This is a genomic window from Mycoplasma anserisalpingitidis, assembly GCF_007858495.1.
In the GTDB taxonomy this organism is placed as follows: Bacteria; Bacillota_I; Bacilli_A; order Mycoplasmatales; family Metamycoplasmataceae; genus Mycoplasmopsis; species Mycoplasmopsis anserisalpingitidis_A.
The window spans coordinates 230,686-346,028 of sequence record NZ_CP041663.1; the positions used below are offsets into that span (position 1 = coordinate 230,686).

Annotated in this window: 92 protein-coding genes and 1 other RNA gene (2 of these 93 only partly in view); 40 read left to right on the forward strand and 53 right to left on the reverse strand. The window is 26.2% G+C overall.

The annotated features are described in order from the left end of the window. From FOY43_RS00815 to FOY43_RS00830, 4 genes are all read left to right on the forward strand, one after another. A protein-coding gene (locus FOY43_RS00815) for a pyrimidine-nucleoside phosphorylase (protein WP_146308663.1) crosses the window boundary here: on the forward strand, positions 1-918 show its 3' portion. It extends 378 nt beyond the left edge of the window; the window shows 918 of its 1,296 coding nt (coding positions 379-1,296); the start codon falls outside the window, past its left edge; the stop codon is at positions 916-918. Between the two features lie 8 nt (positions 919-926). Then, positions 927-1,589, forward strand: coding sequence for a deoxyribose-phosphate aldolase (gene deoC, locus FOY43_RS00820; protein ID WP_146308665.1), 663 nt, complete (start codon positions 927-929; stop codon positions 1,587-1,589). Between the two features lie 47 nt (positions 1,590-1,636). Beyond that, positions 1,637-2,671 (forward strand): endonuclease, encoded by a 1,035-nt coding sequence (locus tag FOY43_RS00825; protein ID WP_146308667.1) that lies wholly within the window; start codon positions 1,637-1,639, stop codon positions 2,669-2,671. A gap of 92 nt (positions 2,672-2,763) precedes the next feature. Then, entirely contained in the window at positions 2,764-4,254 is a 1,491-nt protein-coding gene (locus FOY43_RS00830) for a phospholipase D-like domain-containing protein (RefSeq protein WP_146308669.1), read from the forward strand. 43 nt (positions 4,255-4,297) lie between these two features. Here the strand turns inward: FOY43_RS00830 and FOY43_RS00835 are convergent, their stop codons facing one another. The 3 genes from FOY43_RS00835 to FOY43_RS00845 are packed head-to-tail and all read right to left on the reverse strand — an operon-like array spanning position 4,298 to position 6,991. Next, positions 4,298-5,764, reverse strand: a complete 1,467-nt coding sequence (locus FOY43_RS00835; protein ID WP_146308671.1) for an MFS transporter — start codon at positions 5,762-5,764, stop codon at positions 4,298-4,300. Beyond that, positions 5,764-6,195, reverse strand: coding sequence for an NINE protein (locus FOY43_RS00840; RefSeq protein WP_146308673.1), 432 nt, complete (start codon positions 6,193-6,195; stop codon positions 5,764-5,766). Before FOY43_RS00840 ends, FOY43_RS00835 begins: the two co-directional genes overlap by 1 nt. Next, entirely contained in the window at positions 6,188-6,991 is an 804-nt protein-coding gene (locus FOY43_RS00845; protein ID WP_162847752.1) for an alpha/beta hydrolase, read from the reverse strand. The genes FOY43_RS00840 and FOY43_RS00845 overlap by 8 nt, the downstream gene beginning before the upstream one ends. Before the next feature lie 116 nt (positions 6,992-7,107). Between FOY43_RS00845 and FOY43_RS00850 the strand changes: the two genes are divergently transcribed. Further along, positions 7,108-8,520: a hypothetical protein gene (locus FOY43_RS00850; RefSeq protein WP_146308676.1), complete on the forward strand. Its 1,413-nt coding sequence runs from the start codon at positions 7,108-7,110 to the stop codon at positions 8,518-8,520. A gap of 129 nt (positions 8,521-8,649) precedes the next feature. Next, positions 8,650-11,289, forward strand: coding sequence for a hypothetical protein (locus FOY43_RS00855; RefSeq protein ID WP_146308677.1), 2,640 nt, complete (start codon positions 8,650-8,652; stop codon positions 11,287-11,289). Between the two features lie 93 nt (positions 11,290-11,382). On the opposite strand, the gene FOY43_RS00860 is transcribed toward FOY43_RS00855, so the two are convergent. The 3 genes from FOY43_RS00860 to FOY43_RS00870 all read right to left on the reverse strand — a co-directional run bounded on the left by FOY43_RS00860 (position 11,383) and on the right by FOY43_RS00870 (position 14,249). Further along, entirely contained in the window at positions 11,383-12,249 is an 867-nt protein-coding gene (locus FOY43_RS00860) for a MurR/RpiR family transcriptional regulator (protein WP_146308679.1), read from the reverse strand. Between the two features lie 120 nt (positions 12,250-12,369). Further along, positions 12,370-13,998 (reverse strand): PTS transporter subunit EIIC, encoded by a 1,629-nt coding sequence (locus FOY43_RS00865; protein WP_146308681.1) that lies wholly within the window; start codon positions 13,996-13,998, stop codon positions 12,370-12,372. Next, entirely contained in the window at positions 13,998-14,249 is a 252-nt protein-coding gene (locus tag FOY43_RS00870; RefSeq protein WP_146308683.1) for a hypothetical protein, read from the reverse strand. Before FOY43_RS00870 ends, FOY43_RS00865 begins: the two co-directional genes overlap by 1 nt. Positions 14,250-14,490: 241 nt before the next feature. Here FOY43_RS00870 and FOY43_RS00875 point away from each other — a divergent pair, with 241 nt between their 5' ends. From FOY43_RS00875 to FOY43_RS00900, 6 genes are all read left to right on the forward strand, one after another. Further along, positions 14,491-15,336, forward strand: coding sequence for an N-acetylmuramic acid 6-phosphate etherase (locus FOY43_RS00875; protein WP_146308685.1), 846 nt, complete (start codon positions 14,491-14,493; stop codon positions 15,334-15,336). Continuing rightward, positions 15,330-16,439 (forward strand): N-acetylglucosamine-6-phosphate deacetylase, encoded by a 1,110-nt coding sequence (gene nagA / locus FOY43_RS00880; protein ID WP_146308687.1) that lies wholly within the window; start codon positions 15,330-15,332, stop codon positions 16,437-16,439. The genes FOY43_RS00875 and nagA overlap by 7 nt, the downstream gene beginning before the upstream one ends. A 2-nt stretch (positions 16,440-16,441) precedes the next feature. Continuing rightward, positions 16,442-17,164, forward strand: a complete 723-nt coding sequence (nagB, locus tag FOY43_RS00885; RefSeq protein WP_146308689.1) for a glucosamine-6-phosphate deaminase — start codon at positions 16,442-16,444, stop codon at positions 17,162-17,164. Positions 17,165-17,205: 41 nt separating this feature from the next. Further along, positions 17,206-17,643, forward strand: coding sequence for an SsrA-binding protein (gene smpB, locus FOY43_RS00890; protein WP_146308691.1), 438 nt, complete (start codon positions 17,206-17,208; stop codon positions 17,641-17,643). A 1-nt stretch (position 17,644) separates the two neighbouring features. Further along, positions 17,645-18,028, forward strand: a transfer-messenger RNA (tmRNA) gene (ssrA, locus tag FOY43_RS00895). A 120-nt stretch (positions 18,029-18,148) separates the two neighbouring features. Further along, entirely contained in the window at positions 18,149-20,011 is a 1,863-nt protein-coding gene (locus FOY43_RS00900) for an MATE family efflux transporter (protein ID WP_146308693.1), read from the forward strand. A 308-nt stretch (positions 20,012-20,319) separates the two neighbouring features. Here the strand turns inward: FOY43_RS00900 and FOY43_RS00905 are convergent, their stop codons facing one another. The 3 genes from FOY43_RS00905 to FOY43_RS00915 are packed head-to-tail and all read right to left on the reverse strand — an operon-like array spanning position 20,320 to position 22,875. Beyond that, positions 20,320-21,330: a ZIP family metal transporter gene (locus FOY43_RS00905; RefSeq protein WP_146308695.1), complete on the reverse strand. Its 1,011-nt coding sequence runs from the start codon at positions 21,328-21,330 to the stop codon at positions 20,320-20,322. Between the two features lie 2 nt (positions 21,331-21,332). Beyond that, complete coding sequence (locus FOY43_RS00910) at positions 21,333-22,067, reverse strand: YebC/PmpR family DNA-binding transcriptional regulator (RefSeq protein ID WP_146308697.1); 735 nt, start codon at positions 22,065-22,067, stop codon at positions 21,333-21,335. 10 nt (positions 22,068-22,077) lie between these two features. Continuing rightward, complete coding sequence (locus FOY43_RS00915) at positions 22,078-22,875, reverse strand: NAD+ synthase (RefSeq protein ID WP_146308698.1); 798 nt, start codon at positions 22,873-22,875, stop codon at positions 22,078-22,080. Between the two features lie 130 nt (positions 22,876-23,005). Between FOY43_RS00915 and mnmG the strand changes: the two genes are divergently transcribed. Both mnmG and FOY43_RS00925 read left to right on the forward strand, forming a co-directional pair. After that, positions 23,006-24,835, forward strand: coding sequence for a tRNA uridine-5-carboxymethylaminomethyl(34) synthesis enzyme MnmG (gene mnmG, locus FOY43_RS00920; RefSeq protein WP_146308699.1), 1,830 nt, complete (start codon positions 23,006-23,008; stop codon positions 24,833-24,835). Then, positions 24,825-25,262: a 23S rRNA (pseudouridine(1915)-N(3))-methyltransferase RlmH gene (locus FOY43_RS00925; protein WP_146308700.1), complete on the forward strand. Its 438-nt coding sequence runs from the start codon at positions 24,825-24,827 to the stop codon at positions 25,260-25,262. Before mnmG ends, FOY43_RS00925 begins: the two co-directional genes overlap by 11 nt. Here the strand turns inward: FOY43_RS00925 and FOY43_RS00930 are convergent, their stop codons facing one another. Next, positions 25,263-25,736, reverse strand: a complete 474-nt coding sequence (locus FOY43_RS00930) for a hypothetical protein (RefSeq protein WP_146308701.1) — start codon at positions 25,734-25,736, stop codon at positions 25,263-25,265. 292 nt (positions 25,737-26,028) lie between these two features. On the opposite strand from FOY43_RS00930, the gene FOY43_RS00935 reads away from it, so the two are divergent. Together FOY43_RS00935 and FOY43_RS00940 are read left to right on the forward strand one after the other, a co-directional pair. Continuing rightward, positions 26,029-28,377, forward strand: coding sequence for a hypothetical protein (locus FOY43_RS00935; protein WP_146308702.1), 2,349 nt, complete (start codon positions 26,029-26,031; stop codon positions 28,375-28,377). A gap of 83 nt (positions 28,378-28,460) precedes the next feature. Then, positions 28,461-30,002, forward strand: a complete 1,542-nt coding sequence (locus FOY43_RS00940; protein ID WP_146308703.1) for a TrkH family potassium uptake protein — start codon at positions 28,461-28,463, stop codon at positions 30,000-30,002. A 45-nt stretch (positions 30,003-30,047) separates the two neighbouring features. Here FOY43_RS00940 and atpC read toward each other — a convergent pair whose 3' ends face one another. From atpC to FOY43_RS01040, 20 genes are all read right to left on the reverse strand, one after another. Beyond that, positions 30,048-30,464, reverse strand: coding sequence for an ATP synthase F1 subunit epsilon (atpC, locus tag FOY43_RS00945; protein ID WP_146308704.1), 417 nt, complete (start codon positions 30,462-30,464; stop codon positions 30,048-30,050). A 1-nt stretch (position 30,465) separates the two neighbouring features. Beyond that, positions 30,466-31,869, reverse strand: coding sequence for a F0F1 ATP synthase subunit beta (gene atpD / locus FOY43_RS00950; protein WP_146308705.1), 1,404 nt, complete (start codon positions 31,867-31,869; stop codon positions 30,466-30,468). An 11-nt stretch (positions 31,870-31,880) separates the two neighbouring features. Beyond that, positions 31,881-32,735 (reverse strand): ATP synthase F1 subunit gamma, encoded by an 855-nt coding sequence (gene atpG, locus FOY43_RS00955; RefSeq protein ID WP_146308706.1) that lies wholly within the window; start codon positions 32,733-32,735, stop codon positions 31,881-31,883. A gap of 2 nt (positions 32,736-32,737) precedes the next feature. Next, entirely contained in the window at positions 32,738-34,306 is a 1,569-nt protein-coding gene (gene atpA / locus FOY43_RS00960; RefSeq protein ID WP_146308707.1) for a F0F1 ATP synthase subunit alpha, read from the reverse strand. Continuing rightward, the gene (atpH, locus tag FOY43_RS00965; RefSeq protein ID WP_146308708.1) at positions 34,307-34,852 is read right to left on the reverse strand and encodes an ATP synthase F1 subunit delta; all 546 of its coding nucleotides are present in this window, start codon (positions 34,850-34,852) and stop codon (positions 34,307-34,309) included. Continuing rightward, positions 34,852-35,451 carry a F0F1 ATP synthase subunit B gene (atpF, locus tag FOY43_RS00970; protein WP_236094574.1) on the reverse strand — a complete coding sequence of 200 codons (600 nt, stop codon included), beginning with the start codon at positions 35,449-35,451 and terminating at the stop codon, positions 34,852-34,854. Before atpF ends, atpH begins: the two co-directional genes overlap by 1 nt. Positions 35,452-35,460: 9 nt before the next feature. Then, the gene (gene atpE / locus FOY43_RS00975) at positions 35,461-35,748 is read right to left on the reverse strand and encodes an ATP synthase F0 subunit C (RefSeq protein ID WP_146308709.1); all 288 of its coding nucleotides are present in this window, start codon (positions 35,746-35,748) and stop codon (positions 35,461-35,463) included. 9 nt (positions 35,749-35,757) lie between these two features. Continuing rightward, positions 35,758-36,504 carry a F0F1 ATP synthase subunit A gene (locus tag FOY43_RS00980; RefSeq protein ID WP_146308710.1) on the reverse strand — a complete coding sequence of 249 codons (747 nt, stop codon included), beginning with the start codon at positions 36,502-36,504 and terminating at the stop codon, positions 35,758-35,760. Then, positions 36,492-36,956, reverse strand: coding sequence for a hypothetical protein (locus FOY43_RS00985; protein ID WP_146308711.1), 465 nt, complete (start codon positions 36,954-36,956; stop codon positions 36,492-36,494). The genes FOY43_RS00980 and FOY43_RS00985 overlap by 13 nt, the downstream gene beginning before the upstream one ends. 115 nt (positions 36,957-37,071) lie before the next feature. Then, a complete protein-coding gene (gene glyA / locus FOY43_RS00990) occupies positions 37,072-38,340 on the reverse strand; it encodes a serine hydroxymethyltransferase (RefSeq protein ID WP_146308712.1) in 1,269 nt (422 codons plus the stop codon). An 8-nt stretch (positions 38,341-38,348) separates the two neighbouring features. After that, positions 38,349-40,520, reverse strand: a complete 2,172-nt coding sequence (locus FOY43_RS00995; protein ID WP_146308713.1) for a phenylalanine--tRNA ligase subunit beta — start codon at positions 40,518-40,520, stop codon at positions 38,349-38,351. 9 nt (positions 40,521-40,529) lie between these two features. Beyond that, positions 40,530-41,189 carry a uracil-DNA glycosylase gene (locus FOY43_RS01000; protein ID WP_146308714.1) on the reverse strand — a complete coding sequence of 220 codons (660 nt, stop codon included), beginning with the start codon at positions 41,187-41,189 and terminating at the stop codon, positions 40,530-40,532. Continuing rightward, positions 41,179-42,135, reverse strand: coding sequence for a phenylalanine--tRNA ligase subunit alpha (gene pheS / locus FOY43_RS01005; protein ID WP_146308715.1), 957 nt, complete (start codon positions 42,133-42,135; stop codon positions 41,179-41,181). The genes FOY43_RS01000 and pheS overlap by 11 nt, the downstream gene beginning before the upstream one ends. 2 nt (positions 42,136-42,137) lie before the next feature. Continuing rightward, a complete protein-coding gene (locus FOY43_RS01010; RefSeq protein WP_146308716.1) occupies positions 42,138-43,358 on the reverse strand; it encodes a replication-associated recombination protein A in 1,221 nt (406 codons plus the stop codon). 98 nt (positions 43,359-43,456) lie between these two features. Next, positions 43,457-44,206 (reverse strand): ABC transporter ATP-binding protein, encoded by a 750-nt coding sequence (locus FOY43_RS01015; RefSeq protein ID WP_146308717.1) that lies wholly within the window; start codon positions 44,204-44,206, stop codon positions 43,457-43,459. Then, positions 44,199-45,278 (reverse strand): hypothetical protein, encoded by a 1,080-nt coding sequence (locus tag FOY43_RS01020; RefSeq protein WP_146308718.1) that lies wholly within the window; start codon positions 45,276-45,278, stop codon positions 44,199-44,201. Before FOY43_RS01020 ends, FOY43_RS01015 begins: the two co-directional genes overlap by 8 nt. Before the next feature lie 26 nt (positions 45,279-45,304). Next, positions 45,305-46,513: an IS30 family transposase gene (locus tag FOY43_RS01025; protein WP_146308596.1), complete on the reverse strand. Its 1,209-nt coding sequence runs from the start codon at positions 46,511-46,513 to the stop codon at positions 45,305-45,307. Between the two features lie 254 nt (positions 46,514-46,767). After that, a complete protein-coding gene (locus tag FOY43_RS01030; RefSeq protein WP_146308719.1) occupies positions 46,768-47,739 on the reverse strand; it encodes a DHH family phosphoesterase in 972 nt (323 codons plus the stop codon). An 18-nt stretch (positions 47,740-47,757) separates the two neighbouring features. Further along, positions 47,758-49,131, reverse strand: a complete 1,374-nt coding sequence (locus tag FOY43_RS01035; RefSeq protein WP_146308720.1) for a M17 family metallopeptidase — start codon at positions 49,129-49,131, stop codon at positions 47,758-47,760. Between the two features lies 1 nt (position 49,132). Further along, entirely contained in the window at positions 49,133-49,504 is a 372-nt protein-coding gene (locus tag FOY43_RS01040; protein ID WP_146308721.1) for an IMPACT family protein, read from the reverse strand. A 283-nt stretch (positions 49,505-49,787) separates the two neighbouring features. On the opposite strand from FOY43_RS01040, the gene FOY43_RS01045 reads away from it, so the two are divergent. Next, complete coding sequence (locus FOY43_RS01045; RefSeq protein ID WP_146308722.1) at positions 49,788-50,753, forward strand: DHH family phosphoesterase; 966 nt, start codon at positions 49,788-49,790, stop codon at positions 50,751-50,753. A 29-nt stretch (positions 50,754-50,782) separates the two neighbouring features. On the opposite strand, the gene metK is transcribed toward FOY43_RS01045, so the two are convergent. The 6 genes from metK to FOY43_RS01075 form a co-directional block, all read right to left on the reverse strand. Continuing rightward, positions 50,783-51,937 carry a methionine adenosyltransferase gene (gene metK / locus FOY43_RS01050; protein WP_146308723.1) on the reverse strand — a complete coding sequence of 385 codons (1,155 nt, stop codon included), beginning with the start codon at positions 51,935-51,937 and terminating at the stop codon, positions 50,783-50,785. Between the two features lie 164 nt (positions 51,938-52,101). Beyond that, on the reverse strand, positions 52,102-52,980 hold the full coding sequence (gene era, locus FOY43_RS01055; RefSeq protein WP_328592696.1) for a GTPase Era: 879 nt from the start codon (positions 52,978-52,980) through the stop codon (positions 52,102-52,104). Positions 52,981-52,991: 11 nt separating this feature from the next. Beyond that, positions 52,992-53,390, reverse strand: a complete 399-nt coding sequence (gene cdd / locus FOY43_RS01060; RefSeq protein WP_146308725.1) for a cytidine deaminase — start codon at positions 53,388-53,390, stop codon at positions 52,992-52,994. Position 53,391: 1 nt separating this feature from the next. Then, positions 53,392-53,859: an rRNA maturation RNase YbeY gene (ybeY, locus tag FOY43_RS01065; protein ID WP_146308726.1), complete on the reverse strand. Its 468-nt coding sequence runs from the start codon at positions 53,857-53,859 to the stop codon at positions 53,392-53,394. A 13-nt stretch (positions 53,860-53,872) separates the two neighbouring features. Continuing rightward, positions 53,873-54,241 carry a hypothetical protein gene (locus FOY43_RS01070; RefSeq protein WP_146308727.1) on the reverse strand — a complete coding sequence of 123 codons (369 nt, stop codon included), beginning with the start codon at positions 54,239-54,241 and terminating at the stop codon, positions 53,873-53,875. Continuing rightward, positions 54,219-56,234 carry an Mbov_0121 family peptidase domain-containing ABC transporter gene (locus FOY43_RS01075; protein ID WP_146308728.1) on the reverse strand — a complete coding sequence of 672 codons (2,016 nt, stop codon included), beginning with the start codon at positions 56,232-56,234 and terminating at the stop codon, positions 54,219-54,221. The genes FOY43_RS01070 and FOY43_RS01075 overlap by 23 nt, the downstream gene beginning before the upstream one ends. Before the next feature lie 71 nt (positions 56,235-56,305). Here FOY43_RS01075 and FOY43_RS01080 point away from each other — a divergent pair, with 71 nt between their 5' ends. From FOY43_RS01080 to FOY43_RS01115, 8 genes are all read left to right on the forward strand, one after another. Further along, a complete protein-coding gene (locus FOY43_RS01080) occupies positions 56,306-56,743 on the forward strand; it encodes an RpiB/LacA/LacB family sugar-phosphate isomerase (protein WP_146308729.1) in 438 nt (145 codons plus the stop codon). A 103-nt stretch (positions 56,744-56,846) separates the two neighbouring features. Then, positions 56,847-59,678 (forward strand): hypothetical protein, encoded by a 2,832-nt coding sequence (locus FOY43_RS01085; RefSeq protein ID WP_146308730.1) that lies wholly within the window; start codon positions 56,847-56,849, stop codon positions 59,676-59,678. A gap of 92 nt (positions 59,679-59,770) precedes the next feature. After that, positions 59,771-61,894, forward strand: a complete 2,124-nt coding sequence (locus FOY43_RS01090; RefSeq protein WP_146308731.1) for a transglutaminase-like domain-containing protein — start codon at positions 59,771-59,773, stop codon at positions 61,892-61,894. 9 nt (positions 61,895-61,903) lie between these two features. Then, positions 61,904-63,061 carry a DNA methyltransferase gene (locus FOY43_RS01095; protein WP_146308732.1) on the forward strand — a complete coding sequence of 386 codons (1,158 nt, stop codon included), beginning with the start codon at positions 61,904-61,906 and terminating at the stop codon, positions 63,059-63,061. Positions 63,062-63,077: 16 nt separating this feature from the next. Continuing rightward, positions 63,078-65,024: a hypothetical protein gene (locus tag FOY43_RS01100; protein ID WP_146308733.1), complete on the forward strand. Its 1,947-nt coding sequence runs from the start codon at positions 63,078-63,080 to the stop codon at positions 65,022-65,024. Between the two features lie 348 nt (positions 65,025-65,372). Continuing rightward, entirely contained in the window at positions 65,373-65,861 is a 489-nt protein-coding gene (locus FOY43_RS01105) for a hypothetical protein (protein WP_146308734.1), read from the forward strand. Positions 65,862-66,059: 198 nt separating this feature from the next. After that, positions 66,060-66,323 carry a hypothetical protein gene (locus FOY43_RS01110; protein ID WP_146308735.1) on the forward strand — a complete coding sequence of 88 codons (264 nt, stop codon included), beginning with the start codon at positions 66,060-66,062 and terminating at the stop codon, positions 66,321-66,323. A 244-nt stretch (positions 66,324-66,567) separates the two neighbouring features. Beyond that, positions 66,568-66,858 carry a hypothetical protein gene (locus FOY43_RS01115; RefSeq protein WP_146308736.1) on the forward strand — a complete coding sequence of 97 codons (291 nt, stop codon included), beginning with the start codon at positions 66,568-66,570 and terminating at the stop codon, positions 66,856-66,858. A gap of 136 nt (positions 66,859-66,994) precedes the next feature. On the opposite strand, the gene FOY43_RS01120 is transcribed toward FOY43_RS01115, so the two are convergent. After that, positions 66,995-68,179, reverse strand: coding sequence for a phosphoglycerate kinase (locus FOY43_RS01120; RefSeq protein ID WP_146309215.1), 1,185 nt, complete (start codon positions 68,177-68,179; stop codon positions 66,995-66,997). A gap of 164 nt (positions 68,180-68,343) precedes the next feature. On the opposite strand from FOY43_RS01120, the gene FOY43_RS01125 reads away from it, so the two are divergent. The 4 genes from FOY43_RS01125 (at position 68,344) to FOY43_RS01140 (ending at position 72,113) form a co-directional block, all read left to right on the forward strand. Then, a complete protein-coding gene (locus FOY43_RS01125; protein ID WP_146308737.1) occupies positions 68,344-68,751 on the forward strand; it encodes an MscL family protein in 408 nt (135 codons plus the stop codon). 145 nt (positions 68,752-68,896) lie between these two features. Continuing rightward, positions 68,897-70,105 (forward strand): IS30 family transposase, encoded by a 1,209-nt coding sequence (locus FOY43_RS01130; protein ID WP_146308596.1) that lies wholly within the window; start codon positions 68,897-68,899, stop codon positions 70,103-70,105. Between the two features lie 231 nt (positions 70,106-70,336). Beyond that, complete coding sequence (locus FOY43_RS01135; protein ID WP_146308738.1) at positions 70,337-71,605, forward strand: MFS transporter; 1,269 nt, start codon at positions 70,337-70,339, stop codon at positions 71,603-71,605. Further along, positions 71,586-72,113, forward strand: coding sequence for a toxin-antitoxin system YwqK family antitoxin (locus FOY43_RS01140; protein WP_146308739.1), 528 nt, complete (start codon positions 71,586-71,588; stop codon positions 72,111-72,113). Before FOY43_RS01135 ends, FOY43_RS01140 begins: the two co-directional genes overlap by 20 nt. Positions 72,114-72,364: 251 nt before the next feature. Here the strand turns inward: FOY43_RS01140 and FOY43_RS01145 are convergent, their stop codons facing one another. Then, on the reverse strand, positions 72,365-72,661 hold the full coding sequence (locus FOY43_RS01145) for a hypothetical protein (protein WP_146308740.1): 297 nt from the start codon (positions 72,659-72,661) through the stop codon (positions 72,365-72,367). 232 nt (positions 72,662-72,893) lie between these two features. Here FOY43_RS01145 and FOY43_RS03855 point away from each other — a divergent pair, with 232 nt between their 5' ends. The 4 genes from FOY43_RS03855 (at position 72,894) to FOY43_RS01160 (ending at position 75,508) form a co-directional block, all read left to right on the forward strand. Then, positions 72,894-73,052: a hypothetical protein gene (locus tag FOY43_RS03855; protein WP_162847753.1), complete on the forward strand. Its 159-nt coding sequence runs from the start codon at positions 72,894-72,896 to the stop codon at positions 73,050-73,052. 74 nt (positions 73,053-73,126) lie between these two features. Continuing rightward, positions 73,127-73,432, forward strand: coding sequence for a hypothetical protein (locus FOY43_RS01150; RefSeq protein WP_146308741.1), 306 nt, complete (start codon positions 73,127-73,129; stop codon positions 73,430-73,432). Between the two features lie 33 nt (positions 73,433-73,465). Beyond that, the gene (locus FOY43_RS01155) at positions 73,466-73,645 is read left to right on the forward strand and encodes a hypothetical protein (protein WP_146308742.1); all 180 of its coding nucleotides are present in this window, start codon (positions 73,466-73,468) and stop codon (positions 73,643-73,645) included. 456 nt (positions 73,646-74,101) lie between these two features. Further along, complete coding sequence (locus FOY43_RS01160) at positions 74,102-75,508, forward strand: RNA-binding domain-containing protein (protein WP_146308743.1); 1,407 nt, start codon at positions 74,102-74,104, stop codon at positions 75,506-75,508. Positions 75,509-75,810: 302 nt separating this feature from the next. On the opposite strand, the gene FOY43_RS01165 is transcribed toward FOY43_RS01160, so the two are convergent. The 12 genes from FOY43_RS01165 to FOY43_RS01220 form a co-directional block, all read right to left on the reverse strand. Beyond that, positions 75,811-79,731, reverse strand: coding sequence for a putative immunoglobulin-blocking virulence protein (locus tag FOY43_RS01165; protein WP_146308744.1), 3,921 nt, complete (start codon positions 79,729-79,731; stop codon positions 75,811-75,813). A gap of 30 nt (positions 79,732-79,761) precedes the next feature. Then, complete coding sequence (locus FOY43_RS01170) at positions 79,762-81,129, reverse strand: MSC_0618 family F1-like ATPase beta subunit (RefSeq protein WP_146308745.1); 1,368 nt, start codon at positions 81,127-81,129, stop codon at positions 79,762-79,764. After that, a complete protein-coding gene (locus FOY43_RS01175; RefSeq protein WP_146308746.1) occupies positions 81,110-82,651 on the reverse strand; it encodes an MSC_0619 family F1-like ATPase alpha subunit in 1,542 nt (513 codons plus the stop codon). The genes FOY43_RS01170 and FOY43_RS01175 overlap by 20 nt, the downstream gene beginning before the upstream one ends. A gap of 1 nt (position 82,652) precedes the next feature. Beyond that, positions 82,653-84,848, reverse strand: coding sequence for an MSC_0620 family F1-like ATPase-associated subunit (locus FOY43_RS01180; protein ID WP_146308747.1), 2,196 nt, complete (start codon positions 84,846-84,848; stop codon positions 82,653-82,655). Further along, positions 84,838-85,314, reverse strand: a complete 477-nt coding sequence (locus FOY43_RS01185; protein ID WP_146308748.1) for an MSC_0621 family F1-like ATPase epsilon subunit — start codon at positions 85,312-85,314, stop codon at positions 84,838-84,840. The genes FOY43_RS01180 and FOY43_RS01185 overlap by 11 nt, the downstream gene beginning before the upstream one ends. A 1-nt stretch (position 85,315) precedes the next feature. Next, a complete protein-coding gene (locus tag FOY43_RS01190) occupies positions 85,316-86,203 on the reverse strand; it encodes an MSC_0622 family F1-like ATPase gamma subunit (protein ID WP_146308749.1) in 888 nt (295 codons plus the stop codon). Then, complete coding sequence (locus FOY43_RS01195) at positions 86,203-86,721, reverse strand: MSC_0623 family F1-like ATPase-associated protein (RefSeq protein WP_146308750.1); 519 nt, start codon at positions 86,719-86,721, stop codon at positions 86,203-86,205. The genes FOY43_RS01190 and FOY43_RS01195 overlap by 1 nt, the downstream gene beginning before the upstream one ends. Then, positions 86,714-88,123, reverse strand: a complete 1,410-nt coding sequence (locus tag FOY43_RS01200; RefSeq protein ID WP_146308751.1) for an MSC_0624 family F1-like ATPase-associated membrane protein — start codon at positions 88,121-88,123, stop codon at positions 86,714-86,716. Before FOY43_RS01200 ends, FOY43_RS01195 begins: the two co-directional genes overlap by 8 nt. Before the next feature lie 468 nt (positions 88,124-88,591). After that, entirely contained in the window at positions 88,592-98,827 is a 10,236-nt protein-coding gene (locus tag FOY43_RS01205) for a hypothetical protein (RefSeq protein WP_146308752.1), read from the reverse strand. A 414-nt stretch (positions 98,828-99,241) separates the two neighbouring features. Further along, positions 99,242-99,628: a hypothetical protein gene (locus FOY43_RS01210; protein WP_146308753.1), complete on the reverse strand. Its 387-nt coding sequence runs from the start codon at positions 99,626-99,628 to the stop codon at positions 99,242-99,244. A gap of 19 nt (positions 99,629-99,647) precedes the next feature. Further along, on the reverse strand, positions 99,648-100,349 hold the full coding sequence (locus tag FOY43_RS01215; RefSeq protein ID WP_162847754.1) for a hypothetical protein: 702 nt from the start codon (positions 100,347-100,349) through the stop codon (positions 99,648-99,650). 247 nt (positions 100,350-100,596) lie between these two features. Then, entirely contained in the window at positions 100,597-104,007 is a 3,411-nt protein-coding gene (locus FOY43_RS01220) for a hypothetical protein (protein WP_146308755.1), read from the reverse strand. A 136-nt stretch (positions 104,008-104,143) separates the two neighbouring features. Here FOY43_RS01220 and FOY43_RS03860 point away from each other — a divergent pair, with 136 nt between their 5' ends. After that, positions 104,144-104,290 carry a hypothetical protein gene (locus FOY43_RS03860; RefSeq protein WP_162847755.1) on the forward strand — a complete coding sequence of 49 codons (147 nt, stop codon included), beginning with the start codon at positions 104,144-104,146 and terminating at the stop codon, positions 104,288-104,290. 34 nt (positions 104,291-104,324) lie between these two features. On the opposite strand, the gene FOY43_RS01225 is transcribed toward FOY43_RS03860, so the two are convergent. Together FOY43_RS01225 and FOY43_RS01230 are read right to left on the reverse strand one after the other, a co-directional pair. Next, positions 104,325-105,413 (reverse strand): hypothetical protein, encoded by a 1,089-nt coding sequence (locus FOY43_RS01225; protein ID WP_146308756.1) that lies wholly within the window; start codon positions 105,411-105,413, stop codon positions 104,325-104,327. Positions 105,414-105,520: 107 nt separating this feature from the next. Further along, positions 105,521-108,121 carry a hypothetical protein gene (locus FOY43_RS01230; protein WP_146308757.1) on the reverse strand — a complete coding sequence of 867 codons (2,601 nt, stop codon included), beginning with the start codon at positions 108,119-108,121 and terminating at the stop codon, positions 105,521-105,523. An 83-nt stretch (positions 108,122-108,204) separates the two neighbouring features. Between FOY43_RS01230 and FOY43_RS01235 the strand changes: the two genes are divergently transcribed. Genes FOY43_RS01235 through FOY43_RS01250 form a run of 4 tightly spaced genes read left to right on the forward strand, consistent with a single transcriptional unit; the run spans position 108,205 to position 111,724 of the window. After that, complete coding sequence (locus FOY43_RS01235; protein ID WP_146308758.1) at positions 108,205-109,662, forward strand: DUF1846 domain-containing protein; 1,458 nt, start codon at positions 108,205-108,207, stop codon at positions 109,660-109,662. An 8-nt stretch (positions 109,663-109,670) separates the two neighbouring features. After that, complete coding sequence (gene bcp, locus FOY43_RS01240) at positions 109,671-110,126, forward strand: thioredoxin-dependent thiol peroxidase (protein WP_146308759.1); 456 nt, start codon at positions 109,671-109,673, stop codon at positions 110,124-110,126. Beyond that, the gene (locus tag FOY43_RS01245) at positions 110,126-110,845 is read left to right on the forward strand and encodes a YaaA family protein (RefSeq protein WP_146308760.1); all 720 of its coding nucleotides are present in this window, start codon (positions 110,126-110,128) and stop codon (positions 110,843-110,845) included. The genes bcp and FOY43_RS01245 overlap by 1 nt, the downstream gene beginning before the upstream one ends. Before the next feature lie 60 nt (positions 110,846-110,905). Continuing rightward, the gene (locus FOY43_RS01250) at positions 110,906-111,724 is read left to right on the forward strand and encodes an MAGa3780 family membrane protein (protein ID WP_146308761.1); all 819 of its coding nucleotides are present in this window, start codon (positions 110,906-110,908) and stop codon (positions 111,722-111,724) included. Positions 111,725-111,790: 66 nt separating this feature from the next. On the opposite strand, the gene FOY43_RS01255 is transcribed toward FOY43_RS01250, so the two are convergent. Continuing rightward, complete coding sequence (locus FOY43_RS01255; RefSeq protein ID WP_146308762.1) at positions 111,791-112,780, reverse strand: ECF transporter S component; 990 nt, start codon at positions 112,778-112,780, stop codon at positions 111,791-111,793. Between the two features lie 91 nt (positions 112,781-112,871). Between FOY43_RS01255 and FOY43_RS01260 the strand changes: the two genes are divergently transcribed. Then, on the forward strand, positions 112,872-113,843 hold the full coding sequence (locus tag FOY43_RS01260; RefSeq protein ID WP_146308763.1) for a potassium channel family protein: 972 nt from the start codon (positions 112,872-112,874) through the stop codon (positions 113,841-113,843). Between the two features lie 503 nt (positions 113,844-114,346). Beyond that, positions 114,347-115,343 carry the 5' end (the start) of a cation-translocating P-type ATPase gene (locus FOY43_RS01265; RefSeq protein ID WP_146308764.1) on the forward strand. 1,733 nt of this gene lie beyond the right edge of the window, so the window shows 997 of its 2,730 coding nt (coding positions 1-997); it begins with the start codon at positions 114,347-114,349; its stop codon lies beyond the right edge, outside the window.

Here is a 115,343-nt window from a genome sequence, read left to right on the forward strand (position 1 = left end):
ATCCCTGGTTTTACTGTTGAACTTAGTGAAAAAGATTTTATAAAACAAGTTAAAGAACATAATATCGCTGTGATTGGTCAATCAAATGAATTAGTTCCGGCTGATAAAAAAATTTATGCATTACGTGATGTAACCGCAACAGTTGAATCTATTCCGCTTATCGCTTCTTCAATTATGTCTAAAAAACTTGCTACAGGTTCGAATGCAATTTTACTTGATGTAAAATGTGGTAATGGCGCTTTTATGAAAGACTTAGAAAGCGCTCGTGAACTTGCAAGAACAATGATTAACATTGGTAAAGAGTTAAACGTAGATGTAAGAGCCGAAATTACAAATATGTCTAGACCAATTGGCCGTGAAATCGGAAATAAAAACGAAGTTCTTGAAGCTATTTGAACTTTACAAGGAAAAGCACCAGAAGATTTCAAAGAACTTGTTTACTCTTCATGTGCAACAATTCTAGAACAAGCTAAAATAGTTAAAACACATGAAGAAGGAATTCAAAAAGTTGAACAAGTTATCAAAAATGGTTCAGCTTTAGAAAAATTCTATGAATTTATAGAACTTCAAAATGGTGATGTTAATGCACTTAAAGATCCAAAATTCTGAAATCCTAAATATTCGTTAGAAATAAAATCTGATGAAGATGGATACATGGAAATTTTTGACTCATTAATAGTTGGAATTACAGCTATGAAACTTGGTGCTGGTAGAGCTAGAAAAGAAGATTTCATCGATAATGAAGCTGGAATTACAATTAATAAAAAAACAAATGAATCAGTTAAAAGAGGAGATGTTTTATTCACACTTTACTCTTCAAATCCAATTAACACTGAATTAATTAGTGAGCTTAAAAAAGGATATAGAATCAACAAGGAAAAAGTTGAGAATAAAATTATTCTTGATAGATTAAAATAGGAGAAAATATGAATTACAATAAAATGATTGACCATACATTTTTAAAAGCTGAAGCTACAACTAAAGAAATTGATAAACTAATTGCTGAAGCTATTAAGTATGATTTTAAAACTGTATGCGTGAACTCTTCATGAGTAAAATACTGTAAAGATAAATTAAAAGGAACTGAAATTGGTATTACTTCAGTTGTTGGTTTCCCTCTTGGAGCAATGATCACTCAAGCTAAAGCGCATGAAACTAAATTAGCAATTGATCATGGTGCTGATGAAATTGATATGGTTATTAACGTAGGTCGTTTTAAACAAGGGGATGATGAATATGTTTTAAATGACATTAAAGCGGTTAAAGCTGCTTGTGGTTCAAAAGTATTGAAAGTTATTATCGAAACTGCTCTTTTAACAACAGAAGAAATTAAAAGAGCTACGGAAATTGTTATGAAATCTGGTGCTGAGTTTATCAAAACATCAACGGGATTTTCATATAGAGGGGCAACTTTAGAGGATGTTCAAACTATGAAATCTGTTTGTGGTGATAAATTATTAATTAAAGCTGCTGGTGGAATTTCAAACATGGATGACTTAATTAATATGTACAATGCTGGAGCTACAAGATTTGGTACAAGCCGTTCTGTTTCCATTATCGAAGGAAAAGAAAGTAAAGGTGGATACTAATAAAACTTCCAGTAATTCTGGAAGTTTTTTATTAATCTAATTTAAAAATGAAAAAAGTAAAAAATAAATTATTATTAATTGGTTCAATTTTATCTTCAACTACACTTCTAGCTGTCTCAGCTTCTTGTGTAAATAATAAAGAAGACATTAAACCTGAACAACCAAAAGTTGAAGCACCAGGAACTACTCCCGAAACTCCATCAAACCCTGAAAAAAATAATGGTGAAAATTCTGATTCAGATAAAAATGTTGAAGTTCCTTCAAATTATATTTATGACAAAAGTACAAAAGCTTTAGAATATTACGCTCCACTAGAAGGATTAACGGGCGAAGAATTATTCAAAGCTTTAGTTAAATTACAATGAAGCAAAGCAAATGATACAAGTAAAAATTACGGAAGTTTACCATCATTTTATAATAACACAATTGCTTTTAAAGATTTATACTACGAAAATGATAAAACCATTTTAGATGTTTATAGCGAAAATCCTAGTGGCATTGATCCTTATACTTTTAGTATTTATGAAACAACTGGTGGCGCTAATGAAGGTGATGGTACAAACCGTGAACATGTTATACCACAATCGTGATTCAATAGATTAGAACCGATTCGTTCTGATGCTCAATTTGTTTGACCAACTGACATTAAAGTAAATAATATTAGAGGTAATTATCCTCATGGTGAGGTTGTTAAAGTATCTAAAACATCCCAAAATGGTTCAAAATTAGGTACTAATTCTAACGGAAAATATGTTTTTGAGCCTATTGATGAATTTAAGGGTGATATTGCTAGATGTTATTTATATTTTGCAATAACTTACGCTGAACAAAATATTTATATCTCTAATGATGTATTCTCAAATAATACTATTTCACATTTAACTGACGAATATCTTAAACTTTATTTAAAATGAAATAACAATGATCCAGTAGATTCATTTGATATTAACAGAAATAATCAAATTTATAATATTTATCGGGCTGTTAGAAATCCATTTATTGATTACCCAGAGCTAGAAAAATGCTTATTTCAAGGTGAAAAATTCACAAATAAAGGACTTTTAATAGCATTGAATAAATAAAAATTTAGCATAAACTTATGTTTATGCTTTTTATATCTAAAAGTTAATTTAAAGAAAAATTCAATATAATTTAAAACAAATTAGGAGAAATTATGAAGATAAAACATATAAAAAAATTTGCTTTATTTATGTTAGTATTACTAATTTTTACCGCTTATTTTTTAGGTGTTACCTATTTTTTCTTTATGATAAATAGATATTTCTTTTTATTAATTGTCTTCAGTTCATATGTATTGAATTTAATAATAATTATTTTACTATTGAATCAAAAACGTCAAACTTATGCAAAGTTTTCATGGACAGCGATAATGCTCATTTTACCGATAATTGGTCATATACTATTTTTAACTTATGGTTTAACTTATTCAAATAAAAAAGAGTCAACAATTAATAAAGATAGCAAATATGATTTAACAAGTTATTGCAAACAAAATAAAAATCCCAAAAGAACTATAGAACAATTAGAAAAAATGAATCATACTGTAGCTTTATCTGCTGATTTTGAATTTTATAATGAAGGTTGAACCTACTTTGAAGAGTTGAAAAAAGAGTTAAAAAATGCAAATTCTTCTATTAACATTATTTCATACATAATTAAAAAATCAGAAATTTTTGATGAAATCCTTTACTTAATTGAAGAAAAATTGAAGGAAGGTGTAAAAATTAAATGATTAATTGATTACTTTGGTTCTGGAACGGTAAAAAATAAGATATTCAAAAAATTATCAAAAAAATATAAAAACTTTGAATATGAATATATTGGAAAAATATTATATCCATTTATAACAAGCAAAAGTTTTTATAGAAATCACCAAAAATTTATAATCATAGATAATAGAGTTGTATATTCAGGTGGTAATAATATATCGGATGAATATAGTTCCTATAGCAAAAAATATGGTCATTGAATCGATTTTAGTTATAAATTTAGTGGAGATTACGTTAATACATACATAGTTCATTTTGCAAAATTCTGAAAAATGGTAACCAACAAAGAAATTGAATTAAATTTAAAATTTAATGAAGAACAAAATAGTTCTAAAAATATAGCTTTACTAATATATGACACACCGCTTATAAAATATTCTAACGCTGAAAATAGTTGGATTAAACTTTTTGCTAATGCGAAAAGAAAAATACAAATTAGTACACCTTATTTTAGTATTACTGAGTCATTGAAAAAACAAATTATTTCAGCATTGTATTCTGGAGTTGAGGTTGAAGTATATTTACCTGGTTTTCCAGATAAAAAAACCGTTTATCAAGTAAGTTTAAATGAAGTTTCAGAATTAATTAATTTTGGTCTTAAAGTTTATATTTATAAAGATCATTTTCTACACAGTAAAGTTGGTTTAGTTGATGACAAAATAGCTTGATTCGGTACGAGTAACATGGATGCAAGAAGTATGTTTGCTCAATATGAAACAACAGATTTAATTGAAGGTGAATCGGTAAAAGAAATTAAAAAAGTATTTGATAATTACAAAGAAAAATGTATTGAATTTACTAATTTTAATAAGTACAATTCAAACAAAAATATTATAAAAAAATTATTTTACAAATTATTAAAACCGCTTATTTAGTCTTTTTAATATAAAATGCAGTTTTATAAGAACTGCATATTTTTTAATTTTGAACATCTCTTCAACGATAGAATTTAATATTATATTTTTTATTAAATTTAGTTTCGGAGATGTAAACAGTTAATCCAGCTAGAATTCCGATTAATGCCACCACACAACCAACAATTATAATGATTTGATAAGCAATTGGATCAGTAGCATAGTCACCAACATTAAAATCAGTAAATCTACCTGCATTATGTAAAGCTTCAGTAACTTGAACTTTATAAACGCTAGTTATACTTGAACCAATTTGGCTCATTCAAGCATCAGAACTAAATCCAATTAATGATAAAATAGCTGTCATAGATCCATATGAATTTTTTGGAGTAGTAATTTCAGCTTGTTGGGCAAATCTTAAAGTTACCATAATTCATGAACAAGTAATAATAATCATGAACAATACATTCATAGTTATAAACATAAATCACAATAATCCTCTACTATAATTTACATAACTATTATTAAAGAAACCTGGCATGAACATGAATATTAAAGTTAAAATTAAACCTAAACTAGCAACTATAACTAATAATAGAATAAATGACTTGAATTTATCTCCAACTTTCATCAATAAACCACCAACAAAAAGTCTTAAGAAGTAAACTCTAACGGCAAATAAAATTGTCAATATTGCTACCGGAATTCCAAGAGCTTCTCTGATGGTGTTTGATAACAGTTGATTTAAGTAGTATGTAAAAGTACTTTGGAATGAATACATTCCCAATAAGAAGATTGAAAGCATTCAAACTTTTCAATTACTTAACAATCTTAAAATCTTCTTGAACGATTCTTTATCTTCTTGTTCTTTTCTATATTCTTTTACATAGAAGACTAGTCCAAAGAATAAAATAAGTAAACAAACACTAAATAAAAGCATGTAAAGTCCAACATAAAGACTTGATTGTTCTACTGATTTACCTTCAATTAAAGTAATAACAATAAACGCTACAATTCCAGTGAAAACAAAACCAACTATACCTACAAATGAACCCTGAACTGCAAAAGCAAGACCTTGTTCTTCTTTAGTGGTTTGTTGCGAAACCAGTCTTCACAGTGGGCTTCAGAAAAATGGAGTGGTGCTTATTCCTCATATAAAGAAAATTATGTAATATTGATATTGCAATCAAATATTATTTTGCATTTGATGTCCAAAAATAATTAAGAAAGCAAATCATACACTCATAAAGAATGTTAGTGCAACACCAATCATCAATAATTTTTTATTCGAGAATTTATCAGCTAACCAACCACCCGGTAGTTGAGTAATGATTGTTACTCAACCTATAATAGCTGAACAGCTAAGTAAAACTGATTCATCAACATGCATATACTTATAAAAATTAGGTATAGCAGATTTAATGTAATATGGAAGAGAAATGACAAATAGATCAAGACAAGCCAAAATAACTAATGCAATGATTTTTTTAGCACCAAGATTTTTTATTTTTTGAATTAATGATGTTTCCATTATTTTACACTCCTAAATTCAGAGTCTCTTGGATTTTTTATGGAAATAACAATATCAATAATATAAAATGATAAAACAACTACCAATGCTAATGAAATGAAAATTCACACATTTACTAAAGTTGAAACATCACTAATATTTCATGGTTTAAAATTAATTATCAAAGCCACTATCACAACACCTATAATACTAAAGAATAATTTGGTAATACCTGAAATTTTCTTTCCTAGGTAAAATCTATCAACACCAAATAACCCGGTAAAGATTGATAAATAAATTAATTTTTTTCTTGAAAGTTTTTTATTAATTCCATTTGTTCAATAATCAGGAATAGTTTTTTCAATAATTATTCCATTTTTAAGTTTTTCTTGTGCATTATAAATTTCATTTTTTATTTCTTCTTCACTAAGAAATAATTTATTTTTACTCATTGAAAAATCCTTCTATTGCTTGTAAAACATCTTCTTTATTTTCTCTTCAAGGATTGTGTCCGCAAGCATTGATTTTATACATTTTTGTTTCAGGTTTAATTCTCTTAAAATAATCTCAAATCTTCTTTTGATTAACAATATTATCCGATTTACCGCAAAGTAATCCAAGTGGTTTATCAATATCTCTAATCATTTCTTCTTCATCTTTAAGAATATCTTCTTCCATGAATTGATGCCCTACTTTATAATAATCATTCATGTATTGCTTATGTTCTTCATATCATTTAGCTGAATTAGCTCTAAAATTCTTATCTCTTAGTGCCTTAAATCAGTTATGATACGAATATCTAACAAAAGTAATTTTTGAAAGAAGGGTTCCTTTAAAAAAGGCGTACTTCAACTTTTCACCTATTTCTAGGGTGGTTAAATTTGCTGGAGCAATTAATAAAACTTTATCAATTTCATCTTTGATTCTTTGATAAATTAATGCAGCTATTAGTCCTCCCATTGAGTGTCCAACTAAATAAATATTTTTTAATTTTTTATTTTTAATAAAATCTACAACAACGTCACAATAAGCATAAATATCATTCAAATTCTCATTAGTTTTACTTTTACCATGTGCTGGCAGATTAATTGAATAAACGTTAAAATCTTTTTTGAAATGCTCAGTAATTATAGAGAGATTGTCAAAATCGGCTGTAAAACCATGAATTATGAATATTGTTTTATTTTTATTATTATCTAATTCAAGAGTTTCAAGCTCTACATTATCATATAAATACGTATTTTTCATAAATTTATCTCCTAATATAATTTTACTAAATCACATTAATAAATTTTATGTGGAAATATTTCTGAAAAGCTCTAGTCCGTCTAAAAAAATAAATATAATTGGATTAAGGAGGCTAAATGATTCAAAAAATTAGTTCATTTAAATCAGCTAAACCTGTGTTGTGAAATATGATAATTTTTGCAATTGCTATGGTTATTTCTCAATCTGCAATTGAATGTTTTAATGTAGTAAGTACGTTATTCACACTTAAAGCTTCTGGTAGTGTTTGAGCAAGTGCATTAGTGCAAATTTTTAGATATATTCCTACGCTTTTATCATTTGCAATAGCACCAATAATTATTAAAAAATTCAACAATAGACTTCTAATCGTAATTGCTGAATATGTTAGTGCTTTTGTTATACTATTTGTCTGTGTAATTGGATTTATTTATGGTACCCAAAATATTACGGATTCAGAAGCTAAGAATGTTAAAGCTATAACTTATACAGTTTATGTAGCGGTTATAATTTGAAATATCTTTAATTCAGTAAGATTTTTAGCTCTTAAAAATATTGTTTATCGTTTATCTGTACATGAAAAAAATATTAATATTTTTAACAGAATTAATAATTTTGCTACTTCATTTTCATATTTAGCAGCTGCATTAGCAAGTTTAGGGCTTATTCATATTCTTTCATATGAGTACATTTGTTTAATTTTAGGATTAACTTATATTATTAGTGCACTTTTATACAATACTTTTGTGGTATTCAATAAAGATGTTGAAATTTCATCAAAACCAAAAATTAAAAAACATTCAAAAACATTTATTTATACTGCAATAATCTTAATTTCATTAGCGGTATTCTCATCAATTTCATTCGTACCAAGAATTGGAACTAATACTAACTTTGTAATTAATTTATTTATGGAAGCGAAAACTTCTAATTCAGTACAGCACTGAGTTACTATATATTTAATTGTTGTTGGAGCCGCTTTATGCTTAGGTAGTTTAGTAATCTTTTTACTTGGAAAGAAAATATTAATTTCAACTTCAATAGCTTTTGTTGTTATTACAATTATTTCTTCGATCTTTTACATCTACGCTTTTGGCGGATTAAACACAAATATTGGAGTTATTGCTAAAGCTTCAGGTAATTCTGGTGTTATTGAACACACAAGCACCTGAGCACATGAACATAAAAATATTATGTTAGGAATATTCTTAACTTCAACATTTATACAATACTTCTTATTTAGTATGTTTTTACCAGTATATTATGATTATTCATATCGTGCTGTTCCAAGTGAAAAATATGCTTTCTTTGCAGCTATAACAATGATTTTATTCCAACTTGTAGCATTTGCCTTTAGTTTAGGAATGATAAGTATTTTCGAAAAAATAAATTATCAAACAAGTTATCTTGTATTTGCAATAACTTTAACCGTTTTAGTAATTATCGCTACAGTAGTTAGTGTTATGCTCAAAAAACGCCAAAGAAGTTTTACAAAAGACCATAATCTTAAACCGGAAAATGAAATGTTATAAAATCAATCACTTTTAAGTGCAAACTTTATATTTAGTTTGTGCTTTTTTAATAATAGATTTATAAAATTAACTCACTATCTATGCATTTGCTTATAATCTTGATATATCATATTAAATAGTATAATTTAAATGAAAGAGGTTAAGATGAGCGGAAACAATAAAAAGAAGAAAAAGAAGAAATATTTAGCTATTTTGGCGATTCTTTTGCTATCTGGGACTTTAGTTGGTGCAACTACTGCAATTATTGTGCATAGTCAGAAAAATAATAAAAATTCATGGTTGAATAAACCATCCGACGATATAGAATTATTGGATAAACTTAAAAATTTAAAAAATGATTTAGAGGAATATAAAAATTCTTTAGTTAATTCAGGCAATCAAAGTGTAAATGATATTTCAAGCCTTATAGAGGAAGTTAAAAATATAATTGAAATTTATTCAAATAAAAATGCATTAAACACTGAAGATAAAGACCTCTTAAATAAAAAATATAATGAATTTATTATAAGTTTTAACAATATAAAGTATAAGAATAACAAATCAGAATTAGATAAGAAAATAGATTATCTAGAAAAAGAAATTTTTAATTCAAATAATAGGGAAACAAATAATAATTCATCATTGGACAAAATTATTGAGGAATTAAATAAAACAAAAGAAGAGTTTAACAAGTTACCTAATGAGAATATAAATAATAATTCAGAAACCAATAGAAAAGTTGAGGAATTAAACAATAAAATAGATAATTTAATCAAAGAATTTGATTTCAACAAAAACAACAATAATAGCAAAACAAGTCAAGAAGATTTGGAACTTGAGAAAAGCAAAAGTTCTATTGTTGTTAAAGATTCATCTAGTTTAGATCATCTTTCATCGTTAACAACAAATGATTTTGAAGTTTTTACAACAAGCGATAAAAAAGATAATTTTATTTATGAAGTTACAAGAGTTACTATAAATAATAATATGGATAGAGTTATTGTTGAAGCAAAAATCACAGCTAAAGATAATGACAATTTGACTCCTGCAACTATTACTAATGAATTTAATTCAGAAAAAAATAATTTAGATGATTCTCTAAACAAAAGAGATGAATTAATTGAAATATTAAAAAATGCTACTGTTGAGATTGAATATGTAGGAGAAATAGGTAAGTCTGAAATATATCTTCCATCATTATCTTCCGAAGAAATTAAAAAATTATTCGAAATTGTTGATAAACCACTTGACAAAAGAACAAATAAAGTAATTGATGATGTAATTTCATCTATTATAAAAGTTGAAAGTAGTGATAATAGTGCTAAAATAACTGTATTAATAAAAAGTTTAATTTATCCAGATATTTTTGATACAGTTAAGGTTATACAAACAGGATTTAAAGATCATTTAGAAAATATACAAGAGTCAACAGAAGAAGAAAATTTACCTGAAAATACAGAATCATCAAATTCACCTGATTCGAATACAACAAGCGATAATGGTATTAATTCAAAAGATGAAAATGTAGGATCTGTTGACGAAAATATAGAAGTCAAAGAAGAGAATGAAAATTCTGATGGAAATAAAAAAGATGAATCTGAAATATTAGAAGACAATAATTCTGTTACAACTGATCAAAATAATGATGATAATTCAATCGATAATACCGATATTTCAAAAGATGAAAATCTAGGAGTTGTTGGTGAAACCACAGTAGAAGAAGATGATAATACAAATTCTGATGGAAATAAAAAAGATGAATCTGAAATATCAGGAGATAATAATTCCGCTACAACCGATCAAAATAATAATACTCCGTTAGATAAAACTAAAGAAAATGATAACGATAATATAAAAAATAATTCAAAAGATATTTTAGAAGAAGCTGTAAGAAAAGTTAATAATTTAACAGTAATAAGAGTTGAATTCCAAGATGAAACAAAACAGAATTTAGATGATGCAAAAAATATTTTATCTCAAGAGTCTCCGACTTTAGAATCAATAACTTCACAGACTAATTCGATTAATGATCTTCTTAATAGAATGAAATTAAAAGAAGATGAAATTAATAATGCAGCAGCTGAGTACAATGAAGCTTTAAGCGACTATGATAATTATATGGAAGAATACAAAAGTAATCAAAAGGCAATATGAGAGATTAACGAAATTTTAGTCGAAGCTAAAAGACAATATAAATTGTTTATAAATAACCCATATCTAACTGTGGAAAAGATTAATGAGTTAAAAAATAGTCTTATTAATGCAAAAGAAAAAGTAGTAAAAAAACAAATGTTTGTAGAAAGATATGCAAAAGAAATAATTGATTCTTATGAAACTTGAATAAATTCTATTAAGCCAAGAATTAGTGGTTTAAATTTAAATGAATTGCAAACATTTAAATTAATAAATAATCATTATGAGAGTTTTAAACAAGAATATGATCAATTATTCTTAAAAGAAAATTTAACAAGAATCCAAGATATTATAGATTTAGAAGGTAAAATATTTCTTTTAACTTTAAACTATGAAGTTGAAGAAGTAATTAAAATTGAAGATTTAATGTATGTGATAAAGAGTGACTCTGACTACAAAAATGTTAATTATCAACAATATAGAAACAGATTAGATAAAACAATGACAAAACTTGAATCACTAATTCACAATGAGATTAATAAATTATCGAATGGACGTTTTAATAAAGAAGAAAGCATCTCAGGTTTTTCATATTATTTAGAAAACTTAACAAACGAATTTAAATCATTTAAGAATGATGTTTCGAAATCCAATTAATAATAAATTGTAAAGTGAAGTTTTTACACTTCAAGGTTTAAAAAAGTAGTTGACAACTAAATGTCAACTTTTTTTGATATTTTATATATTTAATTATTTATTTTTAGTATTAATATTATTTCATTTATTTCTTTCATATGCTATATTTTCAAAAATATTTTGATCTTCAAAATCAATTCTATTAGCAATATAAAAGTAAATTAAATCAGCGAAAAAAAGCATAGAAATTTTTGAACCTATTGAACCTATTCGTTTAGTTTGGTCTAGTGAATGCAATAAAATTATATTTCTTGCATTTAATTTTTCAAGCTTGCTGTTTTTAGTTCAAATTGAGTAAAACATCTTATATTTTTCACAAATTTCTCTGACTTTTAATACTTCAACAGTTTCAAAACCTCTTGAAATTATAGTTACAAAATCACTATTTGAAATTGTTTTATAAATTCCAAAGAAATCATGAATACTATTAACTGAAATTGTATTCATTCCTGTTTTTCTTAAATTGTAAGCTAAGTATTCTGCGACTAACCCGGATTCACCAATACCAAAAAATATAAGTCGTTTTGAACGTATCAAAAACTTAAGGTATTGCGCTATTTCTTCAGTGTTAGAAACAGTTCAATCATAAGATTTTTCAGAAGCAAATTTAAAATGGGTTCAAACATTATTTAATATTTGTTCATAAGTTAAATCTTTTCCTTCGATAATTTTTACGTTACCATACTTATAAGTACTTTTGCGTTCCGAAATATAAATACGAAAATGAGCATAAGAATTAAAACCTAAAGCTTTTACGTATCTGGTGATAGTTGGTTGTGAAACATATAGATGTTTAGCTAAATCAGCTATTGAAGTATTTAAAAAATAATCAGGATCTTCTTCAATAAAATTGGTTATGTATTTATATGTTTCGTTATTCGAGATTTTATCCAGGTATTTAACTTCAATAAGTTGTTTCATAAATCAATTATAAAATCATTTCTTTTTTTTTTTTTTTTTGGTAAAATACTTGAGTTTTTATTCTGATTGTGAAAAAAAGTTTCAGAAAAAATAGGATTTCTCCTATTTTTAAATCTTTTATTAATCTAGTGATTCACCTTTGTGTGAAACAATTTCATTGTTTAATGATTCAGCTTCAACACCGATAATTGTTTGAATTGATGTATCGCTAATTTTAGCTACACCCATAACACCAGATTTTTTAAGAGCTTCTAAATCAACTTTAGTGCTATCTTTAACAACATATCTTAATCTTGTTGAACAGTTATTGTATTCAGAGATGTTTTCTCAACCGCCATAAGCTTTAACAATTTTTTTAGCTCTTGGTGATAATTCGCCAAAAGTTTCTTCTTTTTGTGTTTCAGTTTCTTCGAGAATAACACCATTACCTCTACCAGGTGTAGAAAGGTTTAATTTTTTGATCAATAACATTCCACCAAAGAAGTATGTTGCACCACAAACAGCACCAATTGGGAAGATTCATAATGGATGTGCAAGAACAGCTTTAGCTCCTTCAAATCCACTTTCTCTAATAATTGCTAATGATTTATTAAAGCTTAATAAGTAATCCATGAATCCAGCTGAGAATCCAAATCCAAGTTGAATACCAAATGCACCTGTAACAAATGCAAATACACCAGTTAGAATAGCATGTAATAAGTAAATAAGAGGAGAAACATACATAAATGCATATTCAATTGGTTCAGTAATTCCACTAAGGAATGAAACTAAGGCAGCTGATCCATAAAGAGCAAACACTTTAGATCTTTGAGCTTTATTTTCGGCAGTCATTGCAAAAGCTAACACTAATGCAGGTAATCCAAACATCATCGTTGGGAAGAATCCTGCTTGGAAAATTCCACCAGGGTTATTTTTAGCAACACCATTTAAGAAAATGAAGATGTCACCTTTAACTGGTTCACCAGCAGCGTTTGTTCATTCTCCTAATTGGAATCAGAACAAGTTGTTAGGAATGTGGTGTAATCCAAATGGAATTAATAAACGGTTAATAAATCCATACACACCCATAATTCCAGCTTTAGCAAGGTTGCTATCTTGACTTGCAGCTTTTTGTAAAGCAACTGAAATAATGTAGATTAAATATCCTATTCAAGGGAAGATTATTCCTCATACAAAAACAAATAATGAAACTACAATAATTGCTAATGCAGGAACAAGTCTTTTTCCACTGAAAAATCCAAGAACTTTTGGTAAAGCAACACCATTAGCTCTGTTGTAAATTCACGCAACAAGCGAACCTACAATAATACCATTAAGAACATTTTGTACCATAGCAGCATCGAATTTTCCTTCGAAAATTGATTTGAACCCAGTACCACCATTAGCAGCACCGAAATTTATTGATCCGTAGAATAAATCGATTGTTGCTCCTAATACATTATAAAGAACGAACATACCTATAAATCCTGCAAAGGCAGCTTCACCACGATTTTCTTTCGTGAATCCAAAAGCTACACCAATTGCAAAAACCATAGGCATATTATCAAAAACAGCATTTCCAGCACCAATTATTCATTTTCCAACAAAAGCTGAGAAAGCTGTTGTTCCAGGAATATCTGCACCGATTCTAAGTAAAATAGCCGCTATAGGTAGAACAGCGATAGGGAATAATAATACACCACCAATTCTACTTAGTTTTTTCATTAAATTTGCACCAAAAGATGCATGAGAGGTTAGAGTTTTAGACATTATTTTTTACCTCTCTTTCTAAGAACAAAACCATTGATATAAACCGTTAAAATGACAGACACGAATAAGTCAATGATTGTAATTAAGGCCACTGTGGCTATAACATTTGCACGTAATTCAGGACTAGCTGGGTTGAAAACCCCAGTAACAACTACACTGACAAATAATAGCACCACAAATAAAAACCACAATATTGTATAAATTTTTTGACCAATATGCAATTTATTAAAACTATTTAATATTTTTGCCATATTTTCCTTTCATCAATGAGAACACCCACTGTTCTCGCTAAAATTATTTACTTTAAGTTATGATTTATTGTGATTATGAATATTAAATTCATCAAATAAATATAAAAATATTTTTTATCTTTTAAATTGTGAGTAAATTTTTCATAAATATTAGTTTTATACAAAATATAAAAATATAATATTCACATAATTTCTAAACACTTCTGTAGGTATTATTATTAGTAAAATAAGGAAAATAATTATGCATAATTTAGACAAAAAAAATATAAGTGAGCTAATAGACTTATACTGAGTTAATCAAAAAGATATAATAGAAAAATTAATGAATAAAAATAATATTCTTGAAAAAATTATTGCTTATTCTGTTGATTCAATAAAAGAAAATGGAAGAGTAATCTACATTGGAGCTGGTACTAGTGGTCGTATTGGTATGTTGGATGCTCTGGATGTTTTACCAACTTTTGGTGAAAAGAATTGATTTACTTATCAAATGGCAGGCTCAGATGAAGCTATTTTAAAATCTCTTGAAGGTTATGAAGACGATTTTGAATTAGGTAAAAAGGATGCGTTAAAATTAAATATAAATAAAAATGATTTACTAATTGGTTTAAGTGTTTCAGGTAATACTAAGTATGTTGATGGATTTTTTAGCGTTGGAACTCAAGCATTATCCAAAAAAGTTTTAATTACAGCAAATAAAAATGGATTAATATCAAAAAGTAGTGATTTAATTTATGAATTTGAATCAAATCCAGAATTTATTCAAGGTTCAACTCGTTTAAAAGCTGGGACAATCCAAAAAATATTATTAAATGCTATAAGCACAATAACTGCAATAAAACTAAATAAAGTTTATGATGATTTAATGATTGATTTAACACCAATTAATGAGAAGTTAGTTAATAGAAGCATTGAAATTGTAAAACAAATAACGAATTGTGATTTTAATATAGCTAAAGAAATTTATTTGGAAGTAAAGAATGTAAAATTAGCATGTATAATGATTGCTAAAAAAGTTGATAAAATAAAAGCAAATCAATTATTAGAAAAATGTAATAATAATTTAAGAGAGGCTTTGGAATGTTAATTAAAAATGTAAAAATCATAAATCACGATAAAACTATAAATAATGCGGATATTTTAATTGAAAAAGGAAGAATTAAAGAAATCATTGAAAAGAAAGGTACTGCAAAATATTTAGCCGTACCCGGATTCATTGATACTCATATCCATGGGTTTTTTAATGAAGATGTTATGGACGGTAGTCAATCTTGTGAAATTATTTCAAGAGAATTAGCTAAAAATGGTGTTACTTCATTTATGCCAACCGCCATGACCAATGACTGAGAAGTAATTTTAAAATCTCTTAGTGAGATTGCTAAAACTGAAAAATGAGTTTCAAAATCTCTTGGAATTCATATTGAAGGTCCGTTTATTGGCGAATCTAAAAAGGGCGCTCATAGAAAAGAGTGATTAAAAGTAGCAACAAATGAATTAATTGATCAAATGTATTACGCTAGTGAGACACAACTTAAGAAAATTTCATTTGACCCATTAAATGTTTCACTTGAGGTTATGAAACATATGATTGAATTAGGTATTATTCCTTCAATTGGACACTCATCAGCTGATTTTCAAAAATCACAATTATATTTTAGTAATGGATGTAATTCTGTTTGTCATTTATGAAATGCAATGAGTGGTGTAGACTCAAGGAATCCTGGAATGGTTCAAGCTTCATTGTATAACGAAAAACCTTATGTAGAACTAATTTGTGATTTAAAACACATTGCGCCTGAAACACTTTTATTTACAATTAAAAATAAGGGTGTAGATAAAATAATTTGTATTAGTGATGCCATTAAACCCGCTTATTATAAAGATGGCGATAACATTTCTGGTGGTATTCCTGTAACCAAAAATGGACTTTTAATCACATTAAAAGGTACAAATACAATAGCAGGAAGTGGAATTTCTATTCATGATGCATTTAAAAATTTAGTGTCTTTAGGTGTTCCACTACAAGATGTAGTTAAAATGACTTCATATAACTCAGCGATTTATTTAAGAAGAAATGATATAGGTAGAATTGAAGAGAAAAAAATGGCTGATATTGTAATTATGGACAAAAATACTTATGACATTCAAGAAGTATATATTTCAGGTAAAAAAGTTGGAGAGGAAATTTAATTATGAAAACAATCATTTGTAAAGATTATGAAGAAGTATCAAAAGTAGCTGCAGATTTCTTCGAAAAACAAATTAAAGAAAAATCAGATTCAAAAATTTGTTTTGCTACAGGTAGTTCACCAATCAAAACATACCAAAATTTAATTAATAAAGTTAAAGAAAATAGAATCAGTTTTAAAGATGTAACCACCTTTAATTTAGATGAATATGTTGGAATCCCCTATGAAAATAAATGTTCATACCATTATTTTATGGATGATAATTTATTTAATCACATAGATTTAAAAAGAGAAAACATTAATTTTCCTGATGGATTAGGAAACTTAGAAGAAAATGCTAAAAAATATGAACAAAAAATCAGTGAACTAGGTGGAATAGATTTTATGATTTTAGGTATTGGAACTAATGCACATATTGCTTTTAATGAACCGGGAAGTAAAAAAGATGAAAGAACTAGAGAAGTTAAATTAACTCAAAGTACGATTAACTCGAATAAAATTTATTTTGATAATCCTAATGACATCCCTAAAACAGCTGTTTCTATGGGAATTGGAACAATCCTTGAAGCTAAAAAAATTATTTTGATTGCTTCAGGTAAATCTAAAGCCGATGCAATTTACAAAACACTTAATTCACCAATTTCTGAAGAAGTTCCATCAAGTTTTTTAAGAGAACATAAAGATGTTACATTAATCATTGATGAGGATGCTGCAAGTTTATTATAATGTTAGATTTAATCTAACATTTTTTTATATAATTATTTAGTATGAAAATTCTAAGTAATAATAAAAGAGATCTTCGTAATTATGAAATAATCGATAAATATGAGTGTGGAATTTCGCTTCAAGGTTGAGAAGTAAAAAGCGCAAGAGCAACTCATATTTCTCTGACAAATTCTTATTGTTCAATTTACAAGGATGAAATTTATCTTAAAGATGCGTATTTTGGTAAATATATGGATGTAAAATGTGATGAATATCAAGATCGTAAACTTTTAATGCACAAACGTGAAATTATTAAGTTAAAATTCGAAAATGAAGCTAAACAATTAACAATAATTCCAACAAAGATTTATTTTAACAACAAATCTAAAATTAAAGTTGAAATAGCTTTAGTAAAAGGTTTAAAAAAATATGATAAAAGAGATAAAATAGCTAAGGAAGAAACTGAAAAAAGACTTAGAAAAATCTTACAAAATTACTAATGGGGGTGTAATGGTTTCGACATGCATGGACTATTAGTTATTGCAGTAGTTTGGCAGACTATAATGCTTCTAGGTATTTCTTAAACGGAAATAAAGAAGAAAAAGCTGAATACTCAGCATGAAATCCAGCTTTTGCTGGAAATACAAGCCTAGCTTTTGCCTAATTTGCAATTCTAGCCGTGATCAGTTTTTCCTGGAAATTGATTAACGAGTCTACAGGATAGTTCGAATTGATTCTAATAGATTCGAATGAACTTAATTAGAAATTACATTAATATGTTTGATTATTTAATGTTAATGTAATTTAATAAAAAATAATCTAAACTGTAGATGTAGCTAAAAAATTCATGTGTGGACCCGGGTTCGACTCCCGGCATCTCCACCATTTTTTATTTTAAAATTGAATAAAAATAAGCAATTTAATTAATTAAAATTACATTAAATATTTAATAAAAAAATAAAAATAAAGTAGTAATATATAAGCAAATAAAGGAGGGTTGTTTTAATGAATTTTTTTAAATCTAAAAAAATAGAAAAAAATTCTGCAAAAATCGATAAACAAGCTCGAGCAAAATTACTTTTTGAAAACACTCCGGTCAAAAAAGCTATCTTTATAGTTGCTATTCCTGGTTTAGCTACTTCGTTGATGTTAGGTTTGGCTGCGTTTATAAATCAAATTTTCATTCTTAATTTTGTACCTAGCACAATTTTTCTTTTAGATACAACTGCTAATGGTACTGCTCAAAGTGGTATTTTATACAATTTTTTGCCCGATGATTTTATTAGATTAAATAGAGAACAATTTGATCTGATTTTTCATACTTATAATAAGTCTATTGAACTAAGTGACAGAATTAATGAAATGACATCTAATCAAGTAGGAGCTATAGCTGTTAACACTATTTCGCCTTTTACTATTTTTAGTAACTCTATTGTTTATCTAATTCCGGTAGGAACTAGTGTTTATTACACTAAATGCGTTTCTAAAGGATTAGAAAAAACAGGTAAAGATTTATGAAGTACCGCTTTTTACGCAACTGTGATTTGTTCACTACTTGCAACTTTAGTAATGTATATTACTATTTGAGCAGGTTTGGTTGACAAAATTGCTTCACACACTAAATTTGATACTTATTGACTTGGATTATTAGATAAAAACCAAGAATTATTAATTAAATTTAAACAATGGGGTATCTCTAACTACAAACCAAGTCAAATTATTCAACAGTACTATGAATCTTCTAGAGAAGTAAGTATATATTGATCAAAAATTTATATTTACATCTACTGTGGCGGAACAATAATTCAAGGTTTATATTTATTACTTAGTTACTTAATTCGTGCCGAAGGAAAAAATGTTTATGTAATGTTTTGAGCTATTGTTGCTAATATTTGCGATGTTATATTAAACATTCTATTGATTAAAATTTTTAAAATGGGTATGCTTGGTGCTGCCATTTCAACAATTTTGGCTTGAATTATCAATTTAACCGCTTATGTGTTCTACATTTATAAAAACAATTTAAAACAAAAAACTTGATTGAGTATTAAACATTTAGTACACTTTAAGTTTAGATACAAATTTTTAGCGCCAATTGGTTTATTAGGTTTTAGTGGATTTATCCGTTCTGTTGGTGTAGCGGTTGGTTCGCTAGTAATAACTTTATTACTGACTAATTTACCTTATAGTAATGGTGCTTCTAACGTTTATTTATGAGCTAAAGCTTCACCAATTATTACATTATTCTTCTTAGCATTATTTGGAATAGCTGATGGTTCTAGAAGTTTATTAAGTTATGCTTACACTAAGAGAGATATAAAGAGAGTTAAACAAATTTATTGATATACTTTAATTCTTTCGTTTAGTTATGCAGCGTTAGTATATATACTTGTAGCATGTTTAGCTGATCAATTCTTGTATTTACTACGGGTAGAAAAAAATGTTATTAATGAAGCTGTCTTATATTTAAGAATAAATATGCTTAGATTAGCTCTTTATTCATTTGCTACTGGAGCAATGCTATTATTTCAAGGAACGAATAATATTAAGAATTCAATTATTGCTACAGCGATGGAAGGATTCTTAACATTCTTTATTGTTATGGGAATTGGAGTAGGTTTTGGATTCCTATTAAGTAGTTATGGAGTTGATGATTTCCACGCTGCTTTAGTAATTTCAATAAGTTATGCAGTTAATAGTCTAGTAGCTGGTCTGATAAATTTTGCAATTAGTACATATCACCTTAACAAAAAAATACCTAAAATTGATCAAATCAAGCTCAGTTGAAGCAGAAGAATTGAACATAAATTCTTTGCGGAAGCTGAAGTATATGAAAAAAATTTATCCAAAAATATTAGCATTAGTTAATCTAATGCTTTTTTATTTAACCTTCCCACTTAGTAGTGTAATAAAAGCATCAAATCGTTAGTTAATCTTTTTAAAAAACTAATAGTTTAATTCCATAATATTCTTATTTTTGATTTTAATTCAATTTTCTTATGGCAGACTAATTAAAAATTGTTATTTTTATCGTTAAATTTATCTAATATATTAAGTAATTATAGGAATGTGTAAAATAATTTATTCTTTTATCTTTTTATCGGACGCAAATTTTAATTGATACATTCGTTATACTAACAATCAAATTTTAAATAAAAAAATAGCAACTAGTGCTATTAAACTGGTGAATTTCCATGCATATGGAACGAAAGAATAAATATGCTTATTATTATTCCAGCAAATAAGAATATAAGAACTTTTACTCAACTTTTCTTGTCAAAATGTGAGTGATAGAATTCTGGGAAGAATTCTACAAGTGAAGTAAATAGGAAAATTCCACCAATAAGTGATTGCATTAAAGCATAAATTACTCAATTTTGTAAAATATATTTACCAATAATCGAACCTACCAACATAAATGGTAAAAATAGTAATAAACCAGAAACGGAAATTAAAACAGCCTTTCACTTATTATATCCTGCTTCTCTAAGTCTGTAGAAAAAAATAATTTCTTCAGGAATTAAATGAAGTACTAAGGAAATTATAAAGGCGATAGTAATATCATTTGAACTGCCTTCAACAATCAAACTTATACTATTTCCTAAAATAATCCCTTCAGGTATTCTATGAGTTAAAAGTAATAAAAGAGCTACAAATTTTAATTTGGATTCAGATTTTTTATTTATATCTTTAGTTAACTCAACTGAGTCATGTTTATTAAAAATAATATCTGGGTGTGTATGAGAGTGAATATTTGTTTTATCATGATCATGAATATGTATAAAAGCACTCATTTGTCTAGAAGCAAGTAATTTCTTATTTACTTTATAAGAAATAATATATTTTATGAAAAAACTTACTATGATTCCTATTAACGAACCACCAGCAATAATTAAAATATTGCTTAAATAAACATAATTTTTACCTCAATCTCTTTGAGAATTTACTGAAGAAATTTCTAAAGCTTCTCTCATAAAGCCAAAAAGAGACATTACAATAAAAAAACCAGTAACAAAGGAATATAAATACGTTTTTGTTTTACTATTTAATTGTTTAAAGAAAAAAGGAAGTGATAAAGATATAAAAATTGGTATTAATAAAAGAATAAATAGAAATAAAAATACTAAAAGTATTTTTGTTTCTAAAGAACCAATCAAATTACTAAGATATTCAATTTTTTCTGACATTATTAAATTTCTATATTGTGGTAAACATCTTGAACATCATCATCTTCTTGAAGATCATTAGCAAAATTTAATAATTTTTCTTTTTTCTCGTCATCTAATTCAACAAATAATGATGGAATATAAGTTATTTCGCACATCTTAAATTCAGTAATACCTAAATTATTTTCAATAGCTTTTCTTAAGTCATTAAAATTTTCAGGTGTTGATGTTATTTCAAAGATATTTTCTTCAATAATATGTTTAACATCCTCAGCTCCAGATTCTAGAGCATTTAATAATAAAATATCTTCTGAAACTAAAGAATCATCAATTTGAATAACTCCTTTTTTCTCAAATGGATAAGGTACTTGACCAGTTTTACCTAATGAAGCATTTTGTTTCTTAAAGTAAGCTTGAATATTTGAAGTTACACGGTTAATATTATCACTTAAAGTATTAACAATAAAAGTAACTCCACCACCTACAGTAGCATTAAATAAAGTTTCGATGTATGAACTTGAATTTTTGTCACCTTTTGCTTTTTGAATAGCTCTCTCAATGTTGTCTTTAGGCATATTTTTAGCCTTGGCCTTTGAAATAGCTAATTTTAATGCTGGGTTTGTTTCAGGGTCAGGTCCACCAGCTCCTGAAGCTGCTACATAAATTTCTTTTGAAAGTTTTTGAAAAATTTTTCCTCTAGCTGCATCTTGTGCACCTTTTCTGTGGGCAATATTTGCTGAGTGTGAATGTCCTGCCATATTTTTCTCCTTATTTTTTATTAATATCTAATGGTTTATAAGCACTTTGACGTTTATGTTCGCTGTTTTTGTGCATTCTTTCTATTTTTTCAATAACATTTTTATCTAAATATTTGTTTATTATAACATTATTATTGATATGATCTAAGTAAAAATCTAAATCATCATAACTAAAACCTAATTCATCTTCATCAGATTGACCTTCTCATAGACCTGCTGAAGGTTTTTTATTAATAATTGATTCTGGAACATTTAATAACTTTGAAAGATATTTTACTTCCGATTTAGTTAAATGAACTATTGGAAGCAAGTCAACTCCTCCATCACCATACTTTGTAAAATATCCGATGAAATATTCATCTTTATTATCAGTCCCACATACTAAGTGTTTTTTAGATTGAGCAATCGCATATAAAGTTGTCATTCTCAATCTTGGTTTAATATTTGAAATTGACATCTTGTCTTCGACTTTTAGCGTATCTAAAATAGCATCAAAAGTTTCTTTTAGATTTATTGTAATGAATTTAGTATTCATTGATTTTTCTAATTCATTAATATGAGCTAAATCATGTTCCATTTTATCAATTGGCATGATAACCCCAAGCGCATCTTTTGGAAAAGCTTTCTTTGCTAGGGCATATACTAAAGCAGAGTCAATACCACCACTTATACCAACAATTAAACCTTTAGAATTAGACTCTTTTACTTTTTCTTTTAAAAAATTTACTATAGTATCAATGTATTCTAATGCTACTTCTTTATTGAATTTTCTTTGTCTTTGATTATATTCAGTTAATGTTCTATTCATAGCGAATAAATTATAATAAAAAGTTTGTTTATTTATATAAAATAACTTAAAAATAGTATTTTTATCATTTGTTATAACTGACAAAAGTGATAAAATAAATAAACAATATTTAACTTAAAAGTGAGGTGGTATGAATAACAAATTTGAAGCAATAGTTATAGGTGGAGGACATGCAGGGGTGGAAGCGACTTTTGCTTTAGCAAATAAAGGGCACAAAGTTGCTTTAATTAGTTTTAATCTTGAAAAATTAGCAATGATGCCATGTAATCCATCAATTGGTGGGCCAGCTAAGGGCATTATCACAAGAGAAATTGATGCGCTTGGTGGAATGCAAGGTTATTTTGCTGATTTGGCTATGATTCAAATTAAAATGTTAAATGAATCAAAAGGACCTGCTGTCAGAGCTATAAGAGCTCAAATTGATAAAGAAAAGTATTCTAAAATAATTAGAGAAAATCTCGAAAAACATCCTAACGTAACATTAATTGAAGCTGAAGTTTCTCAGCTTAATGTTGAAAATAGTATAGTAGTTGGTATAACAACTAGAGAAGGACAAAAATATAATGCTAATGTAGTTGTTTTAACCACCGGAACATACATGGCTTCAAAAATAATTAGAGGAAAGACAGTATTTGAATCTGGTCCTGATAACGAAAAAACAACTACTTTAATTTCTGAATCATTGAAATCATTAGGATTTGAACTTCAAAGACTAAAAACTGGTACACCTCCAAGAATTTATACAGATTCAATTGATTTTAGTGAAGTTCAAAAGGAGGAATTAAGTAATATGCAACTTAATTTTTCTGAACGTTCGAACATTAAACTCCCTGAACAAATTTCATGTTATTTAACATATACAACACCTGAAACTCATAAATTAATTGAAGAAAATGTTCATCTTTCTGGTATGTATTCTGGTGTTATTAAAGGTATAGGTCCAAGATATTGTCCAAGTATTGAAGATAAAATAATGCGTTTTATTGATAAAGATAGACATCAAATTTTCTTTGAACCCGAAACAGTTGAAGGTGATGTAATGTATATTAATGGTTTATCGACTTCATTACCAATCGAAGTTCAAGCTGAGTTAATTAAAACTGTTCCTGGATTAAGAAATGCTAGAGTTCAGAAATGAGCTTATGCAATTGAATATGATGCATTAAACCCTCTTGATTTATATCCTACTTTAGAAACTAAAAAAATCAAAAATTTCTTTTGTGCTGGACAAATTAACGGGACAAGCGGATATGAAGAAGCAGCAGCTCAAGGTTTAGTAGCTGGTATTAACGCTGCATTAAAACTCGAGAACAAAGAATCTTTAATTCTAAAGAGAAGCGAAGCATACATTGGAGTTTTAATTGATGATTTGGTTACTAAAGGCACAAAAGAACCTTATAGAATGCTTACAAGTAGAGCTGAATATAGATTGCTTTTAAGAAATGACAATAATGATTCAAGATTATACAAAATAGCTCATCAAATAGGTTTAATTTCTGATAAAGAATTCAATAGAATAGATCAAAAATATAAATTGATTGATGAAAAAATTAAAGAACTTGAAAATACATTCTTATCAACAAAAGACCCTATTGCTCAAAAATACAATGTAGAAAACAGTACTAACCTTGTTAAATTAATTTCTAGACCAGAAGTTGATCCTAAAGATGTACTTAATGATTTTCCTTATATTCAAGAGTTAACTACAATTGTTAGACTTGACGGTTATATCAAAAAACAAATGGCAGATGCTAATAAAATGCTGAAGTTAGAAAAATATTCAATACCAGAAAATATCGATTATACAAAGATACCAAACATCGCAACAGAGGCAAGACAAAAATTAATTAGAATTAAACCACTTACCATTGGACAAGCTTCAAGAATTAGTGGAATTAATCCGTCAGATATTCAAATGCTTTTATTCTATATTGAAACAAATAAAAAGAATGAAAATTAATATCATTGCTATAGGTTCCTTGGAAAAAGATTTCAAAATATTGTATGATGAATATATAAGAAAAGTTGGTTCGTATGCAAAAATCAATTTAATTGAAATTAAGGAATCTAAAGAAAGTAATATATATATTAAGAAAGCAAAAGAAACTGAACAAATTCTAAGTAAAATACCAAAAAATTCACCAATAATATTATGCAGTCTACAGGGAAAAATGTATGACAGCATTGAATTTAGTGAAATCTTCGATAAAGATAACTTAACTTTTATCATCGGTGGGAGTGATGGTGTTGATGAGAGTAAATTTGAAAATTCTACTAAAATAAAATTTAGTAATATGACATTTCCTCATCAACTTTTTAGAGTTATGTTATCTGAGCAAATTTATAGAGCTTTTTCTATAATAAATAACAAAAAGTATCACAAATAATTACACTTGTGAAATAATCGCACTGCTATTAAGGTGGTGCATTTTTGTTAATTTTTCATTACTTACTAAAGTAATTAATGAGATGTTTGAATTCATAATTTCTTTTTCAGAAGTTATTTTATTTATTATCTCAAGAATATAAACTTGAGTTTCTAGTGGTATTTCATTTGCACCTATTTTTCAATCTATAACTGAATAAAATTCATCAATTAACATACGATAAATGTCATTTAATATAACTGTTAATTTTTGATTGTTATTCAATTCAATATTAAATAAATCTTTGTTAGAAACATAATCTTTTACATTTCTATTATGAACGCCAACAAAGAATACTGATTCAGAATCATTAGCTATCGCTAAAATACTTTCTGGAAAATTGTTGATCTCCTTTTCAATTCTAATTTTAAATTCATGTTTAAGTTCTAAAACTTTTACTAAGTTATCATTAATAAATTCATGTTTTTGTTTCATATTCTAATTGTAAATTTTTATTAGTTCATAAAAATTCTTATTTTTTTCATTTTTGTAAACTTAAATTTTAATTATTTCCATTCGTAATTTAAAAATATCTTATTTATAGGTAAAATAGTATGTTTTCCTTTACTTAAACTTTGTATTAATTAAAATTACACAAAATTTATTTTTAGCTAAATTTACAATTTTAAGAAAAACAATCTATTTTTTACTATATTTTCTTATTATGATTATGAAAATATTTTTAAAAATTCTTAATTAATAATAAAAATCATATAATTATTATGTTATGAAGAAGAAATTGAGATTATTAAAATTAGTGTTGCCTGTTGCAACAATTACACCAGCACTTTTAAGTGCATCATGTTTCGGTGGACAAAAAGAAGATGAGAAACCAGTTGATAAAAATCCAGGTGAAACATCAAAACCTGAAAATCCAAGTACACCCGGAGACACTGAAGGTAATAAACCTTCAACTCAGCCGGTAAAATATTCTGAAATAATTGAATTATTTAATGCAGGTTCAATATTCAAAAAGAAAATTTCTTACCAAGAATTCTTAAAATTCTCTAATCAAGAAGGAAAAGAGACAGGAAGAATTGACCATTATATTAATAATGATGGATCAACCACAATCAGTATTAACAAAAATACTGCAACATTGAATGAAAGTATATTTTCGGATGAATTATTAAAATTAGGTGATTTTACAATTAACTTCAAGAAGGAAACTAACAAAGTTGGATTTGCTTACAGAGATGAATTGCAAAAAGGATTTGAAATCGCAGATGAAAGTGCTACAGCCGAAAATGCCAAAAGTTCATCATCTAGATTAGTGTTCAAAGTTGACAAAGAAAATGAAACAATTACAATTTTAAGTGTTGCCCTTTATAAATACATTCCTGATCAAGGTCTTATTTTACTAGTACCTACTGAAAAAGATTTTGTTATTAGTGTAGATCAATCTACAAAAAAACCTGTAGATAATACGGAAAACACTACACCAGAAAATCCAAGTACACCAGTTAATCCTGAAACACCAGATCAACCAGAAACTGGTGAGTCAAATAATGAAGAAAAAACAGATTCTGAACAAGACAAACCTAAAAATGAAACAGTTGTTCAACCATCAGTTAATTTACCAGAAAAATATGAAAGTTTATCTGATGCTGAAAAATTATTATATTTATTCGAAAACGACTTAGTTTTCAAAAAATATATTTCTGAACAAGATTTTAATTTGTTAAGTTCTCAGTCTAGAAAAAGAATTGACTTTGATCAAAAAAATCTTTTCTTCTATCTAAATAATGACAGAAAAATTGTATTCAATACCGATATTTTTTCAGATGAAATTAATCTAATCTTTAGCTTTACCAAAAATGTTAAACGTGATACCGGAAAAATTGGTGTTGTATTAATGGATAAAAACAACCAACAATACATTAATAGTGAAAATAGCAAAAAGAATGCTAGTGCTTCAGGTAGATTTGTGTATGAAGTTAATGCTGAAAAGAAAACAATTACCATCAAGCAATTAGCAGTTGCAGAATTTAGTCTTGAAAAAGGATTTAAGTTATATTCTAAATTAGATGGAATTAAGGATTTTGTTATAAAGGTTGGTACTCAAGCAGATTTAGAAGCTCAAGATAAACCTACAATTGATGAACCTTCAGAAGAAACAAATAATTCAGAAAAAGTACTTATTCATAATTTTGAAGAAATCAAAAAATCAAATGACTTTAATTCAATTCAAGTTGATATTAATGCATTGCCATTTGTACTTCAAAACATTTTAAACAAGGTAAATAAAGTTAAAACTTCTGCTTCAGAAGAAGGATTACAAAAATTAAATAAATTAGAAGCAAAATTAAATGAAAGCATTCACTTAATTAAATCATTAAAAGATGATAAATTAGCAAAGATATTTAAAAATTATATTGATAGTATTTTAACTAGTGATAATGTTCTAAAAATTAATCAAATTTTAGAAAAATCAGATTCTAGCGAAAGATTAATATATAGTTCACTTAATATTGAGGAAGGTAATTATTTATCTGTAGTTCAACTTATTGCAAGCATTTGAGAAAAAACAATTAATATTGTTGCAGATGCTAATAATGAAACTGGTACTGGAGCAGTCAAATTAAATCAAAAATTCATTAGAGCAGCTGGAACCAAATTAAAATCAATTTATCAAAATGCATTAACAAATATTTATGCCGATATAGTTGCACTTAATTATTTAGAAATCAAATCTTCTATTGATCAATTAGTAAAAGATTCACAATATTTAGATTACGCTGATGAATTATATTCACTTAAACAATACGAAGTTTTATTAAACAATACATTAACTTCATCAAATACGGTATTAAACAAATATAAATCAGAAATAAATTCACTTAAATCTGATGCTGAAAATAATAAAGAAAAAATAACATCATTAAATAGTAAAATTTCATCACTCCAAAGTGCACAATTCCAAGTTAAAACATTCTTAAATTCAAATAAAGAAGAATTAGATATGTTAAAATCATTAACATTCGATAAATTAAGTGAAGAACAACAAAAATTACTAACTTCATTAAAATACAAGTTAATGACTTTAAAATCACAACTTGAAAGAAGTATGAAATAAATCAAAATAAAATAGCTTCGGCTATTTTTTATTTACCTTAAAATCATTAATAGTAATATAATAGAATAATAATTAAGGTAAATATGAAAAATTTTATTAAAAAATCTCTAGATAAAATTTCTTGACTTAAATCAAATATTTCACAACAAAAATGAATTTTTGTAGTTTATATTCTGATAGTTTTTTTATCAGCGATATTACTTTATAGTCCTATAACTCAAAATTTAACAAATGGGAACAAAAGAGTGAGTTTTATTGATGCTATTTTCACTACAGCAAGTTCTTTTAGTGATACTGGAATTTTAACTGTTCAGACCTATAGCCAATGAAATGAATTCGGTCAGGCAATAATCGCACTTTTGTTCCTGTTAGGTGGAATTGGTGTATTTTCACTCAAACTATTCTTAATCAACTGACTTTTTAGAAAAAAGAGTATTAGCCTAAATGAAATAAATCTAGTTAATAGTGAAAGAGGTTCTCATAACGTCTCACAAACAACTAGACTAGTTATAGTTAGCTTAAAATTTCTTTTATCAACAATTGTAGTATTTTCTTTTATATTGACATTATATTTCTATTTAGTTGAACCGAGTCAAACTGAAGGAATGAAACAGTATTTTAATGATAATGGGATAATATTTAATAACCCACACAATAATTTTTTACTTAGTTTAAAATTCGGTATATTTCACTCAATATCCGCAATTAATAATGCAGGTTTTGATATTATTGGTCCTAATTCATTAATGCCTTATTACTTAAATTTTCCTGTTCAAATAATGTTTATTATTCTATTTTTACTTGGAGGTTTGGGTTATCCTACTATATATGACATTCGTAAATTCATATCTCATAAAATAAAAAGAAAAAAAGGAAAATATAATTTTACGATCTTTACCAAAATATCTGTATTTACTTATTTAATAACTGCTATTATTGGTATTTTAATAACATTTTTATTCGAGTATTTTGCTAAGGACCCTAATACTTTTTGAAACTACACTTATAATGGTGAATCATTTTATGGTGATGATTGAGATAAAACTTTTGCAATATTCTTTAATATTTTATCCACTAGATCTGCAGGTTTTGCGACTGTTAACTTCAATCATTTTACTAGCGCAAATACAATCATATACTCTATTTTTATGTTCATAGGTGCTGCTCCTGCATCAACCGGTGGTGGAATCAGAACAACTACTTTTGCAATAATAATCCTTAGTGTTGTTACTAAAATGATCGGTTTACCAAATATTAGAATATTCAAGCGTTCAATACCTCAAGAAACAATTTATCGCTCATCCCAAGTTCTTGTAATTAGTATTCTTTTAGTATTTATAATTACCTTGATATGTATGACTAGCTCACCAGCTTATAATACAACAGAAATGTCTAATTACAATGATTTCTCAGATTATTTATTTGTTGCATCTAGTGCTTTTGGAACTTGTGGTCTTTCAAGTGGTATTGATGTAAATCAATTTAATATTGCAAGTAAAATTTCATTAATCATTCTAATGTTTATTGGTCAATTCGGAATTAGTTCAACATTACTTCTTTGAGGTAGAAAACGCAATTATAAGAATCATTATAATTATATTGAAAGTGATGTTGCAATTGGTTAAAATAAAAAACGCTCGTAAGAAAAAAATCTTACAGCGTTATTTTTATTATTTATGAGTTTCGTTATAAGCATCAATTTTAGAAATTGCTTTTTTAAGCTTTAATTCCACCTTAGCCATATCTGAAGGAGTATGATTACCTTGTTTTAGTAACTCTAAGGCGTATTCACGATCTCTTCTAGCTCTTTCAATATCAATTTCATCGTAAAGCAGAATATCATCAGTTAAAACATTAATTTCTGAACCATTGCAGTAAACTAGACCACTACCTACAAGGTATTTTTCGTAGTTTTTGCTTTTGTCACTATTAATTTCTAATTTACCAGGTTCAATATTTGAGAAAAATGGAGCATGATTAGCTTGAAGACCAATAAAACCATTGGGAGTTTTTAATGTAACAATTTCAACTTGTCCATTATAAACTTCTTTAATAGGAGTAGTAATTACTAAATTAATGGTTTTCATTTTATTTTTCTTCTTTTAACTTGTTATAACGTTCTTTGACTTGTTCAATACTTCCAGCATAACGGAAAATATCTTCTGGATATTCATCATATTTACCTTCAAGTATTTCCTTAAAACTTCTAATTGTATCTTCAACTTTAACAAATTCACCAGGGATACCAGAGAATTTTTCAGCAACGTTAAATGGCTGAGAAAGAAAATTACGGATTCTACGAGCTCTAGCAACAATTTTCTTGTCTTCTTCAGAAAGTTCACCCATTCCAAGAATTGCAATAATATCTTGAAGTTCTTTGAATCTTTGAAGAATACCAATAACTCCTTGAGCTACCATGTAGTGTTCTTGTCCGATAACCAATGGATCAAGAAGGCGCGATGAACTTTCAAGTGGATCGATCGCTGGATAAATACCTAATGCTGCTATATTACGGTCTAAAACAGTTTTAGCATCAAGGTGAGTAAAAGTTGTAGCAGGCGCTGGGTCAGTTAAGTCATCGGCAGGCACGTAAACTGCTTGTACAGAAGTAATTGAACCACGTCTAGTAGAAGTAATTCTTTCTTGAAGTTGACCCATTTCTGTGGCTAAAGTAGGTTGATATCCAACAGCACTAGGCATACGTCCAAGTAAAGCTGAAACCTCTGAACCAGCTTGAGTAAATCTAAAGATGTTATCAATGAATAAAAGAACATCTTGATTTTGTTCATCTCTGAAATATTCAGCCATTGTTAAACCTGTAAGAGCAACTCTCATACGTGCCCCGGGAGGTTCGTTCATTTGACCGAAAACTAAAGCAGTTTTATCTAAAACACCTGCGGCCTTCATCTCGTGATATAAATCATTTCCTTCGCGAGTACGTTCGCCAACTCCAGCAAAAACCGAAAGTCCGCTGTGTTGAGTTGCAATATTATTAATTAACTCTTGAACAAGAACTGTTTTACCAACCCCAGCTCCACCGAAAAGTCCAATTTTTCCACCTTTAGCATAAGGAATTAATAAGTCAATAACTTTAATTCCTGTCTCTAGTATTTCTGAAGTAGTTTTTTGTTCTTCGTACGAAGGAGCAGGAGCATGGATTGGATTACGTTCAACGTCACTAATTTCTCCCATATTGTCAATAGGATTTCCTAGAACGTCAAACATTCTTCCAAGAACTTTATTTCCAACTGGAACACTAATAGCTGCGCCAGTATCAATTACTTCCATACCTCTACTTAAACCATTAGTTGAAACCATAGCGATAGTTCTAACAGTATCATCACCCATGTGTTGTGAAACTTCAAGTGTGTAAGTTTCTCCGTTGTGTTTTATTTCTAAAGCATTGAGTAATTTTGGTAAATTACCTGGAGTAAAACGAACATCAACAACTGGACCTAATATTTGAACAACTGTTCCAATATTCTTTTTCATTTATCCTCCTATTATGTAGCATCAGCACCAGAAACTATCTCAGTAATTTCTTGTGTGATTAAACCTTGTCTTGTACTATTGTATTCTAAAATTAGAGTCTGTTCAATTTCTTGAGCATTATCAGTAGCGTTTTCCATCGCATTTCTACGCGAAGCCATTTCTGAAAGTTTTGAAGCTGCGCCTAATGCATAAATTAAGCTACTTAAATAAAGTGGAATTGCATTTTTAAGCACTTCTTCAGCACTAGGTTCAAATTCAATTTCAGTGTGAACGCTCACATGATCTGTTTTAATTTCTAAAGGGAATAATGTTTTAATTTCAGCTTCTTGAACAACATTATTAATGAATTTAGTATAAATAATATTAATTTTGCTGATGATGCTTTGTTTGTATAAATCAAATGATTCACTAGCTATCAATGAAGCTAATTCATAAGAAAATTTATTTCCAACTTCAGCAAAGCTCTTGAGAATATTATCTTTATTCTTAATTAATTTATTTGCTTGAGAAATTCCTTTATTTCCAATTAAAATTAATTTATCGTTCTCTTTAACTCTAGTTCTAGCTAAGTTTATAATATTTGAATTATATGATCCACATAAACCTAAATCACTAGTTATAATAATATAAAGTTCACTTTCATTTGATTTATCCACGGGAAAAAGAGTGTCTAATTCTCCTTTACTCATATGGTCCATAATATCACTAAAAGTGTTTTCAAGTGAGTTTTTATAATTTTGAATATTATCGTATTCTTTCTTTATAACTCTTAATTTAGATGCACTAACCAATTCCATAGCATTTGTAATCTTTTTAGTATTAGCAACTACGGAAATACGATTTTTTAAACCATTTAAATTCGGCATTATTATATTTCCTTATTATATTTTTCTGGAATACTTTTGTATAGTACTGGATCATAATTAGGGATTGTTAGAATGATTTGTTTTACAATTCTAGCTAAATCAAAAGCAATTTTCTCATATAACTCGTCTGTTAAAACGGTTTCATTTGAAATTTCGCTAAAGATATCTGGATGATGTTCAATATATTTGATAACTTCTTCTTTGTAAGTAGAAATACTTTCTTTAGGAAGTGGATTAATAATTCTTTCCTTAACTCCTAGAAGCAATACTGTTTGAGCTGCTTGAGTAAGCGGTGAATATTGTTCTTGTTTAAGTAATTCATACACTTTAGCACCATGATCAAGAATGGTTTTGGTTGACTCATCTAAGTCTGAACCAAATTGAGCGAATGCTTGCATTTCATTATATTGAGCTAAATCAAGTTTAAGTGATCCAACTACACGTTTCATGGCTTTAGTTTGAGCTGATGAACCTACCCGGCTAACCGAGAAACCGACATCAACAGCTGGACGTTGTCCAGAGTTGAATAAACTTTCTTTAGTAAAAATTTGCCCATCAGTTATGGAAATAACATTAGTTGGGATATAAGCCGAGATATCACCTTGTTGAGTTTCAATAATTGGCAGTGCAGTAATTGAACCACCACCAAATTCTTTAGTTACCCTAGCAGCACGCTCAAGTAATTGTGAGTGTAGATAGAATACATCTCCTGGGTAAGCTTCACGACCTGGTGGTCTTCTAAGAAGTAATGAAAGTGTTCTATAAGCTATCGCATGTTTTGAAAGATCATCATAAACAATCAAAACATCTTTGCCTTTTGACATTCACTCTTCAGCAATGGTAACTCCAGTATAAGGAGCGATATATTGTTGAGGAGCTAACTCACTAGCACTAGAAGCGACGATTGTTGTGTATTCAAGTGCGCCTGAATCTGAAAGTTTTTTAACTATTTGAGCTACAGTTGAATTTTTTTGACCAATCGCTACATAAACACAATAAACATCTTTACCTTTTTGATTAATAATTGTGTCGATAGCAATAGCAGTTTTACCTGTTTGACGGTCACCAATAATTAATTCACGTTGACCTTTACCAATAGGGATCATCGAATCAATTGACAAAATACCAGTTTCAAGCGGCTGGTTAACTTCTTTACGAGTCATAACTCCAGGAGCAACCTTGAATATTTCGCGTTTTTTCTTTGATTCTATTGGTCCTTTACCATCGATAGGAAAACCAAGTGAGTTAATTACACGTCCAAGTAATTCATCACCAACGTTAACTGAAATAACTTCACCAGTACGTTTAACTATATCACCTTCACTAATAGAGTTAGCATTTCCAAAAACGGTAATTCCAACAACTTCTTCTTCAAGGTTTAATGCTAAACCGTAAACATCATTATTAATTACAACTATTTCAGAGTTCTTAACTTTTTCTAGTCCATTAGCTAGAGCAATTCCATCACCAATAGAAATGATTCTTCCGACTTCAGCATAATTTGTTTTAGATTCATAATTTTTAATACGGTCTTTAATTATTGCTGATATATCGTCTATTCTGTTAGCCATCTAAACCTCCTTATCTTCATTTATAAAATTTTTAAAATTAATTAAATCTGAACTAACATTTCTACTAATAATTTGTGAACCAATATGAATTTCAAAACCACTGATTAAATCTGGGTTAATTTCAATTTTTACTTCAACTACACCATTGTAGAATTTTTCTAGTTTTTCTTTAATTAATTTAAGAGTTTTATCACTAATTTCCATAGCGCTAATAATTTTTGCAAAACGAATGTTAAGCTCATTATTAGACATTTTTAAGTAGTGAGATAAAACTTTTTCTAATAAATTCACATTTCTTTTTTCAATCATAACTTTAATTAAGTTAATGAAATCTCTGTCATAATCAGCAAAAACTTCATCTAAAAACTTAAATTTTTCTTCATTTAAAATTTCAGGATTGTTAAGAAAAGTTAACATCTCTTTATTTAAATTAAGAATGTCTTTAAATGTACTTATTTGATTATGAACTTCTTTAATTTTATTGCTTTCTTTTGCTATTTCATAGTACGCAATAGCATATCCGACAGGATTAGATTTTTGCAGCATTATTTAAGATCCTCGATTGTAATATCGCTTTTAAGGAAATCTTCAATAATTTCTTCATGATTTTTTCTTGATATTTCTTTTTTAACAATCTTTTCAGCTAATTCAATTGCTAAAGTAGCAATTTTATCTTTAGCATGTTCATTAAATTCTCTTTTTTGAGCTTTAATATCAAGTTTAGCTTCTTCAAGTAAAGTTTTAGAATCTAATTTAGCTTTAGCAGTATAAGCAATAATAACTTTTTCAGATCTAACTTTAGCATCATTAACAATCTTATTAGCCTGAATATGTGCGTCTTGTAAATGTTTATTAGCTTCATTAGTTTTATTAATTGCTTCTTCTTTAACTTTGATTGATTCGTCAATATTACTTTGAATAAAATCATGTCTTTCTTTTAACATTTTCTTAACTGGTTTATAAAGAAAAAATGTTAAAAAGATAAATGCAAGTGTAAAAGAAATTATAGTTGCGATCATCATAGGAATATTAGGGAATAATCCTACAAAACGCTCTGAAATTGATTCTTCAAGATTATTTGGAGCGTCAATACTATCGTGTAATACCTTTAGTGGTATATTGATTAAATCGATATTTTGCATCATTTATAATAATTATTTGAATAAGAATAATAAAAGAAAGGCAATAATTAAAGCATAAATAGCAGATGATTCAGAAATAGCCATACCAACAATCATCATGTTACGGATTTTTCCTTCTGCTTCAGGGTTACGTCCAACAGCTTCAGCTGCTTTTCCAGCAGCATAACCTTGACCAACTCCTGTACCAATAACCCCAATCATTGTAATACCAATACCAATAGCTACAAGTCCTCTACCTGAAGAACTTTGTGAGTTATTTACAGTTTCTTCTGCTAATTTAATAATTGGCTCGTATATCATTTTTTCCTCCTAATATAATTGCGGATTTGTATTTATTATTTTTTTGTTTTTTCTAGTTTTCTTTTCGGGTGTTACCGCTTCGCTAACTCAGTAAATTGTGGTTAGTAAAGAGAATACATAAGCTTGAATCAATCCCCCGAACAAGTCGAAATATAAGTGTAATAAAGGTGTGATAAATGGAGCAAAGAAATATCATTCGTGATTTGACATTCCAGGTATTAATGTCCATACATAACCACAAACACTATAAATCAAGAACATTAAGGTTGCTCCACCAATGATATTTCCATAAATACGGAAACTAATTGAAATTAGAGGTGAAAAATCACCGATAATATTCATAGGATTCATATAATTTTTAAGCATATGTCATTTTTGATAAACAATTTTAACGACATAAATACCTAAAAAAGTAGATAGTCCCAATGTTAGGGTAACTGAATAAGAAGTTACAACTGGTTCTAAACCAATTATTACAACTCAGTTACCTATAAAAAGGAATGTACCTAGGGTAAAAATATAAACTTTTGCTTTTGGAAGTTTTTCACCAGCAGTATTTTCATATTGACTGTCAATTCCCTTTACATATGCTTCAGCAATTAATGCAACACCTTTTGGTGCTTGATCCGGTTTTACTTTTTTAACCTTGAAATAAACCACAAGTGAGATTATAATACAAACTAAAACGGTCACAAAAAGTGATAACAGTTGTGGTTGATTTCAAGTGTTTCAGATACCATTAATTATTTGATCCACTGACCCTCCTTCCTCTTTCTTTTTATTATTTTTTTAACTACAAAATCAATAATAATACTTATAAAAATACTTGTTAAACCTGCTAAATAAGTAAAAAGATTAATTCTACTACTAATAACATCATTTAACTCAGCATCATAAAAGTAAATTGATTTAGCATTAATTGAAAACAAAACTCATGTTAAGATAATTATAAAAATAATACTAAGCACAAATTTAATAACAATTAATGAAATTGCACTTCTGCGTCCTTTGTATAGACTTATTTGTAAAAAAATATCATCCATTAAAAATATAAAAAAAACACCAAGGACACCAATTATAAAACCAAAAATTAAGGATGTGCTATTAGTTAAGACTGAAGCTATAACTAAAGCTAAAATAATTGTAAATATAAGTGTAAAATGTACTATAAAAAATGTTTTTTTATCTGTTAATTTTTTTGATTTCATATGTATTAGTGCAAAATGATTATAAAACTTTTTTGATAAATTTTTCAAAAATTTTGAATATTGTGAATTAATTTTTTTAAAAAAATAAAAACCGAAATTAATCGGTAATTATAGCTTAAAAATATTGTTTTTTAATAGGATAGTTTTTTGTAAATTCTTGTACTTTTTGCATAATTTCTTCTACTTTAGTTTGTATTGAAATATCATTGTTTACAATTAAATTGTAGTTAGATAAAACATAATCAATTATTTCAGCCAATTCATCTCATTTATCAAAATCTCTTGAAGTCATAGCTGCAGTACCTAGTCTAATTCCACTTGCCAAAGTAGGTGAAAGCGTATCGAAAGGGATAGAGTTTTTATTTATAGTAATATTAAATTTTTCAAGAATAACTTCAGCATCTCTACCGGTGATATTGTAACTTGAATTTACATCAATCATAAATAAGTGATTATCAGTTCCATTAGAGATTACTTTTACCCCTTTGTCTATAAAGTATTGAGCAAATTTTTTTGAATTTTTTACAACATTTTCTCCATAAATTTTAAATCCTGGTTGTAACGCCTCATAAAAACCAACGGCTTTACCTGCAATAGCATGGAAAAGAGGTCCGCCTTGATATCCAGGAAAAACTCAACGGTCAACTTTTTTAGCTATTTCTGGATTATTAGTCATAATAACCCCTCCACGAGCTCCACGAAGAGTTTTGTGAGTTGTTGAAGTAATGATGTCAGCATAACCTACTGGTGAAGGATGTACTCCAGCAACAATAAGTCCAGCAATATGAGCAATATCAACCATTAATTTAGCACCAACTTTATCACAAATTTCTCTAAATTTAGCAAAATCTATAATTCTTGGATACGCTGAGTAACCAGCAATAATTAAATCTGGTTTTTCAATTTGGGCTTGCTTAAGAATTTCATCATAATCAAGTAAACCGTTTTTATCTAACTTATAAGAAACTGCTTCATAGAAAATTCCACTAAAGCTTATTTTGTACCCATGAGTTAAATGACCACCACAATCAAGCGAAAGACCCATAATTTTTCCACCACTTGGTACAACTGAGGCTATTGCTGCAGCATTAGCGACACTTCCAGAGTACGGTTGAACATTTGCATATTCTACATTAAAAAGTTTTTTTAATCTTTCGATTGCTAAAGATTCAACAATATCTACATTCTCACAAGAACCATAATATCTTTTTCCTGGATAACCTTCACCATATTTATTAGTTAAAACTGAACCTTGTGCTTTAAGAACATCCTCTGAAGCGTAGTTTTCTGAAGCAATTAATTCAATATGATTTTCTTGTCTAACTAATTCATTATTAATAGCATTTTGCACATCTATATCATTTAATTTAATTTTTTGATACATATAGTCTCCTATTTATTATATTTATTATTAATTAATTCAATTTCTTGTTCAGTTCCATAAATTCTTAAAGTAACATTTTTTGTATTTTCTTTGTGATATTCATCAATTTGAACAATATCAAAAACATTAGTAACATTTTTAATTTCATTAATTTTTTGTGAAATATATTCATCTTTATTTAATATGAAAGTCAAGTCAATTGTTTTTAGTGGTTCGTAATTTATATCACTAAATTTAACTTTTTGTGTATTTTTTTCAAGTAAAATTTCTGCATAAAATGCATCAGTATTATCAGATTTAGGGTGAATTTTTCCAATTCAACCAACTAATTTGTTTTCAACATAAATTTTAGCTGAAACATTTGGATGAATCATAGAATTGTCTTTAAATGGTTTGAATTCGACATTATTGAACTTGAATATATTTAAGATATCTTGTTTAATTTCAAAATAATTTTTAATTGTTGAAGCAATACCACAAACAAATTGATTGTAGTTTATCATACCGATTTCAAAGATGTTTAGTAATTCAATTTTTCTTTTTTGATTATGTTCAACTACTTCTTGAAGTGAAGGAATAATGCTATTTCTAATTTGTTCTCTTTCTTTTGAAACAAAAGTAAGTAATGAAACAGTATTATCAAAATTAAATGGATTTAATTGGTTTTTAATTTTTGAAATTAATGAAAAAGTTCTAACTTCTTGATATCCATTTGATTGAATTAATTCTTTAAGACTATCTCTAGTTTTAGTTAATAATGGTTTTATATTAGGTTGAACCGGTTCAAAGTTATTGTATGAATAAAATCTAAAGATCTCTTCAATAATATCTTCAAAAAATTCAATATCATAACGATAATTAGGAACTTTAACGGTTTCATCTGTGAATTCAAAACCTAATTTAGAAAGTTTAATTAAAGTTTCGCTAAATTTTGATTTTACTTCATTTAATGTAACACCAGCATAAAGCGCTAGTTTTTCATAGTTCATTTTAATTTCTTTTTTAGTTAAATTTTCTGGACAATTTACAACATTTGACATATTAAATTGTGCTAAGTTTGTTCTTAAAAAGTTTAATGCTCTTACTGAAATTTCCGGGCTAATTACTCTAGAAGCTTGATTTGAAGAATTTGATTGCATTTTAATTTCTTTAGCGCTATGTCTTACTTGAGAAGGATTGAACACTCCAATTTCAAAAGCAAAATTAACTGTTTGATCAGTAACTTTTGATTTTTCTAGTCCCATAACAGATGCTAATGAAATTTCACCGTTTTCATCATAAATAGCTAAAGCATTTTTAACTTCAACTTCTTTGTTTCCTAATATATTAGTTTTACCTGTAAATAAATCACAAGAAATTTTATTTCCGATTTTATCACTATCATAAACATGACAAGTAGCACCAGTATATAAAAGAGTTAGATTAGTTAAATTAACAAAGAAACCTAAATTAGCATCAATATCATGTTTAGCTAAAAATAATCTTGTTTGTAAATCTGTATCAATTTTATTTGTATTTTTTACTTCAAAGAACATTAGTTCATTAGCAAGTTTTTTTTCTACCTTTAAGTTTGATTCAAATGAATTTTTTACTTCTGTAAAATTAAAATTAAATTCCTTATTATAGTAAGCACTTATTTCATTTGCTAAGGTGAAATAAGAATTAGCATCATTTCTATTTGCAGTTGTACTAATGTCAATAATATAGTCATCTAAACCAAGTTTTTTAATTGGATCATCATTTAATGATGCAAAATCTTTAGGTAAAACTAAAACATGATCACCATTTTTGTCAACTAATTCATGTTTATAATTTAACTCACTTAACGCAGCAAACATACCTTCTGATTTAATACCTTTAATCTCTCTTTCAGAAAAAATAAAGTCATTTTTGCGTGAACCCACAGGGAAAAACACAACCAAATCACCAACTTTTAAAATTGTATCTGTTGTTTGAATAATACTTGTTCCTTGATTATGTTCAACAGTTGTAACAGTTAAACGTTTATCATTTGGATTGATGTATAAATCCTTGATAATACCGAATTTTAATCCTTCAACATCTGCAAATTTTTCAATACTTTCAACTTCAAACCCTAAACTGTTAATCACTTTAGTAATTGATGTATCTAAATTAATCTCTGGTAGTAATTCTTTAAGCTTATTTAACGATATTAACATATTACTCCTTTATTTAGTGCTAAAATCAATTTCTGATTGATTTAATTCTTTTAATTTTTGGTTTATTTTAAGAAAAAGATGTCCATCTTTAAAACTTTTGTTGTATGAAAGAGGACTTGGATGAGATAAACGAATTATTTTCTCAATTTTAATATTTGCCTTTAAGTATGTTTCATATGCTTGATTACCTAAAGCAACATAAATTACATTTTTATTTTCTTTTTCAACTTCTTTTAAAACTTCAACTATAAACAATTCTCAGCCAAAACTTTTGTGAGAATTAGCTTGAGATTGACTAACAGTAAGTTGAGTATTTAACAATAAAACGCCCTGCTTAGCTCAATTTTCTAACGAATTTGATTTAAGTGAAACTGATGGATAATCTTTTTGAAGTTCAATAAAAATGTTTTGTAAAGTTTTTGGTCTTTGCCTTTCATTCATTGAACTAAAAGCTAAACCATCTGCAAAACCTTTGGTAGGATAAGGGTCTTGACCCAAAATCACTACTTTAGTTTCATTAACCTGAAAAAATTCAAAAGCACGAAACATTTTAGTTTGCTCAGGAAAAATTTCAGAGATTTTTTCTGCTTCAGAAAGTTTTGTAATAATTTTTTGGAAATATTCTTTTTTACCTTCAGACTGTAAAATTTTTAATCAACTATCTTTCATTATTGAATTGCTCCAAAATTCTTAAATCATTTTTATATAAATCTCTTATGTCTGAAATACCATATTTAATCATTGTGATTCTTTCAATACCAACACCAGCAGCAAAACCATTTAAGTTTTTATCAGTATAACCAGCAGCACTTAAAACATTGGGGTGCAACATACCAGCTCCAAGAACTTCGATTCATCTATTTTTGTAGAAGATGTCGACTTCAACTGAAGGTTCAGTGAATGGAAAATAACTTGGTCTTAATCTAATTTCAAGTTCCTCTTCAAAAACATAACTTAAAAGTGATTTTAAGGTTCAAATTAAATTAGGAAAACTTACTTTTCCAACACTAACAAAATCTACTTGAGTAAATTGGTGTGAGTGAGTTGCATCATCTTCATCATTTCTATACACTTTTCCTATAGCGTAAGTTGAAAACTCTTTATTAGCAAATCTTTCTAATTCTACTGCTGTAATACCTGTATTGTGAGTTCTAAGTAAAGTAGTTGAATTAATGTAAAGTGAATCATGCATTGCTCTAGCTGGGTGATCTTGAGGAATATTTAATCTTTCAAAGTTATATAGATCACTTACTATTTCGCCAGCTTCGCTTTGGAAATAACCATGTTGATTAAATCACTCTTTCAATCTATTTTCAACAATAGTAATTGGATGAAGTGAACCTACCTTATGAGTTGGTTTAGTTACATCAATAAATTCACTTTGAATTTTTTTACTAATTGAAATTTCTTTAACTCTTTCTTCAGCTAATTTAAAAAACTCTTCATATTCATTTCTTAGTTTGCTTAATTTCATTCCAATTTCTTTTTTCATTGAAGGTTCACAAGTTTTTATTTGGTTTTGAAGTTCAAAAATTTCTCCACCTTCAGAATAAACTTTATTTTTGTAAACTTTTAAATCTTCTAAAGTATTAATATCTTCTAACTTTAATTGCATTATTACTCCTGACTATTAAATTTTTTAATTTGTTCTCAGTATTGTTTAATCTTTTGTTCGTTTGAATTAGTTCCGAATTCAAAAATTTTAGTATTAAGTAGCTGTTTTGGTAAATAATTTTGTTTTACGTGATTATTTGGAAAATCATGTGGATATTTATATCCAATTCCATCACCTAATTTTGACGCTGATTTATAATGTGAATCACGTAAATAATTTGGAATAGGATAAATTTTTCCTTGGTCAACTAAATTTCTTGCGTTACTAAAAGCTTTGTAAGTTGAATTACTTTTAGGACTTAATGCTAGATCAACTATGGCAAAACCTATTGGTAAATTAGCTTCAGGAAAACCTAGTTTTTCAACAGCCTCAAAAGCTAAATTTACTCTAACAGTTATATTTGGATTAGCTAAACCTATATCTTCATAAGCCACACAAAGCATTCTTCTAAAAAGTCCTTGGAAATCACCGCTTTTAAGAATCAATGCTCCATAATATAAAGCTGCATCTGGGTCACTGCCTCTTAAAGATTTATGAAAAGCACTTAAATTATTGTAATGTGCACTAGATTCCATGTCACTATAAAAACTTATATTTGGGATAACTTTTTTAATCAGTTCTTTATCAACTTTAGTTTTTTTATCATTTATCATAGCTAACATTTGTAAATTATTTAATGCACTACGATAATCTCCGGCTCCACTGCGGCTTAAATCCAGCAATTCTTCATAACCTATTTCTAAGTCAGGAAAATGGGTTTTAACAACTTTTTCGAGCGCTTTAGCAATTGTATCTTCACTTATTTTTTCAAATTGAACTATTTGCATTCTACTTCTTAAAGCTGGATTCACTCTAAAATAAGGATTTTCGGTTGTGGTTGCATAGACAATGATTTTGTCAAACTCTAGATAAGAAAGCAGAATATCTTGTTTATCCTTATTTAATCTATGAATTTCGTCAATAATCAAAATATCACTAGTTTCAATTTTATTTAATAAATCATTTTTAGATTCGATTGTTGAATTAAAGTAACTGTATTTAAGACCCATGTCATTAGCCAAAGCAACTGCAGAACTAGTTTTTCCTGTCCCGCTTTCTCCAAAGAAAATAAAACTAGTAGCTAACTTATTTTTAGCTACTTCTTTAAGTAAATGAACTGCATTTTCTTGTCCTATAATTTCTCTGAGAGTCTTAGGACGTAATTCATTGGCTAGGTTATACATATTACATTTAATATTTTATTATTTTATTTAAAATAGATAAATTTAAATAAGAGATATGACTGTTAAATACAAAGAAAAAACATCCGAAGATGTTAATTCTACAATTCAATATTTTTAATACTTTCAGTTATATCTCTAATAAATAGTTCAAGATCATCGTCATTAACAAATTTTTCTTGAATATTAGTAATATGATCACTTATAACACCATCTTTTAAAACATAAATCTCATTAGTTAATTTTCTAATTTCGTTTGAATCATGGCTTATCAAAAGCATTGTTCCGTTGTATTTATTGATATAACTTTCAATAATATCTCTAACTTTAATTTTGGTATCAGCGTCAAGACCTGCAGTAAATTCATCAAGGATAAGTAACTTTGGTTTTGAATATAAAACAAAGAATAAATCAACTTTTTTTCTTTGCCCACCACTGAGTCGGTCGTATCTCATTTTTAGATAGTTATCTATTTGAAGAATTTCATAAAGTTTTTTGATGAATTCCATATCCAAAATTTCTTTAAAATTAGTGATTAAAAGTTTATATAAATCTTTAACAGTTGGTTTTTTTAATTCTATTTCATTTTGAAATTGAAGTGCAATACTTTCTTTTGGTGAAATAAGATAATCATAGTTATAAATTATTTCACCACTAGTTAGTTCAGAATAACCAGCAATGATTTTAGCTAAAGTTGTTTTACCTGAACCGTTTTTACCAACTAATGCTATTCTTTGTTGTTCTTTGATATTTAAGTTAATTCCTTTTAAAACTTCGGTTTTATCTTTTTTAACTAATGAATTTTTAAATTCCTTATGTAAATCTTTAATTTCAATAATTGTTTTACTCATATTTTCCACTCTTTCAGAAATAACGATATCCTAAATAACTTAACATTCCAACTGTATAAATACTTCTAAAAACTCATAAGATAATATCAGCTTGTTCTGGTGTAATAAAGTTAAATCCATTCTTATCAGCTGCATCACTAATTAGTCCCGCAAACACCACAAGATCAAGTTTAAATGGATTAATTAAAACATAGAATATAGATTCAAAGACTGCTAATACAGTAGCAAATTCATAATTTATTATAGTTTTTCTGACATATCCAATAAGTGGTGCTTCTACATAAGTATGTGATAATAAAGCAGAAAGGAAAAATAAACTAATAATAGGTAATAAAATTTCAAATAGTAAAACAGGTATCAAAATTGTGTTAGTTGCTTTTTGTACAAATTTTTTATCCATTTTATATCTAAATAAATCTACAACTATATATGTAATTCCTGTTATAAAAGTATAATACATCAAGAATTTAGTTAGTCCTAATAGCTCATTTTTGAAAAAATCACTGGTTAAACTATATTTTGTATTTGCGCTTATTGCTGCTATACCTATTAAATCTATGATGATAAAAGTCAATATAGCATAAGATAAAAATATTAAAGATGAGATTAGTGGTATAAATTTAATATTTTTTTCATATGTAGTAATTAACAAAGTCTTTTTGATATAGGTATTTCTTATTTTGTATTCTAAATTAACGAAAAATAACGCTAAAGGTAATATAAAGAACAATCCATTACTTGTTATAGCAGTACTTAGGCTTTCGATCGGTCCATTTTGTAACCATTTAGATATAGCATCTCCAACATAGTATAAAAATGGTATTTCTAAACTTTCTTTTTCATTAAAATCTTTATATGAAAAAGATATCATTGAACCGATAATACTTGTGAGTATCAATATACCAAAAATAACTGATAAAGTTATTAATCAACCTAGATTTAATTGAAGTATGAAATAGAAAAGTCATTTAACAATGCATTTTAATCAAAGTCCTTGAAGTACGTTAGTGCTACGATTTATATAATTATAATGCTTTTTTATATAAAAAAGCACACCAAAAGAATCGGTCATGACCGATTTTAAAATTTTTAGTAAAATTATTGATTGATAAGTGTTAAATATTCATTAATTCTTTTGCTCATCACATAAATTTGTTTATTTGTGAATTTATCCATAGACACACCCTTAGGAATAAATCTTCTAATGTGTCTGTGGATATTTTCTATTGAACCTTTTTGGTATGAACAATATGCATCACATTTAAACAAATTGTTATTAGAAATAACTTCGTGCAAGCGCACGTTCTCGGAGCCGTTATCAACCGTTAATGTTGTTATTTTTATGGAATTAACTTTAATCATTTCAAGTAAAGCATCTTTCACTGCCTCAGAAGTTTTGCGTGATAATATTACATAAAGTTTTCTAGTTTTTCTATCTAATAAAGTTACCAAACAATTCTTATCCTTGCTTTGTCCAATCACAGTATCAAGTTCAAAATGACCTTCCTTTAATCTATGGTTGGCCTCATCAGGCCTTTGATGAATACTAACAGCATTTTTAAGAGAACTTTTTTGAACTTTTCTAGTTTTCTTGTGATATTTTCCTACAGAAAGAAAGAGCAAAATATCTATAGATAAATTAAACTCATTTGACTTTAAGCACTTGTATACAGTGCTAGGAGTAGGGCAGAAACTGTTAGGAAACATCTTCTTAAATTTATTAACAAGAGCTTTAGCTGAAACTTTGATTGCTCTTTTTGTAAAATCTTTATTGAATCTATTTTTCCTATAATAACTAACTTCAGATTTTCAAAATCTAATAAAATCTCTTCATTTATTTTTAATAGTCTTTGAATGAAGTCTTGTTCTTTTGGACTTATAAAGCATAAGATGTTCGGCAATTAATTGGAAATCAATATAGTTTACATAATTAATATATTGATCACAGTTGCGACAAACTTTTTTATATTTTTTGACAAAATCACCTTGATTTGTTGTTGAAATTTTCAATAACTTTTTAATGGTGTGTGTTTGAAATCCAATCACTTCTGAAACTTTAGAAAAATTCTTTCCTTCTTTGAATAATCTTAGGCATTCATTTAAATGAAGAATGTTCATTTGATTCGCTTTGAGTAATCTGTTATTTATAACTTTTGAATGAAGAATTCTGATTTCTTCTTCAGAATTTTTGATTAAATAGTGATTGTTTGGTAAATGTTTTTCTTTAGTTTTAATACACACAACTTTTTCAAGAGAATTTTTAATATTTGCTATAATCATATTGGTTCCTTTCTTATTTTTTTGCACTATAATTTTACTAAAAGGACCAAGAATATAAAACAGTCATGCAACAATTGTTGTATGACTGTTCTTTTTTACGGATTTAATTGAAGTCAAATCTTACGTTGAATTTTCTTTCTAATTTTAATTTCATTTTTCATATCTAAATTTTATATTATTAAAAATTTCTATTTCATAAATTATAGTTTTAAGCATTTAATTTAATTAAGATTGTGGAAATAATATGAAAAATAAAAACGTAAGATGAACTTACGTAATTTCTATTTATTTTCATTTTGATATCTAAGCACTTCAGCATTACAATCAGCAATAAGCGCATCAATTTGGTCAAAACTTTCTAAAATACATCCTGAAGCTCGATCATGTCCACCGCCATTTCACTTACGAGCAACGACATTAACGAGTGGTCCATTTGATCTAAGTTCAACTCTAATTTTGCGATCTTCTTCTTCGGTGAATTGCACTCAAATAGGATAACCTTCAATATTTCCGATTGCATTAACTCTAATTGAAGATTGAGGAGTTTTATTAAATGATAAAGTTTCTTCAAGAGAGTTTTTAATATAAGCTACTTGACCATTTACTTTAAGTGTTGAAACTAATCAAGAGTTAAATTGTATTTCATTTAATGAAGTTTTTGAGAGATTCGAGTGAATAAAATCACTTTCAAGTCCATTATCATATAACATTGCAACAAGTCTAAAAGTTCTTGCGCTAGTTTTATCATACAAGAATCTTCCTGAGTCAGTATTAATTCCTAAATATAATAAGTTTGCTGCTCTTTTTGTGATTTTTCAATTATTTACAAAAGCTAATTGAGCAATCATTTCATCAGCGGCAATATAACTAGAATCAACTCATTTAGAATTTTTATCAAGATCATCTTCATTAGGGTGGTGATCAATTCTAAGTGTTTCAGCAAAAATATTTTTGTCTAAAACCTCTCTACATTCAATTCTTTCTTTAAAATTCGCATCAACTATAACACCTAGTGATTTAGCAAGTATTTCATCCGAAGGAATTTTATCGTGCACTAAATTAAGAAATGCAAAATTTCCCCTAGTATCACCAATTGCATAAATTTTCTTATTTGGGTAATTGGTTTTCAAAAGCTCTTTAAGACCAAATTGACTTCCTAAACAGTCGCCATCAGGTCTAATATGATGAAAAATAACGATTGAGTCATATTTTTCTAATAATTCTGTAGCAACTTTTTCATTTCCTATTAACATATCTCTCCTAAATCTCTCCTAATTATTTAATTTTGCAAATTCTACTAATGTAGGAATTAAAACACCTTGAGGTTCACCCTTAATATCAGCTGTGAAAGCAACATCACAGTGAATATATGGAACATCATTAGTAAATTCTTTTAAGAACATTGCTGCACTATTTGAGTCAGATTTGGAACTTGAAGAGTAGTTGTTTAAATCGGCAACTTTTGATTCTTTATTTGATTTGTGGAAATCTTCATGAAGTGGCATTCTTCAAACTTTTTCATAGCTAACATTTGCCGCTTGATTGAATAATTCTCATTTTTTGTCATCTGTTGATCAAATTCCTGTGTAAACTGAGCCAAGCGCATAACTAAGTGAACCTGTTAATGTTGCAACATCAACTAATTGTGTTGCTTTAAGTTCACTTGCACCATAATAAAGACCATCAGCAAGAACTAAACGTCCTTCGGCATCTGTGTCTGTAACTTCAACTCATTTTCCACTCATTGATTCATAAATGTTTTCAGGAAGTGAAGCATCATTAGCTAATCTATTGTCTGTTATCATCATAACTGCTGAAGCATTAACTTTTAGTTTTAATTGAGCCATAGCTTTAACTGCATATGCAACAATTACTGAACCAGACATATCAAATTTCATACCACCCATGTGATATCCTTTAGTGTTTACTCCTCCGGTATCAAAAGTAATTCCTTTTCCTACATAAACATTGTGTTCTTTAGATTCAGGGTTGTTTTTGTATTCAACAACAACAACTCTAGGTTCATGAGTACTTCCTTTATTTACCGAAAGTAATAAGCCCATATTTAATTCTCTAATTTGAGCTTTGGTTAGTACTCTAACTTTAAGATTTTCAATATTTTGAAAATCATCAGCAATTTTTTCTGCTAAAACTTCAGAATTCAAGAAGTTTTCAGGCATAATTTGAAGATTTCTACAGTCATTAACCGCTTGTGAGATAACAGTAACTTCATTTATCAATTCTTTGTATTGACTAAAATTTTCTACAACAACATTAATGGTAAATTCCTTTTCTTCTTCAACTTTTTCAGATTTTTTATTTCTTTTGAATAATTTTGCTTCATTAAAATTAAAATCTGAAATCAATAATCTAATTAAGTTTTGTTCACTTAAGTGATTTTTAACAAAACTTTTTAGATCAATATCAATATTTGAATCTACAGCAAAAATTTTAGAAATTTGCTTTTTGAGTTCAAAGTAGTTATATTTTTTCTCTTCAAAATATAAATATGCTTTATTAGTTGATTTATCAATAAGAAAACTTCCATTTTCTTTTTTAACAAATTTAGGTGCATTTTGTTCAAAAACCGCACTAACTAATAAATTTTCTGAGTTAAATTTATCTGTAAAATTTAATTTTTTCATTTTATTTTTCCTTCTCGTTTAAGTATTCATCTATAGCATATTGCGAAGCTTGTCGATAAGCTCTAATTAAACCACCAGCGCCGAGTTTAATTCCACCAAAATAACGAATAACAACCACCAATACATTTTCAACATTTTTTAGTCTGATTAAATCTAAAATCGGACGTCCCGCTGTGTGTTTTGGTTCACCATCGTCATCATACCCTGCTTCTTCAACGTTATTTTCATTAATAAAAAGATATGCACTGCAGACATGTCTAGCTTTTTTATATTCTAATTTTATTTGTTTAACAATTTCAGAAGCCTCTTTTTTGGATTTAATTTTATATGCTTTAGAATAAAATGTGGACTTTTTAATAATAATTTCATTCATTTATATTATGATTATATTACAATTATTTTTAAATTAAAAGTATAATTAATTAAGTTAATGGAGGAAGTTTGATATTATCAATTTTAGGTTTTATATTTATATTGTTATTGGTGGTATTAGTACTAAAATTTATTCTTAAATTGACTTTTGCGATTATTGCAATAACAGTGTGTGTTTTAGTTGTATTAGGAATACTAGGTATTATTGGTATGGCTTTAAAAGGTATTGGAGCATTCCTGTTCTAAACTTAAATCAACAAATTAAAATAATATAGGAGATAAAAATGATTATAGGAAATTCTAAAGTTGCGATTGACGCAATTAAAAAATATGATTCAATTATAATTTTTCACCACATCAGACCTGATGGTGACTGTTTAGGAAGCCAAGCTGGATTAGCTGAATTAATTAGAACTAATTTTCCAGAAAAAAAAGTTTATACAGTTGGAAATAGTATGCACACTTTTGACTTTATGGAATATGAGTTTACAGATTTTGACAAAATTGACTTCAACAACTCTTTAGCAGTAGTCGTAGATGCTTCAAGCGGTGACAGAATTGAATGTGCTGAACTTTTATACGAAAACAGAACAACTGCTAAATTAAGAATCGATCACCATCCAAATGATGCTGATATCAAATACGATTATAACTGAATAGATGAGCATTATGTAGCTGCAGCTGAAATGATCGCTCAAATTGCTAAAGATGGTAATTTTAAGGTTACTAATAAAGCTGCTGGACATATTTATTTAGGAATTAATACTGACTCAGGAAGATTTTTATATCCTGATACATCAGCCAGAACACATGAATTAGTAGCATTTTTAATGAGAGAAGGAAATTTCCATCCACAAAAAATTCATGCTGAATTGGGTAAACGTTCATTAAAAGATATTCAATTTATTGGTGCTATTTTAAGTGGTTTTGAGAAAAAAGAAAGAGTATTATATTACAAAATAACAACTGAAATTATGAATAAATTCAACATGAATTCTTTAGAAGCAGCTATTTATGTAAATGAATTAGCTAACATTGAAGATAACAGATGTTGAGCATTCTTTATTCAGTTAGAAGATGGAAAAGTTCGTGGTAGATTGCGTTCAAACGGACCACTTGTTAATGTTGTGGCTCGTGAATTTAATGGTGGTGGACATGATAACGCTGCTGGCATAACTTTAGATTCATGAGATCAAGTTGATTTAGTTTTAGAAAAGTTAAATCAAGCTATTATTGAATTTGAAAAATAATAAAAATATAAGCTTTAAGGCTTATATTTTTATTTTCTGTAATTTTTGTTGTAATTCAACTCAATGTATTTTTTGATCTCTTCAACCATATTTAGTTTTTCTCATGTAAATGATTCTTCATTTCTTCCGAAATGCCCAAAACAAGCTGTTTTAGCATAAATAGGTTTTTTAAGATCAAGTTTTTCAATTATTCCTCTTGGAGTTAAATCAAATAAATCATCAACCATCTTTTGAATAAATTTAATTGGATATTTATGTGTTTTGAAGGTATTAATTGCTATTGAAATTGGTCTAGCTTTACCTATTGCATAAGCTATTTGAATTTCAATTTTTGAACATACACCAGCCGCAACAAGATTTTTGCAAATTCATCTTGCAGCATAAGCAGCTGAACGATCTACTTTAGTAGCATCTTTACCACTGAAAGCACCACCACCGTGATGTGCATATCCACCATAAGTATCAACGATAATCTTTCTTCCAGTTAAACCAGTATCACCAATCGGACCACCGATTACAAATTTTCCTGTTGTATTAATTAAGATTCTATTAGCCTTATCAAAACCATATTCACTTAATACAACATTAATAATATTTTCAATTATAAATGTATTGAATTCCTCTTTATTATAGTCTTCAGCATGTTGAATTGACATTAAAACAGTATCAATTTTTACATTTTCAAAATCTGTATAATCAACAGTTACTTGACTTTTCATATCAGATTTAGCTCATTTAAATTTACCATTAACTCTAAGTTCGTCGGCTTTTTGAACTAATTTATGAGCTAAAGTAATTGCTAGAGGCATATAATCTTTAGTTTCGTTTGTAGCAAAACCAAACATTATACCTTGGTCTCCAGCTCCTAGATTATCATTTTTCTTAACTACTCCCTGTGCAATGTCAGGACTTTGTTTTTTAATATCTGTAAAGAAATTAGTATCATATGAATAATATCCTAAATTCTTTAATACATTCTTTGCTATTTCAACAACATCAATTTTTGCTTGTGATTCAACTTCACCAGCAATCATAACATTTTTTCCGCTAGCCATTGTTTCAATAGCCACCCTTGAATTTGGGTCTAATTTTAAGTATTCATCAAGAATTGAGTCAGAAATTTGGTCACAAACTTTATCTGGATGACCTTTTCCAACAGATTCAGATGTAAAAAGTTTTTTCATTTATCCTCCCTTTTAATTAGCACAGGAGTTAACTCAAGCATGTTGGTTTTTACCCTAACTATCCACCTTGCTTCACGTAGGTTGGCAATGGTCACAGCCGTCAAGCTACCATACTCTATATGCTAATTGGATTTATATTATATATTAATATAGTTTTAAATTCGCTAATACCCAAATCTTTTTAATTCATTTTCATTATCGACTCATTTTTTAGATACTTTAACTTTTAGTCTTAAAACAACTGGTTCACCTAAAAGATTTTTTATTTTTTCTCTTGCTATTGTTCCAATTTGTTTAATTTTAGAAGCTCCAGCACCTATAACCATACCTTTTTGAGAATCTTTTTTAACATAAATATTTGCATCAATTTCAATAGGAGAAGTGTATTCGTTAAATTCAGTTATTTCAACTGCTATTGAATGTGGTAATTCTTCATAGAGATTATTGATCGCTGCTTCACGAATAATTTCTTGAGCTATAAAACGAATGCTTTTATCTGTTATAAAATCCTCATCATAATATATAACATCTTCATAAGCGAATTTTTTAATTGTATTAATCACTCCATCAATAGATCTTTGATCATTAACTGAGCAGCTAATAATTTCAGAGAAATTGTACTTTTGTAACTCTTCAATTTTTTCAGTCAATTTTTCAGGTTGACCTTTAATTTTGTCAATTTTAGAAATTACAGCAACTTTATTTTTAACATTTTTAAGATTTTCTAAAATTATTGAATCACCTTTACCGATTTTTTCATCAGCTGGGCTTAAAAATAAAATAACATCTGCTTCAGGAATTGAGTCAAATGCATTTTTATTTAAATGTTCACCCAATTTATTTTCAGGTTTGTGAATACCAGGAGTATCAACAAAAACAATTTGAGTTTCATCGTCAGTTAAAACACCAGTAATTTGATCCCTAGTGGTTTGAGGAGTGTCAGTAACAATTGATAATTCATATGAAAGTATTTTGTTCATTAGTGAACTTTTTCCAACATTAGGGCGACCAACGATGGAAACAAAACAAACTTCTTTTTTCATTGGTTCCATAATTATTTAAATAAATCTCCTGAACGAACTGCGAATGGTACAATTTCAGACACTTTATTTATTCTTACTTTTTTACCATCATAAGAATATTGATACACTAACGAATCATCACTCATAAATTCACTTATTACTTGTCTGCATCCAGCGCATGGACTAATAACATCATCATTTAAATAAGAAATAATGTGAATTTCCTTAAAATTACCAACTTTAGCTCCTCTAGCTACTGAACCAAATAACGCTGATCTTTCAGCGCATAAACCAGAAGGATATGCAGCATTCTCAACATTAACACCAGGATATTCATTTCCTAATTCATCAATAGCAATAGCTGCTACAGCAAATTTAGAATATGGGCAATAAGATTTTTTTAACAACTCTTGTAAATCAGTTAATTTCATTCTAATCCTCTCTTGTGATATTTAATGGGTTAAAGATTTCATCTACGATTCTATTCATTTCAATTCTTTCATTTTCTTCTTCATGATCATACCCCATTAAATGCACTAATCCATGTGTAAATAAATAACAAAACTCCCTTTTAACACTATGATTAAATTCATTTGCTTGAGAAATTACTTTTTCATAACTTACAACTAATTCACCTAAATGAACAAACGGTAAAGTATCATATAATCCATCATTTCCAAAATCAAATGAAAGAATATCAGTAGCATAATCCTTACCTCTATATTCTTTGTTTAATTTTTGAATTTCTTCATTATTAACTATAGTTAAATCAACATTAATATGTTTTTCAATATTGAAATATTTAGCTAAATTTAAAATTATTTGAATTAATTCTTTTTTAAATTCAATTTTAAATTCAGTTTGATTATCAATACTGAGTTCAATATCACTTTTTTTCATATTTTATATTATATTAGAATTTAAGTATTCACTGATAAAACTTCATAGTTTCGACCGGAATTTTTATTAAATTATTATTTCTAATTAAGTTTAATTTTTCAAAATTAGAATTAAAGAATATTTCGAATGAATTTTCATCAATTTTAACAAGTGTTATGTCAACAGCAATTTTGGTATTTTTTAGAACTAGAAAAGCAGAATAATTGATATTTTCTTCTAAATCTTTAGTGTAATTTATATAGTATTTTGAATCAAACTCACTTATGTAAAAACTTTGAAAATGTTTAATATCAACATTAAAAAATAAATAAAATCCAAAAAATAATAAAACTAAAAGAATAGTGATTAGAAAATAAATTTTAAATAAGGTTCAATTTTTCAATATTTATCCTTTGTGAATCATTAAATAAATAATTTTGATTATGACTTATTTCAATAAAAATACAACTTTTAAATTCCTCTTTGATAATTTCTTTAATATAGTTAGTTATTTTAATATCCATATTCTCAAAAAATTCATCAAAAATTATAACATATGGGTTAAATGTAAATAGTTTGATTACTGATAAAATTCTTTTTTGACCTGTCGAAAGATTCGTTGCATTATTTAAAATTAATTTAGAGTAGTCTAAATCATAAAATTTTAATATTGAATTAAAGTCATATTTTTTGAATCTTTTTAGCACTTTTGGTTCATAATGTTTCAAGTTAAATAGATATTCTTTTACAGTTAGATTAGCAAAATATTCCTCATTTGTAAGTAAATACACTTTTGAAGCTATATTATCTATTCGTTCGATATTTGTATTATTAATTAAAACTTGACCACTTTCTGAACTAACAATATTACAAATTAGTTTACAAAGTAAACTTTTACCTGAACCATTTTTACCAGTTATTATTACATTTTTATCAATTAGTAAATTATGTATTTTAAGTTTGTTTTTACCCATAAATTTAACAGTAACATCTCTTAATAAAATTCTATTTATTTTCTGATTTAAATAATTTTTACTTACCTTGTTATTGTCTAAAACTTCGCTAAAGACACCAAATTTGAATAAACTATTTTTATAATCAATATAATCATTTAAAATCGCACAAGTGTTTTTTATAGGGTTAAAAATGAAATTTGAACATGTTATGAAAAAGATTAATTCATTTAAGTTCACTTTATTATTTCATAATTGAATAACACCAATTAAAATTAATAAAAGTGGAAAAACAATATTTAAATATTCCGATAAATCCAAGATATGATTATTTGAATCATTTATTTTATTTTGACTTTTAATAAGTTTATCAATACTTTGACTTTCCTTGGTTAACATAAAATTTTTAAATTCATCTGTAGAACTATTTCTCAATAAGTTAGCAAGATCATCTTGTAAAGTTGCTTCAGAAATTAAAATTTCATTAAAACTAGCTTTATTTTTATATTGATAAACATAAATAGTTATTGAAATAAATAGGTAGACAAAAGCAAAAATTAAAATGCTAATTAGAAGTATATTATTTATAAAAAATAAAAATATGCTTAAAAATAAAATAGAAATAACATTAATAAATATTTCTGCAAAGAATTGTTGTTCAAATTTTAATATTATTATATAGGAGTTAATTTTGTCGTTTATTTCTTGGCTAGAATATTTAAATTTAATATTTTTGTCATTAAAAAACAAATACTTTCAAACTTGACTACGTTTTAACTTAAATTTTTCAAGAATTGCTCTATTGAGTAAATTGAAACTAATTCTTTTAATTAAAAATGAGATGAACACTAATCAGCTGTATAGTAAAAAAATTAAACTTAAATTCACTAAATCATAGTTTTGTGTAAATTCTGAGATAAAAACTTTACTTAAAAATGGAATTATAAAAATCACTAATGTTGAAATAACTCTAAAAAATAAATAAGTTAAATTTATGTTGTAAACAAATTCTTTTTTATTTAAAGTATTGCTTTTTACATTATTTTTTATAGGATAAAAATTAAGCACTAATCCTAAAAATTTATTTTTAAATTCACTTTCTTTTACCTTCACATTACCTTTAATTGGGTCGAAATAGTAAACTAAATTACTCTTAATTTTTTTAAGAATTACCATATGCTGAATTTCTCCATCACTAATAATTATAGAAAGAGGTAATTCATCTTTATTTATGGATTTAAGTTGATCAAAATTGCAATTAAACACTTCAAAAGCAATATTAGCAGAACTTGCAACTCTTTCAAGTTCGCTTAAAGTAATTCCACTTTGTGAATAATGAACCATGTTTTTTAGTTTAATTAAATCAAGCTTCTTCCTAAAAAATTTTTTGTAAAAATATTCTAAGTTGACTAATGCACAGTCTTTAGGGTCTATTTGTTTCATCTCACCAATATATGTTATAATAATAAAACTGTTAGAAAAAGTGTACTAAAAAGGTAAAATAAGGGGAAAATATGAAAAAAATTGTTGCACTTGTTAGTGATCATGCCGGTTTTGAACTTAAAGAAGGTCTTAAAAAATATGTTCAAAGTCTAGGTTATGACACAATTGATTTAGGACCTGATAATGATAAAAACCCAGTATCATATGCTGAAAAAGGAAAAGAATTAGCTGAATATGTTGACAGTAGAAAACCAGATTTTGGGATCGCCGTTTGTGGAACTGGATTAGGAATTTCATATGCATTAAACCGTCATTTACACATTAGAGCAGCTAGAGTTGTAAGTAAAGAAGATGCAAAATTAGCAAAATTACATAATAATGCTAATGTGTTATGTTTTGGTGGTCGTCAAGTAAAACTAAAAGATGCAGAAGCTATGGTAGATGAATTTATTAACACTAAATTTGAGGGTGGAAGACATCAATCAAGAATTGATGAATTAGATAAGTAATTGACTTTGGTCAATTTTTTTGTACTTTTTTTGTTCATTTTTAGTTCATCTTTATTATTTATGACATCTACTATTGAACACAAATTTAATTTAACGAGGAAATATGAAACAAAAAAGAATTACAAATAAAATTAAAATAAGTATAAGCGCTTTATGTACTGCTGCAGTTTTAGCTGCTACACTAATTCCGCTTAGTGTGAAATATTGCACTGCGGTTAAAACAATTGAACAAAAGGATGAAGAAATTAGATTACTGAAATTAAAAATTTCTAATTTAACTAGTGAAAAAGAGAAGTTAATTGAAGAAAAAGAACAATTAACTACTGAGTTAAATAACTTAAACACTTTATACAATAAACTTAAAGAAAATTATGAGAAAACTTTAGGTAATTTTAAAAGTATTACAAATTCAATTTTAGAAAGAAATAATAATTATGAAACAATGCTGGAAAATTACTATAAGAGTTTAAATAACCCTGATACTAATATTGGAAATGAAATTGAAGAAACTGTCGATTTTGAACTTGAATTAGAAAAAATGCGTCAAGGAATTAAGGATAAAGTCAGTGAATATGTAAGATGTATTGAAAGTAAAATTAGTGAATTAGAAACTAATAATAGTACAATCTTTACTCAAAATGAGTTAAGTAAGTACATTAATAGACTTAAAGAAATTAAAGATTTTGGATTTAATCTCTCACTAGAAAATGCTGAAGAAATTGCTAGTGGAGTAAAATGAATATCTCAATCTGAAAAAGAATTAAATAACGTTTTAAGTCAGATTAATACCCTTTATGCGTCTAAAATTGCTGAATTAGAAGAGATTATTACTCAAAAAGATGAAATTATTGAAAATAGCTTTAATACTGCAAAAAATATGGTGCAACAAGCTATTAATTTAACTAAAAATCAAATCGATTATTTAGAAACTTTAAAAGAAATAGCATATAAATTTGTTAATCGAGATTATAGTAGTTATAGTTCAGAAGCATTTGCTAATAGTATGCGTAATGAAGCATATTCACTAATTAATGAAATTAATGACTATTCTAATAAAGTACAAAGAACTTTAGATAAAGCACAAAGTGATTATGAAAAAGCACTAAAAACTAAAAATATTGATGATTTTAGTACCATTAATATTGAAAGTTTTCCAATTAAAAACAAAACTTTTACTAAGCTAATTGAAGCATTAAATAATAGAGATTATGAAGCACTTTTCAATAAAAACCTTGAAAATTGAACAAATTACAACAATGAAGTAGCTAGATATAAACAAGCTATGAACGAAAATGCTGAATTACAAGTAAAAATACAAGTTGCTAATAATCAAATCGATACCTTAAGTAGTGAATTAAATACTGCTAAAGAAAATATAACTAATTTAGAAAGTTTAATTCAAAATAATTTTAATGATACTTTAATTCACACTAAAGAACTTTTAACTAATTTATTTTCTAGTTTAGAACAAGAAAATTTAGATGAATTAAATGAAGTTGCACAAAACTTACATACTCAATTAGATATTTTAAATCAGTTAGTAAGCGAAAGTATTGATAGTGAAAATGTAAGTGAAAATCAGACTAAACTTTATACTGCAATTGATGCAATACAAAATATTATTGAAACTTATAAAAATATTCGTGTTTTACCACTAGAAGCTATCGTATTTAATTTAGCACAAAAAATTAGTGAATTAAATACTGAAATTGATGAGTTAAAAACTGAGTTAAATACTGTAAATTCTGAATTAAATAGTTTAAGTTTAGAAAATAGTGAAAATAAAGAGAAAATTAATGAATTAACATTAATTAAGCAAACTTTAGAACAAAATTTAAGTTTAAAAGCTGCTGAATTAGAAACTAAAACTAATGAATTTAAAACTGAAGAAGCTAATTATCAAAAACAAATTGCAGAAAAAGACTTAAGAATTAAGGATTTAGAAAGACAACTTAGAGAACAAGGTGGTTCGAACAGTCAATTAGAAGCTGAAATTGAAAGTTTAAAAAGAGATAAAACTAATTTAAGTTCACAAGTAAGCAGTTTAAACAGTCAATTAAGCAGTGTAAAAAATGAAAGAGATAGATTAAAGAGTGAATTAGCTAGTGCTAATAGTACAATTGCTCAAAATAAAGTTGAGATTGAAGACTTAAACAAAGAAATTATTCGTTTGCAAAATGAATTAGATAACAGACCAAATCCTGTTGAACCTACTCCACCTGCTCCGCTTCCAAGTCCAGTTAATAGTAATAAAAGTGTAATAATTGGATATGATTTACTTACTGAAGAGTATCCAAAATATACTCTTACTAGCGAAGCATCCACACTTATTAATAGCTGAAAATATAATGAAACACATTCTTTAGAAACTAACCTAGTTTCACAATGATTTAAAAATAATGGAACAGGACCAACACTAGGAAATAACTATACAAGTGATTATGGTAAAGTATCTAATAAATTCATTTTAAGAAACGGTATTAAAGAAAAAGTTAAAATACCAGAAAGTGCTAAAAGCGCAAAAATCAAATTACTAATTAATGGAGTGCAAAAGGAAATTAATTTAACTAAAGCAAGTAGTGGTTGAATAGGAACTATTGAACTAAGTCCAAAATCAAGTGCAAATTTTGATTTAAATTGAACTTCTATTACTAGAACACCAAATGGAAGTATTTATGGTGGAATGGTACCAACTTTTACTGATACTTACACTAAAGAAAATGAAAAATGAAACTGAAAAATTTTAACTCAAAGTTTAAGTTTTGATATACCTTTTTCAACTTCATCAAAAACATTAGAAGCAACTAATAGATGAACTATGGAAAGTAAAAGTGTTTCAAAACCGTCTGGTTATGATACTACAATAACAGGAGATTTAGATATTTATAAAGGAATGAATACAATAACAATTTTAGAAATTAGTTGAGAAGAATAACACCTTAGGGTGTTTTTTCTTGCTTATTTTATATTTATATAAATTTTATTTATAAAATTTATATAAAAGTAATATTATGATATAATTAAAATATGAAAAAGTGATTGAAAATTTTACCTTTAATTTCTCTAACTAGTAGTTTAAGTGCTACTGGTTGTTTTGGTACAACACAAGCAGTTAAACAAAAAGATAAAGATTTTTATGAAAAAGCTGAAGTTATTGATTTAAGAAACAAATACATAAACTTTAATGACGATTTATATCTTAATACTAAATTAAATGAGTTAAGTGCTGTTAAACAGTTTAATAGTGAAGTTAGTGAATTTATTAATAATCAAATTTTTAGTATTGAAAAAATTAATCAAATTAATTCTTTATATAACAATGCATTAGAAGAGTGCTTTAATTACTTAAAGGAAAACTTTATTGAAAAATTAAACTGAATAGATAGCGAAATAATTAAGAATAATCTAATAAAAAATATTAGTTTAGAATACCGAAATTTAAGAGTTATTATTCATCATTTCATTACATTAAATACTTTAAATGAGAATGCTAAAAACAAATTAACAACATTAATTGATACTGTTAATAAAATTAAAGAATTAAAATTATCCGCTAATGTAGAAATTAATTGAGAAAAATTAATCGACGCTAATTTTGCAGTTAATGAAAGAGAAATAAAAAATATCGAATATGATTTAATCACTAAAACACTAAAAAATTACATTGAATATTTTAGTAAAGGTAATTTCTTTCCATTAATCATTGAAAGACTAACCTACTTTAAAAATCATTTTGATTTTGGTGTGAAAGAACATACTATGCAATGATTTATTACTAAAGACAAAAAATTTACTTTAAGTCCGGGTAATGCTGAAAACATTGAATGAAGACTACCATATATGCGTGATAGTAGATACGGACTTATTAAATTTGATAGCGAATATATTATCAGTTGATTAAAAAATTATGATGAATGACTTTGACTAATTAATGATGAAGAGAAAATTGGAAAAATTAACTTAGAAAATGTTAAAGCATTTAATCACTACAAAGACTTCAAAAATGAATTTATTGCTAATGAGTTTAAAGATTATGAAAACTTTAATATTAACGTAAATGATTGAAAATATCCTAGTCAAACTTTTGGTTATAAATATAGCGAAAACATTTCAAAAGAAATATTTAATTATGTTTCGAAAATTTATGGTAATAATTGAGAAGAACACAATTCAAAAACTCATAAGTATTGAATTACTCAAAACTATAGATTACCTATTGATTTTGATTTTGATTTATTTTGGAATTATGCTCATGTAAATACAAAAGGTCATATATCACGTCCTATGACTTACGAATTATTAACTGAACAACCTAATTACTTCTCTAATTTTGAACAAAATTTACTTTCGGATTTGAAAATAAAAAATAAATTTATTTATAAAGAAAGTGTTAATAACCTTTTTGATTATCCAACTACTAGTAAATTAATAAAAAATGATTATGATTATATTAACTCAGAAAATTATGAAAATATCGAAATAACAAGAAATCAATTCATTCAATGACGCAAAAATTGAGAAAATATTTTAAGTAAATTTATCTCTAAAAATTGAAATCAAAAACAGATTATTTTAGCACTTAGTTTCTATATAACAAGTAATGTTATGTATATGTATAATAATTACAAATTTTCATTTAATACTGACGGTAATGATTTTTATAATCCTGCTTCACTTTTTGAAACTGATAGAACACTTCAATGCTATGGATACAGTCAAAATCTCTCGCTAGCACTCACATTACTCAACATTCCTGTTAGAACTGTTGGTGGTAAAATGTTTAGCGACACACGAAATCCGTTAGTAAGTAGTGGAGGACACGCTTGAAATGAAGTCTTTATTGATAATAAATGAGTAAGTGTAGATTTAACTTTTGCTGATTACAACGAAAGGTGAAGTAATTTTAATAGTGAATTGAATTTAGAAGAGATATTTTTAGATAGAGATAGTGGAAGTCGTACAAAATTTAGATTAGATTTTTTAAGCTATATCACAACAATTATTAAATATTTAAATAAGGATGAAAATGGTAATTATGTGCACAATTATATTGAATTACCAACTCATTATAGTACTGACCCTGAAAATGAACTTAAATGAGAAAATATGCTTCCACTTTTAAGACAACAATACAAGCAAGCAATAGAATAAGGAGAAAATATGATACTAAGTAATGAAGAAAAAGAAAAGATAAATTTTAATTCATATAAAAGAGTTAATAGCTTGAATAGTTATTTAGCAATGTTTCCTTTAGATTTACCAGTTTATTTCATTTCTAAATATAGCGAAGAAAATGATTTAGTTGTAGACAATTTTTCAGGTCGTGGTTCTACCTTAGTTGCTGCTAGAATGCTTAAAAGAAATTTCATTGGTAATGATTTAAATCCATATGCTTATGTATGTTCAAAATTCAAAACAATAAAGAATATAACAAAAGAAGACATTTTAATTCAAATAGATAATTTAGAAAATGAATATCTTGCTTGAAAGAACAATTATAAAATTGATTTTGATAATTTCATTTTTAAGGACATTAAAATATTTTTTCATTCAGAAACTTTAACTGAACTATTTTTTATCAGAGAAAAATTAGGTAAGAGTTGATTAAATAATAATGACTTAGATAATTCTATTTTATGTTTTTTACTTTCTATACTACACGGTAGCGAAAGAAAGGACGGAAATAGTATATATTTAAGTGTTTCGATGCCGAATACAATATCAATGTCTCCAAATTATGTTAAAAACTATATCAAAAACAATAAACTTATTCTTACATATAGAAATGTTTTTGAATTATTAAAATTAAGGGTTAATTCTAGTTGAGATGAAGTACTTGAGACAAGTGAAAATTACTTAAAGATATTTTATGCAAATTCAACAGAAGAGTTAAATTTTATTGATGATGAGAGTGTTAAAATGATTTTTACTTCACCACCATATTTAAAAGTTGTTAATTATACCGATTCGAATTGACTAAGATTATGAGTTTTAGGATATGAAAAAGAAAACTTAAAAAATGAGATTAAATTAGATGATAAGCACAATTTTAGTGAATATTGTAATTTTATTCTTAGTTATTTAAAAAATATTTATCCTAAAGTTAAGAAGAATGGGTATGTTTTTCTTGTTATTGGAGATGTTAAAGATTTCGAACTAGCAAAAGAAACTTGAAGCATTATAAAAAATCAAGTTAAATTTGAATTAATTGATATATTTGAACAAGAAATTGAAGATAATAAAAAAGTATTAAAAATGGTAAAAAATAAACCTAAAGCTACTAAAAAAGATAAAATTATTATGTTAAGAAAATACTAACTATGGGAGCGTGTATATGGAAAATAGAATAAATCTAGATAACATACATTTAGCAATTTGAAACCCTAGATTTGAAACAATTGATAAACTTGAATTTAATTTCATGGATGTTTTTAAATTACATGATAAAAATTACTCTACAAAAACTGAAATTGAAAAGATTTCTGAACTTTATAATGAAAATAGGCAAAATTTTTATGAGCTTTTTTACTCAATAAAAGATAGATTTCATTCAGTGAATGAAAAAATTCAATTCATTAAAAATGATGACCATTATATTGTAATCGAAGGTAATCGCAGGTTAAGTTGTTTGTTAATTATGAAAAATATTGATAAATATATTGAATTAATACCAAAATTGACAGATAATAACATAAACGAAGAAAGTATTAACCCTTATATAGAAAAATTAAGCAAATTATATTTATTTTTATTGTCTATTAAAGATAAAATAGACACACAGAACATAAAGGAATATTTGGATTTTGATGAATATTATGTGTTTACAAAAAATGAAGATATTTCTAATTCATTGTTTATAAAGCATACACCAGCTAAGCCTGTGGGTCAATTGCCTTGAAATAAAGGTAAATACTATTATGATATTTGAACTATGTTCAATAATGAGAAGTGATTTGAACAGGAAGATATTGATGAAGAAAAAACACGTTTTCTGTTTAGTAAATCAAAGAACGCCATGTTTAGCGATTATAAGAAAGCGGCTTTTTTGGTCAAGTTTTTTACATATATAAAAGATGATGATGCTATTTTAAGAGACGAAATGATAAATACTCAACCAACAGCTTTTGAACCAGATTTTATAAGAAACACAATAAAATCCACACTTAACTTAATAGATGATAATTTAAATTACAAAGATTTTTATGATTTAGAGTTCGATGCTAAGTCTAGAGATTACATTAATAATGGTCAATTTAAATTAGAACATGTTTTTAGTTTTATTAAAGAGTTAAAAGAAAACAATATGCAAACAACAAGATTTAACACAGATAACAAAAATGAAATAATAGATATTTTCTTTAACCATTTAAATTTAAATATAGTAAATGAAGACATATCCAAGAAGGAATTTCTAAATAAATTTATGCTTATGAGCCAAAACGAATTAAAATCTTATAAGAAAATAATTCGTACAAAAAAGGTAATTGATTTAATTGATTGTAGATTAACTCAATTTCATTACTCAAATGGTATTATCAAAGACCTTAAAAAAAGAAAAGCAGATGTTTTGATTGAATTAATTAATCAAATACATCACAATACAAATTTTGAAAAAAGTAAATTCTTTATAAACGCTATCCAATCATCAATTAGAACTATTATAGAATATGTTATAAAATTAATTGTATTTAATGCTATTAAAAATTGCGTTACATTCGATAATGAATATCTTGAATTTTGTAAAATATTAAACCATAAGATTAATAGTCCAATAAGATATATATCTAAAACAGAAAAAGCAAGTCTTACTTATGCTTTATTATTTGATAGTCAAGTAGATATTCCAGAAAACCAAGAAATTTTGGAAGAAGATGAATTAGATGATGAAGAAAATAAAGAAGTTAAAAATTCACAATTACGAAAAATTTTCAAAAACTTATTAAAATCTGATAATGGTGTGTTAAAAACTTTAGAAAAGTTATGTACAAACAATGTTTTTATAAAGAGTTTTTACGATTTCTTTGAAGATAAATTAAGTATAAGTGATTTCTATTTATTTGTTAACAGTAATTGAACCACAATAAATACATTTATTCATAAAATTTTTCTAAAAGATTTTACGAAAACAGTAGATATCTATAAAAAAATAACTTTAAATAATAATAAGATATTAAAGAATTTTTTGGAAATTATTCAAAAATTAAAATTCAACATTGTAAATGAAGTAATAGATGAAATAAACAAAGAAACAGATATTTCTTGAGAAGGTAAAATAGCATAATTTTATAGATACGACATGAACTAGGTTAATTGTGTTTTAATAATACAAGTAAGTAGCATACCAATGAATAAAAAATGATAAAACAAGTGTGAAGTTTAACAAGAGAAGCTAAGAAGAATTTGTGTAAAATTGAAAGTGCCTCGTATGATTATAATGGTAATATAATTACTCATATCCGTATTAATTAAATAACAATTGACCGCTTGTTATGGTTTATGCAGGAGAAAATGTTTATTATCCAACTTGTCGTAGTTTAAAAGTTAATAGAAGCACAAAAGAAAATGAAGTTTTACTAAAGAATATCGATACTAATAACTACTCACTCGTTGAAACTAATAATGCTCATGTATGAATAAAGAAGAATTTTTCAGCATCTATGATAAAAATGAAATTTCTTCGCTTAATGATTTTACTGTTGATGAATTAAAAACTTTACTTACTGAAATTAGAGAAAATTTGGATAAAGGAACATTAGCAATTCAAAAATTAACTATCGATGAAAATTGAAATATTAAACATTGTAAATTAACTAATGAAGTTGAAGCTTTTAGATTTTTAACTCTTATGGATATTTTACTTAACAATATATTACTAGGTTTCACTGATGAATATTTTGAAAAATATATTGCTAATTGAGATGATGAACAATGACTTATTGATTATCACGACGGACATTTAAGTTATAGGACTATTGAAAATTGAAGTTTGAATGAGTGTAAGGAATATTTAGAAATTAGAGATTTTGAAAAAGAACTGTTAATACTAATGAACATAAACTATATTGATTTAGTCCTTGAGACTATGAAAATGAACAAGCAAAATACAAAAAGAAGTTAGAAAAGCAATTACAAAAAGAAAAAGAACAAAACAAAAGAGAAGAACAAAATAAGAATAAAGAAGATGACTTAGCACTATCTATATAGTGCTTTTTTATATTTATTTAGTAAATATAAAAAAGTGTTATAATTTAATTAATACTTGCACGTCGGGACTTAGAAAGCCTGCATTGTCTATAGTGGAGTGTGAAAGGGAAATATGAAGTATTTTAAAATGCTTCTTATTTCAGTCACTACTACGACTTTAAGCGTAAGTTGTATCAATAATAAAAATACAACTAAATACAATTATGATAATAAAAAATATTATGTTGAATTAGATAAAACAAATCTGACTAAAGAAGATTTTTTGACTAATGAAACACTTTACATTAAAGATTTTGATTTGACTATTTTTAATTTTAATATTAGAAAGCTATTCAATTTTGATGATATTAATTTTAATTTATGAGAAAAAAATTAAATATCATTAAAAATAAATTAAAAGAATTAACTAATGAAAATAGTTTTAAGCAAATTTTACATTATTATTTACAAATTTATTAAGAAAATACAAAAAAGAAATATTGATTAAAGATAAATTTAATCACATATAAAATTAAATTTATAAGTAAATTTCAATGTTACAAAATATATAGTTTCTTTCTATATGGACTTTTTTTCTATAACTCAAAAATTTTAATTTAATATAATAAAAAGGAGAAAAAATGAATTTATTTAATTTGGAAATCTTAGAAAAACCAAAAGATATTGACATTATAACTAAATTGGGAGGTAAAATTACAAATTTTGTTTTACTATTAGCAATAATAGTAACTTTTATTATCATTATTTTAACCGTTTTTTGAATTTTATTTAATTGATTTAAAATGGTAAAAGCAAGTGATAATTATAAATTTGAACAAGCTAAAAAATCTATTAAAATTGGATTATTAATTATTATGATATTTATATTTTTTATTATTACTGTATTTATTTTTCGTTTTAACTACCATTAAATATATTTGGTTATTAATTTAATGATTACATAAAAAGTTGACAATACAATTGTCAACTTTTTATGTAATAACCTGATCAAAATAACAACATTATATATTAAAAGTAGATGATAAACATCTACTCTAGAGAAATATATTATTTATCTTGGATAGCTTCAAATCCAGGAAGTTTAACACCTTGAAGTAATTCAAGTGAAGCTCCACCACCTGTTGAAACGTGTGAGAATTTATCTTCCATACCTAATTTTTGTACAGCAGCAACTGAATCACCACCACCAACTACTGAGTAGCAATTTTCAAGTTTACTAATAGCACGACAAACTTCTAAAGTACCTTCTTTGAAGTTATCAAATTCTGTAACTCCCATAGGTCCGTTTCAAACAACTGTTTTAGCTCCGATTAATTCTTTAGCAAATAATTCTTTTGATTTAGGTCCAAGGTCTAATCCCATGTATCCATCTTTAATATCGATATCTGAAACAATACCAGGAACATCTTTGAATTCAGTAGCAACTAAATGATCAACTGGAAGAACAACTTTAGAAGCATATTTGTCTAAGAATTCTTTAGCTAATTCTAATCTATCATCTTCAACCAAACTTGTTCCAATTGTGTGTCCTTGAGCTTTTAAGAATGTGTAAGCCATTCCTCCACCAATAATCATTTTATCAGCAATTTTTACTAAGTTTTCTAACACTTGAATTTTGTCAGAAACTTTAGCTCCACCAATAATAGCAACATATGGGTGTTCAGGATTTTCGATAGCTTTACTTAATGCACTAACTTCTTTTTCCATTAAGTATCCTAAAGCATTTTCAGCAATATTTGAACTAATTCCTACGTTAGAAGCGTGTGCACGGTGTGCTGTACCAAAAGCATCATTAACAAATACATCACCAAGCGAAGCTCAGTATTTTCCTAATTCTGGACTATTTTTACTTTCAGCTTTACCATTTAAGTCTTCGTAACGAGTATTTTGCATTAATAATACTTCACCATTTTTCATATTATTAATTGCTTGTTCTAATTCAGCACCTCTTGTTGCATTAACAAATGTAACAGCTTGTCCAAGTTGTTTAGCTAATTCATTTGCAACTGGTTCAAGATTTCTTTTAGCTAAGTCAGCTTCTTCTTTAACTTTTCCTAAGTGTGAAAGAAGAATAGCTTTTCCACCATCGTTAACAATTTTTTTAATTGTTGGAAGAGCTGCTGTAATACGTTTTGTAGAAGTAATAACACCATCTTTAATAGGAACGTTAAAGTCAACACGAACTAAAACTTTTTTACCTTTTAATTTTAAATCATCAATAGTTTTTTTCATTTTTTTCACTCCAATCATTTTATTCTAATAAATTATATATTTAATTAAATAAAAACAGTTGATATTAATACTAAGAAAATAAATATATAAAAAACAATACCATAATCTTATTTACATAAAATTTATTTACTGTCTTAAAAATTAAATTGATATATAATAAGCATATGTTTAAGAAAGCTATAAAAAGCGCCAAAAACCACATTCAACGTGGAAACATGTTTATGTTGGCTATTGGTCTATTATTAGGAACAGTATTTGGTGCTGTTGTTAGTTCTTTAGCTAACGACATCATTATGTCATATATTTCAACAAACATTCTTAAATACAATAATTTAGATGACTATGTTGTTTCAGGAATGAAAGTTGGAAAATTCTTAGGAGTATTACTTAACTTCATCATTGTTACTGTATTCATTTTTGTAGTTTTAGTAATTTACTACTTAATTTACAACTTTAAAAAAGCTAAACTTGAAAAAGCTAAAGCTGCTGAAGCACCTGCACCTAAAGTTCCTACAACAGAAGAGTTAATTCTTGCTGAATTAAAAGAATTAAACCAAAACTTAAAAAAATAGAGGGAGAATGTAACAAGGAGTAATCCTTGTTTTTTCATATTTTCATATTTTTGTAATTAATATATAGAGAATCGTAAAAAAGAACAGTCATACAACAATTGTTGCATGACTGTTTTATATTCTTGGTCCTTTTAGTAAAATTATAGTGCAAAAAAATAAGAAAGGAACCAATATGATTATAGCAAATATTAAAAATTCTCTTGAAAAAGTTGTGTGTATTAAAACTAAAGAAAAACATTTACCAAACAATCACTATTTAATCAAAAATTCTGAAGAAGAAATCAGAATTCTTCATTCAAAAGTTATAAATAACAGATTACTCAAAGCGAATCAAATGAACATTCTTCATTTAAATGAATGCCTAAGATTATTCAAAGAAGGAAAGAATTTTTCTAAAGTTTCAGAAGTGATTGGATTTCAAACACACACCATTAAAAAGTTATTGAAAATTTCAACAACAAATCAAGGTGATTTTGTCAAAAAATATAAAAAAGTTTGTCGCAACTGTGATCAATATATTAATTATGTAAACTATATTGATTTCCAATTAATTGCCGAACATCTTATGCTTTATAAGTCCAAAAGAACAAGACTTCATTCAAAGACTATTAAAAATAAATGAAGAGATTTTATTAGATTTTGAAAATCTGAAGTTAGTTATTATAGGAAAAATAGATTCAATAAAGATTTTACAAAAAGAGCAATCAAAGTTTCAGCTAAAGCTCTTGTTAATAAATTTAAGAAGATGTTTCCTAACAGTTTCTGCCCTACTCCTAGCACTGTATACAAGTGCTTAAAGTCAAATGAGTTTAATTTATCTATAGATATTTTGCTCTTTCTTTCTGTAGGAAAATATCACAAGAAAACTAGAAAAGTTCAAAAAAGTTCTCTTAAAAATGCTGTTAGTATTCATCAAAGGCCTGATGAGGCCAACCATAGATTAAAGGAAGGTCATTTTGAACTTGATACTGTGATTGGACAAAGCAAGGATAAGAATTGTTTGGTAACTTTATTAGATAGAAAAACTAGAAAACTTTATGTAATATTATCACGCAAAACTTCTGAGGCAGTGAAAGATGCTTTACTTGAAATGATTAAAGTTAATTCCATAAAAATAACAACATTAACGGTTGATAACGGCTCCGAGAACGTGCGCTTGCACGAAGTTATTTCTAATAACAATTTGTTTAAATGTGATGCATATTGTTCATACCAAAAAGGTTCAATAGAAAATATCCACAGACACATTAGAAGATTTATTCCTAAGGGTGTGTCTATGGATAAATTCACAAATAAACAAATTTATGTGATGAGCAAAAGAATTAATGAATATTTAACACTTATCAATCAATAATTTTACTAAAAATTTTAAAATCGGTCATGACCGATTCTTTTGGTGTGCTTTTTTATATAAAAAAGCATTATAATTATATAAATCGTAGCACTAACGTACTTCAAGGACTTTGATTAAAATGCATTGTTAAATGACTTTTCTATTTCATAATATATAGAGAATTATACATAGAAATATATAATAAATATGGTAATAATTTTTGATTTACCATAATAAATGTAGGAGATAAAAATGAAAAATAATGCAAATTCTTTCAAATTTAAAAAAGAAGATGGATTAGAAACTCCAGTAACAGGAAATTCATATCTTAGGTACTATGAAATAAAAGAAAATACAACAGAATGAAGAACGGACAAAAATCAACAATTCTTTAATAATGAATATAAAGAGATTGAACAATACGACATATTCGAAGAAGATATAAATGAATTAAATAATATTTGAACCCCAAAGAGAAAAAATGGTTCATTTATTGATGTTTTTAAATTCACAAGTACTCAATTTTCATTAAAAGATAAAAATATCATGTCTACAGCAGAAATTTTCGAGATGAATTGTACCTATATGGAACTAACCTCAGCGACAGATGAACAAAAGGAATATTGATCAAGTATTAAAAAACTTAAGGATGATTTTTTCTCCGAAGAAAATTTCAAAATATATGCAACAATCTACTTTTATTTAATGAATTCAAGAGGTTTAATACCAATTTCATCTCAACAAAAAAGTAGTGATGATACATTCCATAATATCCAAAATAATTTTTATTGATACTTACAATCTAGTAAAACATTGGATTATTCGAATGAAGTTTCGCCAATTCTTGATGATAATGAGTTGCTTTTAAACTTAAAAACAAAATATGTTGAAGTATATGAACGAAAAAATAATAAAAATATCATCTCTGACCTATATGAATATTCAAAATACAAATTAGCCCTTCAACTTATTGAATTAATAAGTAACAAAAACAAATCTTATCCAGAAAAACCAAAAAATAGTATAAGTTTATCAACCTATAATAATATTTTATTTGATAAAGTTTATAAAGAAAGAGAAAGTATAGTAAAGCAACTAAAAAGTATGAGATTTTTTAAGTTTTTTATATGATGTATTAATATATTATTAGTCACTTCTTTTGGTTGTTTATTGTATCAAATAATCTATTTATGCGTTATGAACAGTTTATATGGATATCATAAAGTTTATTTAGTAACATCTTTAATTTTACTATTTTGTTTTATAGGTACTATTATTATGTCTTTATTTCTTTACTCTCATTTCCTAGCGAAAAGATACTATATTAAAAATGAATTTAATAAAGATAAAAATAATAAATTCTATAGATTAAAATATAGAAACACAATAATTGATAAATATATTAATTTCATATTTAAAAACATTCCATTCGTTTTAAGATTCTTTATTAACCGTCAATTAAAGTATTGATATCGTATTCAAAAACCAAAGGAGATAAAAAATGATAGTTTCATTTGATAAATCTAAAAAACAGTTCATGGTTAAATATAATGTTTCAGATGATAAATTTATAATAGATAAATTAAACGTTAAATGAAATAAAGAAACTAACACTTTTACATTAAAGGGCCAAAGGGTCATAAAAGATCAAAACAATAGCACTCTAATGACTTCGATGTACAACGAAAATGGGGATCTTGAGGGCGAAATGATTGAATATTACGATGATCCAAAAAGTAGACAAAATATAGTAAAAACTACAGTAAATTGAGTTAACAATAAAAAAGAAGGCATTGAAATTTCTAAATACCCTAGCGGCAATTTCAAATCTCAAGGAAGATGAAAAGAAGGAATGCGCGATGGTGTTTGATATACTTTTTTTGACAGTAAACACAACGACGGGAAACCTTTCGAAGCTACAATCCAATCATATAAAATGGGTGTTAAACATGGTAAATTTATTGAATGATATGAAGATACTGGCAAAATCATCTCTGAAGAAGTATATAAAAACGGAATACCAGAATAGTTAAAATTTAATTAAACAATGTGTTTAGAAGTTGTTCTCTACACATTTTTTCTTTGTATTTACCTCTTAGTAACATAAATGAAAACTATCAAACAATTTTAATGTTTGGGTCAGGTAAAAAATGTGTGGAAAAATAAATACATTTAATAAAACGATTTATTGCTAATCAAATTATATAACATTAACCTAAAAATCGAAAATCAAAAATGTAAGGACTCGAAATCCTTATTTTTTATTGAAAACAAAGATAGTTATTGAACAAAACTTATATTTACTTTAGCTTGGTTATTTCAATTAAAAATTCTCATTTTAATTTCATCAATACTAATTCTATTAGTTTGAGTAATAAGTTTTCTTTTAATAACAGCAATGTTAGTTTCAGACTGACCAGTACGATTTTGATAATAAAAATATTTAACATTTCTATTAATTTTTATGAACTTAATTATTTCATTTCGTTTATTGAGATCTATATTTTCATCACTTGCTATTTCAGTAAGTAAATTAATAATTGAAGTATTATCATTTAATTTAACATACTCTTTCAACTTATAAAAAATGTTTGAATATTTAGTATTGTGAAAAATTTTATAATTATTAAATGGAAATGTGAAAAATAGAAAATACTTAAAATAATTCTATGCTCAAAATTTTGTTGAGAAGTTGTTTATTAATTCAAATAAAAATTATTTTTTATAATTCTCATTTTCATAAATAACAGCATAATAATTATGTAAATGTTTCGATTTACAATTAAAGTTGATGTCTTAAAAGGAGAAAATGAAACAAAAAGATTTTTTAAGCAAAATAGATTATGCTATTTATTATTACGAAAGCAAAATACAGGATAATGCATTTACTGGTATTGAAGATATAGGGCATTTAACATTTAATAATGTTTTTTATTATTCAAGAAATGAAATGAAAAAATATCTGTAGAAGAACTAGTTGATGAAATAGTTTCAAAAAATATACTAAGACGAAGACATGAAATTTTTAAACTAGTTCCAGAATTGGAATCTAGAATCAATGAAATTTTATTTGACAGAACTTATGATAACTTTGACCAATTATTAAAACGTGCACTATTTGAATATCAAAAAGATTTTGTACTAGAAAATATTGAACATTCATTTAGATCACATTTCCTAAATTTAGCTAAAGAAATTGTTAAAAATAGTGGAAGAGAAGAAATTAAAGTTAATTGAGAGTGATTTAATGATTTAGTTATTAAGAAAGCTAAAGAGTTTTGTTCAAAAGATGCGTTGTATAAATATGTTCCGACAGAATTTAATGAATTTGAAGAAATTTTAGTCTAGTAAATATAAATTAAGCATATAAATAAAACAAAAATGAATAATATCAACACAAATTTAAATATATTCAATAATTCTTTAGATAAATCATTTAAAGAAATTATTGAATTTTTAATTCACAAATATTCAAAAGAATCAAATACTCGAAAGATAGAACAAAATATTCTTAAATCAATTTTAGAAACCCAAAGCAAAAAAGATAAAAATTGATGTTAATTTTATAAGGAACTAACCACCAACATCATAAAAGAATACTTCCTAACAGGTAAAGGACAAGAATAGATTCATTAAGAAAAATAACTAAGTAATACTTTATACGTCATTTATACCGGCAAATAAACCAATAAATGTCTATTTAAAATGACGGTTTAAAATGAATTATTGTGATTTTTGTGTTAAAAATTGATTAAATCAGTATTATTTACACAAATTAACTGATTTTAATCCGACAAGAATAAAAATATACCGTCATTTATACCGACAAATATACCGACATTATGTCTATTTAAAATGACGGTTTAAAATTAAATTATTGTGATTTTTTATCAGAAATTGATTAATTTAATGTTATTTTGCAAATTAATGATATTTAACCCGACAAAAATAAAAATATACCGTCATTCAAACAGAAATTTATACCGACAAAAATATAAATGTTGTTATAATATTAATATGACTAATAATACCTATATAGAATCAGAAATTTTGGAGTTAAAAGAAAAAATGAATGATAATTTAACTAAAGAAATTGTCTCATTTTTAAATACACTTGGTGGAGAAATAATAATAGGTGTAAAAGATAATGGTGAAGAGGTAGGTATAGAAAATCATGATGAGACCTTAAGAAAAATATCAGATATTATAGTATCAAAAATAGAACCCAAACCCACAAATTTAGTATTTCCAAGATTACATAAGCTCAAAAATGGTAAAGTTGGTGTACTTATTATAATTAAAAAAGGAACTGAAGAAATATACTATGATAAACAATATGGATTATCTTCAAAAGGTTGTTATAAGAGACTTGGTTCAACTTGCATACCATTAACATTCCAAGAAATAAATCAAAGAATACATAAAAGTTTTGCTGATAATGATCTTATTATTAGAATGGGAAATGAAAATTCTAATTTAACATTCTCTAGTATTAAAATATATTATGAAGAGAAAAATAAGCATTTGAATAATAATACTTTTGAAAAGAATATTTCATTAAGAAATTCACTTAATCAATACAATCTTCTTGCTGAATTACTAGCAGATAAAAACAATTTATCATTAGTTTTTGTTAAATTTAATGGAATTGATAAAACCTCCATTTCGCAAAGAGTTGACGTAGGTAATGTTTGTATAATTACAGCGTACAAAAATCTTATAAATAGACTTAAATCACTAAATACAAATTTTTTAGATACAACTGTTAGACCTAGAATAGAGACTCCACTTTTTGATATGGATTCAGTAAATGAAGCAATTTTAAACGCAATTATCCATAATGATTGAACAATTGGAACTCCACAAATTTCATTTTACAGTAATAGAATTGAAATTGTTTCTCACGGTGGATTGATATCTGGATTAAGTGAAGATGAATTTTTTGATGGGATTAGTAGACCAAGGAATCCAAGTTTAATGAGAATTTTCATTGATTTAGGATTAGCTGAACATACAGGACATGGTGTTCCTAAAATAATTAGTGTTTATGGAAAAGAATCAATTAAAATTGGTAATAGTTCAATAAAGTGTATTATTCCTTTTAATATAAATGGTAATGTTCAAATTAATGAAAATTTTGATGAAAACTCAATTAACAATAATGAAAAAAATAATAAAACAAATTATTTTGATGATTCATTATTAAACCTAAGGGATAATGAAAGATTAATTTTAAATTACATTACTAACAACTCACAAATTACAATACTAAAGCTTTCAGAATTAACAGGTCTTTCAAGTAGAACGGTTGAAAGAATAATATCTTCACTACAAACTAAATCAATTTTAATTAGAGAAGGTTCAAAGAAAAAAGGTAAGTGAGTAATAAAAATATCAAATTATGAAAAAAATAACACAAAATAAACTAGGACACAAAAAGTTGACATTTATTTATCAACTTTTTGTGTCCTAGTTTACATTTGTTTTTTATTTAAAATTCTTTATTTTTGAATTTTGTGGGTCATTTTTAGATGACTTTTCTCTTTTTCTGAACAAAATCAATAAAAAATGCAGAGAATAATTTCTCCACACATTTTTTCACCACTCAAATTTTTTAATAACTAGGTATATGTAAAATTCTTATGTGAATTTAATAAAATCCAGCATTTCGCACACTTAGTGCAAACACAAGAATAAAAGTGCGAATTAATCGCACTAAAATTTATTTATTCAATTTTTCAACCATATGTATTAAAACTCGCAACTAATGAAACCATATTAGGATCATCAACTTTGATTTTCTTAAATATGTTTCTTCCAGCACTTATAACAGCAGCTAATTGAGTTCCTCAACCTTGTTCTAAATCAGAAGCTTTACCTGAAATATATAGAGTATCTACAGTTGAATTATTTTCAGTTTTAAAATGGAATTTTCCATAGTCACTAGGGTGTTTTACAATTAAAGCACTGAATTGAGTTCTAGCTAAATCACTTGTTTTTATCTCGAATTTCTCGTCTGGATTTCATAATGTTAAATCATAAAATACTCTTCCATATAATTGCATATCTTTAAGACTTCTAATTTCTTTAACATTTGAAAAATCTAAATGAGTGATTCAACTCCCTTCACCTCAATACCCTTGGAAGACTCTTAAATCATATTTATCTTGGAAAGCAATTTTTAAACCTTGATTGATTGTAGTGATATTATCTTCAGCATCAAATTTAAGAACTTGGAAAGTAATAGATGTAGTTTTTAACGCTCCATCAGCCACTTTATTTGGATTAATATCATTATTATAATCATAAGGTACAAAATCAACACCTTTAAGGGCATTTGGATTAATTGCTCAATCTTTATCCAAACCAAGAATACCATTTTGAGAAGTGTATAATTCAATTTCTTTAATATGTTTATCTTTTAAGGCAATAAGTGAACTAGTATCTTTTCCTTCAAAGAATAATGTGAGTTTTTGAACAGTGCTTGGTAAACTTTTAAATACATCTTTAAGATCTGAAGGAGCACCAAAACCACCTATATTTCTTATTACAATACCATTAATTCCACCTGAAAGTTGACCTTGAAGTTTTTGTATATCATTTTTGAAGTTTTTATATGACTCAACATTTTTAACATCAACTTCAAGAACGTTAAGTTTTTTACCATCTTTAGTGTAACTATAAACTTTACTACTTCCTGATAAACTAGAAGAGTATGAACTAGAGATATCCTTTTTATCTCAACCAGGGAAATTTCCTTCTTGAATTGATTTAGGATCTCTAGAGTATCAAGTGTCATAATTCATAACACGTTTTGTGCTATTTTGATCGACAATTTTCTTGATTACTGGACTATCAAGTGGATTTGGATATGTTCAACTGCCACCTTCTTCAACATATCAAGTTGTTTTTCCTCCTGATTCATTTCTATATAATCTATTCAAGAAATCTAAATTTGGAACCATTCCTTTTTCAGCATATTTATCAATATCTTTTTTAACATTTTCCATTCAAAGTCTTAAATGAAGTAAGAAATCTCTTCCTTGCTCTTGATATTTCGTTCTGTAATTTTTAGTATATTCAACTCAATTTTCAATAATATTCGATGGAACACCTTGTTTACCTAATGCATCTCTTAGAGCTTTTTCATCATTTAATCCGTCTTTACCTATTGCAGTATATAAAGTATTAACTAATTCTTTAGTACCTTTTATCGTTTCTGAAGTAATTTTATTTTTATCTAAATTCTCATATTTTTTTCAATCAGGATTTTCGACATCCGGCACATTTACTGAATTAGGATCAATAGGTTTACCAGCTATATTTGTTTTGTCTTTAATGATTTTTTCGCTATTAGAATTGCTATCTTCGGGTTTTGGAGTAGGTTCTGGTTTAGGCGTTGGGGCAGGAGTATTTTCAACTTCCTCGGTTTTCTCCGGTTCTTCAGGAGTTACTGGTTGAACTTCAGGTGTAGGTAAAATTACAACTTCTTGTTTTTTCTTAATTTTAACAAATGCAACATTTTTATTTGTATTTGCAATAACTACTTTTCTAGCTTCATTACTGTCAAATGCTTCATATCCATTAGGAATATATTGTATTACAGGTATCTCGTCACCACTTCTTTCAAATCTTTGAAAAGGATCTAATATAGTTCCATCTTCAGTTATTCAATTAATCATTATCATTCCCATAGGAGAATTTTGATTAATTATTGCACTTTGAATAATTTCAACTTTATTGGTTTCTCCTACTTTGATCACTTGCTCAGTATTTTTAGCCTTATACCCAATCGGAACATAATTATTAACATTAATAATAGCATTATCTAATGAACTAATTGATTTATAACCAATTTCACTTCCGTCTAAAATAAAAATTAATTTAGTTGAAACTGTTTGATGAATTTCTTCTACTTTTTTAATGCCAATTTCGTTTCTATTTCCAGTAATGACAGCAACATTTGAATCAACTAAAGTGTAATTATTTGGTAAATAGTTTGAAGCTATAATCACTTCATCATCGTTGCCTTTAATAGATTTTTCACTTATAACTTTATCACCTTCTTTAAAAACTAAGGTAGTTGTAACCAATTTTTTCTTAAGTTGGATTGCAATTTTATTTTCTTTACCATAAATAATTGAATAACTTTGATTTACAAATTCATATCCTTCAGGAAGATATTCTTTATAATCAATTACTTCACCTTCAGGTTTTTCGATAACTTTTTTCAATACTTCAACATTATTATCATGATAAATTAATGTAGTAGTTACTAATCTAATTTCTTCTTTATCTGGTTCAACATTGATGATATTTTCTTGTCCTACTTTAATTTTGATAGTTTCATCAACTAAATGGTAATTAAGAGGTACATAATTGATATCTTTAATTGTATGCTCAGAATTTTCTAAAAGCTTAAACGTTTTACTTTCAATAGTTTTATTATTGTAATTAAATTTAATTATTGTATCGAGTACTTTGATAGTTTCCTTTTGGATTTTAACTACTAGAATTTCATTGTCAATTCCAGGGATAGCTAACTGATTAGGTTCAATTAATTCATATCCTTCTGGTAAATAAGAACTAACTAAAATCAATTCACCTTTTTTAGTTTCGATAGTTTTTTCTAAAACTACTTCTTTAGATTGATTATCTTTGTAAATTAATTTAGTTGTTACCATTTCCTCTTTAATAAGAGTATCATCAAAAATTTCATTTTCACTCTCAGGATTTTCAGGAATAGTTGGTTCAGTTGGTTCAACAGATATAGGTTGCACTTGAATTGAATTAGTTTGACCAATTATAACATCAATTGAACTTTCTACCAATTCATAACCATAAGGTAAATACTGTCCAGCATTAATTTTTGCATTAATATTTGAACTAACTTCAATTTCTTTAATTAAATTAACTTCATAAAAGTACTTTAGAATTGTTTTGATTTCTTTGGGTTTTTCTTCTTCAGTTTTTTCTGGTTGATTTTCAACTACCTTAACTAAATTTATTTCATTTACTTGATTAACAATAACTTCAAAATCATCATTTTCGAGTTTATAACCACTAGGAATATATCTTGAAAGAATTATTTTTTCATCATTTTTTGTTGTTATAACTTCACTTGAGATGATTTTTTCATCAAATGTGAATGTTAAAGTAGTTTTGTAAATTAAATCTTTTACGATTTCTTTAATAAAAATTAAATTTTCGCTATTTTTTTCTATTTCTATATTTTTATTCAATAATTCATAACCATCAGGAACGTTTAATTTTAAGTTAAATGACTCAAATTCTTCCTCTGTAAGTTCTATAGTTTCACCAATTTGTGTTTTACTTTCATCGTTTAACAAAAACTTAATAATAGTTTTATTATTTTCATTTTCATGTTCTTCATTATTTGTACCTGGTTTTTCTAATTTAGGTAAATTATTATCTCTATTTGAAAGATTTTTATCGCTAGTTAAAACATCATCTTTTAATGATGAATCACTACCATCCAACCTTTCACCTAAAGTATCAAACTTTTTATTAACATTATTTTTAGGATTATGAGAGTGAATTCCCATAGTTAAAACACTAGAAACACCAACAAATGCAATTGCAGACATTCCTAGATAAAATAGTTTTTTCTTAGTTATTTTTCTCATATAACTCCTTTATTAAATAATTTTATTTAATTATTTAGTTTCTAATAAATCATTTACTGTCGAAATATACAAGAATTTCTCAGGCTCAACACCACTAAATTCACCATTAATAATTCTTGTAACTGAATCGATAGTATCTTCTAATTTTACATATACTCCTTTTTCATGAGTAAAGTGTTCGGTCATGAAAAAGTATTGTGAGAAAAAGTTTTGTAATTGAAGTGCTTTTTTAACCGTGACTTTACTTTCATCATCAAGTTCATCTATTCCCAAAATTAAAATAACATCTTCGAGTTCTTTATATCTTTGAAGTATTTTTTTAGTTTCTATAATTGCATCATAATGTTTTTGACCAATTATCATTGGATCAATACTACTTGAACTAGATGCAAGCGGATCAATTGCAGGGAAGATATTTTTGGCAGTTACTTCACGTGAAAGTACTAAGTTTCCGCCAAGGTGCTTAAATATTGCGACTGCAGAAGGTTCAGAAAGATCATCCATAGGTAAAAATACTGTTTGGAATGAAGTGATGTTTCCATTTTGATTTGCGAAAATTCTGTTTTCAACTGAAGAAATTTCAGTATTTAATGTCGATTGATATCCACCAAGAGAAGGTTTTTTATCAAGTGAAGCTGAAATTTCATTACCAGCTTGAAGAAAACGGAAGATGTTGTCGATGAATAACAATACATTTTCTTTTTCATTATCTCTAAGATATTCAGCAGCAGTTATACCAATAGGAACAATACTCATTCTTGAACCTGCTGACTCGTTCATTCTTGATACATAAAGAGTTGAATTCTTCATTAAATTAGATTCTTCTAGGTCATTCTTAAGTTCAATCGCTTCACGTGAACGTTCACCAGAACCAATAAAAATAGAACTGGTTTTTTCTTGATTTTTAGATAAATTAAAGATGATTTCTTTCATTAAAACTGTTTTTCCTACCCCAGCTCCACCAAAGATACCAATTTTTGCACCCTTGATAATTGGAATAAAGAAATCTACAGCTTTAATTCCTGTTTCTAAAATCTCTGGCTCATATTTATAGTTAAGATTTTTAATAATAGTTGAATCCATTTCAACAAAATCAAATTCTTTGATCTCAGGGTGATTTAATGATTTACCACTAAAATCAAATACATGGCCTTTAGCTTTTTGCCCAACTGGAACCATAAATGATTTATTTAGACATTTTACTTTTTGATTTATATAAAATGGAGTTTCATTATAAATAATCATTGCTAAAAGATTGTTTTGATCAAGTATTTTTTTTACCATTAAATAGTTTAGATTATCTTCAGTTAGAATTAAAGTATTAATTTTTGGAAGTTCTTCATTAGAAAAACTAATTTGTACTACATCAGTTCAAATCTTAGTTATTTTCGCTGCCATTGTTAACTCCTAACTTTTGAATAATATTATTTAAAATGTCTTTTTTAATTGGTATGAATTCATTTTGAACTTTAATGTTTCAATTTAGTTCTAACTTATTGCTTAATTGTTTAAGTGCACTTTTGAAAAATTCAGAAACACGCGGATCAATATTTTTGGTATTTTTAGTACTTTCAAATATTTTTCTAGCATTTTCATCTACTTTGATTAATTCTTGACAGAATCTTAAGGCTAATTGTACATCTTTAACGTCTGTTAAACAATTTCAAGAAATTAAATCAGAGTTTAATAATAAATCTTCTTCAGAATAAAGTGAAATACCTTTTTGATTAAACATCTCTTCAATTAAAAGTCCATTTTTAATTAAATTATTTGTTTGCTCATTTAAGTCATATTTAAGTGATGAAAGTTTTGTTTGTCTTCTATATGCTTTATAAATTTTTCCTATTTTTGAAGCTACTTTAGCGATTTCTTTACTTTGAACCATACCACCAATACGTGAAACTGACAAGTCTATATCTACTGCTGGATATTTTCCTGAAGCAAATATTTCACTATTAGTTACTATTTGTCCATCAGTTATACTAATTATATTTGAAGAAATCAATGAAGTGATGTCGTTATCAACAGTTTGTAGAATTGGAAGTGCTGTAATACTTTTTCTATTTGTAAAATTACCACTTCTTTCAAGTAAACGTGAATGAGCATAAAACATATCTCCAGGGAATGCTTCTTTACCAACAGGTTTGTTTGTCAATAAAGCTATTTCACGATAAATATTTGCATGAGTAGTTAGATCATCAAAAATAATTAATACATCATCTTCATAACTTAAGTTCTCAGCATGCGCCATAGCAACATAAGGAAGTAAATATTGATCATAAGGACGATCAGAATCAGCCTTAATTATTATAGTTTGTTCTAAAGCATCGTTTTGTTCAAGTAATTTATATACTGTCGAAAGTTGTGAGTGTTGGGTGCCTATTGCTGCATAAATACATTTAACATTTTTATTTTTTTGGTTAATAATAGTGTTTAATGCAATAAAAGTTTTTCCTGTTTTACGATCACCTATGATTAACTCACGTTGTCCTTTACCAATTGGAACAAGTAAATCAACTGAAATATAACCAGTATTAAGCTGTTGATTTAATGATTTGTAACTCATCAAGTCATTTGGTTTATTAAAGATATTTGATTGATGCTCCATGAATTCAACAGTTTCTTTAGTTGTTGCTGGATAAACAATATTATTTTCAATGTCAATTATTTTTCCAAAGAATTTTTTTGAAGTTTTTACTAAATTACTTTCATCACTCAAAATAAACTCATCTTCAATTTTAAGTTCTGACGGTTCAACATTAACAATACAAAATGCTTTATTTTCAGAAGCTGAAATAACTAACGCTTTAACACTTTTATCTTTTTCTAGTGTTAGACGTTCATTTTGAGTGAAATTGTGATCACCATTTAACTCTATAATATAGTCAAAAATTGCTTTAATTTGAATTTTATTAGCCATATTATAATCCTCCATTTCCTATTAAAATCAATATGATTGATGTTACTATCATTAGCGCGCTAACTAGTCAAGATAGCATTAAACTAGCTTTAATCTTTGAACTTGATTTTTTGTTTGTTCTATTTTTAAATATTTGAAGTGCTGAAGTAATTGTTGTAAGTAAAACTCCAACTCCAAGAATTACATAACCTAAAACTCTGATTAAAATTAAGTCAGATTTAGGTTGCTTTACAGGATTAATATCTAAATTTCTGAATGCTTCAGTAAATCTTTCAAGTATATTTTCACTTGTACTTAAATCTTCTGTTGTTAATTTTTTAGTTATAGAAGTTACTGTGGCAAGATTTCTGAATTGATTTTGAACTCTTTTGACTTGTGAAAGATATTCTTCATATTCATCGATAATTTCTGCTGGATTAGAAATATTAATAACTCCAAAAAGATAGTTAATATCTTTATTTAAGGCACGAATAACTTTTTCTATTTTTTCTTTATCTAAAGTTTTTTGTGAATTATTCTTATCATTTTTAATGATAATTAAGTCAATATTATGAAGAATAACTTCTTTGTTAGTATTTATAAATGACACATATTCATTGAATAATTCTTGATATGCTCTTGAGAGATAATTTCAGAAATTTATTTTATTGATGTAAGAGTTAAAATGTGAACTGAGTAATAAATATTTAATATCGTGTCTGAAATCACTATTTTTATCTTTACCAAATTTTTCATAAAGCGCATCCGAACTTAAATCTTTATATTTAATTAAATAATCACTAATAATAGAATTAACTTCTTTAGTAAATTTAGTGTCACTATAAATTCTAATTGATTCAAAAATCATATTAAATACTGTGTTAGATAAAATTTTTGTGTTACCTAATTTTTTAAGATCTATCTTTTTATTTAAACCAAGACTTTCGTAAAATTTTAGATAAATTTCATTAACTGTATCAATTTTTATTTGTTCCAAAATAGTTTTTTTCTTAGTTAGTTCTTTTTTTACTTCAGAATTTTCGTAAATTATTTCTTTGTTATTTACTAAATCTTTAATTCTAACATCAGCATAAAGTCTTTCATTAACATTTTTTAGTTTAATAACTTTATATTCATATCTAGTATTAATTGGGTTATTAAAGTAAAAGAACTTATTTAAATCATCAACGTTTTCTGAAAATTTAGTTGCTGAATCAGTTAAATTAATCGAGTCATAATATTCATAATTTACATAAGGGTTGAATCTACCAACATTTTCTTGACCAATTTTAGCATCATAAGGATCAACATTAGTTTCAACATCAGTTACACTAGGTGGAACAATATCAGGAATAACTGGTAAAATAGGTTCTTCTTCTGGTTGTTCTTCATCACTAATGTCTTCTTTTTCAATTTCTTTATTTTTCCTTAAGTCATATGCAGTAAATCTAGGTTTTATTTTTCTAATAATATAGTCATCTCAATCTTGGTAATTTTTAGGTACAGTTAATTCCAAAATATTTGTTTCGGGGTTTTTATCTATACTTACTGTTCCATCTTTATCAATAACACTTTGAAGATCTAGCTTAGGAAAATCTTCTTTATTAGCAAAATATCTATCAAAGTCAGCTTCAAGTTCGCTAAAATATTTATCGTTTTTACTATTAATATCTTCAAGTTTATTAGAGTTAACAATATTTCTTATACTAATTTCTCTATTTATTTCTGGATCATCAATTAAATATTCATAATTAAATTCATTACTATCAGCAATTTTAACCTCAGGGTATGATTCACCATTAAAGTCAATATTTGCTTCACTAAGGACTTTATTTTCAGAAATAATTCTAGGATAAACAATAACAATACCTTTAGAAAGATAATTACTCAAAATATCATCTTTATTTTTGCTTAAGAAATTACTTAAGTATTGCATATATAAACTCTCGATGATTTTTTGAGCAAAGTTTTCTCCATTATTGTCTATTTCTGATAATAAATTACGAGATCTAACTTTGTATTCCTCAATTTTTTTATCAATTACTGAATTAAGAAAATCATTAATTCTCTTTTTTGTTATATCCTTAAATTTATCAAAATCTGGGCTGACTGTTCCACCATTATTAGAACTATTATTTTCTGAAGTTGCTGATAAAGTGATTAATGGAAGGGCAGAAGTTGAAATAGTAAGCAATAGTCACGATAATCTATTTTTCATTATTCTCCCTTTCATAAACTAGTTTAAGTTGAAAATCAAATAAAGCTTTATATAAGTACAATTCATCCTTAAATGTTTTTATTTTCTCAAATGTGTTTGTAGATATATTAAGCGATTTTAATGATTCAAAATATTTTATTTTATTATTTAATTCACTTATTTTTTCTTTGTATGAGAGCATTAATTTTTTCTCAATGTATTTATCAAAAATATATTGAGAAAACTTACCATAATAGTGAACCAAAATGTTTTCATTAATATTTTCAATAAAAACATTATTTAATATGAAATAATAAGTTTCTTTATTATTTGTTTTTATTTTAAGAAATGTTTTTTTATAGCTTGCTACAGAGGGAGAAGAAATTTTAATTCAATTATCGTCTAATTGAGTACAAGAGTAAATTTCATCAGAATCAAAAGAAATTTGATTATTGTTTTGTGAAATAAATATTATCTTTTTATCCATATTACTCCTTGTTAGCGTGCAACATATCTTTTTTATTACTCAATAAAGAAAGTTGCTCAACTTCAATTTCTCTTTTTTCGTTCAATAACTTAATTTTTGTTTTTCTTCTTTTCTCTTCTAGATCATTTAATGTTTTATTTTGAATAACTAAATTATATTTCTCATAAATTAAAGATGATTCGGTTAAAAGTGAAAGAGTTACATAAGTTAAATAGTTATGGATCTCATTATCAATAAAACTAGTTGTATTTGGGTAAATTTTCACTTTTGATAAATGCTCAAGATTATGTTTTACGCCTTTATTTTGTTCAAAATTAAAATTATTTTCTTCAATTGGTAATACTGTTATATAGCTATCTAAAATTTTTGAAGAGTTAATAATAAATTTTAAGTTATGAAATCCATTGATTTCAAGATAATTTTCAATATACTGAGGCAAAATGTTCGAGAGAATTTCAACCTCATTAATTTCTCTTTGAAAAATTATTTTGTAATTATTTGTTTTAGCAAAATCAACTGCTCTTTTACCTATAACTATAATAACATCAGAACCAATATTAAAATTCTTCTTAAGCGAATTTTCATGTTTTTTGTATGAATCAGTGTCAAATTTTTCAATTTCACTTATGTACACTCAAATTGTTGAAAAATGGTTTTTTGTTTTACTAAAATTTGCTAATGATGAAGATTTTAATAATTCATGTGTTACATTATATTTCTTTTGAATTTTATTAATTAATTCTTTACTATAACGAGAACGTTCAAAATAATTATTAATTAATTTTGACAGCTTAAGAATATTAATTAATGTTACGTTTTTATTTGACTCAACTATTTTATAAATTTGATTAAGGTTATTTAATTTAGTTTCAATTTTTTTAAGATTCATTATAGAACTTCTCTACCAAATAAACATTTAAGATTTTTAGTTGATTGATCAAGAAAAACAATTATATTCGGAAAAACTTCAACAATTTTATTTTCATCAAAAATAACATTATTAATGTGTAAATTAATGTTAGTGAAGATATCAGTGAATTTATCATTTGTTGAATTTAAGTTTAAGCTTAATGAATTAGAATCCTCAGATTCTATTAAACTAGGAACTAGTTTTTTACTATCATATCTAGGGTTTCTTATTCAGTTAATTACAAATTTATCAAAAACTAATTGATGATGTTTTTCGATATTTTCATCAATTTTGGTTTTTATAAAGTTGAGGAATTGACTTACGGTTTCTCTTTCATAAAAAAGCAACGAAGAGTTAAGTAACATCTCAAAAGATATAAAGTCTTCACTATTTTTCAATCTATAGTAATCTCTAAATTCTTCTGGATATTCAGCAATATCATTGATTTCTTTTTTTGATAAATCAGTTTTATTAAATAACTTAAAAAATTTACTCATAACTAATTCCTTTCTTCTTAAATTTTAATAATCTTATAATTAATACTAATCAGTTAATAATTTGATATGTTGAAAAAATTAACGAAACTCCAGCTACACACATTAATAAATAATCAGGAATAGTATAAGGAGAAGGTATAAATGAAATTGATGTATTTTGGTGGTTAACTAATAAAATATCAACTGAAGATACCAATAGTGAACCTGAAAGTAAAATACTTGAAACAATAACGAAAATTGAATGTCTATAATTTAATTTCTTTCTCATAAATATTCAGTTAGTAATGTTTATAAAACACAATATCGAACCAATAACTAGTGAAGTGATTGCTGAGAAACGTTCTTTTTCATAAATTCTAAAAATTATTGTTGAACCAACAAAAATTAGAATGGTCAAATACATGATAAATGTAAAAAGACTCTTATTTTGACGATAAGAATTAACTTTTCAAAATAATATTGAGTTTGTTAATAGTCAAATTAGTAAAATAACAGCAAAAACTATATATGTTCAGTGTCTAGTACTATCTATATTAATAAATCCAGTACTTACTTTCTGACTAATTAACATGTAAATAAGATAGATAATGTTTGAAACAAATAAACCTAAGAAACAAATAACTACATTGAAGAAAGTTTGAGAAACTATTTTTCTTTCTTTATTTAAGTAATAATAATATAATCAATTTCCGCTAACTAAGATTAAACAAGTAAAAATTAATATAAAGAAAAGTAATGCAGATTTAATTGATTGGACAAAAAATAAATTATTTATTTTTTCTACAAAAGTATTATTTATGAATAATTGATTCATATTAGCATTCGAATTGACACCGTTAACAAATGAAATTACTAGTGCTAATCCAATAATGTAACCAATAATTTTAGTAATTGTTGAATAAATGAAATACATAAAAATTTTTGCACTAAAATATGAAATTACACTTTTAGTTATAAATTGAACTACATCATAAATGATATTGATCAAAATTAAACCAAGAAAATAATAAGTAGAATAGGTAATATCACTTATTTTATCATTAGGAAAATAATTAATAAAAACAAATAAGCCAACACTTGCATAAGCTATATAAATTAAATACCAAGGTATGTAATATTCAAGTTTTAACTCATGGCGATACATTTTTACTATCGAGTAAACTAAAGAAGCAAATATTGTAATTAAAAATGCTGCAAAAGTATAACCAAGAACAAAACTCGAACCAAAAATGGTTATATCCGATTTATCAAAAAGAAAATTAAGATACTTATTAACTGTTCCATTTAATGTAAAAAAATTCTTGAAATTTCTTAGCACTTCTTCGCATAATATTACAATTAATACAAGAGAAATAACTAAAAAGACGCTTCTTAAGTTAATTTTAAGTTTTCTAATATTCATAGACCTCCATAAACTGCTTATTTATAGATAAAAAAGTTAATTCAATATCGTAAAAATAAAACAAAATTTAATATATTTTAAATATATATGTTTTTTCAAAAAAAAAAAAAAAAAAAAAAAAATTTTATTAGGTGAGGAAATTTTTTATTTTAAAATTAATTTTAAAATTATTTTTTTTTTTTAAATATAAAAAAAAAAAATTTTTTAATTTTAAAAATTTTTTAATTTTTTTAATTAAAAATTAAATATAAATCAAAAAACTGCTTATTTAAATAAAAAAAATTTAATTAAAATAGCTAAAAATAAAAAAAAATTTAATATATTTTAAATATATATTTTTTTTAAAAAAAAAAAAAAAAAAAAACAAGATTTTCTTCGGTGCGGAAATGTTTTATTTTAACCTTACTTTTATAAGTATTTTTTGTTTTTCAATATAAAAAAGCAAACTTTTTTAAGTTTGCCTCTTTGTTAATGTTTTTTAATGAAATCATATATTAAACCAAGGTTAGTTGGGTGCATCATACTATAAGTTATTGATAAATTATTTACTCTTCTTGAGATAGGGTCGCTTATTGTTGTATAGTTATTCTTGTAAATTTTTTCAAATAAGTTATAGTAATCATTTTTAAAGTTTACAAATTCTATATCGCTAATTTGATTATTTTGATATTTAGTTAATCTGTCAGAATAAATATATCATAAGTACTCTATGTCAGATCACGCTTTAGAGAAAATACCAAACATACCATCGATATTAAAAATTGCATTTATGTTGTGCATTCTTTCTCTTTCAACATTTCATCAAGCGGTTCCACCTCATCAGTCACGACGTGAGAAGTTTAATATACCATCAGTAGTGTTGTAATTTGAAACACTTTCGACAGATTGTACGTCATAGTTAAATCTTTCTTTAGTAATTCCATAACGAGTCATAGCATCATTTGTTCAAATATTAATAACGGAGTCATTAGGATTTGATGGAGAAATTCTATAGTATGTGAAAATATATCTTCTTAGCATTTGATACTCAGATGAATACAAATTCTGTGGTTGTTTGTATGTTGTTGATCCAAAACTATCTCAATTTTCAAGAAAAGTTTTAATACTTTTTAGCATCTCATTCAACATAAATGATTCAACAAAACCATATTCGTTGCTATTACGTTTATTAAATAAGTTTGTTATAAAATTTTGTGCATTAGTCATACCACCTGTTGCAAAATTTCTTGTTGCTTGTAAATATTTATCATATGTTGGTGAAACACCAAAGTAACCATCATTTCAGTTACGATATTTTTCAACTCATTCAATAGCTTTATTTTTGTATCATTCACTATCACGATATGATTGCGAAGATGCATCCAGAGCTACTTTACGTTTATTCATTTCACTAGTATTTAATTTATACAATTCAATGATTTTTTGCATTTCGTTAGCATAATTGGTCAATATTGTTTTATCGTTTCCTGTGTAAGTATAAGTTATTGTCTTTTTGAGTTCAATAGCTTGTTTATCAATTAAACCACTTGAAGAATTTAGATAAATATTATTTTTTATCTTTTCATCTAATTCTTTTTTAGTTAAAGTGAATGTGTGTTTTGCTCCATTTCTATTTCAGTTATCCGCATAAATTTTTTCAATTTTCGCGTTAAGTTCTGAATAATATGTATTTATTTTATTTAATAAGTCAACATATTCTTGATAAGAAGGTTTATTATCTTGAGTAATTCTATTAGTTAAGTTATTCAAAAGATTTTGAGGATTAAGAGTATTGTATTCTTTAACTAAAGCATCTCTTTGAGCTATTGCTGTTGCATCTAAGACTATACCTCTGTCAGAAGCACGTGGTGAAGTTGTAACTTTAGAAAATTCAGTAATTTTTGCTAACGTTTGTTGTCAATCACCACTTATTTTACTTTGAATTTGTGTACCAATTGGTTCTATAATATTTCTAAATGTTCCTTCAGCAACACTTAAAGCTGTGGTAGCTTTATCGAGTTGGTTTCTTTCCTTACCTTCAGCCATAAACGCATCTTCAAAAACTTTAGCTGGATTTGTAACTGCTTCATCATATTTCGCTTGCAATTCTGGGTAGCCATTCAATGCATTTCTAAATGCATCTGATTTTTGTTTTGCAGGTAAATATTTAGCATATGCTTGGTCAATTCCAGCAGATTTATTCTTAAGTGCAGGAATATAACCTGTTAAATAGGTTATATTATTTTGAACTTCTGCTTCTGAATTGTAATTCTTTCTTGTTTCAAGTCTATCAGTAGCTTCAGCAATTCAATATTTATAAATTACATTACCATTAGGAACAGCTTTCATTCTTTCAATTTCTGTTTCAAGTTCTTTGAGAAGTTGGTTAAGTTGTTGTGATTTCGACAATAAAGCATTATATTTAGGAATTAAAGCGTCATAAAGTACTTTTGTATCGGTGTAGTATTGAGCAATTTGTTTGTAATCAATAACATTGATTTTTAAAGTACTTTCATTTACTTTAGTTTGTAAATTAGTATATGTAGGGTTTAATGAAGCACTTAAATCTTTAGATTCTTCAAGTAATCTAGATGCATTAGAATTTAATGTTCTAAGATTATTTCTAAATCCTTCAACACTTTCATTAAAGACAGTTTCTAAACTCTTTTTAGCTTCAATTAATTCTTGTGTATTTCAAGAGTTTGTATTAGCTTCAACTCTACTTATTTCATTTTCTAACTTAGTTTTTAAGGTATTGAATTGGTTACCTTCAGGAATTAAGCTTAGTAAATCTTTAGCTTTAGTTAATTGTTCATTTAATGTAACTACAGCAGCATCTCTGGTTGCTTTATTAACTTTTAATTTATCTAATTCTTCTTTAATGCTTTGTGCTTTTGAATAAATATCATTTGCATCATTACTTGAAACATTTTTATAACCACTTATCGCAGCTTCAAAATCTGATTTAAGTGAGTTACCATTACCATACTCAGCAGGTTTATTTGTATCTAAATTTTTAGTAATTCAAGTTTCAGATTCACTTATAGCAGCGCTGTGAATTTCAAGTGCTTTAGTGATTTTATCTTGTTTAGCTTTATTTAATGCACTTTCAAGTTCAGTATATCTTGAATCTAATTGAGCCTTTGTTTGTGAGTCAATATTTAATTTAGCTTTGTCAATAGCTTGAACTAAAGCAACTTTTACAGTTGAATATTGACTAGCACCTACACCATCAGTTGTATTGTTTGAATATTCTGTGGCAGTATTAATCAATTCTTGCAATTTAGCTTTTGATAACTCTTTATCACGATTTTCTTTATCTGCTTTAGCATTTTGAAGTGCACTTACTAATTTAGCTGATTCTTCAATGAGTTGAGATTCAGTTAGTGCATCTTTGTTTTTATTGCTTTCATCTAAAATTGTTTGATATTTATTTTTAATATCGGTGTAACTTGCATTATTAGTTAAATCACTATTAATATAGTTTTTAAGTTCTTTGATTTTGTTTTCTAAATCAGTATATGCACTATTATATGAAGCAAATTTAGTTTGTGCAGTTTTAAGTGCATTTTCTAAAGTGGTTTGAGTTTTACGCAATTGTTCAGCAGTGTAATTATTTTTAGATGCAGCAAACTCAGCTATTTTTATGTATTGTGATAAATTATTATCTATTTCACTTAATCCTTGTCTTCTTAAGACGGTACTATTTGTTGAATCTCTTAAATTAGAATTTTGTCAATTCTTAACATTTTCTATTAATGTATTAAGTTTTGAGAGTTCTTCTTGTCTTTCATGTTCAGCTTGATCAATAGCTTCTTTACGTGCTAGGATATCTTTAATTTTTGCTTTTACTTCTTCAGTTTTTTGATCAAGTTGATCCTTATTAGCGGTTGTTAAATATTGTTCTTGATCTTTTAAGAAAGTAGCTAATTCATTTTTTAGTTCAAGATATTGGTCTTTATTTAATGTTGTATCCGCAACAAAGTTACCTTTAGCAATATTATCTGATAATAAAGTTTTTGAAGCATCACGAGCTGCTTTATCAGCTTTAAATTGTTCAATCGCACCAATTAATGCATTAGTAGTTTGTTCAACTGTTACTGAATCTGAAGATATTGGATTAGTTACTCAGCTATCATACTTAGCCTTTGCAGCATCTTTAGCAGATTGTAGTGCACTTATTACACTAGATAAACCAGAATCTGCATTAGCTTTATCTTTAAGTAATTTGTCAGCTACAGCCAATTGTTTTTCTAAATTAGCTAAACTGTCATATTTTGGTTTATTTGTTTTAGCTCTAGCTAAAAGATTATCAAGTTCAGTAGTTTTAGCATTTAATGTAGGGTTATCAGTGGATTTAGTTAATAATACATTAGCTTGATTTACAGCAGTATTTAATTCATTTTTTAATTGATTATACACTACAGAAGAATCTAATGAATTTACAAACTGATTAACTTCTTGAATTTTAGTTGTAAGAGCATTTTTGGCATTGTCGCGTTCATCTTTTTCAGCTTTAGCTCTTTCGATTTCACTTGTGATTTCGCTTATTGCATTATTTAATGCTCGTTCATTAAGTTTAGCTTTTTCGCCATTATATTTATCAACAACTGCTTGATACTTAGTCTTAATGGCTGAGTAAATTGCATCATTTAAGTCAACGTTAAGATAATTTTGCAATTCGGAAATTTTTGTTTCAAGTCCACTAAGTGCAGTTGAATATGACTCAAATCTGTTTTTAGCAGTTGTAAAATTATCATTCAATGTTTGTAGAGCCTCTTTAAGATTTTCTAGTGTTGAATCTGGGTTATCTTTTACTTTTCTAGCTTCACCAGTAACTTGGGTTACATATTGTTTAATGTCGTTAGCACCTGAATTTTTGATATTCTTAGTTGATCATCCTAACATTTCAGACATTAGTTTCAATATTTGATCTTTAATTACTTTTTTCTCAGCATTTTCTTGGTCACGTTTAACTTTATTAACTTTTGCTTCAGCTAATTTGTCACTAATTTCTGCAGTTAAGTCTTTTAACCCTTGAGTATCTCCATTGGCAATAGTATCAGTTTTTTTATTTATTACCGCTTGTAAATCATTTTTAATATCAGAATATGTAGGATCAACAAGTTCAACATTAATATAATTTTGAGCGTCACTAGCAACTTTTTCTAACGCTTCTTTAGCGACATTAAATTCTTTAACATCAGCAATGAATTGATTAATTTTTTCATTAAGTTCAGTAGTTTTTTGTTGAATATTAGGAATTAATGAACTGCTTAAATTATTTTTGGTTTGTTCTATAAATTCTTTTGCAGTTTGAATAGCTTCTTGTAATTTTCCTGAAATAGCTGAACTAACTGAAGAATATTCCGGTTTAGCTAGAGTATTTTCAGCTTCTTTGATTTTGTTTGAAAGAGAAATTAATGAATCTAAAGCATCTTTTTTATTCTTAGCTTCAGTAAGAGCATCATCTAATTTTTTAGTTTGTTTTTCAAAATCCTGTTTTGAGCCTTCTGAATTTTGCACACCAACCGATTCAGTGATTAAAGAATTTAATGAAGAAGAAATTACTGCGCTTAATTCATTTGATGGCAATGAATCAACATATAATTTAACTTCACTGATTTTGTTTTTAAGATCATTAATTGCACTGTCACGTTCACGTTTTTCATTTCTTAATTGTTCAAGTGCTTGATTTAATTTTATAGTGTCTTCTTTTAATTTGGTTTCATTTTTTGAATCTTTAGAATTAGTGTATTCATCAACAATTGTTTGATATTTTGTTTTTAATTCATTACCAATAGCTTCGTTATCAATATATTTTTTTAATTCAGCAATTGCACTTTCATGCAATTGGTAAGCATTTTGATGAGAGGTTAAGCTATTTTTAGCATCATTGAAAGCAAGATTAAGTTTTAAATACTCATCTTGAAGTTTTTTAAGGTCTAATGATTGATCATTTTTAGCGCTTTGAGCTGCTGTTAATGCAGTTTCTAAGGCATTGTTAATGTCTTGATATCCTTGTTTTTTAAGTTCTCCATTAGCACCATTTTTTAAATTAGTTGACTGTCATTGTTTGATTTCTCTTGTCAATAATTCAATTTGTTCTCTAGTTTGTTCTTCATTTTGATTTTGTTGATCAATCATGGTTTTTTGATTTTGAAGTTTAGTAAATTCTCCATTTAGTTCTGAAACTGATTGATCAAGTTCTTCTTTAGTTTGACTTTGTAAATAAGGAGTATATTTAGATATTAATTCTTCTGCTTTAGTTGCTAATTCACTATATTCAGGATTTGTTGATAGGGTATTATCTTTGTATTCTTTAACTTTGTTAATTAAATTAGATAATTGAGTTTTTGAATTTTCGCGATCTGATTTATTAGAATTAAATTTGTTTAATGCATTATCTAAAATATTTTCTTCAACAGCAACATCACTAACAATATTAGAGTCAATATTATTTAGTCAATTATCAAATTTCGCTTTTGAAGCATCATATTGACTTTGTAAAGCACTAACTACAGAGTTTAAACCTGGATCAGAATTTTTGTTTTCATCTAAAATAGTTTTAACTTTATCAAGCTTGTCAGTTAATCTATTTAACTCATTTGCAACCTTAAGATTTTGAACTACTTTAGCAATTTCATCATTAATTTCTTTAGCTGTTGCTTTTAATTCTTCATCAGTAGTTGATGATGATAATTGAGTTTGTGCCTTATTTTTAAGTTCATTTATTTTTTCAACTAATTTGTTATTTACTACATTAGAAGTTAGATCTTTAGTTACATTATTAGCACTATCGATGCTTTTTTGCAGTTCGCTTCTAGCACTATCGCGTGAAGTTTTATCACTTTTGGCATCACTAAGAGCTTTATTTAAATCATCAAACAATGTTTTAAGTTCGCTTGTTTTTTTAGAATCTAAAGAAGTTGTGGCATTAGTTACAATAGTATCATATTTAGTTTTCAAGTTTGAATAGATATTTTCACTTAAATTATTGTTAATATAGTTTTGCAATTCTGTGATTTTGTCACTAACTTTTTGATAGTTAGTTGAGTATTCTTTTTCAGAACTAATAATTTCATTAAATTTTGTATTCAAGTCTCTATTTGCTTGTTTCAACTGATCTAAGGTAGAATTTGTATCATCTTTAATTTGATTTGCAACACTCTGAGCAGTATTGAACTGGCTTAAAATGTCACTTGCTCCAGGTTTATCTAATTTATTAACTTTTCAATCATTCATTTTTTGAATGGTCTTAGTAATTTCGTCGATTGCAGCTTGTTTATCAGTAGCGTTTTGATCAATATTATTTTTGGCTAATATAGTTTCTTGAATTTTCTTTTCAAGCTCAGCTAAGGCATTATCCAAAACGCCTTTATTACCACTAGTTAAAACATCTGTAGAAGTAGTTATTGATTCATTAAGAGAATTCTTGATTTCAGTATATTCAGGTTTAGTTAATGTTTCCAATAGCGTGTTAGCTTCATTAATTTTATTTTGAAGCTCAGCTTTTGCTTCTTCTCTTGCTGCTTTATCGGAATTAAATTTATTTAGTGCATTATTTAATTTGTTAATTTCTGTATTAACTTGAATTTGAGTTGTTGAATCAATATTTTCTTTTCAGCCATTTAAATTAGTTACAGCATTTTCCTTTGCTGTTTTTAGTTCATCTATAACGCTCTTAAGTCCAGCATCAGCAGATTGGTTTTCATCAATTACTTGTTGAATTTCTTTAATTTTGTTCTCCAAATTAATTAATGAATCAACAATATATTTATTAGTTTTAAGTTTGGTTAATTCATTATTAATTTGTTCTCTTAAACTATCTAATTCTTGATCACTTGTAGCTCTAGAAATTGCTTCATTAGCCTTAGTAATCAATTCTTCTAGATGGCTGACAAAATCAGAATTTAATGGATTAGTTTTGTCAATTGTAGCAATAAACTCATTAGCATCATTCACCGCTTTTTCTAAATTATTTTTAGCTAAATCACGAGAAGCTTTTTCTTCTTTAAGATTTTCGATATCATTTATTACATCGGTAATAGTTTGCTTAATTTGTTCAAGATTTTTATTATCTTTTTCTCCGTTGTAAGAGTCTAATTTTGCTTGATATTTATCTTTAATATCTTTGTATAAAGGGTCATTTAATTCTTTTGTTATTAAATCATTTAATTCCTCAAGTTTAGTTTGTAAATTAGAAAATGCAGTTTTATGATCATTTAATTTATTTTGTACTTCTTGAAATTTTGTATTCAATTCTGAATATGATTCTTTAAGTGTTTGTGAAGTACTGTTTGGATTACTTAAGTCTTCTTTTCCTTTAGAAATTAATCCAGTAGTTTCACTATCAATATCACTATATCCATTTTTAATTAATAAATTATTAGAATCCTTAAGATTATCTTTTTGTCATTTTTCAATATCTGCAACTAAATTCTCCAATTCATTTTTAGCTTGATTTTTACTTTGAATTTCTTGATCAACTTTTATTTTATTTGAGTAAGCATCAGCTAAAACTTCATTTAAGTCATTAATTGCTTGCTCTATTTTGCTTTTATTACCATTAACTGACACATCTGCAGCATTTTTGATTGCTTCATTAAGAGTGTTTTTAATATCATTATAAATTTCTTCACGTAAATCATTATTTACAAAATTCTCAGCAGTATTGATTAAATCTGTGAGTTGTTTCTTAAATTGATCTCTTTGTGATTTTTCATTTTCAAAAGTATTTATTGCTTCTGATAATTTTTCACACTCTTGTTTAGCTTTTTCTGCTTGTGATATATCTTGTGCAGACTTAAGCTCGTTATATTTATTTAATGCTTCATCTCTTGCACTGATTAATTTGTCAAGAATTTCTTTTTCACCTTTATCGTTATTTTTATTTTGATCAATTAAATTTGTGGCTTGATTTATTTTTTGATCAAGTTCATCAAGAGTTTCAGCAATTAATTTATCATTTTTAGCTTTTTCAACTGCATTGATAATTTCTTTTCTTTTATCTTTTAATTCTTGATTTGAAAAATCATCAATAGAATCTTTTGTTTTATTAATTAAATCTTGAAGTTCATTTTTTATATCTTGGTATTTATTTTCATCAAAATTATTATCAACAAATTCTTGAGCTTTATCAAGTTCTTGCTCTAAATCTTTGACTAATTGTTCACGCTCTTTTTCTTGATTTTTCGAATCATTAAATGATTTATTCAATTCATCTAATTTATCTTTCAATGAATTTAAATCATCTGAATCGTTAGGGGTGTTGTTCTTAATCGCTTCTTCCAATTTATTCTTAATTTCTTCTTCACCCTTAGTGTTAAGATTTGAATTTATAAAATCATTAACATCTTTTATTAAATTATCAATTTCATCCTTGGCTTGATCAATTTTAATGGCATCCATTTTTTCTTTATCAGCTTTAGCTTTATCAAGTGCTTCTTGAAGGCTTTGAATTTCACCTTTGATTTGTTCTATAGTTAAAGAATCCTTGTCTGTACCAGCAACGATTTCTGCTTGATTAATTACTTTGTTTAATTGATCTTTAATTTCATGGTAATCTCAATCACTTAATTCATTTTTAGAATAATCTTTTGAAGTATTGATTAAATTTTTTAATTCTTGAATAACTTTGTATTTTTCTAAATCTTCACTGTCCTTAAGATTTGTTAAATCATCAATCATTTGATTTGACTTATCAATATAATTTTTGGTTGCTTCTTCAATTTTTTGAGTGTTTTGAGATTCAGGATTATTGAAACTAGATTCATTTTTAGCATCTTCATATAGTTTATCTCATGCTTGTTTTAATACTTCATCAAGTGGTTCGATAGTATTATTATCGATTAAATCATTAAGTTTTTTATTTAAATCTATATTTGTTTTTTCTAAGGTTTCTAAAGCAACATTTTTGTAAATGTCATCAATTATATTTTCAACTTTTTTAATATCTTCTAAAGTGACTTCATCTCTGCTAGGTAATGATTCAATGTTTTTGTCAATTTCATCTCATTTATCTTTGTATTTATTTAATAAGTCTTCATATTCTGGTTTAACTGGATTGCCAAAACTAGCTAAAAATTCATCTTTAGCTTTTTTTGCTTCTTCAAGGTCAATTAATGATTTATCATATTTAATCTTGTCTAATTCTTTAAGTGCATCTTCTAATTCTTTTTTAATTTCCTGAATTTGTTCCTTACTTAAAAGTTCACTTTTAGAGTGCTTATTTTTTGAATTTTCAAGTTTTTCATTAAGCTTGTCTAACTTCTCTTTTAGAGAATCATATTTAGGATCATCACCTAATGAATTTTTATATTCATCAAGAACATTTTTTGTCTCATCATATTTTCCTAAAAGATTTTTGTCAAACTCTTTTTTCTTGTTAATTAAATCTTGAATAGTTTGATTGGCTTCATCTTTTAATGAATTTAAGTCGCCTTCAGTGATATTAGGATCTTGAAGTGCTTGATCTATTTTATCTTTTAAGTTTTCAAGAATTTTAATTTCTTCTTTATTGTCTTCAGGATCTAAAGAGTTAATTAAATCATCAATATCATTTTTAGCATTTGTTAGATCATCCTTAAGCTGATCTTTAGGATCTTTTTCAGAATCACTAGAACCTGTATGAAGTGTAGTGACGGTAGCTGCCCCCCCCACTGCTAATAACCCAGCAGTAGTTAAACCAGCAATAATCAAATTCTTTTTCTTTTTTTCTGACATAAATTCTCCTTAAAATTTAAGTGATTTAATATAGAATATTAAATAAATAATTTTTATTATTAATAAATTTTAAATAATTACATGAATAAGTTGAAAAAATAATTGTTTTTTATTCTGCTTATTTATAGTAAAAAACGACAATTTTTAGCTTATAAAAAACTTTTTAATTTTTTTATTTATTCTTTTTTTTTTTTTTTTAGCAAGGGTTTTATATAAAAAAATTAGTTATTTTTAATGATTTTTTACAATAAAAATTGACAAAATTTCTATAAACTATGATACAAAATTTAATATTTTTTGATTTTATATGTTTCTCTTTTAGTATTAATTTTTTTGTTTAAAAAAGCACAAACATTAATACATTTGCACTTGAAGTTATCTAAAAATTTTAAGTAAATATTATTTATAAATTCATTAATTAATTAAACTATTTAATTCCTTTAGTTCATTCTCATTTATGAGTATTTTACAATATCCATCTTTATTTAATTCTAAATGTACAGAATTGAATAATTCATCACATACATCTGGACGACTTGATGTCTTTAATCCATCATTATAATGTACTGTAGTTGTTTTAAAAACCTTATCACAATCTATTCTTGTTACTTGTGTAAATGGGTTTCTGTGTATATCTGGGTACTCATCATGATAGTGAAGCATTGGATTATTAATAAGCATATAAGGTTTTAACGTTTGACATTTAATATATTCATAAACTGTTCCAGAGTGGTTATAGCATATATACATATGAGAATAAACAGCCATTTTATCTGATATGGATGGGAAAGGCACTTTCATTCGCACAACATCTTTTTGTTTAATCAATTAATAGTCTCCCTTCTTCATCAATATTAACAAATACAGGGTTGTGAAGTTCTTCGTTTTGAGCTAGAGAAAGTAATATATCGAAATGTTTTTCTGTAAGTAATTTTGAATCAGATTTTGAAAATACAAAATTCTTTTTATCTAAAGTTATTATTTTTGAGTTTTCTATCATATCAGTTGAGTATATTGAATCTAATGTAATAAAAAGTTTTACATCGGCATTATTAAAATCAGCTTCATACAAGTCTACTTGAAACTCACCAGACATAATTCGTTGCTGTTTTGATTTTCAAATATTCATCTCATGAGTAAGATCTGATAATTCTTCCTCAGTTAAGCTACTAACTATAAAAGAACATTTTTTTGCTCTTTTTTCATTAATATTTTCTACATTTTTATCATACGCTGCTTGAGCAGCTTCATTAAAACTAACCCTCTCCTTTGTATAATCTCCTCAAACGTTACTAAATACAGGACCTTTTTTATAACCTCTTAGATGAGTAAAATCAGGGGTTTCTCCAGATATTTTTGCAAACGCTTCATAAAACAACAAAAATTTCTGTAACTTTAATGGCGTTTCATATGAAATGTTGTTATTTTTCTTTAATCACCCACTTAATGATAACTTTCTTTCATTTGAATAAATCATATTATTTCCTCTTTTACAGTCCTTATAACTAAAAATATTATACATTAAACCAATATGAATTTAAATGGATTAAATATTAAAAAAGCGAACTGTCATTGTGCTACTACATATTAGTAAAATTGTTTTGAATTATTAATTATCATTAGTTTTTAATTGTGTGCAATTCATATGGTCAGATTTGAAATTTAAAACATAAGATGAAACTTATATTTTCTTTTGGGATGTTTGATTTTTGTTTTAAATAAAAAAGCACAAACACAAATGCGTTTGCACCTTAAAGTGTAATTAATGATTATCCAATACTTGCTTTGCTGCTTGTTGTGTAAATTATCACTTCAGTGTCAGTTTTTCTAAGCACAAAAACCGGTATGCTTTGAAGTTGATTTGCATCTGTATTTGATACATTCATTTTTAAATTATCATTAATATAAATCTTAAAGTTGAATATACCTTCAATATTCATAAGAAATGGATATTTACCAACAATATTATAATTTGAACCAACACCACTTAAATCACCTTGATTACTATTTATAATAGTAGGTGTTTGACCATTAGAAGTATAACTAAAAATAAATTTAATTTTGTCATTTACTCCTATATTAAATTTATTATTATATGAAGCTGAAGTGAGAATCATATCAAAGAATGAACCACCTAAAGAAGTAAATTTATAATCGGTTAAATTTTGTTTAGATACTGCATTTATTTCATAAATAAATGACCCATTTTGGTCAAACACTTGATTAAATTGTTCTGATTCAATATTAAATTTGTCAGATTTATTTTCAAAGTTTGCACTATTAAATAAATTTAGGAACATTATTCACATTGCATCTCTGTAAGTGATGTTTTTAGAATCAAGAACAGTAGAAGAGTAAGAATTATTATAATAAGAACTTAAAATATTTTGTACTTCAGTTCTGTTGCTTGTATGTGTATTACTTAAATGTTTATTTTGAATAATATCATAGTTTTTTATACTTTTTGGATCAGTGACTGCATTGTTTTGAACACGATCATCTTTAGTAAATTTAATTACTTGTTTAGTACCAACACTATTATTTTCGTCTTGATTGTATCTAACAACACCACCAAAAGTGGAATTATATTTATCAGGTGTTAAAGTAATAGTGCTATTTTCTCAATTAATTTGATTACTTTCAACAGATGATCAACTATCCTTAAAAGCATCAACATAAAATCTATATCTAATAAGAATATTGTGTGATTTAAAATATCTTAAACTGTATGTTCGATTATTATATAGCATTTCAACTTTTAAAGTAACTGTTTGTCCTTCTTTAAGATAATATTCACCGCTATATTTCTTCTCTAAACCAAGTGGTGTAAAAGTTAAGATAATTTGATTTTTATAATTAGTTGGTAATGATTTTACATCATTAATAAAAGTTTCGATTTCACCTTCTAATTTTGTTAAATCTTCCATAGTTACTTGATTTGAAGCATTTAATTCAGTAAGTTTATTTTCAAAATTATCAACATAGTAATTTTGTGCTCTATAATTAGTGATTTTTTCTTTGATTAAATTGATTTTTGTGTTTATTTCATCACTATTATCCGTGTTTTCACTAGTGTTATTTGATTCTTTATTTTTTAATATTTCTTCAATGTTTGTTCAACTTAAAATTAATTCTTTTTGTTTTTCAACAACTAATTGAATCGTTTCAAATACTTTGATTTTATTGTTTTCATAAATCTCATCGTATTTTTTAACTTTGTTATTAAAACTTAGTTTTGATTCTTCTGTAGCGTTTTTATATTTTTCACTATTTTTTATTTGATTGATGTACTCTAATGAATTTTTAATATTTTCATTTAATTTTTCGATTTCCATAACATTATTTAGAACTTCTTCAACATCAGAAGTTGAATTTTTAACTTCAATAATAGAATTTATTTTGTTTAACATTTCATCAGAAAAAATATTTTTATTTTTAACATTTTCTTTTGATTGTTCTTTATATTCTTGTAATTTTTCAATTTCAGTCTTTTCTAAAACTTTTTCTAGTTCACTATTCTCACTAATTATTTTTGAGAGTTCACTTAAAGTGGTATCAAAATCAGCGAAAGTATTTAGAAGAGAATTGCTCAAAATATTACTAAATAAGTTTAATTTTTCTTCAAATTTTTGTTTTTTATCTGCTGATGCATTATTAAATAATTCAGTACTTTTTACATTATTCAAAACATTATATCTATTGATAAAATCATTAATTTTGGAGTCAAATACTATTAATTTCTCATTAAATTCACTAAATTCTTTTAATCTTGTATTTTTAATATTTAATTGATTAAGTTCATTTTTGATTTTATCAATTACCTTTATGTTGGTTATTAATTGATTATTATTTTGTTTTAACATTTCAATTCTTGAATTACCATCAAAATTAGCAAATAATTGGTTTAATTTTTGGTTAATTTGTTCTAAATCAATATCTTTATTAATCAATTTTTGATTTAAAAAGTTGCTATTTAATTGATTTCAAAAATCATCAAATTCATCCTTATTTGAACTATCAAGATAATTTGCATCATTGAAAATATTTTGATTTTTAGATAACAATTCTAAAAGTTCACTAGCACTTTGATTTAACTTAGATGCATTTTTAAGCACAATGTTTTTATCTTTTGCTTGATTCGTTTCGTTGACAAATAAATCAATAAGTTCATCGGATAAATTATCTAAAGATTTTATTTGAGTTATTAAATCAAGATTATTTTGTTCACTAATTAATTCTTCAATTCTTAATAATTGTTTGTTTAATTGCTCATAAACATAATTAAGTTCATCTTCAGAGAACTCATTAAAGTCAAATTTATTGATTCATTCCAACACTTTAACAATCTCTTTGTTAAGAGTAGAAGAAGTATCAAAATTATTTTTTAAATTACTCAAATAATCAATTTTGTCATTTAATAAAATAAGAGTTTTGTTAAATCTTTCAGATAATTCATTAATCTTTTCATTATATTCAATTAATAAATTTTCTAAATTGTTAATCACTAACTTTAATTCTTGAATTTCTTTACTTTCAAAATTTTCTTTAGTTATATTTTCTAAAGAATTTAATATTTCAATATTAGCTATTTCAAATCTTTTAAAATTGTTATTAGAAATTTCTTTTTTAATATCTTTAGCTAAATTTCTGATTCTTATAGTTAAATTTGAATGCTCATTATTTTCATTTTCTAAATTTTCTTTAAATTTATCTTTTAAATTGCTTAATTCACTAAGGTATTTATCGATAGAACTGATTGAAAAATCAATTTGTTCACTTAATTTACTTTTAATACTTTCAGCAATTAGATCTGAATCATCAATGTTTTGAATCATTTTTTTTGTTTCAATAATAAGACTTAAAATTCCATCATATTTAGATTTTGAATAGTCGAAAACTACATAAAATTCTTTCATTTTTATGTTTAATAACTCTTCATTTATCTCATTTAAATTCGAACTTAAAACTTCATCAATTTTTGTTAATGTTTTGTTTTTATAATCAATTAAAAAATCTAATTTAAATACATTATGATTTAATAATAAATTTTGAATTTTTACTATTTTAGCTTTTTTTGACTCATTCTTATTTTCCTTAGAATAGCAAGAAACAGCAGCTCCGGCAGAAGAAAGTATTATTGCTGAAGCAGAAAAGATTGTTATAAGTTTTCTTTTTTTCATAATTATCCTCTCTTAATAAAAAATTATTAATATTAAATAATAGTGATTAAATTCTATTTTAAAAATTTATTTTTACATCAAAAAATAAAAAAATTCTAACTTAATAAACTTTCAACAAATTATACAATATAAATATATGAAGAAACGTAATAAAAAACCTAAAAAAATTAAAAGTGATAAATACGAGATAAATTGAAATGAATTCACAAAAGAAGAGTTAATTGAAATAGCAAAAAGATATTTTGTGATTACTAATCAAATACACGAAAACGATGAAGATTAAAAAAGTTGACATTTGTTTTTGTCAACCTAATTTTTTATTTAGAAATTTTAACTGCTTGAATAATCGCTTTTCAATGTGGAACATTTAAGCAAGTAATAATTGTTAGTGAAATTATTAATAAAATAGTTGCTAAACTAAAGAAAAGATAATGTGTAGCAATAATTGAACCTTCTCCGATAAAGAAATTATGAGCAAACTTAAATAAACTTGTTGCTGCAACAGCCGTAGGGAAAGTAAATGAAGTTCATAAAATGCTAAAACCTTGTTTTTTATATGAATAAACTAAAACTGCAAGCATAATAACAATCGAAGTAGCCACAAAAAATATCATAAAACTACCAAGAGCTCTAAAAAGCATTTCATTATTTAGTACACTTTTGAATTTATTGTTAGGGTTAAATGCATCAAGAAATCCTACTGAAAGTAAATTTGCTGGGGCTGCAAAAATACCCATGCTTGGTTTATCATTTTCACTTGAATGTGGTAAAAATAAGAATTTATAAATTACTACTGGTCAAACTCAGAAATATAAGAATAAACCTATAAATCAGAGGATTTGGTAGAATAAAACAGGAATTAGATTACCTAAATTATTAAAACAAGTTACGCAAATAACTATACCGATAAGTGGTACAAATCATGAAGCAAAAATCTCGTCATTAGAATAATTATGAGGGATAAATATGTACTTAAAGAAATAATAAAGAAAAATAAAATGAAGAATTAAACTAACTAAAACAATTACGTTCGGTATTATAAAAAGATAAAATTTAGCTTCAAAATCATTTGGAATGTAGTTAGTGAACATTCAACCTATGTAACCACCTAATTGACAAATGCACATAAAAGCAGTTGCAATAAAACCAGATTTATTTGGTGTTTTTAACTCACTTTTAAGTAAGTTAAAGCAGTAAATAAAGCGTGACATTACAATTATTAAAATAATAAAGCTATATAAGGTTAATAAAGTGTAAATTACTGTTTCGACTGTTAATAAAAACGAAGAATTAGAGCCATTATTAAATTCACTAATAAAATTAATAATCGCTCCACCTAAACCACCTACACCAAGGGCATAGCCACTTAGTGCTAGGGGAATTTTGCTCAATATTTTACTTTTCATAGGTTTATTATAATACAAGACTTTTCATTAAAACATTTAATAAACAATTAAATAGGTAATAAATTTCATATACTTCAAAACAAAAATGTGCCTAAGCACATTTATTTTTAGTTAATACTGTTAATGAAATTATCTAAAGCATTTTTTATTTCACTATAACTTGAACTATCAGATTTAAGTAGATTATCTAAATTTTTATAGCTTTGATTTTTAGTATCAAAATCTAGTAGACCAATACTCATATAAGCAATACGTTTTATTGATTCAACACTCATTTGTTCATATGAATCAGGGTTTTGACTAATCGAAAGTACTAAGTTATAAGGTTTACTATCATTAACTCCAACGAAAAAGTCAAGTTTTTTAGTGTTGATGTTTTGTTTGATAAAGAAGTTTTGGCCACTTAAATTATCTTTTACTAAAGTAGTTTTTTTACTTTCTAAATCAAATGAGTAAATGCTTTTACTACTTCCATTTTCAGTCATAAAGTATAAGTATTTTCCAACATTCACAGCATTAGTAGTTAAGTTTCCTGAATAATTACTAAAGTTATCTACTAATGTAAATTCATAATTGTGGGCAGAATCATTAGGATCAAAACTGTAGAGTTTTGCTCCTAAACTATTATCCATAATTAAATAAACTAAACCGTTGTAAAATGAAAGTGCACTTGATTTAATGTTTTCATTTCTTATTTTGCTAATTACTTTAGAAGTAAATAAATTAGCTTGAGTGCTTTCAGAAATTAAACGAGAATCTTTATATGTTCCAGTTGCTGTTAAATTAAATAAAGTTTGATTTGAACTTAGTGAATGAGTTCTACGAATAAATAAAAGCATCTCATTATCTTGATTAAAACTACTATCTTTACCTACTGGATGATATTTTTCTGGTATTCCAAAGTCTGAATGAGTTGGATCAGAAATAAATCAATTTTCGTTTTCATCTTGAATTGATAATCAGGTGTGTTGTTCACCAGTGTAAACTTTAAATCTAATATTAGCAAGTGAAAGCAATAATGCAAGTTGTTCAACATATTCTTTACATACACCTTCATTCAAACTATAAGCTTCATCCATTGTTGAAATATTTAAATTGCTTGAAACAGAAGTGTAAACTAGATTTTCCATTACATATCTACCTAGTAAATATACTTTTTGATGAACTGGCATTGTTTCATTTATTTGTGAAAGTGCATTAATTGCATATTGAATCATATCTTTTTTAGTTTGAACTCTAGTATTAATTTGTGAGTTACCGACATAAAAACCAATTAAAGAATTATTCTTTGTTGTAAATTTTAATTCTGAATCAGCAACAAGAGAAATATAAGGATATTTATAATATTCATCTCTTAAAATTTCCATCATTGCATCATAGGCATAATCAGCATCTATTTTAATATTTGGTTTGTCTTCCTCTGAACTAGGTTTGTAATTTGGATTGTATTCTCTAAAAATCATGTTTTTATATGACATACCTTTTAACTCATTAAAAGTATCAAGAATCATTTTCTTAATTTCAGTTTTATTTGGATTTGATTTAAATTCAAGTGAGGGAGGAAATACACTAGAAATGTAAACATCTCATTTTTCTTGTATTTCTTTAACTCTTAGTTTAATTTTTTCAGTTGCTTCACGGATTCTTGTTGCATCTTCGGTATTGCGAACTGAATTATAAATTTCTTGAAATTCTCTAAGAGCATTTAATGAATTTTCTCTAACTCCAGTAAGTCAAAAATGGGCACTTTGTTGAAGTGTACTATTGTTTGTAACTTCGTAAATCCATTGATCAAATTTATTGTTGATCTCAGCAAGTTCCAGTAATAAAGCACCAAAACTTGCTTTTACATTAGTGTCAACTTTATCCTTACCATCATCACCAACCTCAATTTTGGATGAACCAATTTCAACTTCAGAAACTTCCCTACGATCTCCTTGACCATAATTATCAATTATAAATTGATAAATTTTTTCTGAAAATTCATTTGGTTTTATTGTATATTTGAACTTCGTGTTTACTATTACTCTATTTAAATTTTCATCAACACTAAAAGTAAAATCTTTAAGTGAAATCAATGAGTTTGGATAACTTGAAATAAATTCTATATCCGCTTCTTTAGTGTATTTTGCATAATAAGAATTTTTGGTAGAGTTATCAAAACTTACATTTTTAGCAACTTCTTCAAAAGTTGGTCACTCAGTAAAATTACTTATTAAAATATCCACATAGTAAGGAACATTAGTTTTAGTTACAAACTTAATTTGAGCTTTAAGTTCATTGTTTTTTGAATTTTCATATTGGGTTAACAATAATGTTTCATTCTCAATAAATTTATCTTTTTTATAATTAGTTAAGGTGAGATAATCTTTGGTGAATTGACTATTGTAAAACACTTCAGGAATTTTTTTAGTGTTTAAAACAACTTTTAAACCTGTGAGTTCTTCGGGTAACTCACTAGTAATTTTTAAACTTAATTCTTTTTTAGTTGTAGTCCCCACTGTAGGTTGCTTTTCAGGAACTTCACTACCAGTTTCACCTGTTTCTTTATCTGTTTCAGGATCTTTAGGTGTTTCAGGATCTTTAGGTGTTTCAGGAGTTGTAACTTCCTTTTCATTTTTGGAACAACTAGCTGAAAGTGAAATAAATGGTACAAACGAACCAACTAAAGAAGAATTTAATATTATTAATTTTTTAATCTTTTTCATAAAAAAATTTTAACATTATAAAGCATGTAATTAATGCAAAAAAATCATTTTTTTATATTCTTATATAGTAAAATAAATTTATTATGGAAAAGTGTTTCAATAAAAATAAATATATCAAGTCCCAAATCAAGAAAATTAATCAAAGAATAGACTTTTTTAAAAATAAATTGTACTTAGAATTTGGTGGTAAATTATTTGATGATTATCACGCTTCACGTGTACTTCCTGGTTTTGAACCTGATACAAAAATGAGCATGCTTTACAAATTAAAAGAGAAAATTGAATTTATGATTTGTATAAATGCTGAAGATGTAATTTCACAAAAAATTCGTTCTGATATTGGAATTAGTTATGAACAAGATCTTTTCAGATTAATTGAAAAACTCAGCAAGAATGAATTCTATGTAGGTTCAGTTGTAATAACTCACTATAATAATCAGGAAAAAATAAAGAGTTTGACAAATAAATTGGACAAATTAAAAATTAAATATGCTTTCCACTATAAAATAGATAATTATCCAAGTGATGTAAATTATATTTGTAGTGAAAATGGTTTTGGTAAAAATCAATACATTAAAACAACTCGTGAGTTAGTTGTCGTTACTGCTCCTGGCCCAGGAAGCGGTAAATTAGCGACTTGTTTGTCTCAAATTTACAATGACTATCAAAATAATATTAAATCAGGCTATGCTAAATTCGAAACTTTCCCTGTTTGAAATATTGAATTAGATAATCCGATAAATTTAGCTTATGAAGCTGCTACAGTGAATTTAAATGATGTAAATATGATCGATCCGTTTCATTATCAAAAATACAAAAAAATTGCTGTTAATTATAATCGCGATATTGAAAGTTTTCCTATTTTACAAAACTTATTCAGAAAAATTATGAACCAAGATATTTACTTTTCACCAACAGATATGGGAGTAAATATGTTAAAAAATGGGATTATTAATAATCAACTAGCAAACTTTTATGCACAGCAAGAAATAATTAGACGATACTTTAACATTAAACTTGAAGTACTAAAAGATTACTCCAAAAAAGACCAACTTGAAAAAATTCAAGCAATAATGAATAAACTGAAAATTAACCAAAATTACCGAAAAGTTTATGATTATTCAGTCAAATTAGCAAATGCAAATAAAAGAAATTACGCAGCTTTTGAAGTTGATCAAAAATTAATTAGTGGTAAAGAAAGTGAATTATTTGAGCCTTCAGCAGCAGCTCTGCTTAATGCTTTAAAAGTTGTCTCTGATATAGATTTAAGTGTTGATGTTTTGCCTTTAGAGATTATAAATCAAATACTTTTATTTAAAAAGACAGATATTTTTAATTCTGAAGGAAAATTAAAAGTTTATGATGTTTTAACTACAATTGCTATTCAAGCAAAATTCGACAAAAATTGCAAAAGAATGTTTGATAATCTAAAAAAATTAAATAATAGTGAATTTCATACAACAAAATTATTAAGCAAAAGCGAGGAAGAAACACTAAAAAAACTTGGTGTTAATATTACTCAAGAATTACTAAACAACTAAGGAGAATTATGTTAAAAATTAATCAAGAAGCACCAGATTTTACACTTTTAGACCAAAACAATCAACCTTTTACTTTAAGCAAATACAGAAACCAAAAAGTTTTACTATATTTTTACCCTAAAGACAATACTTCGGGTTGCACAAAACAAGCTTGTTCATACAGAGATAGTATGAATCAGTTTGAAAAATTAAATATCAAAGTAATTGGTATAAGTAAAGATAGTATTGAATCACATAAGAAATTTATTGAACAAAATGAACTTAATTTTACTTTACTATCTGATCCTGAAAAACAGGCGATTGAAAAATACTTTGTTTGAAAAGAAAAAGTTAATTTCGGTAAAAAATATTTTGGAGTTGTTCGTTCTACATTTTTAATTGATGAAAATGGAAAATTAATTTACGTTAAATATAAAGCTAGTCCAGCAATTGATGTTGAGAATGTTCTTAAGATATTAAAATAATGAAAATATTAATTTCTCCAGCCAAAAATTTTACTTATTTCACAGTTAGTGAAAAAGAATTTTCTCTTCCAATTTTTCATAGTAAATCTAAATTAATAGAAAAATTAATTAATGAATTGACAGATCAAGAATTTACGGAAGTTTATAAAATAAAAGAAAGCAAAATAGAACAATACCGTATTTATAGCAGTATTGAAAACAAAGAGAATCTTTTGGCAATAAATTCCTTTATTGGAATACAATATAAATACCTAGATTACATTAGTTTAACTGAACAACAAAAGAGTTTTATTAATCAAAACGTGTTAATTTTAAGTAGTTTATATGGAATAATAAGTCCATTAAATAGAATAAAAGAGCATAAAATTGACTTCAATAATAAACTAAATTTATATCATTTTTGAGATGATCAAATCAGTCATTTTTTCAACACAAATAAAGATGAAAAATACTTAATTTTAAGTTCAAATGAATACACTAAATTGATTCAAAACCATCTTAAAAATAGTCAATATATAAGTGTAAAATTTGTTGAAGAGATTAAAGGTAAATTAGTTTCTAAAAGTACTATGTCTAAAATTCAAAGAGGAAAGATGCTTCGCTGAATTACACAAAATAATATAAATGACTTTGAACAAATCAAAAATTACACTTTGGATAACTTTGAATTCTTTATGCAAAATAATAATGAACTAATTTTTAAACAAAAAAATAATTAAACTTGCTTTTTATGAAAATTTTATGAAAAGCATTTTTTATTTTTAATTTATAATTGTTCCATGAAAAATAGATTTATAAACTTAGAAAAAAATAGAAAAATAACCTTGATAATAGGGATATTAGTCTTATTAGTATTCTTATATTCAGCTATTGGAGATGCGATTTTTAGAGTTAGAGAATTCAATCAACAATTACAAACTGTTGATGACAATACTTTAAATGATTTATTAAATTACAGTCAACTTAGACCAACTTTACTAGGTTTTATGTGAAAGAAAACATTAACTTTTACATATATAACTAACTTGTCAGTAGCAATAAGTTTAATCATTTATGCTTTTTATGGTAATAAATTATTTTCTAAACTTTGGGTATTTTATTCAGCTTCGTGAATTACAATTACTTTTCTAGTTTTTTGAACATTAATTTTTGCTGAATTGGCTAGAGCTGAGATTTGATCACTAAGTTTTACAATTTCAACTCATGCAATAAATCCAATAATTGCTATTGTGACGTTATTTTACTTAAAAAATGAAATAAAACCATTTGTTAAATTTAAACATTGTTTACACTCAGTTTGATTTATGATTGCTTACTACATATTTGCACTTATAATTTTCTTTAGTGGATTTAGTGCGATAAATGTACTTCAAAACAAAATTAATAATTCGAACTTAAATGTCTACAAAATTCTTGATTTGCCTATTTATAGCTTTTTAAATTTTGCTAAACCGCTATTTTACTCAGGTGATAATTTAATAGTAAAAATATTATTAAACATAGTTATAGTTATAGTAGGAATTGCAGTAGTTATAGGCTTTTCGACAATGTGAATGAAACTAATAAGTATTTCAAAAAAAGCTAAGAAAAAACTTTAAAGATTTTATTTAGGAAGAAGTAAACTTCTTCTTTTATTTTTAAAACAAAAAAGTTAGCATCGCTAACTAATAACCTAAATTTTCGTTTTTGTAAATCAATTTTGAAACAATACTATAAGAGTAATAAATGATTAATAAATTAATTCAAATTTTAACTGGACTAATTAGTGTGTGGCTGAAAATTCAAAGTACAATATCTCCAAATCCACCATTATTTGTAACTGATGCATCTCCTATAGCTAAAATCGGAACATTTGTTATCTCTAATAACGCTGAGAAAATAACAATCGGGATTACAATTAAATAACTTGTTTTATTTAACTTGAACCTTGTTATAGTAAGGAAAATCATCATAGTTGCAAAACCAGCAACTGTTAAAGTCAAAAGCATTCAACGGTTATTTATAGGTAATTTGACAAAAGCTGAATCAGGTAATTCAAAACCAATTACTGAGATTAGAATAACTATTAATAAACTTAAAAAGAAAACAGAAATAATTAAGCAAACATTTCTAAGTTGTGATTCAGTTTTAACTTTATCAATATTTTTAATTTGTATTGAAATCTTAATTATTTTTTCATGTACACTTTTAGACTTTTCAAATTCCTCTTTAGAAACTAATTCATCAAATTTAAGATTAAGTTTAAAAATCTTTCCTTTTAGATGTTCAATTTTTGATTGATCATCAAAATAAAATTTAAGAAAATGCATAAAAAATCAGCCAATTATTCCTGAAACAAGTCCATTCATAGCTGTTGCTAATGTATAAAGTGGACTATAAAGTGTCGGAACAATGAAAAACATCGAAATAATATCACTTAATAAACCAACCAAAAAACCAATAATTGGACCAAAAATAAAACCAGTAATTTTTACAGGTAAACCAATAATACTGAATTTTAATTGTGGTAAATAAGCCGCTGGAATTCCGCTACTTAAAAAAATAGTTAACGCTACTGAAACTGCAATTAAAATACCAACAAAAACCATTTTTTTAATGGTCCATTTACTAAAAATTCCTCATTTATTTGTAGGTGGTAAAATAGGTGATTTCATATATATAAATAATAAATTATTTTTTACTAAAATTAATTTAATTTTCTTAATTTAAAAATAATTATAAAATTAAATTACTTACAGGAGAAATATGAATATTTTTAATAATAAAATAATGCGCATCATTAATACAATTGTAACTAGTGATAGCGATATTAAAAAATTACGATTAAATAAAAAACAAACTCATTTGATTAAGTTTGCACAACTTTTTTACATTGCTTTAATTGTTTTTACAGTTATTTTTTCATTTATTAGTTTTGCATTTAAAGGTCAAGAGTTTAAAAATATTATCATTACAGTTAATGTTTTGACTTTTTTTGTTTTACTTGCTGACTATATTTTACATTGAATTACTTATCCTATTCGTAGTGAAAAAAGTAGCAAAATAAGAAGTTTAATTAGCTTTCCATTCACTGGAGTTGGCTTACTTTTACTAATCTGCTTATTACCATCACTTTCAGCACTTCAATATTTACACCTTGAAACAAATCAGGTCTATAAATATTTTGAAACTCTAACATTTATCAGAGTTATTCGTCTTATTTTTATTCTTAAAATCTTCCCACCATTCAAGATTTTAATAAATGTATTTAAAGAACAAAAATTAATTCTTAATTATGTCTTTATTTTCATCATCATTTTAATCTTTGTTTTTGCATTAATTATCTGAAAAAATGAAGTAGAGTGACTTGAAAATGAAACACTTATTCAAACTGAAAAATGATTTAACTCGCAAAATATTACTCTTAGTCATACAAGTGAAGAATTTATCAATAAATATAACGAAATTAAAGATTCATTAAGTTCAAATGTTGTAACTAATCTTTTTGATGCACTTTACTTTTCAACTATTACATTGACAACTATTGGTTATGGAGATTTTTCTCCACATGCAGCTACTTCAAAATTTATTGTTATAGTTATTTCAATTATTGGTATTGCAATCTTTACAATCCCTTCGGGTATTGTGGCTGGAAGTATTATGAACAATATGAGTGTTATGGTTGATAAAAAAACTAAAAAGAAAGAAAAAGAATCAAAAAATAGCGAAAATAAATAGGTTTTACTATTTTTTATAGCTTTTAATCTGTTCTAACCTTAAAAAAGGTGACCAAATTTTGGTTTTGACACAAAAATTTATTTCTTAATTTCAATATTATTTTTGAGCTATTAGTGATCCATTCTTTATATCAAATCATTTATATTTTAACCCAAAATATTTTATAAAAAGTTTTACTTTGCTATAATTTGATTGATAGGATATTCTTATTAATGGTGAAAACCTTTTGTGCCACTTGCCGATGGTTGTGGGGTATAAATGATTCGGTTCGCTAATGTTTGCCACTTGCCGATGGTTGTGGGGTATAAATGATTCGGTTTGAAAATTTCCACTTTTGTGGGATTTTTTATTATTAATAATGCAAAACATATAGAGAAATCATTCTCTATTTTTTATTAGAGCCACATTTATTTACAACTAAACATTATACATATCAAATGTTTAATAATTTTAATTATTAATATACAATTTAAATAAATACTTATTAAACGAATGGAAAAGATATGGATACAAATATTGAAGAATTAATAAACTCTACCGATATTAAAACTGGATTATCTACTGAAAAAGTTGAATTAAACAGAGAAAAATACGGTAAAAATATTTTAACTCAGAATAAAAAAGTTAATCCTTTTATTGCTTTTTTAAACCAATTCAAGGACTTTATGATTATTCTCTTACTCATCGCTGCAGTAATTAGTTTTGGTGTAGCATTTTATGAACTATACACTAATAAAGATAGAAGCAGTACTGAAATAATCATAAGTTTTGTTGAACCATTTATTATTCTTTTAGTTGTTGCTCTTAATAGTATGCTTGGTGCATATCAAGAAGTTAAAAGTGATCAAGCAGTTAGAGCTTTAGAAAAAATAAATGAACAAAATGCTAAAGTTATAAGAAACGGAATTACTATTACAATTCCTGCTTCAGAATTAGTTGTCGGAGATTTAATTGTAATTGAATCTGGTGATACTATTTCAGCTGATGCAAAAATTATCGAAGCATACAATTTTTTCGTTGTCGAATCTTCACTAACTGGTGAAAGTGTTGCAATTGAGAAAAATGCTGATAAAAATATAAAACAAACTAATATTTTAGCTGAAAAAACTAACATTGTTTTCTCAGGGACTTATTCAACTAATGGACGTGCACTTGCTGTAGTTTATTCGGTTGGTAAAAATACTGAAATTGGAAAAATTAACAATTTAATCCAAGAACAAAAAACCACAAGCACTCCACTACAAGATAAATTAAACAAAATGGGTAAATTATTTGGTTGAGCAGGAATTGTTTTACTTTTTGTAAGTTTAATTATTCAAATTGTTTTAATTAACACTCTTAAAGGAACTTGAACAAATATTGATGTTTACTCAAACTCTTTAATCACTGCAATTAGTTTAGCAGTTGCAGCTATACCAGAGGGCTTAGTAACCTTTACAACCGTTCTTCTTGCTATTGGTGTTTCAAAAATGGCTAAAGAAAATGCAATTATTAAATCAC